The sequence below is a fragment of the Methylobacterium sp. AC433 genome (genome assembly GCF_979253015.1).
In genome coordinates this window covers 1-113,093 of sequence record NZ_CEEDBN010000006.1, presented here as the reverse complement: position 1 = coordinate 113,093, position 113,093 = coordinate 1, and the positions used below count along the sequence as shown (strand labels likewise).

Here is a 113,093-nt window from a genome sequence, read left to right as displayed (position 1 = left end):
TCACCGCGCCGTCGCGCCAGTAGACGAGGCCGTGCACGATCGATTGCGGATGGACGATGACGTCGAGCCGCTCCGGCTCCAGGGTGAACAGGTGGTGTGCCTCGATCAGCTCGAGCCCCTTGTTCATCAGGGAAGCCGAATCGATGTTGATCTTCATGCCCATCGACCAGGTCGGGTGGGCGGCGGCCTCCGTGGGCGAGGCGGCGGCGATGCGCTCGCGGGTCCAGGTCCGGAACGGGCCGCCCGAGGCCGTGATCGTCATCTTCGAAACGTCGTCGAGGCGGCCGTCTCCCAGCGCCTGGGCCAGGGCGTTGTGCTCGGAATCCACCGGCAGCAGGGTGGCGCCGTAGCGCTTGGCGTCGCGCATGAAGGCGTCGCCGGCGCAGACTAGGCTCTCCTTGTTGGCCAGCGCCACGGTGCGGCCGAGCTTCAGCGCCTCGTGCGTCGGGCGCAGGCCGGCGGCCCCGCTCACCGCCGCCACGACGATATCGGCGTCGCGGGCGACCGCTTCCAGGACGGCGCCCTCCCCGGCCCCGTTTCGGATCGTCGTATGGGCCAGCGCCTCGCGCAGGGCGGGGCCGGCGGCTTCGTCGGCCAGGGCGACGAAGTCGGGCTGGAGGTTGCCGGCGAGCCGGGCGATGGCCGCGACGTCCCGGCCCGCCACGAGGCCGCCGATGCGGAAGCGGTCGGGATGCTGCAGCAGCAGGTCGATGGTCGATTGGCCGATGGAGCCGGTGGCGCCGAGGATGGTGACGGTCAGCAACGGAAGGGTCCTTCAGGCCGCCACGAAGCGGCGGGCGATGAGATAGAAGCCGGCCAGGACGGCTACGGCGAAGAAGCCGTCGAGGCGATCCATGACGCCCCCGTGGCCGGGAATGGCACGGCCCGAATCCTTCACGCCGTAATGGCGCTTCAGGGCGGATTCCACGAGGTCCCCGCCCTGGCTCAGGATCGAGGCGACGGCGCTCACGAGGGCGACCGCGGCGAGCGAGGTGGTGGCGAGGTCGCTCCAGCCATGGTCGCGCGCGACCATCACCAGGGCGACACCGGCCAGCGTGCCGGCGGCGAGGCCACCGAGGGCGCCGGACCAGGTCTTCTTCGGGCTGACCCGCGGCATCAGCTTGGGGCCGCCGAAGGTCCGGCCGGTGAAGTAGGCGATGATGTCGGTGGACCAGACCACCGCGAACATCCAGGCCGGGCCGAGGATGCCGAGGGCCGGATCGTCGCGCAGGGCCGTCGGCACCAGGGCGATCACCGCCGAACTCGCGAGGCCCGCCAGGGCGCGAGCCCGGCCGGCGCCGCCGCGCACCGCGACCGCGACGAGGACGGTGCCGACCGCGCCGACCGCCAGGGTGGTTCCGGGCGCCGCGTCGCCGTGGAGGCACAGGACGAGGCCGAACAGGGTGGCGGCCGTGAGCGCCAGCACGAGGCGCCGGGGCGCCACCGCGCTCATACCGATCCACTCGGCCGCGAACACGATGCCGGCGGCGAGCCAGATCACCGCGAAGGGCCAGCCGCCGAGGACCAGGGCCGAGAGCACGATGGCCCCGAGCAGGATCGCCGACACCAGCCGGGCCTGGAACTCGCGGCCCGCGAAGAGGCCGCGTTGCGAGGCGGGGGCCGCCTCTCCGGGCGCCACGATCAGCCGGCCTTGCCGCTGAGGCCGCCGAAGCGACGGTCGCGGCGATGGTATTCGTCGATGGCGGCGCGGAAGGCGGCGTGGTCGAAGTCCGGCCAGAATTCCGGCACGATCACGTACTCGGCATAGGCCGTCTGCCAGGTGAGGAAGTTCGACAGGCGCTGCTCGCCCGAGGTGCGGATCACGAGGTCCGGGTCCGGGATGCCGGTGGTGTCGAGGGCGTCCGTGAGGACGTCGAGATCGATCGCGTCGGGCGCCAGCGTCCCGGCCGCCACGGCCCGGGCGAGCGTGCGGACGGCGCGGAGAATCTCCTGGCGGCCGCCGTAGTTGAAGGCCACGATCAGGGTCAGGCCGGTATTGGCCCGGGTGCGCTGCTCGGCCTCGTCGAGCAGGCCCGCGATGTCCGGCGGAAGGCCCTCGCGCGCACCGATGATGCGGATGCGGACGTTGTTGCCGTGCAGATCCGCCAGGTCGCGGCGGACGAAGAGCTTCATCAGGCCCATGAGGTCGGCGACCTCGGCGGGCGGGCGGCGCCAGTTCTCCGAGGAGAAGCTGTAGATCGTCAGGTAGCGCACGCCGAGTTCGATGGCGGAGCGCACCGCCCGCCGCACGGCCTCGACGCCGCGCCGGTGTCCCTCGACCCGGGGAAGGCCGCGGCCGGCGGCCCAGCGGCCGTTGCCGTCCATGATGATGGCGACATGGGCCGGCGCCGACGCGACGGCGGGCACGGCCGTGCCCGGATAGACCACCGCGGCGTCCGATACGCCCAGCGTGGTCTCCGTGCCGTGCACCCTCGCCGCCTCGATCTGACGCGCGCCTTCTGAGCGACCCAACGCGCTTCTCCCCCAACCGTCACTCGTGCCGATCACACGTGGTCCCGATCCCCGATGCGGGAACTCAGACCTGCATGATCTCCTTCTCCTTGGCGGCGAGCACACCGTCGATGTCGGCGATGAACTGGTCGGTGGCCTTCTGGACCTCGCCCGCCTGACGCTTCTCGTCGTCCTCGCTGATGGCGCCGTCCTTCTCGAGCTTCTTGAGATGGTCGAGCCCGTCGCGGCGCACGTGGCGCACGGCGACGCGCGCCTCCTCGGTGTACTTGTGCGCGACTTTGACCATCTCCTTGCGGCGCTGCTCGTTCATTTCCGGAACGCGCAGGCGGATCGTCTGGCCCTCGGTCTGCGGGTTCATGCCGAGGTCGGATTCGCGGATCGCCTTCTCGACGGCGCCGATCATGCCGCGGTCCCAGACCGAGATGCTGAGGAGACGCGGCTCGGGCACACTCACGGTCGCGACCTGGGCCATCGGCATCATCGCGCCGTAGGCATCGACCTGGATCGGATCGAGGATGCTGGGCGTCGCCCGGCCAGTGCGGAGCGATCCGAGATCCCCCTTCAGCGAAGCCACGGCGCCCTGCATGCGACGCTTGATGTCATTCAGGTCGAATTCTGGAATGGCTGCCATGCTGGACTATCCCGACGCGAACTTGAGGGAATGGGTCGGGCCGCCGGGGCCCGTTCGTGGGCCTCAATGAACCAAAATCCAGTAGGTCGCAAATGGCGTTCACGCCGTTTGGGCAGGAAAGGCTTTCACGCCCTCGGTCGCCCTGCCGGCTACGCCTTGGCCGCGGCGGGAGCCGCGGGGCCGGAGCGCTGCACGAAGTGGTTTCCCTCGACTTCGGTGAAGGCCCACAGGAGGCCGACGGCGCCGGCCAGCGACATCCGGGTCGGGTCGAGCTGCGGTTTGGGACCGTAGCGGAGGTAGAGGGTGTCGAGGGGTTCGGAATGTCCGGCATAGCCGACGGTCCAGCCCCGGAAGTCCCGCTGCTCGATCGTCCGCGCCGCGATCAGCACCATTCCGTTGTGGCGGCTATCGGCCGCAAGAGTCCAGAGCTGGTCCGACAGGGCGACCGCGTCTCCCTCCATGGCCTGAAGGAAGAACTTCTCGTTGAAGACCAGTGCGCCGGTGAAGCCGGAGGCGCGGTCGTAGCGGCTGCACGAGGCGAGGATGTCCCGCACCATGTCGCGCAGAGTGCCCCCGTGCAACGTCAGAAGGTTGTGACTGTAGAAGACAATCTGCGAGAGAGACATCGACCGTGCTCAGCGACCGTTCCACCTGATCGCAGGCGGCTCGATGTGGCAGCACATCCGAAAGATCTCAACAAATTCTGATCGGCCTCGGACGGAAGACCACGGCGACTTCCGGAGACTTCACCGGTCAGGAAGCGACACCTGCCGACCGGGCGCCGGCAAGGCCACTTACGGGACGACCTGGGTGGCCGGAGCGGCTCCGGTGAGGATCGCCAGGATCGAGCTCGGCGCATGGACCGAGCCGACGACGATCGACAGGCGGCTCTCGCGCGCGAGTGCGAAGGCGGCGGTGTCCATCACCTTGAGATCGCGGGCGATGGCCTCGTCATGGGTCAGGCGATCGTAACGGGTCGCCGTGGGGTCGCGGTTGGGATCGGCGGAGTAGACGCCGTCCACCTGCGTCGCCTTCAGGACGGCATCGCAGCGCAGCTCGGCCGCCCGCAGGACGGCGGCGGTGTCGGTCGTGAAGTACGGATTGCCGGTGCCTCCGGCGAGGACGACCACCTGTCCCTTGTCGAGGTGGTGCAGGGCGGGCTGGCGGGCATAGGTCTCGCAGATGGTCGGCATCGACACCGCCGACATCGTGCGGGCCGGAACACCCGCGGCATTCAGGGCCGTCTCCAGGGCCAGGGAGTTCATGACCGTCGCCATCATGCCGAGCGAATCACCGGTGGCGCGGTCGATCCAGCCGGCGGCCGAGATGCGCGCGCCGCGGATCATGTTGCCGCCGCCGACCACCAGGGCGATCTGCACGCCCGCCTCGCGGGTCCGGGCGATGTCGTCGGCGATGCCGGCCAGGGTCGGGGGGTGCAGCCAGTACCCGTCGGGAGCGGCCAGGGCCTCGCCGGAGAGTTTCACGAGGACGCGGCGAAACGGTGTGGTCTCCGGCATCGAGCCAGTCCCCTCTAACCCGGCCTGGATCAGGTCGGGGAGCCAATCGGAAGCGGAGGGGTGTCTAGCCCAAGGGAGGCCGGAACGTCGAGGGGCGGCGGCATCGCTGCCGCCGCCCCTCCTGACAATTCGATGGTTTCCTGCCGGCTCCGTCCCGGAGCGGCAGGAACCGGGCGGGATCGGCTCAGCCGCGGGCGGCGGCGGCCACCTCGGAGGCAAAATCGGGAGCCTCTTCCTTCTCGATGCCCTCGCCCAGGGCGTAGCGCACGAAGGCGGTGAGCTTGACCGGCGCGCCGGCCTTGCCCTCGGCCTCCTTCAGGACCTGGCTGATCGTCTTGGAGCCGTCATGCACGAAGGGCTGCTCCAGGAGGGTGACCTCCTTGTAGTAGCTCTTCAGGCCGCTCTCGACGATCTTGGTGAGCACGTTCTCGGGCTTGCCGACGTTCTTCTCGCGCAGGATGTTGATCTCGCGGTCGAGGGTCGCCTGGTCGACGCCGGCGGCGTCGAGCGCCACCGGGTTGGTGGCGGCGACGTGCATGGCGATCTGCCGGCCGAGGGTGGAGAGCACCTCGACGTCGCCCTCGGATTCCAGCGCGACGAGCACGCCGATCTTGCCGAGGCCCTCGACCACCTGGCCGTGGACGTAGGAGGCGATCACGCCCTTGGTCACGTCGAGCTTGGCGACGCGGCGCAGGGTCATGTTCTCGCCGATCGTGGCGATTAGGTTGGCGAGACTCTCCTTGACCGTGGTCGAGGCGCCGGGGAACGTGGTGGCCTCGAGGCCTTCCAGCGTGCCGTCGGTGTTGAGGGCGAGCTTGGCGGCCTCGCGGGCGAAGGCCTGGAAGCTGTCGTTGCGGGCGACGAAGTCGGTCTCGGAGTTCACCTCGACGATCGCGGCGTGGTGGCCGGCGGACTCGACGGCGACCAGGCCCTCGGCGGCCACCCGGCCGGCCTTCTTGGCGGCCTTGGCGAGGCCCTTCTTGCGCAGCCAATCGACCGCGGCTTCGATGTCGCCGTCGGTCTCGTTGAGCGCGCCCTTGCAGTCCATCATGCCCGCGCCGGTCTTCTCGCGGAGCTCTTTCACCAGTGCGGCGGTGATGTTGGCCATGGCGGGTCCTTTCCGTGTCCTGTCGGAGCCCGAGCCTTCCTACGGGGAAGCCTGCGGAGAGCCGACGTTTCTTGAGGGGTAAGTCTTTGAAGCGACTGAGCCCGGCGCTCAGGACAAGCGCCGGGCTTCAGGAAGCAATGTCCGATCTGGCGATGGCGGCCCGATGACGGGCCGCCGAAGCAGGATCAGGCCGCGGCGGCAGCCTCGACGAAGCCGCGGGCCTGGTCGACCCAGCCGTCGCGGACGATGCGGCCGTTCAGCTTGAGGTCGGCATCGACCTTGGCGACGTCGTCGGCGCTCATGGAGGCCAGCTGCCAGTAGTGGTAGATGCCCGCCTCGTTGAGCTTCTGCACGATCTGCGGGCCGGCGCCGTGGAGCTTCGACAGGTCGTCGGGCGCGCCGCGGGGAGCCGAGAGCAGCTCGAAGTGCTCGGTGGACTCGACGAGGGCGGCGACGTCGGCCTGGTTGACCGAGCCCGACTCGACGGAGGTCGCCGCATCGTCGTTGGCCGGCAGCTCCTCGGCGACCGGCTCCTCGGAGGCGCCGAGATCGACGCCCATCGAGCCCTGGCCGCGCGAGATGCCGTCGATGGCGGCGCGGGCGATCAGGTCGCAGTAGAGGGCGATGGCGCGGCCGGCGTCATCGTTGGCGGGGACGACGTAGGTGATGCCGTCCGGGTTGCAGTTGGTGTCGACGATGGCCGCGACCGGGATGCCGAGGCGCTGGGCCTCCTTGATCGCCAGCTGCTCCTTGTTGGTGTCGATCACGAACAGCAGGTCCGGCACGCCGCCCATGTCCTTGATGCCGCCCAGCGCCTTCTCGAGCTTGTCCTTCTCCCGGGCCAGCATCAGGCGCTCCTTCTTGGTGAGGCCCTGGGCCCCGCCGTCGAGGGTCTCGTCGACCTTGCGCAGGCGCGCGATCGAGCCCGAGATGGTCTTCCAGTTGGTCAGCATGCCGCCGAGCCAGCGGGAGTTGACGTAGTACTGGGCCGAGCGCTTGGCCGCCTCGGCGATGGTGTCGGCCGCCTGGCGCTTGGTGCCGACGAACAGGACACGACCGCCCTTGGCGACGGTGTCGCTCACCGCCTGCAGGGCCTGGTGGAGGGCCGGCACGGTCTGGGCGAGGTCGATGATGTGGATGTTGTTGCGCGTCCCGAAGATGTAGGACTGCATCTTCGGGTTCCAGCGGTGGGCCTGGTGTCCGAAGTGGGCGCCGGCCTCGAGAAGCTGACGCATGGTGAAATCAACGGCCATGTCTTTGTACTCTCCGGTTGATACCGCCGCGGAGGAAGCGATCGCGCCCGAGGGACGACGACCACCGGAAACGCCTCATTCAGGCATGAGGCCGGCTCCGCGTGTGGAATGGGCGGGGCCTTAACAGAGGCCGGCCGCCGAGGCAAGATTCATGGACCACGTTCCTGAAGCCGGCTGATCGGTTCCGGACCTGTCCGTCCCGGGCCCGACTCACATCAGCGAATCGACGCCGCGATCGCCTGCTGGATGCCCAGGATGTTGGCGCCCCGCTTCAGGGTCTTGCGAATCGGCTCGGCCCGGCCCGACACCCAGATCGCGAGTTCGGAATCGAGATCGAAGCTGCCCGCCGTCTCCACGGAGAACGCGGTGATCGCCCGGTAGGGCACGGTCAGGTACGAGACCTTGCGGCCGGTGATGCCCTGCTTGTCCACCAGGATCAGGCGGCGGTCCGTGAAGACGATGAGGTCGCGGATCAGCCGGAAGGCGACCTGGACCGGCTCGCCCTCGGTGAGGATGCCGGCCATCTGCTCGTTCACCTCCGCGGGCGTGAGGTCGCTGCCGTGGCCGAGCAGTCCATCGAGAAATCCCATCGCGCGCCGTATCCCCCTGAAGCCCCGCCTCGCCTATGTAGGGGCGCGTGCGCCGTTCCGTCAGGGCGCAGGTTCGTGTCCGGAGTCCGCCTCGATGTCCTCCCCCGCCTCCCGGCCGAGCCGCCTCCGGCTCGGCGTCAACATCGACCACGTCGCGACCGTCCGGAACGCCCGCGGCGGCAATGCGCCGGATCCGATCCGGGCCGCCCGCGAGGCGGTCGCGGCCGGGGCGGACGGCATCACGGCGCATCTGCGCGAGGACCGCCGGCACATCCGCGACGCCGACATGGAGACGCTGGCGCGCATCCTCACGGTGCCGCTCAATTTCGAGATGGCCGCCACCGACGAGATGATCGGGCTGGCGATTCGCCTGAAGCCGCACGCGGCCTGCCTGGTGCCGGAGAAGCGCGAGGAGCGCACCACCGAGGGCGGCCTCGACATCGTCGGGGGCCACGATGCGCTCCGGCCCCGCATCGCCCGCCTGTCCGAGGCCGGCATCCGGGTCTCGCTCTTCGTCGAGCCGGACGAGGCGGTGATGGACGCGGCGCGTCGCCTGGAGGCGCCGGTGGTCGAACTCCACACCGGCAGCTACTGCGAGGCGGCGGCCGAGGGCGACGCGGAGCGCACGGCGCACGAACTCGATCGGATCGCCCGTGCGGCCGCCTACGGTGCCGGGATCGGCCTCGAGATCCACGCCGGCCACGGCCTCGCCCTCGACAGCATCGGTGCGGTGGCGGCCCTGCCCGAGATCGCCGAGCTCAACATCGGCCACGCGCTGATCGGCGAGGCGATCTTCGTCGGCCTGCCCCAGGCGATCCGGGACATGCGTGCCGCGATGGCGGCGGCCCGGGCATGATTCTCGGCATCGGCTCCGACCTCTGCGACATCCGCCGGATCGAGAAGTCGCTGGAGCGCTACGGCGAGCGCTTCACCCACCGGGTCTTCACCGAGGGTGAGCGCGCCAAGTGCGAGGCCCGCGCGGCGCGGGCGCCGTCCTACGCCCGCCGCTTCGCCGCCAAGGAGGCCTGTGCCAAGGCCCTCGGCACCGGCATAGCCCGGGGCGTCTTCTGGCGCGACATGGAAGTGGTGAACCTGCCCGGCGGCCGCCCGACCCTCCGCCTCGCGGGGGCGGCGGCCGAACATCTCGCGGCGATGACGCCCGCCGGACACGTGCCGAAGCTGCACATCACCCTCACGGACGACCCGCCCATGGCTCAGGCGTTCGTGATCATCGAGGCGGTGCCGGACAGCACGGCGGAGTCTTAGCCGACGAGGCCCCGCGTTGCGGCGCCTTTCCGCATGGTCTATGCCGCCGGTCGACCGTCGACGACGGAAGCCGCCCGGAATCCGGGTGCCAGCGTCGATCCGGAGATGGCAGCCAGATGGAACGTGCCCGCGTGGACCAGCAGACCAAGCATGACCTGAAGGCTGCTGACACCGGCACCTGGGCGAGCATCAAGGAGACGCTGAAGGTCGGCGGACAGGCGCTGCTGATCGCCCTCGTGGTGCGTACGCTGCTCTTTCAGCCCTTCAACATTCCCTCGGGCTCCCTCGTCCCGACGCTTCTGATCGGCGATTACCTGTTCGTCTCGAAATATTCCTACGGCTACTCGAAGTACTCCCTGCCCCTGAGCGAGTACCTGCCCTTCACGGCCGATGGGCGGATCTGGGCGGCCGAGCCCAAGCGCGGCGACATCGCGGTGTTCAAGCTGCCGAAGGACAATTCCACCGACTACATCAAGCGGGTCATCGGCCTGCCGGGCGACAAGGTCCAGATGAAGGCCGGGCTGCTCTACATCAACGACGTGCCGGTGAAGCGTGAGAAGATCGCGCCCTTCGAGACCACCGGCCCCTACGGCGAGCAGGCCAAGGCCGAGCAGTATCTCGAGACCCTGCCCAACGGCGTCACCCACCGGGTGATCGAGCGCGACGGCGACAACGGCTACTGGGACAACACCGAGCCCTACACCGTGCCGCAGGGCCGCTTCTTCATGATGGGCGACAATCGCGACAACTCGACGGATTCGCGCGATCTGGCCAATGTCGGCTTCGTGCCGTTCGAGAACTTCGTCGGCCGCGCCGAGATGATCTTCTTCTCCATCGACGAAGGCACGCCGGCGTGGCAGATCTGGAACTGGCCGGCGAAGGTGCGCTGGAACCGGCTGTTCACGACCATCCACTAGGACGTTACGCATTGTGACCGAAGAGGCGCGTCCCTCCAGCCGGGCGCGGCGCGCGCCCCGTCCGAAGCCCGACCTCGCGGTGCTCGAGGCCCGGATCGGCCACGCCTTCGCCGACCCGAAGCTGCTCGCCCAGGCGCTCACCCACGTGAGCAAGGCCGGCGGCAACGGCCGCCTCGGCAGCTACCAGCGCCTGGAATTCCTCGGCGACCGCGTCCTCGGCCTCGCCATCGGCGACCTGCTCTACGCGGCCTTCCCGCAGGCCGACGAGGGCGAGCTCTCGCGGCGCCTGGCCGGCCTGGTCCGGCGCGAGACCTGCGCCGCCGTCGCCACCGCCTGGGACGTCGGCCCGCACCTCGCCCTCGGCCCCGGCGAGGTCCAGAGCGGCGGGCGGCGCAACCAGACCATCCTCGCCGACGTCTGCGAGTCGATCCTCGGCGCCGTGTTCCTCGATGCCGGCTACGAGGTCGCCAAGGGGATCGTCAACGCCGCCTTCACCCCCGACACCGACACGGCGGCCCCGCGCGGCCGCGACGCCAAGTCGGCCCTGCAGGAATGGGCGATGGCCCGTGCCCTGCCGATCCCGGCCTACGACGTTGTGGACCGCTCCGGGCCCGACCACGCGCCGGTGTTCCACATAGCCGTGCGCGTCGAGGGGTTGGAGGCCGGCATCGGCGTCGGCCCCTCGAAGCGTCTCGCCGAGCAGGAGGCCGCCCGCCTCGTGCTGGAGCGCGAGATCACCGGCCCCGATCCCTCACGAACCAAGGAGACGTCGGCGGACGTCGCCGAAGGACATGCCCCAGATGCCTGACGTCGATATGCCCGACGACGATTTCGACGGCGACGACGACTTCGCCCCGCCGCCGCTGCAGCCGCTGCCCGCGGTGACGATGCCGGAGAACACCACCGCGGGCTTCGTCGCGCTGATCGGAATTCCCAATGCCGGCAAGTCGACGCTGCTGAACAGCCTCGTCGGCACCAAGGTCTCGATCGTCTCGCGCAAGGTGCAGACCACCCGCGCCCTGGTGCGCGGCATCGTCATGCACGAGACCGCGCAGATCATCCTCGTCGACACGCCCGGGATCTTCGCGCCGAAACGGCGCCTCGACCGCGCGATGGTGCATTCGGCCTGGAGCGGCGCCTCGGATGCCGACGCCGTCTGCCTGCTCATCGACGCCCGCAAGGGCGTGACCGAGGAGGTCGAGGCGATCCTGGCCAAGCTGCCGGCCGTGAAGCGCCCGAAGGTGCTGATCCTCAACAAGATCGACCTGATCCCGCGCGACCGCCTGCTGGCCCTGGCCGCCTCCCTGAACGAGCGGATCCCGTTCCAGCACACCTTCATGGTCTCGGCGCTCAACGGCGACGGCATCGAGGCGCTGAAGACGACGCTGGCCGGCATGATGCCGAAGAGCCCCTGGCTCTACCCGGAGGACCAGGTCTCAGACGCGCCGATCCGGATGCTGGCCGCCGAGATCACCCGCGAGAAGCTCTACGACCGCCTGCACGAGGAGCTGCCCTACCGCTCCACCGTCGAGACCGACCAGTGGCAGGTGCGCCCCGACGGCTCCGTGCGGATCGAGCAGACGATCTTCGTGGAGCGCGAGAGCCAGCGCTCCATCGTGCTCGGCAAGGGCGGCCAGACCATCAAGGCCATCGGCCAGGCGGCCCGCCACGAGATCGCGGAAGCGGCCGAGCAGACGGTGCACCTCTTCCTGCACGTCAAGGTGCGCGAGAACTGGGCGGACGATCCGGCGCGCTACCGGGAGATGGGTCTGGAGTTCCCGCGCGGCTGAGCATGGGCTATGAGAAAGGGAGATCGACGCCGCGGCGATTCTTGTCGCGCGCTGGCCGAGCCTCCCGATTTCCTGTCACGCCCTGAGCCGTCGAGGCGCGCGCGCCGTCGCGCCGGATCCCGTTACGATGTCCACCATGCCTGTCTCGGAAGCCGTCTACGGCGCGCCGCCCCTGGAACTGGTGGAGGTGCCCCCGCACGCGGCGCAAGTCTCGCCCCTGAGCCCCGGGGCGGCCCGCCTCGAGGATCTGGCGCCCGCGAGCCTGGAGCGCCTCGACGTGCTGGCGCCGGCCGGGACGATCGAGCGGCGCTACGTGCTGGCGCTCGGGCTGAAGGCCCTGCGTCCGGGCGGGCGCCTGACGGCGCTCGCGCCGAAGGATCGCGGCGGCAGCCGCCTCGCCAAGGAGATCACCGGCTTCGGCTGCACGGTTCAGGAGGAGGCGCGGCGCCATCACCGGATCTGCGTCGCCATGCGTCCGGAGGCGGTCGCCGGTCTCGAGGACGCCCTCCACGAGGGCGGCCCGCGCCACATCGACAACCTCGCCCTCTGCACGCAGGCCGGGATCTTCTCCTACGACCGCCTCGACCCCGGCACCGCTCTCCTCCTCGCCAACCTGCCGCCGCTCGCCGGCAGCGGCGCCGATTTCGGCTGTGGCCTCGGCATCCTGGCCCGGGCCGTCCTGAACTCCCCGAAGGTCACGGCCCTGACGCTGATCGACCTCGACCGGCGCGCCATCGAGATGGCCAGGCGCAACGTCAGCGATCCGCGCACCACCCTGCGCTGGGCCGACATCCGCGCCGGCGGCCTCGGCCTCGCGCGCCTCGACTTCGTGGTGATGAACCCGCCCTTCCACGATGGCGGGGCCGAGGACCAGGCCCTCGGCCAGGCCTTCATCGGCCGGGCGGCGGAAGCCCTGCGGCCGGGGGGCAGCCTCTGGCTGACCGCCAACACCCACCTGCCCTACGAGGCGCCCCTCAAGGCGGCCTTCAAGAGCGTGGAGCTGCGGGCCTCGGCCGGCGGCTACAAGATCTACGAGGCGCGCCGGTGACGCGGCCGGTCAAGATCGCGCAGCTGCGCCTCGACCGGCTGCTCGCCAACATGGGCTACGGCTCGCGCCGGGAGATCGCGCTCCTCACCCGTGCCGGGCTCGTGATCCTTGACGGCGCAGCCCTGCGCGACGCCGACCAGCGCATCCCGGTCACGCCCGACCTCGCGCAGCGGATGACCGTCGACGGCGACCCCCTCGACCCGCCGCCCGGCCTGACCCTGATGCTGCACAAGCCGCTGGGCGTCACCTGCTCGCACAAGGAGGCGGGTCCCCTCGTCTACGGCCTGCTGCCCGAGCGCTGGCGCCGGCGCGACCCCGCCCTCTCGACGGTCGGCCGCCTCGACAAGGAGACCTCCGGGCTCCTGCTCCTCACCGACGACGGCGCTTTGCTGCACCGGATCATCGCCCCGAAGGCGAACGTGGCCAAGCGCTACCGCGTCACCCTGGACCGCCCGCTGACGGGCAGCGAGGGCGCGGCCCTCGCCTCCGGCACGCTGATGCTGGAGGGCGAGGAGAAGCCGCTCCTGCCGGTGGAGTTCGAAGCCGAGGGCGAGACCGGCGCGGTGGTGACCCTGCACGAGGGGCGCTACCATCAGGTCCGGCGGATGTTCGCGGCGCTGGGCAACCACGTCACAGCCCTGCACCGCGACCGCGTCGGCGGCCTCGGCCTGCCGGACGACCTGTCGCCCGGGGAGCACCGCGTCCTCGGCGAGGCCGAGATCGCCGCGATCTTCGCGGGCGACGCGGCCTGACCGGCCCGGAACCGGATTTTTCGCGACCCGTTGGATCGGCAAACGCCAACCCGACGGATGGACCGCATGAACCGATTCTCGACGCTCCTCCTCGCGCTCGCCCTCAGCACGGGCCAGGCCGGCCTCGCCCTGGCCGATACGCCGGGCGCCGACTGGATGCCGGCCGATCAGGTCAAGCAGAAGCTGATGGCCGCCGGGTACACCAGCATCACCGAGTTCGAGGCCGATGACGGCCATTGGGAGGGCGAGGGCGTGAAGAACGGCGTGAAGATGCAGTTCCATGCCGACCCGAAGACCGGCGCGATCCTCTCGGAGAAGCCCGACAAGTGAGCCGAATAATCGAACGCGCGGCGCGGGGCCTGGGCCTCGTCGCGCTGGGGCTGATCGGATGTTCCGCCCCGGCCGCCGCGGGCGAGCCCCATCCCTGCACGATGCGCCCGACGCAGGTCGATCGGACCCTGTGTATCGCGGATGCTCTGAAGGCCGCGGACGCCGACCTGAACCAAGTCTATCGGGCGCTGAACGACCGGCTCGACACCAACGGGAAGCGGAACCTGGTGGCGGCCGAGCGGGCCTGGATCGCCTTCCGCGACCGGGAATGCGATCTGCGCACCGGCTACGACACCGTCGATCTCGCCAACAACGGCACCCTCGCGCCCTACCTCGTCGGCGATTGCCGGCTCGACCTGACGCGGGCGCGGACCACGGAGCTGCGCCGTCAGCTGACATGCCCGGGCGGCGACCTGTCCTGCGCGCCATAGGCTCCGGAGGGCGGGTCGGGCCGTTCCCGAGGCCCGCGCCGCCTTGCCAATCCCGGCCGACTCGTTTATGCGCCACCCCTCGCGTTCGCTCCGGCTGGGGGCTGAACGGACGGTGCCGATTCCATCGGCACAGGGCCTGACCCTGAAGAGGGTTTTCCCGTCGTCCCGTGTCTCCGCCTTCGATCAACCGCTCGGGCCTTCAAACGGCTCGAAGGGCTTGGCGCCGGGCGATTGCGTATGAACCGGCCCGACGCTCCCTTTCCCGCACGTTCACCGTGCCGTCGGGTCCCTTTGGATATGAAGGGCCCGTTAATGCCTCTCTACGAACACGTCTTCCTGGCGCGCCAGGACGTGACGGCCCAGCAGGTCGAGACCATGGTCGAGACCTACAAGGGCGTCATCGAAGCCAATGGCGGCAAGGTCGAGAAGATCGAGATGTGGGGCGTGAAGTCCCTCGCCTACCGCATCAAGAAGAACCGCAAGGCGCATTTCACGCTCCTCAACGTCGACGCCCCCCCGGCGGCGCTCGCCGAGATGGAGCGCCAGATGCAGATCTCCGAGGACGTCCTCCGCTTCATGACCGTCCGCGTCGAAGAGCTCGAGTCCGAGCCGTCGGCGATGATGCAGAAGCGCGACCGCGACGACCGCAAGGATCGTGAGCGCGGCCGTCGTCGTGACGACGAGGGCTTCGGCGGTGGTGGTGGATTCGGCGGCGACCGCGATCGCGGCGACCGTGGTGACCGCGGCGACCGGGGTGACCGCCCCGAGCGCAGCTTCGGCGGGGAGGCTTAAGTCATGGCATTTGGTGCTGGACCCGGTGCGCCCGCCGCTGGCGGAGCTGGTGGTGGTGGTGGTGGTGGTGCGGGCGGCGGACGCCGCCCCTTCTTCCGTCGTCGGAAGACCTGCCCCTTCTCGGGCGCGAACGCGCCCAAGATCGACTACAAGGACGTCAAGCTCCTGTCGCGCTACGTCTCCGAGCGCGGTAAGATCGTGCCGTCGCGCATCACGGCGGTGTCGGCCAAGAAGCAGCGCGAGCTCGCCCAGGCGATCAAGCGCGCCCGCTTCCTCGGTTTCCTCCCCTACGTGATCAAGTAAGGACGATCGCCTCGGTCCGGGCCTTCCGGACCGAGGCATCGGCGCATGCCCGGCATGCGCATTCGTACCGGCCCTCCTGAACGGGTGCCGGGAGTCGTTGGGGCGACAAGGTTCGCCTCTAACCCTGCCCGGAACGGGACAGTGGGACAGCGGGATCGATGACACAGTTTCTCGGCATCGGTATCGGCGCGGGCCTCGTCTCCGCCCTCCTCTTCGGCGTCCTGCTGAAGGCGACGGCTCTCGCGATCCTGCTCTACCTGCTCGCCCCGCTCCCGATCCTGATCGTGGGGCTCGGCTGGAGCCACCGGGCCGCCCTGGTCGCCGCCGTCACCGGCGCGCTGGCCCTCGCCCTCGTGGTGCAGCCCTTCCTCGGCCTCGGCTTCTTCGCCTATCTCGCCCTGCCCGCCTGGTGGCTCGCCTATCTGGCCCTGCTCGGCCGGCCCGGCGCCGACGGGACGATGGAATGGTACCCGACCGGGCGCCTGCTCGCCTGGACCGCCGGGACGGCCGGCCTCGCCTTCGTCGCCATCGCGGTGATCGCCGCACCGAACTACGAGACCTTCCAGTCCCAGCTGCGGGGCATGACCCGGACGCTGATCCAGGTCCGGGTCGACCGCGCCGCCAATCCGGGCGCTCCGATTCCGAAGCCGGCCGCTCCCGAGTCCGGCGCCGAGGTTCCGGCCGAGCCGGGTCCGCAGGATCCCGCCGAGGCGACCCGGACCGAGGTCGCCAACGCGCTGGCCGCCATCGCACCGGGCCTGGCCACCCACGGCCTCACGGTCCTCCTGACCTTCTACCTCTGGGCGGCGGCCCGCATCGTGCGCATCTCCGGGCGCCTGCTCCGCCCCTGGCCGGACCTCGCCGCGACGATGATGCCGCGTCGCGTGATGGCCGTGCTGGCGGGCGCGATGCTGCTCGGGCTGGTGCCGGGCTATCCGGGCGTGCTCGGCATCGCCGTGGCGGGGGCGCTCAGCGCCGCCTTCGCGATCCAGGGCCTCGCCGCCTTCCACGACCGCAGCCGAGGCCGGCCCGGGCGCCTCGCCCTCCTGTTCGGCCTCTACCTGATCCTCTTCTTCACCCAGGGCGTCGCCCTCCTCGCCCTGACCCTGTTCGGCATCGCCGATACCGCCCTCGACCGCCGCCGTCCCCGCGACGCGGCCGGACGACCCTGACCCTCCCCGCAAACCAAAGGACCTAGACCATGGAAGTCATCCTCCTCGAGCGCGTCGCCAAGCTCGGCCAGATGGGCGAGACCGTGAACGTGAAGCCGGGCTACGCCCGCAACTTCCTCCTCGCCCGCGGCAAGGCCCTGCGCGCCACCGAAGGCAACAAGAAGCACTTCGAGACCCAGCGCGCCCAGCTCGAGGCCCGCAACCTCGAGCGGAAGTCCGAGGCGCAGTCCGTCGCCGAGACCCTCGAGGGCAAGAGCTTCGTGCTGATCCGCCAGTCGGGCGAGACCGGCGTGCTCTACGGCTCGGTCTCGACCCGCGACCTCGCCGAGGTCGTCACCGCCGACGGCTTCTCCGTGGGCCGCGACCAGTTCGCCCTCAACCAGCCGATCAAGACCCTGGGCCTGCACACCGTCCCGGTCGTGCTGCACCCCGAGGTCGAGGTCAGCATCACGGTGAACGTCGCCCGTTCGCCGGAAGAGGCCGAGCGTCAGGCCCGCGGCGAGTCGACCACCGAGCGTGAGGCGTTCAACCTCGACGACCTCGGCCTCGAGGTCGGCGCCGCCCTCGCCGAGGCCGGCGACGACCGCGAGTAATCGCGTCACAGGTCGGTGAACAATGGGGATGACCGCCCTTAGCGGTTGACTAGTTCCTCGTTTGTTCCAGCATGGACGCCCGTCATCCGCGAGGATGGCGGGCGTTTCCGCGACCGGTCCCCAGGCCGCCCTGCCCCGGCGGGCGGCCATGACGGGACGCGAGGCCGCAAAGCGCGAATCGGCTAAGGTTCGGCTAACCATGCCGGCGCCATGGTCGGGCGATAGCGACGCGCGGCGGCGGACCACCGCGCGGACGTTTGAATCGACGAGTCGGAGCCTCGAATCAGCCCATGGCCCTGCCCAACGCCCTGACGGCCAACCTTCAGCCCGTCGCGCAGGAATTCCGCGTCGCGCCCCACAACATCGATGCCGAGCAGGCCCTGCTCGGCGCGATCCTGGTGAACAACGACGCCTATTACCGGATCTCGGACTTCCTCCTGCCCGAGCACTTCATGGAGGACGTCCACCGCAAGATCTTCGAGGTCGCGGCGCAGCTCATCAAGGCCGGCAAGCTCGCCACGCCGATCACCCTGAAGACCTACCTGGGCGATGCCGATCTCGGCGGCCAGACGGTGATGCAGTACCTCGCCCGCCTCGCGGCCGAGGCCACCACCGTGATCAATGCCGGCGATTACGGCCGCACCATCTACGACCTCGCCATCCGCCGCCGGCTCATCACCATCGGCGAGGACCTCGTCAACGGCGCCTACGAGGCGCCCGTCGAATCCTCCCCCCGCGACCAGATCGAGGGGACGGAGCGGCGGCTCTACGAGCTCGCCGAATCGGGCAAGTACGACGGCGGCTTCCAGAAGTTCTCCGAGGCGCTCACCACCGCCGTCGACATGGCCGCCAAGGCCTACCAGCGCGAGGGCAAGCTCTCGGGCATCGCCACCGGCCTGTCCGACCTCGACGCCAAGATGGGCGGCCTGCAGCCGTCCGACCTCATCATCCTCGCCGGCCGCCCGGCCATGGGCAAGACTTCGCTCGTGACCAACATCGCGTTCAACATCGCCAAGGCCTACCAGGGCGAGAAGGGTCCGGACGGCGTCGTGAAAACCGTGAACGGCGGCATCGTCGGGTTCTTCTCCCTCGAAATGTCGGCCGAGCAGCTCGCCACCCGTATCATCGCCGAGCAATCGGGCGTGCCGTCCTACAAGATCCGCCGCGGCGACATCCAGCCGGCGGAGTTCTACAAGATCACCGATGCCGCCCGGGACATGCAGACCATCCCGTTCTACATCGACCAGACCGGCGGCATCTCGATCGCGCAGCTCGCCGCCCGTGCCCGCCGCCTGAAGCGGCAGAAGGGCCTCGATCTCCTCATCGTCGACTACCTGCAGCTGCTCTCGGGCTCGGGCAAGCGCAGCGACAACCGCGTGCAGGAGATGACCGAGATCACCACCGGCATGAAGGCGCTGGCCAAGGAGCTCGCCGTGCCGATCATCGGCCTGTCGCAGCTCTCCCGTCAGGTCGAGAACCGCGAGGACAAGCGCCCGCAGCTCTCGGACCTGCGTGAATCGGGCTCCATCGAGCAGGACGCCGACGTGGTGATGTTCGTGTTCCGCGAGGAATACTACGTCAACAACAAGAAGCCCCGCGAAGGCACCGAAGAGTTCTTCGCCTGGGAGGCCGAGATGAACCGCGTGCACGGCAAGGCGGAGGTCATCCTCGGCAAGCAGCGCCACGGCCCCACCGGCACGGTCGAGCTCCAGTTCGACGCCAACATCACGCGCTTCTCGAACCTCGCGCAATCCGATCGCCTGCCGGAGCAGATGTAGGCCGGCGGCTCCCGGATCGATGATCTTCCGTGCCTCGGACGAAGCTGGGAGCCACGCCGTCCCGGGGACGCGAAGCGGAGCCCGGGCTCCGGAAACGCAGGTGGTTCGACGCCTCACGCCGTCGGCGGCTCTGGCTTCCGGGCTCGCCGTCGGCACCCCGGAGTGCCGGTGTGCTATGGCTTTCCACGTGCGAGCGCGGTGCTGCCGTCGGATGGCCGCGCAGTGAATGAAATGGATCAGACGATCGAACAGCCAGCGACCCACGGCGCCCGCCTGACCATCGATCTCTCGGCCATCGCCGAGAATTGGCGACGACTCGGCGCCCAGGCGCCGGAGGCGGCCTGCGCCGCCGTGGTCAAGGCGGACGCCTATGGCTGCGGCCTCGCCCGGGTCGCGCCGGTGCTGTGGGCGGCCGGCTGCCGGACGTTCTTCGTGGCGCATCTCGGCGAGGGGATCGAGGCGCGGGCGGTCCTGCCGGGGGCCAACATCTACGTGCTGAACGGCCTGCTGCCCGGCCTCGGTCCCACGCTCGTCGCGCACGACCTGCGCCCCGTCCTCGGCAGCCGGGACGAACTCGCCGAATGGGCGGCCCTGGCGCGCTCCGTCGGACGGCCCCTCCCGGCGGCCCTTCACGTCGATACCGGGATGAACCGCCTCGGCCTCTCCCTGCCCGAGGCCCTGGCGCTCTCGGGTGATCCGCTGATCGAACAGGCCGGCATCGGCCTGCTGATGACCCACCTCGTCAGCGCGGAACTGACGAGCGATCCGGTCAATGCGCGCCAGATGGCCGATTTCGCGCGGGTTCGCGCCGCCTTTCCCGGTGTCCCGGGCTCCTTCGCCAATTCCTCCGGGATCTTCCTCGGCGAGGCGGCGCATCACGACCTCCTGCGGCCCGGTTACGCCCTGTTCGGCGGGAACCCGACCCCGTGGAAGCCCAACCCGATGCGTCCGGTGGTGCGCCTGGAGGCGCGGGTCGCGCAGATCCGCGACGTCGCTCCCGGCGAGACCTGCGGCTATAACGGCCGCTGGCGGGCACCCGAGCAGCGGCGGCTGGCGACCCTGTCGATGGGCTACGCCGACGGCTATCCGCGCGCGGCGAGCGGACGCGGGGTCGCCCTGGTCGACGGCGTGCGCTGTCCGATCCTCGGGCTGATCTCGATGGATCTCATCATCATCGACGTGACCGACGCGCCGGACGTGCGGCGCGGCGCGACCGCCACGCTGATCGGCGAGGCGCTCGACGTCGACGCGGTCGGGCGGGCCGCCGGCACCATCGGCTACGAGATCCTGACGGGACTGGGTTCTCGCTATGTTCGCCATTATGTGACAGGACACGACGCCTGAGACCTGCCTGACGGGGCGGCGTCGGATCGTCCCTTCCAGCGGAATCGCGATGGCCAAGATCCAACAGACCTTCGTCTGCCAGTCCTGCGGGGCGGTCTACAATCGCTGGCGCGGGCGCTGCGAGGCCTGCAACGGCTGGAACACCATCGTCGAGGAGACCGGCGCCACCGGCCCGCAATCCGGCCCGGTCAAGACGCGCCCGAACCGCGCCCGCGGCCGGGTCTTCGCCCTGGAGGGCCTGACCGGCGAGGTGAAGGAGGCCCCGCGCATCCCCTCGGGCATCAACGAACTCGACCGCGTCACCGGCGGCGGCTTCGTGCGCGGCTCGGTGATCCTCCTCGGCGGCGATCCCGGCATCGGCAAGTCGACCCTCCTGATGCAGGCCTCCGCCGCCATGGCCCGCACCGGCGAGCGCGTGGTCTACATCTCGGGCGAGGAGGCGGTGGCGCAGGTGCGCCTGCGCGCCGAGCGACTCGGCCTGTCCTCGGCGAACGTGGAACTCGCGGCCGAGACCAACGTCGAAGACATCGTCGAGACCCTGTCGCAGGGACGGCCCCCGGCCCTCGCGATCATCGACTCGATCCAGACGATGTGGACCGAGACGGTGGAATCCGCCCCCGGCACGGTCACGCAGGTGCGCGGCTCCGCCCAGACCCTGATCCGCTTCGCCAAGACCACCGGCACGGCGGTGATCCTCGTCGGCCACGTCACCAAGGACGGGCAGATCGCCGGCCCCCGCGTGGTCGAGCACATGGTCGACGCCGTCGCCTCCTTCGAGGGCGACCAGGGCCACCATTTCCGCATCCTGCGCGCGGTGAAGAACCGCTTCGGTCCCACCGACGAGATCGGCGTGTTCGAGATGACCGATGGCGGGCTCGCCGAGGTGCCCAATCCCTCCGCCCTGTTCCTGGCGGGGCGCGACCACGCCGCCCCCGGAACCGCGGTCTTCGCCGGCATGGAGGGCACGCGGCCCCTGCTCGTGGAGATCCAGGCCCTCGTCGCCCCCTCCTCCCTCGGCATGCCGCGTCGGGCCGTGGTCGGCTGGGACCCGAACCGCCTGTCGATGGTGCTGGCCGTGCTGGAGGCCCATGGCGGCATTCGCCTGGGCACCCACGACGTCTACCTCAACGTGGCGGGCGGCCTGCGCATCTCCGAGCCGGCGGCCGACCTCGCGGTCGCCGCGGCCCTGGTCTCGTCCCTGTCCGGGGCGACGCTGCCGCCCGAGACGGTCTATTTCGGCGAGATCGGCCTCTCCGGGGCGGTCCGTCCGGTGGCGCAGGCACCGGCCCGGCTCAAGGAGGCCCTGAAGCTCGGCTTCGCCAAGGCCGTGACGCCGCAGGGCCGTGGCGAGGGCGGCGACAATGCCCTGTCGACGGAGGCCCTGCGCCACATCGCCGACATGGTCGCGGGCATCGCCAGCAACGGTCCGCGCCGGGGCGCCCAGCGGCGCGGCCACAACCCGCCCGATTACGGCGACGACGATTAGGTCTTCAGGCGGAACGGGTTGAAGTCGGTGTCGCGGTCGTCCGCATCCTCGCCCTCCTGCCGCTTCAGCCAGCGGATCAGCGGCAGGCTCAGGGGCAGGGCGACGATTTCCCAGAGTACCTTGAGGACCCAGGCGCTGAGCCCGATGCGGATCAGGTCCGCCGCCGCGAAGGTGCCCGCGAAGGCGATCGTCACGAACAGCGCGGTATCGAGGGCCTGTCCGAACACCGTCGAGGCGACGAGCCGCGCCGCCAGGTGGGCGCCGGCGAAGCGCAGCTTCAGCTTGGCCAGCACGTAGGCATTGACGAATTCGCCGACGAGGTAGGCGGCCATGCCGGCGAGCGCCAGGCGCGGCGTCGCTCCGAGCACGGCCTCGAAGGCGGCCTGATGCGGCCAGAACGGTGCCGGCGGAAGCGCCGCCGCGATCGTGTAGCTCCCGATCCAGACGATCTGCGCCGCGAACCCCGCCCACACGACCCGTCGGGCGCTGGCATAGCCGTAGACCTCGGTGAGGATGTCGCCGAACAGGTAGGAGAGCGGGAAGACGATCACCGCCGCGCTGAAGGTGAGGCCGGCCAAGGAGACGATCTTGCCGGCCAGGATCAGCGAGACGATCAGCACACCACTGAACAACCCTGCGATGGGCACGAGGTATTGCCGTCCGGAGACGCGCGACGATGCGGTCATGTCACCCTCGCGCCGCCGAGAACAGGCGCCGAGCCCGGGCGGGATTGGGCCTTCACGCCAGGGTGACGGCCGAGTTTCCGCAGGATATACAGGGCCGCGGCCGGGGGAAGCCGCACGATCCGATCATCGTCGCCGCTCCGCCCCATGAAGTGACAATCGTCAGAGATGCCGTTCTCCGTTCTCGATCTCGTCGTGCTGGGTATCGTCGTGGTCTCGGCGCTGTTGGCTGCCGTGCGCGGTGCGACCCGCGAGGTGCTCGCCATCATCGCCTGGGTCGCGGCCGCCGCCATCGCCTGGAAATTCCATCCGCTGCTGCTGCCCACCGTCAGCCAGCATGTGACGAACGCCACCGTCGCCCTGGTGGCCTCGATCGCCGCGATCTTCCTCGTGACGCTGATCGTGGTGTCCATCATCACCGTGAAGGTGTCGGACATGATCCTCGATTCGCGCATCGGCGCGATCGACCGGTCGCTGGGCTTCCTGTTCGGGGCCGGCCGCGGCTTCCTGATCTGCGTGATCGGCTGGGTGTTCCTGGCCTGGCTGGTGCAGGGCAAGATGCCGCCCTGGGCCTCGGAGGCCCGCAGCCGGCCGATGCTGGAGAAGTCCGGCGACGCCCTGGTGGCGCAGCTGCCGGAGAATCCGGAAGGTCTGCTCAAGCAGTTCAAGAAGCCGAAGGGCGAGGCGCCGGCCGACCCCGTCGAGCCGCCGGAGGGCGAAATCCCGGCCCAGCGCCGCACCGAGGCGCCAGCCACGCCCGCCCCGCGACGCTGACCTGCGTCGCCGCGCGCTTGGTTGCGGCGCGAAGGCCGATTACATGACGGCTTCTTGACGGTGCCTGGGCGGGGATTCGTGCGGGGCCAAGCAGGGAACGACATCATCATGTCTGTAGCCAAGTCGAGCGCCCGCCCCCCCGTCGAGGTCGTGGACGGGCTCGACCGCGACGGCGATACGCTGCGCGAGGAATGCGGCGTCTTCGGCATCTTCGGCCATCCGGATGCCTCCGCCATCGTCGCCCTCGGCCTGCACGCCCTGCAGCATCGCGGCCAGGAGGCGGCCGGCATCGTCTCCTTCGACGGCGCCGTGTTCCATTCCGAGCGCAGGCCCGGCCTCGTCGGCGATTCGTTCTCGGACCGCTCGACCATCGAGCACCTCGAAGGCCCGGCCGCCATCGGCCACGTCCGCTACTCCACCACCGGCGGCACCATCCTGCGCAACGTGCAGCCGCTCTTCGCCGAGCTCGCCAGCGGCGGCCTCGCCGTCGCCCATAACGGCAACCTGACCAACGCCCTGTCGATCCGCCGCGATCTCGTGCGCGACGGCGCGATCACCCAGTCGACCTCCGACACCGAGGTGATCCTGCACCTCGCCGCGCGCTCCCGGGCGCCGCGCATCGTCGAGCGCTTCACCGAGGCCCTGCGCCAGATCGAGGGCGCCTACGCCATCGTGGCCCTGACCAACAAGAAGCTCATCGGCGCCCGCGATCCCCTGGGCATCCGCCCCCTGGTGCTCGGCGAGCTCGACGGCCGCTACATCCTCGCCTCCGAGACCTGCGCGCTCGACATCATCGGCGCCAAGTTCATCCGCGACGTCGAGAACGGCGAGATCGTGGTGATCTCGGAAGAGGGCATCGAGTCGATCCGCTTCGCCCCGGCGCAGCCGATGCGCCCGTGCATCTTCGAGTACATCTACTTCGCCCGGCCGGATTCGGTGGTGAACGGCAAGAGCGTCTACGCCGTGCGCAAGAACATCGGCCACGAGCTCGCCCGAGAATCGGCGACCGCCGCCGACGTGGTCATCCCGGTGCCGGATTCGGGCGTGCCGGCGGCGCTGGGCTTCGCGCAGGAGACCGGCCTGCCCTTCGAGATGGGCATCATCCGCAACCACTATGTCGGGCGCACCTTCATCCAGCCGACCCAGTCGGTGCGCGAGCTCGGCGTGCGCATGAAGCACTCGGCCAACCGGGCGGTGGTGGAGGGCAAGCGCATCGTGCTGGTCGACGACAGCCTCGTGCGCGGCACCACCTCGGTGAAGATCGTGCGCATGATGCGCGAGGCCGGCGCCCGCGAGGTGCATTTCCGGATCGCCTCGCCGCCGATCACCTACCCGGACTTCTACGGCATCGACACGCCGGAGCGGGAGAAGCTGCTCGCGGCCACCCACGACCTCGAGGGCATGCGCCGCTACATCGGCGCCGATTCGCTGGCCTTCCTGTCCATCGACGGGCTCTACAAGGCCATGGGCGAGGCGCGCCGCGACGAGGCCTGCCCGCAATACACCGACCATTGCTTCACCGGCGACTACCCGACCGGCCTGACCGACCTCGCCATCGCCGGTCCGCGCCGCCTCGCCATGCTCGCCGAAGCCGATTGAGCGCAGGATGACCAGCCCGACCCAGCCGCTCGCCGGCCGCCTCGCCGTCGTCACCGGCGCCTCGCGCGGCATCGGGCGCGCCGCCGCCCTCGCCCTGGCGGAGGCCGGCGCCCACATCGTCGCCGTCGCCCGGACGCAAGGGGGATTGGAGGAGCTCGACGACGCCATCCGGGGCGTCGGCGGGAGCGCCACCCTCGTGCCCCTCGACCTGACGGATTACGACGCCATCGACCGCCTGGGTGCGGGCATCCACGAGCGCTGGAAGCGGCTCGACATCCTGGTCGGCAATGCCGGCATCCTCGGCAACCTGACGCCAATCGGGCACGTGACGCCGAAGACCTGGGCGCAGGTGATGGAGATCAACGTGACGGCGAATTACCGCCTGATCCGCTCGTTCGATCCGCTGCTGCGGGCCTCCGATGCGGGCCGGGCCATCTTCGTCACCTCCGGCGCCGCGCAGAAGTGCCGGGCCTATTGGGGACCCTACTCGGTCTCCAAGGCAGCCCTCGACGCGCTGGTCCGCACCTATGCGGCGGAGACGGCCACGACGCCCGTGCGGGCCATGCTGCTCAACCCCGGCCCCCTGCGGACCGCGATGCGCAAGGCGGCGATGCCGGGCGAGGACGAGATGACCCTGAAGACCCCGGACGACCTCGCGCCGCACTTCGTGCGCCTCGCGAGCCCGGACTTCGCGGAATCCGGCAAGATCTACGACTTCCCGAGCGACCGCATCCTGACGCCGCAGATGGCGTGCTGACGCCGGACGCCGTCCCGCCTCCCCGCTCCCCGAGACGCCCATGATCGACGTTCGCTGCATCTGCGCCATCGGCCTTCGCGGACAGCTCGGCCTCAACGGGCACCTGCCCTGGGAGGGCAACACCGACCCGCTCTTCGTCGAGGACGTGACGCGGTTCTTCGCCGTCACCATGGGGCACGTCCTGATCGCCGGGCCGAAGACGATCGCGTCGGTGCCGGACTTCGCGTTCAAGGACCGCACCATCGACGTCATCCGCAGCCACGAGGACCCGGAGGCCGTGCTGGCGCGCTATCCCGGACGACGGATCTTCGTCGGCGGCGGCATCGCGGTCTGGGACGTCTACGCGAAGTACATCCAGCACTGGGACATCACCCGGCTGCCCTATGACGGCGAGGCCGACCGCTGGTTCGACCCGGCCTGGCTCGTCGGTGGCCCGGCGCGGGCACAAACGGGCGCCTGACGGGTTGAGGGGAGCGACCCATTCCACAAGGCTCCCGATGACCTCGACTCCCTATCGTTTCGGCATCGAGGAGGAATACTTCCTGGCGGATGCCGAGACGCGCGGCACGCCGCGCCGCTCGGTGAAGCCCTTCCACGTCCAGGCCGGCGAGGAACTCCCCGAGATCGGGCGCGAATTGCTGCAGTGCCAGGTCGAGGTCTGCACGCCGCCCTCCACCGACTTCGCGCAGGCGCGCGACGTCCTCGCCCGCCAGCGCTCGGCCCTGGCCAAGCTCGGGCGCGAGCACGGCCTCCTGGTCTTCGCGGCCGGCACCCATCCGGTGGCGGACTGGGCGCGCCAGCTGCCCACCAAGGGCGACCGCTACCGCGGCATCCTGCGCGATGTCGGCCTCGCCGGCCGCCGCAGCCTGATCTGCGGCATGCATGTCCACGTGGAGGTGCCCGACCCCGACGCCCGGGTCGACCTGATGAACCGGCTCCTGCCCTACCAGCCGCTGCTGCTCGCCCTCTCGGCCTCGTCGCCGTTCTGGCAGGGCAAGCCGACGGGGCTCAGCGCCTATCGCCTCAGCGCCTTCGGCGAACTGCCCCGCACCGGCCTGCCGGACCTCTTCGCCGATCAGGCCGCCTACGAGCGCTACGTCCGCATCATGACCCGGGCGGGCTCGATCCAGGACGCGAGCTTCCTGTGGTGGTCGCTCCGCCCCTCGATCAAGTTCCCGACCCTGGAGCTCCGCATCGCCGATTCCTGCACCCGGCTGGAGGACGCCCTCACCATCGCGGCCCTCTACCGCTGCCTCGTCCGCCTCGTGGTGCGCCGGCCGGACCTCGATGCCGGGCTCGACGGCGTCTCGCGGGCGCTCGCCCAGGAGAACCTGTGGCGCGCCCAGCGCAGCGGCACCGAGGCGGAGCTGATCGACGAGGCGAGCGAAGAGGCCCTGCCCTTCGCGCAGGCGCTCGAAAACCTGCTCGCGCTCATCGCGGAAGACGCCGCGGCCCTCGGCTGCGAACGGGAAGTCGCGCAGGCCCATCTCATCGTCGAGCGCGGCACCAGTGCCGGGCGCCAGATCGCGACCTTCGAGGCGACCCGCAACGGCGACACCTCGAACCGTCAGGCCCTCGACGCCGTCGTGGATTGGCTGGCGGAGACGACGGGCGGAGCGGCCTGACCCCAGGCCTCGGCGCTGAGGCCCGCCTCCGGCCTCAGCCCTTGTTCTCCCGGTCGAACGGGTTCTTCGAAGTTCGGAGCGAGAGCCGGATCGGCGTCCCCGGCAATTCGAACGATTCGCGCAGGCCGTTGACGAGGTAGCGGGTGTAGGATTTCGGCAGGCCATCGAGCTGGTTGCCGAACAGGGCGAAGTGCGGCGGACGGCTCTTCACCTGGGTGGCGTAGCGGATCTTGATGCGGCGGCCCGAGACTGCCGGGGGCGGATTGCGCTGCAGCGCCTCGCTCAGCCAGTCGTTGATCCGCGAGGTGGAGATGCGGGTGCTCCAGATCGACTCGGCGTTGGTCACCGCCTGCATCAGCTTGTCGATGCCCTCGCCGGCGAGGCCCGAGAGCGGCACCACGGCGACGCCGCGGACCTGGGGCAGCAGGCGCGTGCAATCCTCGCGCAGCTTCTTCAGGAGACCGTTCTGGTCGGCGACGAGATCCCACTTGTTGAGGCCGATCACGAGGGCGCGGCCCTCGCTCTCGATCAGGTCGACGATGGTCAGGTCCTGCTTCTCGAACGGGATCGTGGCGTCGAGGAGCACCACCACCACCTCGGCGAAGCGCACGGCGCGCAGACCGTCCGAGACGGCGAGCTTCTCGAGCTTGTCGTCGATGCGGGCTTTGCGGCGCATGCCCGCCGTATCGTGCAGCTTGATCCGGCGGCCGCGCCACTCCCAGTCGAGGGAGATCGAGTCGCGGGTGATGCCGGCCTCGGGACCGACGAGGAGGCGTTCCTCGCCGAGCATCCGGTTGATCAGGGTCGACTTGCCGGCATTGGGCCGTCCGACGATGGCGACCTTGAGGGAGCGGTTCGCGGGATCGTCGTCGTACTCCTCGTCCTCGTCGTCGGGCTTCGGCAGCGATTCGATCAGGGCGTCGTGCAACTCGCCGATGCCTTCGCCGTGCTCGGCCGAGAACGGGATCGGGTCGCCGAGGCCGAGGGAGAACGCCTCGTAGGCGCCCGACATGCCGGCGCCCCCTTCCGCCTTGTTGGCGATGAGGATCACCGGGCAGCCGGCGCGACGCACCATCTCGGCGAAGGGCTGGTCGGCCGGCAGCACGCCGGCGCGGGCGTCGATGACGAACAGCACCACGTCGGCCTCGAGGATCGCGGCCTCGGTCTGTGCCCGCATGCGGCCCAGCAGGGAGCCGGGATCGGCTTCCTCGAGGCCGGCGGTGTCGATGATGCGGAAGACGAGACCACCGAAATTGACGTCGCCCTCGCGCCGGTCGCGGGTCACGCCCGGACGGTCGTCCACCAGGGCGAGCTTCTTGCCCACGAGGCGGTTGAACAGGGTCGACTTGCCGACGTTCGGCCGTCCGACGATCGCGACGGTCGGCATATCCATGGTGTGCTCGTTTCAGTCAGGCGTCCGTGAGAAGCGGGTCGAGGGCTCAGCGCGTGACGGGGGGGGGAGCGGCCGGCGCGGCGGGCGCCGCGGCGGTCACGGCGACGGGTCCGCCGGCCACCAGGGCCGCGTAGACCTCGATGCGCTGGCGCAGGTTCTGCGGCGTCTGCAGGTCGGCGTTGATCTGGTCGAACCAGCGGCCGGCGCCGTCGTAGTCGCCCCGCTTCAGGGCGACGAGGCCGAGCATCTCGCGGGCCGTGTGGCGGAAGGGGCCGTTCGGGGCCGCGAGACCCTGCAGCGTCGCCAGGGCGGCGTCGGGCTCCGTGCCGTCGAGGCGCAGCAGGGCCGAGCGCAGGCGGGCGAGGTCGCGCAGGCCGGTGCTCACCTTGGTGTCGTTGGCCAGCGCGTCGTACTCGGCCGCACCCGCCTTCGGATCCCGCTTGGCGGTCTCGGTGGCGGAGCGGAAGCGCGCCAGGAGGGCGTAGCCCGACGGCGCATCGCTCTCGATCGCCTCGAAGGCCTTGTCGGCTTCCGCCGACTTGCCCTCGCGGGCGAGGCGGTTGGCGACCTCGAAGCGTTCGGAGGCGGCCTCGGCGCGCACGCGCTGGTCGTGCTGCCAGTAGCGCCAGCCGCCGACGGCGGCCACCACGAGGATCGCGAGGGCGATGATCACGCCGCTGTAGCGGCGCCAGATCTCGGCGACCTGATCGCGGCGATAGTCCTCGTTGACCTCGCGGATGAACTCGTTGTTTTCGGCCATGTCGTCTCACGCCGATCGGGAACCGAGCGGCCGCTGCATGAAGGTGAAGGCCTGCGCCTATCACAGGCGCGGGCCGTTGGCGACCGGCTTCGACGCGGCGCGTCGGTGCGGAGGTGCCTCAGGCCTGGCCCGGCCAGGCGGCGACGCCGATCAGCAGCGGATGCAGGTAGCGGGCGAACGCGAACCAGACCGCGAGGCCGATCACCACCGCCAGGGCATCGTTGCGCCAGCCGGCGGGTGCCGCCGCGGGCCCGGCATGCTGCGCGACCACGGCGCCGGGGGCGAGCGCCCGGCGCTTCGCGCTGATCCGCGCGATGACGGCCCAGGCGAGGAAGCTGCCGAACAGCAGGATCGAGCCGAGGTCACCATTGGCCAACAGGTGCGCCGTGGCCCAGATCTTGACCGCCAGCAGCATCGGGTGCTTGGCGCGCGCCCGGATGTGCCCCGGCAGATAGGCGGAGGCCAGGGCGACGAAGGCCAGGGCGGTCAGGAGCAGGGCCAGGTGGCGGGTCCAGACCGGCGGATCCCACACGGCGATGTAGCCGGACTCGCGATAGAGGTGGAATCCGTAGCCGATGAGCACGAGGCCGAGGAGCGAGGTCAGGGTGTAGGCGAGCTTGTAGCGGCCCTCGCCGACCTCACCGATCACCCGCGCCCGCCGCGCCCGCGCCATGGAGAAGGCGTGCGTGCCGAGGAAGAGCACGAGCCCGAGGATGAGGATCAGCATGGAAGGCCTTCGCGGGGAGGTCGACGGGGGTTCGGGCGGATGTGGATAAGGCCGGGAGCGGACGCGCGCGCACAATCCAACTGTAACGGTTCAAAACGCAATCTGCGGCCGATGTCCAGGCACCCCCGATGACGCGCCCCCTCCCCCTCGCGGCCCGGCTCCTGCTCGGCCTCGTCTGCCTCGCCGCCCCGGCGCGGGCCGCTCCGGAGCCGCCGCTCTCCGCCCTGACCCTGGTCGGCCCCCCGGTGGTGATGTTCAAGGCCGGGCGCGACGCCTGCGACGGCGTCGACGTGCCCGACGCCTCGGCCCGCGCCTTCCGCGAGGCCTCCGGCGCGGTCGCCCTCTTCGGCATGCATTACCGCAACCGTGCCTTTCGCGGCCCCCGCCTCGACGCCCTGAAGCTGGACTGTTCCGTGGTGCTCGAATCCGGCGGCAAGGCCGACCCGGGCGCCTACGACGACGCCTCCTGGATCACCGCCACCTGGACCGAGGACGGGCGTGCCGTCGTGGCCCTCGTCCATCACGAGTACCGCGCCAACGAGCATCCGGGCCGCTGCCGGGCGAAGGACTACATGGCGTGCTGGTACAACAGCGTGGTGGCGGCCGCTTCGACCGATGGCGGACGCAGCTTCACCCGCGCGGCGCCGCCGGTGGTCGTCGCGGGCGCGCCCTTCCGCCAGGAGGTCGGACAGGGCAGCCACCGCGGATTCTTCAACCCGTCGAACATCGTCTCGGACGGGACCTGGCGCTACTTCCTCGCCTCCACCACCGGCTGGACCCTGCCGGGGAGCGACCAATCCGCCGGCGTCTGCCTGTTCCGCACGCGCGACCCGGCCGATCCGGCGAGCTGGCGGGCCTGGACGGGCACCGGCTACACGGCGGCCTTCCCGGACCCCTACGCGAAGCCGGTGAAGGGGGCGGCGACCTGCGCGCCGGTGGCGCCGTTTCCGACCCCGGTGGGCGCCGTGGCGCGCCACCGGGGCAGCGGCGCCTGGATCGCGGTCTTCATGGCCAAGGCCGGGACCGGCTTCCCGCAATCCGGCTTCTACTGGACGACCTCCCGCGACCTCCTGGCCTGGGACACGCCGCGCCTGCTCCTGGCCGGCGCCACCCTGTACGACGATCCCTGCCGGGCGCCCGGCGGGCTCATCGCCTATCCGTCCCTGCTCGATCCCGAGGCCCGGGGCCGCAACTTCGACGATACCGGCGACGCGGCCTTCCTCACCTACGTGACGCTGCGCACCGAGGGCTGCACCATCACCTCCGACCGAGATCTTCTGCGGCGCGACCTGGCGATCAAGGTGTGGCCGTAGGCTCGGTCCGGGGCCGCCGCACGAGGTCGATGAAGGCCTGCAGCGGCGGCGGGATCTGGCGCCGGCCGGCATGGTACAGGAACAGGCCGGGGAAGGTCGGGCACCAATCCGGCATCAGCCGCAACAGGCGCCCGGATGCGAGGTGGTCGCCGACGCCGTCCTCGAACACCAGGCCGAGGCCGAGGCCCGCGAGGGCCGCTTGCACGATCATCTCCTGATCGTTGACGATGAGCGGACCGTCGACGGACACCGTCACGTCCCGCCCGTCCTTCCCGAGCTCCCAGCGATAGATCGCGCCGCCGGGAAAGCGTTGCCGGATGCAGCGGTGACCGGCGAGGTCGGCCGGATTCGTGGGCGACGCGCGGCCGGCCAGGTAGGCGGGGGCGCCCACCAGCGCGAAGCGCTGCGGCCCCCCGAGCGGCACCGCGATCATGTCGCCGGCCAGATGCTCCCCGAAGCGGATTCCGGCATCGAAGCCGCCGGCGACCATGTCGGTCAGCGCGTCGTCCGCCACGACCTCGACGCGGACCCCCGGATGCCGGGCGAGGTAGCGCGCCACCAGCGGCATCAGGACGAACCGGCAGGCCGAGCGCGGGGCGTTGATGCGCAGGGCGCCGCCCAGGGTCTCGCGGAACGCGCCCGCCGCGCCGACAGCCTCGGCGATCTCGTCCAGGGCCGGCCCGATTCGCGCGAGCAGGGCCGCCCCGGCCTCGGTCGGGGCGACGCTCCGGGTGGTGCGATGGAGCAGCCGCACGCCCATCCGGGTCTCCAGTCCCCGCAGGGCATGGCTCAGCGCGGAGGTGGAGACGCCGAGATCGAGGGCGGCCCGCCGGAAGCTGCCGTGCCGGGCGATGGCCGCGAACACGGAGAGGTCGGCCAGATCGGCCCGCTGCATTGATGAACCCCGCTCAACGGTTCGTCCAGGAGTGTTGATCTTATCGCCCTTCGTCCGGCGTGGCACATCATTGCGGCGAACCGCGGATCCAGGAGCCTCCATGCAACGACGTCCTCTCGGCCAGACCGGCCTCACCGTGTCCGTCCCCGGCCTCGGCTGCATGGGGATGTCGGAATTCTACGGCTCCTCCGACGAGACGGAATCCCTCGACGCCCTCGCCGCGGCCCTCGACCTCGGCTACGATTTCCTCGACACCGCCGATACCTACGGCCTCGGCCACAACGAGACCCTGCTCGGCCGCTTCCTGAAGGGCCGCCGCGACCGGGTCGTGCTCGCCACCAAATTCGGCATCGTCCGCCCATCCAACAGCCCGGACGACAGCGCAAAGCGGCGGATCGACAACACGCCGGCCTATCTGACCGCGGCCTGCGAGGCGTCGCTGACCCGGCTCGGCGTCGAGACCCTCGATCTCTACTACTGCCACCGCCGCAATCCGGAGACCCCGCTGGCCGAGACGATCGGCGCGATGGCGCGCCTGGTCGAGCAGGGCAAGGTGCGTGGACTCGGCCTGTCCGAGGTCTCTCCCGAAACCCTGCGGGCCGCCCACGCCATCCATCCGATCGCGGCGGTCCAGAGCGAATACTCCCTGTGGAGCCGGGCGTCCGAGGACGGAATGCTGCAGACCTGCCGCGACCTCGACGTCACCTTCGTGGCATACGCACCGCTCGGGCGCGGCTTCCTCACCGGGGGGTTGGATCCGGCGCAGCTCGCGGCGAACGATTTCCGCAGGGGCAATCCGCGCTTCCAGGCCGATGCCCTGGCCCGGAACCAGGCCCTCCTCGACGGTCTCGCTGCCATCGCGGCCCGCCGGGGCGCCAGTCCAGCCCAGATCGCTCTCGCCTGGCTGGTCGACAAGGCGCCGGGGGTGGTGCCGATCCCGGGCACGCGGCGGGTCGCCCGCCTCGCGGAGAACGCGGCGGCGATGGACCTCGCGCTGACGGCGGCCGAGATCGCCGCGCTCGACGACCTGTTCAGCCCCGGCGCGGTCGCCGGCGCGCGTTACGCCGACGCGGGAACGGCCGGCATCGAGGTGCTGTGACCATTCCGCTCAGAACTGGCGCAGATACGGCGCCGGTTTCTGGCCGAGGATGCGCCAGGTTCCGGCGAGACCGAGGACGATCGCGAAGGCGACCGCGAGGGTCGCCGCGAGAATGGCGCCCGACAGGTCTAGGGTGAATTCGAGCTTCATCACCCGGGTGACGATGACCCAGCCCGCCAGGGTGCCTGCGGCGAGGCCGAAGATCGCGGTGGCGAGGCCGAGGGCGCCGTATTCGAGGGTGTAGGCCGCGAGCAGCCGACCCCGCGTGGCCCCCAATGTCTTGAGCACCACCGCGTCGTAGAGCCTGGCTCGGTGGCCGGCGGCCAGGGCGCCGGCCAGCACGAACAGGCTCGCCACCACGGCGATGCCGCTGGCGCCCCGGATGGCCAGGACCAGCTTGGCCACGATGTCGCTCACCGCTTCCAGAGCCTCCTTCACCCGCACGCTGGTGACGGATGGGTAAGCCTTTGCCACATCACGAAGAATTGCTGCCTCGGCCTTCGCATCGGGGCCGTTCGGCAGGGTGAGGGTCGCCAGATCCGAATGGGGCGCCCCCCGGAAGGTCCCAGGCGAGAACACCATCACGAAGTTGATCCCAAGTGAGCGCCACTCGACCTTGCGCAGGTTGGCGATCTTGGCCGTCAGCGTCCGTCCCAGGACATTGACCGTGACCGTGCTGCCGACCGAGAGGTCGAGCTTGCCCGCGAGCTCCGCGTCGAAGGAGACGAGCGGCGTGCGCGCCTCTTCGGCGTTCCACCACGAGCCCGAGACCAATGACGAGCCCTCCGGCAGATCGTCGGCGTAGGTGATGCCCCGGTCGCCGTCGAGAACCCAGGCGGCATCCTCCGGCGCCCTGATCTCGCCGGCCGGAACGCCGTTCAGGGCGGTGATCCGCCCGCGCATCATCGGAACACGCTCGATCTTCGCCCCGGGCGACAGGCCGCCGAGGAAGGCGTGGAAGGCATCCGCGTCACTCGACGGGATGTCGAGGAAGAACAGGTTGGGCGCCTTGGCGGGCAGGGAGTTCGTCAGCGTTCGCCGGACATTGGCGTCGATGAGGCTCAGGGTCACCAGGAGGGTCACGCCGAGTCCGAGGGAGAGCACGATGGCGGGGGTGAGCGCCCCCGGGCGGTGCAGGTTCGCCAGGGCCATGCGGGGGGCCGCCAGGCGCGGTCGGGGCAGGCGCCGTGCCGCACCCATCACCCCGAGGGCGACAAGGCGCAGGAGCCCGAAGGCGAGACCGGCGGCGACGATGAAGATGAGCGCCAGACGTCGGTCGAAGGCGGTGATCAGCGCCAGTCCGACGAGCCCCGCGAGGGCGGCTGCCAGGATCAGGCGATAGCGCAGGCGGGTACGGGCAGAGCCGGGATCGACCACGTCCCGGAAGAGGCCCGAGACGGGAATGTCGTGGGCGCGACCCAGGGGCAGGATGGCGAAGGCGAGCGCCGTCAGGAAGCCGTAGGCCGCCGCGAGGCTGAGCTCGCCAGGTGCGATCGTTGGGTTGAGCGGCAGCGGCAGGGCGTCGTGGAACAGCGCGTCGAGGCCGAAGGGGAGCAGCGCCCCGACTATCAGGCCGATCGCGATGCCGAGGCCCGCGATCAGGAGGACCTGGGTCAGGTAGAGGACGACGACCTGTCCGCCCGGCGCACCGACGCTCTTCAAGGTGGCGATGGAGCCGCGCTTGCGCTCGACGAAGGCCGCGACGGCATTGGCGACCCCGACCCCGCCGACGATCAGCGCTGTCAGGCCGACCAGGGTGAGGAACTGCGTGAAGCGCTCGATGCTCTTGGCGAAGCGCGGATCGGCGTTGGTGCGGGCCCGCATCTCCCAGCCGGCGTCCGGCACTGCCTTGGCGATGGCGGCCGCGCGCGCCTCGAGGTCGGCATCGGCATTGCCTGGAGTTTGGAGCCGGTAGCTCCAGCGGTTCAGGCTGCCGGGACGGATCAGACCCGAGGCGGCCAGGGCGTCGTGCGTGATCAGCACCCGTGGGCCGAAGCCGATGCCGTTGGCGATGCGATCCGGCTCCGACACCAGGGTGGCGCGGATGACGAAGGGCCGTCCCGCGATCGTGATGCGGTCACCGACCTTCAGGTCGAGGCGGGTCAGCAGAGCCGAGTCGGCGACCGCACCCGCGGCACCATCGCGCTCGGCCAGGAGATCCGCGAGGGGCTGAGCGGGATCGGTGACGAGTTCGCCGGTGATGGGATAGTCGGCGCCCACCGCTTTCAGCTCGATGAGGGCCGCCCCGGTCTCGCCGGCTACGGCCATGGCCCGCAAGGTCGTCACCACGGAAACACGGCCCTGCGCGTCGAGGGCGGCGCGCTCTTCCGGCGTCGCTTCCCGGTTGATCAGGCTGTAGGTGAGGTCGCCGCCGAGGATGCGCGCGCCCTCCCGGCCGAGGCCTTCGGTGAGCGAGCGCGAGATCGAGGCGACGCCGGCGATCGCCGCGACGCCGAGGGCGATGCAGGCGAGGAATACGGTGAAGCCCGCCAGCCCGCCGCGCAACTCGCGGAGGGCGAGGCGCAGGGTCAGCGGGACGAGGCTGCGCGAAGAACGGGCGCTCGGCTTGGGCAGGGTCCCGTGCATCGGATCAGGCCTCGACTGGCACCGGCGCTTCGACCCGGCCGGAGCGGAGGCGAACGGTGCGATCGCAGAGGCGCGCGAGGCCGGGATCGTGAGTCACGAGGACGAGAGTCGCGCCGCGGTCTCGCTTCAACGCGAAGAGCAGGTCGACGATCTGCCGTCCGGTCACCTCGTCGAGGTTGCCGGTTGGCTCGTCGGCCACGAGAATCGCCGGGTCGGGCGCGATGGCGCGGGCAATGGCGACGCGCTGCTGCTCGCCTCCCGAGAGTTGCGCCGGATAGTGGTGCAGGCGGTGACCGAGGCCGACCGCCTCCAGCTCGGCCTGTGCCCGCCGATGGGCATCGGGCTGGTCCGCGAGTTCGAGGGGTAGCGCCACGTTCTCCAGGGCCGTCATCGTCGGCACGAGGTGGAAGGCCTGGAACACGATGCCGATGCGGCGCCCGCGAAAGCGCGCCAGGGCGTCCTCGTCGAGGCTTCCGAGGTCGGTGCCCTCCACGACGATGCGGCCCGCATCGGGCCGCTCCAGGCCGGCCATGACCATCAGCAGGGTCGACTTGCCGGAGCCGGAGGGACCTACGAGACCCACCGCCTCGCCCGCCGCGACGTCGAGGGAGATCCCCCGCAACACGTGGACGCGGGCCGCGCCGCGGCCCAGGCTCAGGTCGATGTCGGACAGGGCGATGGTCTGCGCCGTCGGCGCGGTGGGGTTGTCGGACTTCAACGGGCGACCGATCTGTGAGCAGCTGGCATCATGACGGATGCGGGCGACGTGAATGCAAGGGTCGGGGTCTTGATCGAATGGGTCTGTGTGGAGTCTCACGCCTCGCCGATATGGTCCGCCTGCGCGCGGCGCGCCATGCCGCTTTCGGCCTCGCCGTTCTGATGACGCTCTTTGCCGCACTCGGCCCTGGCATCCTGCCCTTGAACGCTTCGCCGGATGCACCGCCCGTGAAGCTGGTGGCATTCGGCGACAGCTTGACCGCCGGATATCGCCTGCCCGCGAACGCGGCCTTCCCGGTCGTGCTGGAGCGGGCCCTGAAGGCGCGCGGACGTGCCGTCTCGGTGGCGAATGCAGGCGTCTCGGGCGATACCAGCACGGGCGGACTCGACCGCCTCGACTGGTCGATCCCGGATAGTACCGACGGCGTCATCCTCGAGCTCGGCGCCAACGACATGCTGCGCGGCACCGATCCTGCCGTGACCCGCAAGGCCCTCGATGCGATGATTGCCCGGCTGAAGGCACGCGGCATCCCGGTCCTCCTCGCCGGGATGAAGGCCTCGCCCAACCTCGGGCCGGACTACGTGGCGCGCTTCGACGCGATCTATCCCGACCTCGCCAAGAGCTATGGTCTCGTCCTCTACCCGTTCTTCCTCGACGGCATCGTCGGCGACCGGCAGGCCCACCTGGACGACGGGCTCCATCCGAATGCGAAGGGCGTCGAGACGATCGTGGCCGCGATGCTGCCGACCGTCGAGACCTTTCTCGACCGCCTCAAGCCGCAGGCCCGCTGAATCCATGCCGCGCCTGTTCACCGGACTTGAGATCCCACCCGAAATCGGCCGGGCGCTGGCGCTGAAGCGTGGAGCCCTGCCCGGAAGCCGCTGGATCGAGCCCTCGGACTACCACATCACCCTGCGCTTCCTCGGAGACGTCGAGATCGAGGTCGCCGAGAGGCTGCACGAGCGGCTGATCGAGGCGCGGCCCCGGCCCCCATTCGCCGTGAGTCTCGACGGCCTGGCGAGCTTCGGCGGTGACAAGCCCCGCGCAATCCTCGCCACGGTGACGCCGACCCCGGAGCTTCTCGATCTCCAGTCCGAGCAGGAACGCTTGGCCCGCCAGGCAGGGGCGGAGCCGGAGCGGCGCAAGTTCACGCCCCACGTCACCCTCGCCCGCCTGCGCCGAGAGGCCGGTGCGGAGGATGTCGCCGCCTATCTGGGCGAGCGCGGCCTGTTCACGCCCCTCACCTTTACGGCCGAGCGGCTGGCGCTGTTCTCGGCGCGGGAATCGAAAGGGGGCGGCCCCTACGTGGTCGAGGCGGCCTATCCGCTGAACTAGTGCTCCGAAGCGTCGGCGCCGTCAGAGCCGGCGCAGCGCCACCGACTCGATGCGGTGACTGGCCCCCTTGGCGAGGATCAGGCTGGCCCGCTGCCGGGTCGGCAGGATGTTGTCCCGCAGGTTCGGCAGGTTGATCGTCGTCCACAGCGTGTCGGCGATCTCGATCGCCTCGGCCTCCGTCACCTCGGCATACTTGCGGAAGTAGGACAGCGGATCGCGGAAAGCGGTCTGCCGCAGGCGCAGGAAGCGGTTGACGTACCAGCGGTGCAGGTCGTCCTCGTGTCCGTCGAGGTAGATCGAGAAGTCGAAGAAGTCGGAGACGAACGGGATCGCGGTCCCGTCGCGCGGCAGGCGCGCCGGCTGCAGGACGTTCAGGCCCTCGACGATGAGAATGTCGGGCGACTCGATGATCCGTTCCTCGCCCTGCATCACGTCGTAGACGAGGTGGGAGTAGAGGGGAGCCGCGACCCGCTTCTTGCCCGCCTTGATGTCGGTGAGGAAGCGCAACAGCGCGGCGGTGTCGTAGCTCTCGGGAAAGCCCTTCCGCTCCATCGCGTCCATCCGCTTCAACTCGGCGTTGGGCAGGAGGAACCCATCGGTGGTGATCAGGTCGACCTTCGGGGTGTTCGGCCAGCGCGCTAGCAGGGCCGCGAGCACGCGGGCGGATGTCGATTTGCCCACGGCCACGGACCCGGCGAGGCCGATGATGTAGGGGACCTTGGTCTCGTGCTCGGCCAGCAGAAAGCGCTGTGTCGCCTTGAACAGCCCTTGTGTCGCCGCGACGTAGAGCGAGAGCAGGCGCGAGAGCGGCAAGTAGATCGCCTCCACCTCCTCGACCGAGATCGGATCGTTGAGGGATTGCAGGCGCGACACCTCCTCCGCCGCCAGGGTGAGGGGCGTATCGGCACGCAGCTGCGCCCATTCCTCGCGGGTGAAGAGACGGTAGGGCGACAGCCGCTCGGAACCCTGGCCGGTGACCGGATCCTGGCCCTGGGCTGGCAGCCGCTCGGCCCGGCCGACCGCCAAGGGGGGCACGACCAAGGGCGACACGGAGAAGGGTGGCTCGGCGTTCACGCGGGGCTCCGGGAAGCCTTCTCGGCGATCCCGCTCTGCGCCGTGCGCCGCTCGAGCTCGGCCATCACCTCCGCCAGAGGAATGCCGCCGCCCCGCAGCACGACCATGAGGTGGTACAGGACGTCCGCCGCTTCGGCGACGAGGCCCGCGCGGTCGCCCTGGACGGCCGCGATCGCCGCCTCGACCGCTTCCTCACCGAGCTTCTTTGCGGGCTTGGCCGGCCCGCCGGCCAGGAGCTTCGCGGTGTAGGAGGACTCGGGCGTGGCTGTCGCGCGATCCGCGACGAGGGCTTCGAGGTCGCTGAGAGTGAATTGGGTCATACAATCCTGGTCCCGGCGAACCGGGCCTATCGTGCCATGCAACCGAGCGTGCGGCACGATGGATCATGACGCAAGGGGTGCGGAAGTCGGCCTCAGAGATCGAGGCGCATGGAAAGGCCGGCCGCGGCCATGTGGGCCTTGGCTTCGAAGACGGTGTGCTGCCCGAAATGGAAGATGGACGCCGCCAGGACCGCGCTGGCGCCACCCTCGCGGACGCCTGCCACCAGGTCGTCGAGGCCGCCGACGCCGCCCGAGGCGATGACCGGCACGGAGACGGCATCGGAGATGGCCCGCGTCAGGCCGATATCGTAGCCGGATCGCATCCCGTCGCGATCCATTGAGGTCACCAGCAATTCGCCGGCGCCGCGGGCGGTGACGGTGCGGGCGAATTCGATGGCGTCGATCCCGGTGGGCTTGCGCCCGCCATGGGTGAAGATCTGCCATTCCGGCGGCTCGCCGGGCCCGGAGGTGCGCTTGGCGTCGATCGCCACGACGATGCACTGACTTCCGAACTTCTCAGCCCCACGAGCGACGAAGTCGGGATCGTTCACGGCCGCCGTGTTGATCGAGACCTTGTCGGCCCCGGCCAGAAGGAGGGTGCGGATGTCCGCCACGGTGCGGATGCCGCCGCCGACGGTGAGCGGCATGAAGCAGGCCTCGGCCGTGCGACTGACGACGTCGAGGAGCGTGCCGCGATCCTCATGGCTCGCCGTGATGTCGAGGAAGCAAAGCTCGTCGGCCCCGGCCGCGTCGTAGGCCTTGGCCGCCTCCACCGGATCTCCGGCATCGCGCAGTTCGAGGAACTGCACGCCCTTGACGACCCGGCCGTCCTTCACGTCGAGGCAGGGAATGATGCGGGTCTTGAGCACGATCGGCCTCGGACGCGTCAGGCCGCCGGCGCGGCGTCGGCCGCGCCGGTCGCGCGACGGATGGCGGCCAGGGCCTCGCGCGGGTCGATCCGGCCGTCATAGAGGGCACGACCCGTGATGGCACCGGCCAGGAGCGCGCAGTCTGGCTCCAGAATGCGGTGGACGTCCTCGATCGAGGCGAGCCCGCCGGAGGCGATCACCGGGATCGTCACGGCGCGGGCGAGTCCCAGGGTCATCTCGATGTTGAGGCCCTTCAGAATGCCGTCCCGCGCGATGTCGGTGTAGATGATCGCCGCGACGCCGGCATCCTCGAACCGACGGCCAAGCTCCTCGGCCGTCATGCTGGACGTGGTGGCCCAGCCCTCGACCGCGACGCGGCCGTCCTTGGCGTCGATGCCGACGGCGATCTTTCCGGGGAAGCGGCGGGCGGCCTCGCGCACGAAGGCCGGATCGCGCACGGCAGCGGTGCCGATGATGACGCGGCTGACGCCCTTGGCGAGCCAGCCTTCGAGGGTCCTCATCTCGCGGATGCCACCGCCGAGTTGTACTGGCAGCTTGGTCCGCGCCAGGATCGCGTCGACGGCCCCCGCGTTCATCGGCGCGCCCGCGAAGGCTCCGTCGAGGTCGACCACGTGCAGCCAGGAGAAGCCCTGCTCCTCGAAGACCGCGGCCTGGGCGGCCGGATCGTCGCTGAACACGATGGCCTGCGCCATGTCGCCCTGCACGAGGCGGACGCAGCGCCCTTCCTTGAGATCGATGGCCGGAAACAGGATCACGCGTCGGTTCGCTTTCGGGTGGGACGGTTCAAAGGTGGGGTCTGCGCCTCAGGGGCGCCAGCGCAGGAAGTTGGCGAGGAGCGCGAGGCCGAGGCGCTGGCTCTTCTCCGGATGGAATTGGGTGCCGGCGACGTTGTCGCGCGCCACCATCGCGGTGACCGGGCCGCCGTAATCACTGTGGGCGACGCGGTCCTCCACCCGCTCCGGCAACAGCGCGTAGCTGTGCACGAAATAGGCGTGCAGGCCGCTCCCGCCGGTCGGAATGTCGGACAGGAGCGCGTGCGGCCGGTCGACCTCCAGGGTGTTCCAGCCCATGTGGGGCACCTTGAGGCCCGGGTCCGCCGGCTGGATCGGGCCGACATCACCGGGGATCCAGCCGAGACCGGCGGTCACGTCGTGCTCCAGGCCGCGCGTCGCCAGGAGTTGCATGCCGACGCAGATTCCCAGGAAGGGGCGCCCACGCGCATGCGCGGCATGGGTCATTGCCTCGACCATTCCGGGCAGGGCATCCAGCCCGCGGCGGCAATCGGCGTAGGCACCGACTCCCGGCAGCACCACCCGGTCAGCCGTGGCGACCGTCTCGGCCTCGCTCGTCAGAACGATGCGGGTTTCGTCGAGGCCGGCCTCCCGTGCTGCCCGCTCGAACGCCTTGGCGGCGGAGTGAAGGTTGCCCGAGCCGTAATCGATGATCGCGACGGTCTCAGCGCTCACCGCCGCCCCTCGCTGAACGGGAACATGCCGATGGCGAGGTCGCTTGGCGGCACCGAGACCCCGACCTGAGACGCGGGCCCGGCCCGCCCCACCGACGCGCCGGCGAGCCAGCGGGCAGCGGCCTTCATCTCGGCCTCCTCGGCGTTCGCGGCGGTGATCGCGTCGCGCACGGGGCGTCCCGCCCGAGCATAGGTCCAGCGCCGCAAGGACGAGGCTTCGAGGCCGATCAGGATCGAGATCAGTAGCGTGATCACGGAGCCGGCGATGGGCGTGAGCCCGAGGAACCGTCCCCCGAAAGCCACAAGGACGAGGAGAGCCAGCACGCCGAGGCCGGCGAGCCAGAGACGGTGAAAGAAGAACCACAGCGGGCCGAAGGCGAAGGCCGGCCAGGAGAAGCCGTCCGGCACGAGGTGTGCCCGCTCGAGGCCGTGGGCCTCGCCGGCGAGAGCGCCCCGCGCGGGGTGCAACGTATAGGTGCGCATCACGTCTCGCATCCTCCCTGCCGACCCGCGCGGCGGATCAGAGCGATCCCTTCGTCGAGGGAACGCGGCCGCCCTCGCGCGGATCGATCGCCACAGCCTGCCGCAAGGCGCGGGCCAAGCCCTTGAAGCAGCTCTCGGCGATATGGTGGGCATTGTCGCCGTAGAGCGTCTCGACATGCAGCGTGATGCCGGCATTCATCGCGAAGGCCTGGAACCACTCGCGAACGAGCTCGGTGTCGAATTGCCCGATCTTCTCGACCCGGAACTGAGTCCGGAATACGAGGAATGGCCGGCCCGAGATGTCGATGGCGACCCGGGTCAGGGTCTCGTCCATCGGCAGGTGGATGTCGGCGTAGCGGCCGATGCCGCGCTTGTCGGACAGAGCCTGGGCGAAGGCCTGTCCGAGGGCAATGCCGGTATCCTCGACCGTATGGTGATGATCGACATGAAGATCGCCGGTCACGGCCACGTCGAGGTCGAACAGCGCGTGACGCGCGAACAGCTCGAGCATGTGGTCGAAGAAGCCGACGCCCGTCGATACCTGTGCACGCCCCGTCCCGTCGAGGTCGACGGCGACCTGCACGTCGGTCTCCGCCGTCTTGCGGTTGATGCGGGCGGCGCGCTTGGCCTCTTGTGTCACGGTTCGGATCCGGTTCGGGGACGAACCCGCCTTCTAGAGGGAAGTCCGGGTCGCGGAAAGGGCGGGCGGCGCCGAATTCACCGGCGCTCCGGCCGGCTCAGCGGTTCAGGACTCGGCCCGCCACCGCGTCGAGCTTAGCCAGCAGGGCCGGATCGCGCTGCGCCGGCGCGGTCATGATCGCGCCGTCGAGCGCGCGCTCGGTCCCGACGGGGCACGGCTCCCGCTCCGCCGGAAAATCGCGGGCCAAGCGGGCGACGAGACGTGCCGCCTTGTCGGCATTGGCCCGGGCCACCGCGACCACGGCGGCGACGTCGACGGCATCGTGGGTCGGGTGCCAGCAGTCGAAGTCGGTCACCATGGCGATCGTCGCATAGGTGATCTCGGCTTCCCGGGCGAGCTTGGCTTCCGGCATGTTGGTCATGCCGATCACGTCGTAGCCGAGCGCCTTGTAGGTGGTGGACTCGGCGTAGGTGGAGAATTGGGGCCCTTCCATGCAGACGTAGGTCCCGTCGCGATGAATCGCGATGTCCTCCACCTGCGCCGCCGCGGCGATGCGCGCCTGCAGCGACGGGCCGACCGGATGCGCCAGGGAGACGTGGGCGACGCAGCCGTCGCCGAAAAATGAGCTCGCGCGGCCGTGGGTCCGGTCGACGAACTGGTCGACGAGGACGAACAGGCCCGGATGCAGCTCGGCCTTGAACGAGCCGCAGGCCGAGAGCGAGACGAGGTCGGTAACGCCGGCCCGTTTCAGGACGTCGATGTTCGCCCGGTAATTGATGCCCGACGGCGAGTAGCGGTGACCGCGGCCGTGACGCGCCAGGAACACCACCTTGGTCTCGCCGATGCGGCCGATGCGCAGAGCGTCGGAGGGCTCGCCCCACGGGGAGGCGATCCGCTCCTCGCGGACATCCTCCAGGCCGGGAAGGTCGTAGACCCCGGACCCGCCCATCACGCCGAGCACCGCTGCCGTCATCCTGGTCTCCATAAGATTTGCGCCGGTCGCCCCTCCTTGGGGCGCCGGCGCGGATCGTGTCAACGAAGGGCGGGCAGCCCGGACGGACCGCCCGAACCGGATCAGTAGGTCTTGTGCAGCTCGGGCTGGAGGCCGTGGACCTCGCCGCCGACCTTCGCCCAGATCTTCTTCTTCACGTAGTAGAGCAGGCCCGACAGCACGAGCAGGAACAGGATCACCCGCAGGCCGAGCGCCTTGCGTGCCATCATGTGGGGCTCGGCGGCCCAGGCCATGAACGCCGCCACGTCGCGAGAATACTGCTCCGTGGTCTCCGGCACGACTGGCTCGCCCTTGTCGTTCTTGGCGTAGGTCACCTGACCGTCACTGATCGGCTTCGGCATCGCGATCAGGTGTCCGGCATAATACTTGTTGTAGTAGACGCCCGCCGGGATCTCCTTGCCCTCCGGCGGATCCTCGTAGCCGTTCAGGAGCGCGTGGATGTAGTCGACGCCCTGCTCGGAGAATCCGATGAACGGCATCGCGTCGAACACGAACCAGGGAAAGCCGCGCTCGTAGGTGCGGGCCTTGGCGAGCACCGAGAAGTCCGGCGGCGCCTTGCCGCCGTTTGCGGCCGCCGCCGCCTTCTCGTTCGGAAAGGGCGACGGAAAGGCGTCGGCGGCACGGGCGGGACGGTCGACGTCCTCGCCCGCATCGTTCTGCTCCTTCACCTTGTACTGGGCGGCGAGCTCCTTCACCTGCCCGGTGGTGAAGCCGGGCCCCCCCTCCTCCGAGAGGTTGCGGAAGCGCACCAAACTCATGCTGTGGCAGCTCGAGCAGACTTCCTTGTAGACTTGGAAGCCGCGCTGGAGCTGGGCTTGGTCGAAGCGGCCGAAGGTGCCGGCGAAGCTCCACTTCTCGCGCGGCGGATGAGGGGTTCCCTCATCCGCGGACGCGACGGTGACGCTCATGACGGCCGCGAGCAGGGACGCGGCGAGGACGCGGGTCGTTTTCATGGTTCTCAAAAGTCCCCTGCCCTCAACCCTTGGATGACGGTGCGGCCGCGGCACCCACCGGCATGCCGGACCCGCCCACCTGCTTGCCCGGGCCCGTCACGGTCTCGAGGATCGAGCCGGGAAGCGCCTTCGGCGTCTCGAACAGGCCGACGAGCGGCATGACGAGTAGGAAGTGCAGGAAGTAATAAGCCGTGCATATCCGGGCCGCGATGACGTAGCCACCTTCCGGCGGCTTGGCACCGAGCCAGCCGAGCACGACACAGACCACGACGAAGAGCCAGAAGAACTGACGATAGATCGGCCGGTAGTTGCACGAGCGGACCCGCGAGGTGTCGAGCCATGGCGCCAGCGCCAGGATCAGCACCGCGCTGAACATCAGGATGACGCCGCCGAGCTTGTCCGGCACCGCGCGTAGGATCGCGTAGAACGGCAGGAAGTACCATTCCGGAACGATATGGGCCGGTGTCACGGCCGGGTTGGCCGGCACGTAGTTGTCGGCGTGTCCGAGGTAGTTCGGCTGATAGAAGATCCAGTAGGCGAAGAAAGCGAAGAACACGACCGAGGCGAAGATGTCCTTGATCGTCGCGTAGGGCGTGAAGGCGACCGCGTCCTTGCCCGACTTGATCGGAATGCCGGCCGGATTGTTCTGCCCCGTCACGTGCAGCGCCCAGACGTGCAGGATCACCACACCGGTGATCATGAACGGGAGCAAGTAGTGCAGCGAGAAGAACCGGTTCAGAGTGGGGTTGCCGACCGAGTAGCCGCCCCAGAGCAGGCTCTGGATCGTGTCGCCCACGACGGGGATCGCGGCCAGGATGTTGGTGATGACGGTGGCACCCCAGAAGCTCATCTGGCCCCACGGCAGGGTGTACCCGAGGAAGGCGGTCGCCATCATAAGCAGGTAGATGATCACGCCGAGGATGTAGAGCACCTCGCGGGGCGCCTTGTACGAGCCGTAGTAGAGCGCCCGGAAGATGTGCACGTAGACGGCCACGAAGAACATCGAAGCGCCGTTGGCGTGCATGTAGCGCAGAAGCCAGCCGTAGTTCACGTCTCGCATGATGTGCTCGACGGAATTGAAGGCGTTGGCGGCGGACGGGTCGTAATGCATCGCCAGCCAGACGCCGGTGACGATCTGGGACACCAGCATGGCGATCAGGATCGCGCCGAAGGTCCAGAAGTAGTTGAGGTTCCGCGGCACCGGGAAGGAGACGAAGGAGGAATGTACCAGCCCGATCAGGGGCAGGCGCGATTCGAACCACTTTGCCAAGGCGCTCTTGGGAACGTAGGTATTGCCGTGTCCGCTCATGGGGCGACCCGCTCCAAATCCTGTTTCAGGGTGTCAGGCGACGGCCTTGCCGCCCTCTTCACCGATCCGGATCTTGGAATCCGACTCGAAGATATAGGGCGGGATAGGCAGGTTCGTCGGGGCGGGACCCCGGCGCACCCGGCCGGACGTGTCGTAGAGGGAGCCGTGACAGGGGCAGGACCAGCCCTCGTACTGTCCCTGGTGGCCGATCGGTACGCAGCCGAGATGGGTGCAGTTGCCGTAGACGACGAGCCACTTGGCGTGACCCTGCTTCACGCGGGCCGAGTCGGGCTGCGGATCGATGAGATCGGACAGCTTCACCTCGGAGGCTTCCTTGATCTCCTTCTCCGAGCGGCTGCGCACGAAGATGAGCTTGCCGCGCCAGAACACGTTGACGATCTGACCTTCCTGGATCGGCGTCAGGTCGACTTCCAGGGGAGCACCGGCCGCGATGGTCTCGGCATCGGGCGCCATCGAGGCGACGAAGGGCCACGCGAGGGCACCGGCTCCCACGGCCAGACCCGCGCCCGTTGCGAGGAACATGAAGTCGCGTCGCGTGCCGTCCGGCGCGCCGTGGGAGCTCTCGGGATCGGCTGCCGTGTTCGCCAAGTGTCAAACTCCAAGCATGATTGCGCCGGGCGACCCTGATCTCGACCGTGCGGCAAGGGCCAGCCGAGACCTTAGAGGCTTTCAAAGGAATGTCAGCCCGGCGGGACGGAAGCACCATCCTACATGATTGTGCAATGCGACCCCGCGTCACCCGAAGTCAAGGCGCGAAACAATTCAGAACGGGCGGTTTCCATCGATGGCACAACCCTGTCCAGGCGGTGGCGTACGAAGACCACAGGAGGCATGCACACGAGCCGCGAAACCCACGGATTCGGTGCGGTGCCATGCACGCATCGACAACACCGTGGCGCGGGCCGGCAGGTCCATAAGCCGATCCGCCTTCATCGGACTTTCGGTGCCGGGCATCCGAGTGGAGCGGGGACGAACGTCGCCGAACGCAGCCTTGGATCGAGCGAGCCATCCCTTGCTGCGTTTGCGCGCCGAGGTTGTATCGTGGCGCATTGACGTCCGCTCTTTGCCGCCTGTGCGGGGCCGCGCGGATGCGCTACCCGGAGCGGGGTCGCTGGGCGGTCCCGTCAGGCCGACAACGCCGAAAGATCCGATGGACATCAGTGATCCGCAGTTCCTCCTGGCCGTGCTGCAGATCGTGTGGATCGATCTGCTGCTCTCGGGCGACAATGCGGTGGTCATCGCGCTCGCATGCCGATCCCTGCCAGAACATCGCCGGCGCACCGGCATCCTCCTCGGCGCCGGTACGGCGGTGCTCCTGCGCATCGCCTTTGCATTGGTGGTGTCGTCCCTGCTCGCGATTCCCCTGTTGCGGATCGTCGGCGGCCTCCTCCTGATGGTCATCGCGGTGAAACTCCTGGTCGGCGAAGACGAGGCCGATCCGACGGTGGCGGAGAGCACGACGCTCTGGCGGGCGGTCCGGACCATCGCGATCGCCGACGCCGTGATGAGCCTCGACAACGTCGTCGCCGTTTCGGCCGCCGCGAAGGGGCATGCCGCTCTCTTCGTGTTCGGCCTCCTCCTCTCGATCCCCCTGATCATCATGGGCGCCTCACTGATTACGGCACTCCTCGTCCGGTTCCCGCTGATCCTCTGGGCCGGAGCGGCCCTGCTCGGCTGGATCGCCGGGGAAATGATCGCCACCGATCCGCTGGTCGCCGGTGCGACGGCGCCCGTGGGCCACGCGAGCGAGATCGCGGGCGCGGCCGCCGCGCTGCTCGTGGTCGGCGTCGCTCGCATTCTCTCGCAGCAGCGCACCGCGCGGGCAGGAGGCGCCGCGTGAGCGGACGCCTGCCGTGGCTCGGCTCGTTCGCACGGAGGGGCCGTGCGCTCCTGCGCGGCGAGCGAGCCTGGCCCGGAAAGCTGGATCGCTCCGGGGCCAGTGCCCTGCGCGCGGCGTTCGAGGCCTCGCCCGATCGACAGTTCCTCTTCGCTCGGCTGCCGGATGGCGGGTTTCGCCTCTCGGCCTGGAACGCGGCAGCGGCCCGCACCGTCGGCCGCGGCGACGAGGCGATCGGCTGCGAGCTCGCGGCGCTCCTGCCGACGGCGCAGTCCGCGCTGTTGCGCGCAGGCCTGGAGCGGGCGGTCGCCACGGGCGCGATCCTGCGGATGCAGGACCAGTCGACGCTTCCGGGTGCCGGCCTCGCCACGGAAGCCACCTACGTACCGCTGCACGAGCCGGATCTGCGGCCGATCCGGCACGTCCACGTGAGTCTCCGCGACATCCGCCCCCCGAACCTCGCCGATGCCGAGGCGCGGGAAGCCAACCGACTCCTCGTCATGGCCGAGCAGGTGGCCCATGTGGGCCATTGGCACCTGCACATTCCCTCCCGCGTCCTGCGGTGGTCCGAAGAGGTCTACCGGATCCATGGGCTCGACCCGCGGACCTTCGACCCGACGATCCAGGACAGCATCGCCGCCTGTCATCCGGACGATCGCCTCGCCGTGTCGCGGCAAATCGCAGGCGCGATCCGCCGCGGCGCGGATTTCGACATGTCCCTGCGCCTCGTTCAGCCCTCGGGCGAGGTCCGGGAGGTGCAGGTCCGCGGCGTCTACCAGGGCGAGCCCGGGCTTTCCGGGCGTGCTGCGCTCCGTGGGTCCATCTTCGGCGTCTTCGCCGACGTCACAGAGCTGAAATCCGCCGAGCGTGCCCTGGCCGAGAAATCCGCCCTCCTGGAGGCGACCCTCGAGAGCATGGACCAGGGCCTGCTGATGATCGACGGAAGGGGGCGCATCCCGGTCATCAACAGACGTGCCATCGAGATCCTGGCGGTCTCGCCCGAGCTGATCGCGCGCGCGCCGGACTACCGGGCCCTGCGCCGGCACCTGCGCGAGACCGGAACCTGGGGAACCGCGATCGAGGCGCCGAGCCTCTGGCGCCTGGACGAGGACCGGCGCACCACCGAGTTGCGGTCCGAGCGCAGCCGGGCCGATGGCCGGGTGATCGAGACGCGGTCTGTGCCGATGCTGATGGGCGACGGCCACGTCCAGACCCTGACGGACGTGACGGAGCGGCGGCGAGCCGACGAGCGTCTGCGCGAGAGCGAGGCGCGCTATCGCCTGCTGGCCGACCACACCTCCGACCTCATCGTCCTCGACGACGCCAGCGGACGCCATCTCTACATCTCGCCCGCGGTGACGACCATGCTCGGCTACGGCGTCGAGGAGGCCAACCGCATCGGCCTGCGCACCCTCGTGCATCGCGAGGACATCGCGAACCTCTCGGCCACCCTGCATGCCCTCGGCCCCGAGCGGCCGGCGGGATCGGTGATCTACCGGATGCGCCATCGCTCCGAGCGGGACATCTGGGTCGAGGCCGCCTTCCGGCGCATCGAGGACCAGGGGGAGGTCCAGATCATCCAGGCGATCCGCGACGTCTCGCAGCGCCAGAAGCAGGAGGCCGATCTCCAGAGCGCTCGCACCGCCGCCGAGGCCGCCGTGCTGGCGAAGGCCGAGTTCCTGGCCAATATGAGCCACGAACTGCGCACGCCGCTCGCAGGCATCCTGGGCGTCCACGATCTGTTGCGGAGCGACGCCAGCCTCGGCCGGGACCAGACGCGTCTCGTCGGCCTCGCCCAGGAAGCCGGCCGATCCCTGCTAACGATCGTCAACGACATCCTCGACTTTTCGAAGATCGAGGCGGGTCACCTCGTGATCGAATCGCTACCCTTCAGCCTCAACGACCTGATCGAGGGATGCCGCGAACTCAGCGTCGAGATCGCGCAGGGACGCGACGTCCACGTCGCCACCGATGTCGGTCCGGACGTCCCCGACTGGGTTCTGGGCGACCCCACCCGGCTTCGGCAGGTCATCCTCAACCTCGCCACCAACGCGATCAAGTTCACGCCCCGCGGCTCCGTCATCCTGCGGATACGCTGGACACCGGCAGCGGAGGCGCTGCCGCGACGGCCATCGTCCCTGCGGATCGAGCTCGTGGATACGGGGATCGGCATCGCACCCGAGGTGCTGCCGCAGCTGTTCGAACGCTTCGCGCAGGCCGACGGCTCGACCTCCCGACGCTATGGCGGGACCGGCCTCGGGCTGACGATCTGCAAGCGCCTGGTTCATCTGATGGGGGGCGAGATCGGCGCGGAAAGCCGGGTCGGCGAGGGCTCCGTGTTCTGGTTCGTGGTGCCGCTGCGTCTGGCGGCAGCGCAGAACGAGGCCGACCTCCCAAGGCCTGCGCTCCTCAACCGCCCCTCCCCCGTGCGTTGGCGCGTCCTCCTGGCAGAGGACAACCCCATCAATCAGGAGATCATCGGCACGGTGCTGCGCCAGAAGGGGCACGCGGTCACCGTGGTGGACGACGGCGAACGGGCCGTGACGGCGGCCTTCGCAAAGGAACGCCCGGAGTTGATCCTGATGGACGTGCAGATGCCGGGACAGGACGGGCTCGCGGCGACGCAGGCGATCCGCGCCCGGGAGCGGCAGGAGAATCGCTCGCCGACACCGGTCATCGCCCTGACCGCCAACGCGATGCCCGAGGAAATGGAACGATGCCGCGCCGCCGGCATGGACGCGCACGTTCCCAAACCGATCGAATGGCCGGTGCTGTTCGCCACCATGGAACGCCTCGCTGCGCGGGGCGGACCGGACCCGGGCGTTCCCCTCACAGCGGAACGCCCCGCTCCGTGAGGAGCGAGGCGTCCAGACGACGGGGCCGCTGCGGTCGGCTCTCAGTAGGCGGCGGGGTCCGCGCTGTCGCTCGGCGACGCGAAGGCCTTCACCATGGCCTCGCTCATCGGGAGGTTCAGGTTGATGCCCCGCGGCGGGATCGGCTTGGTGAACCACTTGTCGTAGAGCGCCTTGCCCTCGGCGCTCTTGTAGAGCTTGGCGGTGGCTTCGTCCGCGACGGCCTTGAACGGGGCATCGTCCTTGCGCAGCATGATGCCGTACGGCTCAGGCTTCGACAGCGCCTCGCTGGAGATCGCATACGCGCCGGGCTCCTTCGAGCTGGCGGCCAGCGAGGCCAGGAGCACGTCGTCCATGACGAAGGCCACGGCGCGGCCGGTCTCGACCATCAGGAAGGCCTCGGCATGGTCCTTGGCCGGAAGGATGGTCAGGCCGAGGTTGCGCGCAGTGTTGGCCTCGTTGATCTGGCGGATGTTGGTGGTGCCCGAGGTCGAGACCACGGTCTTGCCCTTCAGATCGTCGATCTTGTCGAGCTTGGCCGACTTCTTGGCGACGTAGCGCGTCGCGGTCAGGAAGTGGGTGTTGGTGAAGGTGGCCTGCTTCTGGCGATCGGCATTGTTCGTCGTCGAGCCGCACTCGAGATCGATGGTGCCATTGGCGATCAGCGGGATGCGGGTCGCCGAGGTGACCGGGTTCAGCTTCACCTCGAGGTTCGGGAGCTTGAGGTTGGTCTTCACGGCCTCGGCGATCTTCTGACAGATCTCCAGGGCGTAGCCGACGGGCTTTTGGTCACCGTCCAGGTAGGAGAACGGAACCGACGCATCCCGGTAGCCGATGGTGATCGTATTGGTTTCCTTGATCTTTTTCAGGGTTCCGGTGAGCTCTTGCGCCTGGGCGCTCCCTGCCGCGAGCACCGACAGCGCGACGCTGACAGCCACGGCGGACAGGGTGGATCTCTGGTGACACGAACGCATCTGCGGGCTGACTCCGGGAGGTCGATCACGGTACGGCGATCGACGGGACTGACCTGGGCAACGTAGCAGCGGTGCGGACCGCCGCAATCGTTGATTTCACGCTGTCCAAGCTGGCAACGCGCCTCCCCCTGGCAAACCCCGTGCCTCTCGCCCACGCTGCGTAGTTTCCGCCCCAACCCGGGACGTCGCGGCAGGGGTACCCACGCAAAAAGGCCCGACTTTTCAGCCGGGCCAGTTCGCATGTCTCGAAGTGTCGGATCTTTGAGGATCCGGGCTCGCAGGGAGCCCGGATCAGGCCGTTCCGTCGGCTTAGAAGTCGCGCTGGACGCGGCCGCGGATCTGGAAGGTGTCCGCCGAGGTGACGGTGCGCAGACCACTTGCCTGAGCAGCAGTCAGGCCATTGACCGCAGCAGCCGTGAGCACGCCATTGCTGTACTGGTCGATCACGCGGCCATTCTGCAGAGCGACACGGGTGTAGAAGCCCTCGACACCGATATCGAGATCCTTGACAGGCGACCAGATCAGGCTGCCACCGGCAACGAACTGGTTGTTGTCACGCAGCACCGGGCTGAGAGCGAACGAGCGGCTACCAGGCGCACCAAGGAAGGTGTTGAGGTTCACGCTACCGGAATTGCCGTAAGCGAGAGCGTTCGCTTCACGAGCACCACGAGCGAAGGCCATCTCGCCGTAGCTGCCGAACACGGCCGAGCGCCACTCAGGCGACCAGTAGTGCAGGTAGGCAGCCGTCACGGTCCAGCTGTTGGACAGCTCGATCTTGCCCGTCAGCGGGTTCAGAGTGGCATCGGCCATGTAGGGGTCGAAGGCCGCACCGTTGATGGTGCTCGCTGCGCGGGTGTAGCTGCCGTTGTACGAGGAGTAGCCGGTGTAGAGGGTAGCGCCCTCACCATAGGCGCCCTGCAGGTACAGGGTGTCGCCCGGGGCGATGAAGGGCATGTTGATCTTCACGCCGGCCTGCACGGCCCAGCCGTACTCGCTGGAGGCGGAGGGGCCGGGACCAATGAGGCCGGGGGCGAAGCCCGTTGCCGCACCAACGACGGTCGGATTACCGATGATGTGGCTGGTGTTCAGCTCCTTGACGGCAGCCGAGAGCTGGGCCGAGCCCCAGGCAGCGTCGTAGCGCAGAACGCCGACGAAGTCGGGCATGCGGTTACGCTGAGAGACGTCCACCGTCGAGAAGGTCGGGAGGCCGTTCGCATCCGTCGTGATCAGGACGCGCGAGGGTGCGCCGACCGTCGTCGATTCCTGCGAGTTGATCCAGTTCCGGCGGAAGGACGGGTCTTCCAGCGAGACCGTGGCCGAAAGGCCGCTGCTGCCGAGCTTGCTCGTGTAGGCGAGCAGGTTGGTGGACTGCACGTCGGAGTTGGCGGTGGCGCCGGCGAACTCGAAGTCGTGGGCGTAGAAGTCGAAGAACGAGGAGGCGCGACCGGCGGTGAGGCCGGCGAACTGGATGAACGCCTTGTCGGTGTTCACGAACTGCTGGACGCGACCGTTCTGGTCCTGGCCGGTGGCAGCGAAGGCGTTGCCGATACGCTCCTGGGTGCCGGAGCGGAGACCGCCGGTGGCACCGGTGCGGGAGGAGAACTGGAGACGCACGAAGGCGCGCAGGGTGCCATAGGCGGTCTGCGTGCGGGCATCGACGTTGATGCGGGCGAGGCCGATGTAGCCGGTGGTGTCACCCTGCGAACCCTGTGAGGACCGGGCGGAGGTCGGCTGGTAGCCGACGTCGAGGCGGGCGCGGCCCGAGAGACGGATGCAGGTATCGGTGCCCGGGATGTAGAAGAAGCCGGCGCCATAGGCAGAGCAGACGCGGACGTATTCGATCGGAACAGCCTTCTTGACCGGGAGGTCGGCTGCCTGTGCTCCGGCGACCGCGGCAAACCCTGCCGCGGAGGCGAGAAGCGAGCTCTTCAAGAGCTTCATTGATATCTCCAAAAGCTTCGAGACCCGAGGGAAGGCTTACTGCGCCCAGAATCTCTATGGATCCCGGTGTCGCGTGGCCCTTTGTTCTTGAATGACCGAGCGTTGACCGCTGGAAATTGTCTTGCTGCCCTGGCGTTGCCCCCAGTGCACGATCACTCTGTGCGAGAGGGTTCCTGGCGGCAACTCGGAATCGTGATCGGCGTGGCGGTTCCGGGGCGCTGTTGCGGCGTTGCAACGTTCGGCAGACGGCTAAGTGACTGTTCCGAGGGCAGGTTTTCCAGGCCGGCGTGGCGTCGGGCAACCGGGCCGAAGTGCCCCGATGTCGCGGCAAGTCTCAGGAAATACGGAATAATCTGTAATCTATGACACATCGCAGCCCCGTATGAGGCCGTTGATCTCGACCGGCGCTGGTCATGATTGCGGCAGGCCGAGGCGCATCGGTACCCAAAGGGCTGGGCAGGCGCGCAGGGGATCACCGAACCCGATCCGCGTTTCTCCACTGCCTGTCCGAGCCACCGAATCGACGAATCCATTCCACGGCGGATTTGGATCGACCCCGCGAGGCGGACCCGTTCATCGTCCGTCCGACGCCATCGTCAATCCTGGAGGCCGATCACCTGGAAGTTGGTGTGAAGCTCGTCCGACATCGGCACGTTGAGGCGAATACCGGTGGGCAGGCGCTTGAGGAACCAGCGCTCGTAGATCCAGCGCAGTTCACGGGATTCGGCGAGGCGCTGGAAGGTCGCGGTCACGAGGCCGGCGAGCTGCGGGTCGTCCTTGCGGAACATCAGCCCGTAGGGTTCGAACGACAGCTTGTCGGGGAGCACGGTGTAGGCCGAGCCATCCGGGCCGGCAGCGGCGATCAGGCCGTAGAGCAGGACATCGTCGAGGCCGAGGGCGTCGGCGCGCCCATCCCGGACCATGGCGAATGATTCGGCGTGGTCATGGCCGGTGACGATTGTAGCGGGAATGCTCAGACGAGCGAAGAGGGCGCGCAGGGCGCCCTCGTTGGTGGTCCCGGCGGTGACCGCCACCGTCCGCCCGGCCAGATCGCGGAACGAAGCGACCGGAGCGCCGCGCTTCACCAGCAGCTTGGTGGCGCTGAAATAGGTGACGGGCGAGAAGCCCACCAGCTTTCGCCGCTCGGCATTGGCCGTGGTCGATCCGCATTCCAGGTCGATCCGGCCGGACGTGACAGCCTCGATCCGCGTCTCCGAGGTGACGGGCTCGTACCGAACCTTCAGGTCGTTGCGCCCCAGCTCCTTGCCGATGTCGTCGACGACTTCCAGGCAGAGGTCGACGGCGTAGCCGACCGGCTGGCCGGCGGAGTCCTTGAACGAGAACGGCAGGGAGCTCTCGCGAAAGCCGAGGCGCACGGTGCCTGTCTCGCTGATGGTCTTCAGCGTACCGGCGAGCACGTCGATCGCCCGAGCCGAGCCCGCGCCGGCCATGAGGCCGATTCCCGCCAGTATCCCGATGATGACGCGACGTGCTGGCATGTGCGACCTCGACACGAACCTGAACCCCGGACTGCCGCCGCCGCGCGACGCGCGCGATCGCTACTCCGCCGGCTCCGGCAGGGGGCTGACGTCGCGGTCCAGGCGCTGGTCGGACAGCGTCAGCTGCCCCTCCCACTTGGCCACGGCCACGGTGGCCACGCTGTTGCCGAGCACGTTGGTGGCCGAGCGTCCCATGTCGAGGAACTGGTCGATGCCGATGATGAGGAGCAGGCCCGCTTCCGGGATATGGAAGGTGGTCAGCGTCGCCGAGATCACCACCAGGGAGGCGCGCGGCACGCCGGCCATGCCCTTCGAGGTCACCATCAGGAGCAGGAGCATCGTGAGCTGCTGGCCAAGGGTCAGGGGAATGTTGTAGGCCTGGGCGATGAACATCACCGCGAAGGTGCAGTACATCATCGACCCGTCGAGATTGAACGAATAGCCCATCGGCAGCACGAACGAGGTGATCTTGTTCGGGACTCCGAAGCGCTCGAGGTTGGTCAGGGTCTTCGGATAGGCCGCCTCGCTCGATGCGGTGGAGAAGGCCAGCAGGAACGGCTCCTTGATGAGGTCGAGGAGGCGCTTCATCGCCGATCCGACAAGCAGGAATCCGACGAAGGCGAGCAGGCACCAGAGCAGGGCCAGGCTGAAGTAGAATTCCAGCATGAACTTGCCGTAGGTGACGAGTACACCGATGCCCTGGGTGGTGATGGTGGCCGCGATGGCCGCGAACACGGCGATCGGCGCGAAGCCCATGACGTAGCCGGTGATCTTGAGCATCACGTCGGCGAGGCCCTCGATGCCCTGTGCGAGCAGCTTGCCCTTCTCGCCGAGCGCGGCCAGGGCCACGCCGAAGAAGATCGAGAACACCACGATCTGCAGGATCTCGTTGTTGGCCATCGCCTCGACCGGGCTCTTCGGCACGAGGTGGGTGACGAACTCCTTCAGGGACAGCGAAGCGGCCTTGAGGTTCGTGGTGGCGCCGGCATCGGGCAGCGGCAGGTTCAGGTTGTCGCCGGGCCGGAGGATGTTGACCATCACGAGGCCGAGCAGCAGCGAGCAGAGCGAGGCGCCGACGAACCACAGCATCGCCTTGCCGCCGACGCGGCCGACCGAGGCGGTGTCACCCATGTGGGCGATGCCGACGACGAGGGTTGAGAAGACAAGCGGGGCGATGATCATCTTGATCAGGCGCAGGAAGACGTCGCTGATCAGCGCGATGTATCCGGAGATCTCCTTCGAGGTCTGCGGATCCGGCCAGGTGATGTTGCAGAGATAGCCGACGGCGATCCCGAGCAGCATGCCGATGAAGATGTACGTGGTGAGCCTGGACTGCATCGCTTCCCCCACCGCCGCACTCGACGACGCCCCGCACCGGGAACCAGGAGCCTGGTTCCATCGCACGGGTACTGCACGAGGCATGCCAGCCTTGGGATCACGATGCCGGCCAGAGGATTAAGTCCCGGACCGGAACGTGCCCTTCCGGGCGCTCGTCAGGGGAGGCTAGCCTTTTTCCGGCCACAATCAAGCAGGGCCTTCGAGGGCGTCGATCCGCGTGAGGTTCCTCAGGCCGCTCGCAGGCGGGTGGCGGCCTCGGCCGAGCGCCGGATCAGATCGGTCTCGGGCGCCCCCGGCGGGACGACCCAGCTTCCGCCGACGCAGAGCACCGGCTTCAGGGCGAGCCAATCCGGCGCGGTCGCCTCCGAGATGCCGCCGGTCGGACAGAATCGAACCTGGCCGAAGGGACCGGCGAGCGCCTTCAGCGCCTTGATGCCGCCGGCGGCCTCGGCGGGAAAGAACTTGAATCGGTCGAGGCCATGGTCGAGGCCGCGCATGATGTCGGCCGCATTCGCGACGCCCGGCAGGTAGGGCACCCCGCGTGCGAGGACGGCGCGGGTCAGGGGATCGGTCAGGCCGGGGCTCACGATGAAGCGCGCGCCCGCCTCCAGGGCGGCATCGAGGTCGCGCGCGTTCAGCACCGTACCGGCGCCGACCACGGCCCCGTCGACCCGGGACATGGCGCGGATGACGTCCAGGGCCGCCGGCGTGCGCAGGGTGACCTCCAGGGCGGTCAGCCCGCCCGCCACCAGGGCGCGGGCGATCGGTTCGGCGTGAGCCACGTCCTCCACCACCAGCACCGGGATGACGGGAACGGAGCGCATCAGGGCGTCGATGGTGGTCATGGGCAGCGTCCTTGGCAGCGGAGGCGGTGGGATCAGAGTCCGGCGGCGGCGAGCATGGCGGAGGCACCCTGCTCCGCCCCGTCGGCGCCGTGGCGCATGAAGGCGAAGAGTTCGCGCCCGGTGCCGAGGGCCGGCGGCGGCGCGGTGGCCTCCGCCCTGGCTTCCCACTCGGCCGGATCGACGAGGGCCTCCAGGGAACCGTCCTCCGCGCTGAGGCGCACCACGTCGCCGTCGCGGATCCGGGCAAGGGGACCGCCGCCGAGGGCTTCGGGGCTGAGATGGATCGCCGCCGGCACCTTGCCGGAGGCGCCCGACATCCGCCCATCGGTGACCAGGGCGACGCGGAAGCCGCGGTCCTGCAGCACGCCGAGTTGCGGAGTGAGCTTGTGCAACTCGGGCATGCCGTTGGCCCGTGGCCCCTGGAAGCGCACCACCACCACGACGTCGCGTTCCAGCTCGCCCGCCTTGAAGGCCGCCATGACGTCGTCCTGGTCGTCGAAGACGCGCGCCGGCGCCTGGATCGTCCAGCGCGCGGGATCGACGGCGCTGGTCTTGAAGGTGGCCCGGCCGAGATTGCCCTTCACCAGCCGCATGCCGCCATCGGGCTGGAAGGCATTGGCGGGACTGCGCAGGATGGTCTCGTCGTGCGAGCGCTCGGGCGCATCCTCGAAGACGAGTTCGTCATCGATGAGCTTCGGGTCGCGGGCGTGGTCGCGCAGGCGCGTGCCGGCCACCGTGAGGATGTCGTCGTGCAGCAGCCCGGCATCGATCAGGCTGGCGATGACGTAGGACATCCCGCCGGCCGCATGGAAGTGGTTCACGTCACCCGAGCCGTTCGGATAGACCTTGGCGACCTGCGGCACCACCGCCGAGAGCCGGTCGAAATCCGCCCAATCCAGGACGATGCCGGCGGCCCGCGCGATGGCGGGCAGGTGGATCGCGTGGTTGGTCGAGCCACCCGTGGCCAGCAGGCCGACCACCGCGTTCACGATCGCCTTCTCGTCGATGCATCGGCCGAGGGGTCGGTAGTCGTTGCCGTTGGCGCTGATCTCGGAGAGGCGGTGGACTGCCGCGCGCGTGACGGCCTGGCGCAGCTTCGTGCCCGGGTTGATGAAGGAGGCGCCGGGCATGTGCACGCCCATCACATCCATCATCATCTGGTTCGAATTGGCGGTGCCGTAGAACGTGCAGGTGCCGGCACCGTGATAGGAGGCCGATTCGCTCTCGAGCAGCTCGTCGCGGCCGACCTTGCCCTCGGCATAGAGCTGGCGGATGCGCTGCTTCTCCTTGTTGGCCAGCCCCGAGGGCATCGGTCCGGCCGGGATCAGGATCATCGGCAGGTGGCCGAAGCGCAGCGCGCCGATGAGCAGGCCCGGAACGATCTTGTCGCAGATGCCGAGCAAAGCCGCGCCGTCGAACATGCCGTGACTGAGCGCCACAGCGGTCGAGAGCGCGATGGTGTCGCGCGAGAAGAGCGACAGTTCCATGCCGCGCTGACCCTGGGTGACGCCGTCGCACATGGCCGGCACGCCGCCGGCCACCTGCGCGGTGGCGCCGACCTCCCGCGCGAACAGCTTCATCTGCTCGGGGTAGCGGCCATAGGGCTGATGCGCCGAGAGCATGTCGTTGTAGGCGGTGACGATGGCCATGTTCATCGCCCGGCCGGACTTGATGACCGCCTTGTCCTCGCCCGAGGCCGCGAAGCCGTGGGCGAGGTTGCCGCAATTGAGCATCGGGCGGTGGACGCCCGAGTCCCGCTCCCGCGCGATCAGGTCGAGATAGGCCTTCCGGGTCGGTCCGGAGCGTTCGATCACGCGCGCCGTGACGGCGGCGATTTCCGGGTGAAGCGCGCTCATGGCCAATCTCTCCTCGCGTCCAGGCGAAGCCCGCTCCCGACTTGCGCCGGGTGCGGCGGGTCCCGCCAGCAACAACCTACCGCGCCAGCGCGACAGCGGCGCGATGGCGTGGGCCTGATCTCGATCCCGGCCACCCGCCGTCAATGGCGACTGGGCGCCGTCCTGGTCCGCCTCCGCTGCAGGTCGCGGGCCAGCCTACGCCTCAGTGACCGCCGGCCGCCAGGGCCGCACCGGGTTTGTGATGGGTGCCGAGGCGTTCCACCATCGTGGCCGTGGCATCGTTCATGCCGACGATCTCGACCCCGATGCCGTGGCGGCGAAATTTCAGAACCACCCGATCCAGGGCGTTGACGGCGGTGATGTCCCAGAAATGGGCGGCCGTCAGGTCGACGACGATCCCCGTCAGGCCGGCCTCCCGAAAGTCGAAGGCGCCGTGGAAGGCCTCAGCCGTGGCGAAGAAGATCTGGCCGGTGACGCGGTAGGTCCTCACCGTGCCGCTCCGCTCCGAGGCCACCGAAAAGTAGCGCGTGACCTTGTGGGCGAAGAACAGGCCGCTGAGCACCACGCCGAACAGGACGCCCTTGGCGAGATCGTGGGTCGCCACCACCACGGCGACGGTCCCGACCATGACGAGGCTTGAGCTCTTCGGATGCGTCACTAGGGTCTTGAGCGATCCCCATTGGAAGGTGTTGATCGAGACCATGATCATCACCGCCACCAGCGCCGCCATGGGGATCTGCGCCACGTACGGCCCGAGAACCACGATCAGGAAGAGCAGGAAGGCGCCGGCCCAGAGCGTCGAGAGCCGGCCGCGACCGCCGGAGGAGACGTTGATCACCGACTGGCCGATCATGGCGCAGCCTGCCATCCCGCCGAACAGGCCGGCGCCGATATTGGCGAGGCCCTGACCGGCACATTCCCGGTTCTTGTCCGAGCCGGTATCGGTCATCTCATCGAGGATCGCCGCGGTCATCAGGCTCTCCAGCAGGCCGACCATGGTCAGCGTCAGTGCGTAGGGCAGGATGATCCGCAGAGTCTCCCAGGTGAGCGGTACCTGCGGCAGGGCGAAGACCGGGAGTTCGGTGGGGAGAGCACCCATGTCGCCGACCTTGTGGATCGGCAGGCCCACGGCCATCGAGAAAGCGGTCAGGACCAGGATGGTGATGAGCGGCGATGGCACCGCCCTGGTGAGGTAGGGGAGTCCGTAGATCAGCCCGAGGCCGACGGCCGTCATGAGGTAGACGGTGGTCCCCTGACCGATCAGTTCGGGCATCTGTGCAAGGAAGATCAGGATCGCCAGGGCGTTGACGAAGCCAGTGACCACGGAGCGCGATACGAAACGCATCAGATTGCCGAGCCGGAGGGCGCCGGCCGCGATCTGCAGGAGCCCGGTCAGGATCGTCGCGGCGAAGAGATGGCCGAGGCCGTGTTCCTTGACGAGGCTCACCATCACCAGGGCCATCGCCCCGGTGGCGGCGGAGATCATCGCCGGTCGACCACCCGCGAAGGCGGTGATCACCGCGATACAGAACGAAGCGTAGAGGCCGACCTTCGGATCGACCCCTGCGATGAGCGAGAAGGCGATGGCCTCCGGAATCAGGGCCAGGGCGACCACGGTGCCGGCCAGGATCTCGCGCGTGATATCGGGAGCCCACTGGCTCCGCAGGTTCGTCGGGGACATGGGTGACAGACATCCAATCGTCCCCGCGCAGGTTGGGCGGCGGGGAATCGAGCGGGAATCCCGGCACCTGTGCGGACCGGGCATGACGGAGTCTCGAGGAACAGACGGGCGTCGGGGAGAGCGGCGTCTACGGCGGCGTGGGCCGGGCGTACAATCTGGCTCGATCCTTCAACATGGACCGGGTCTTAGCAGGATTGTGCGATGATGCAATGGAAGGCGCCGGCAAGACGGGACTGGCCGCCTCGTGGACGCTGCAACCGTTTACGCGCCTGCAAGCAGAGCTGGCATAAAGTCCCAGGGTCGTCGGTGAACCGAGCCTATGCCAGAATCCACTCCCAGCCTGATCGAGGCGGCCCGCCAGAGGCCGTGGTATCGCCTGCGCCTGCCGATGGACCTCGAATCGCAGTTTGCGGAGACGACCCGCTGGTCCCGGGCCACCTACATCCAGTCGTGGCTCATGGTCTTCATCGTCTTCAACGTGATCTCGTTGAAGATGGATTTCGATCAGTTTGGCCCCGATCGCTTCGCGGCTCCGGCCTTCCTCACCCTGGGTGTGTTCCTGCCGTCCGGTCTGCTGGCGATCCTGGCGCTGCACGGCCTCACCAGCGCCCGGCGGCAGGCCGGGATCGTGGCGGGCATTGCGCTGCTCGACATGGCCATCGTCCTGAACAGCGCCCGGATCGCACCCGCCGCTCACGCGGATACCTATCTCATCCTCGCGGTGATCGTACCGATGGCAGTGGGCATGATCGCGCCCCTGTCGTTCCGGCACAGCCTCGTCCTCTGCGGGAGCGCTTTCGGCCTCTATGCGACCTACGTCGTCGGCTTCGTTCTGCCGCGAAGCGAGGCGACGGGCCTGCCGCTGCTGATCGCCGGCCTCACCCTCGTGCCGATCAAGCTCGCCTATTCACGCGAATGGACCTGCAAGGAAGCCTTCCTGCTCACCCTGGAGAAGACGGCCCGCGACGTGGATCTCGCTGCCGCCAATGCGCGCCTGACGATCCTGTCCGAGACCGACAGTCTCACCGGATTGCGCAACAGGCGAAGTGCCACTGCGCGCCTGCAGACGGGCTGGGCCGAGGCCTCCCACGAGGGCGGCTGGGTGATGCTCGCCCTCATCGACATCGACGCCTTCAAGCGCCTGAACGATACGGCCGGTCATCCGGCGGGCGACCGCTGCCTGAGGCAAGTCGCGCAGGCCCTCGAGGCGGAAGCGGCCCTCCACGGCGCTCAGCTGGCACGTTACGGCGGAGAGGAGTTCATCCTCTTCCTGTCCGGCGTCGAGCCGGTGCGGGCGACCGCGATCTGTGAGAGCCTTCGGCGGGCAATCGAGCGCCTCGCGCATCCGCATCCGGGATTGGCGGACGGCGCCTGCATCACGGTGAGCATCGGCGTTGCGGCGGCGCATGGCAGCCTCGGCGCCCTCGGCATCGGCGCCGCCGATCTTTTGAAGGCGGCCGACGACGCCCTGTATTGCGCCAAGCGCGGCGGCCGAAATCGTGTCGAGTCCGCACGCCTCTCCCCGGCATCTGCCAACTCCGATCTGGGTCCGGCCAGCGCGCTCGGGTGACGATAGGGTCTCCGCGGCAGGTCCGCGGCGCGGCCCCGGATGGGGTCAGTCGAGACCGTCGCTGACGAAGTCGGCGTCGCCGTAGCCGGCCGGATCGCGCACATCATAGACGGGAGCCCGGCGCTGAACCGGCCGCGCGACGGCCACCGGCCGGTAGGCGCGCCCATAGGGCTCGCGCCCCATCTGCATCCCGGCCGACATCACGCCATCGTCCTCGCCACGGCGGCGTCGCGAAGCCATGACCGTGCTGCCGTCGATCACGACGCGCGTCCTGCCCATACCCTGCGCCTTGACGAGACTGAACAGGGTCGCGGCGTTCTTCGGTGCGAGCCGAACGCAGCCATGCGAGGCCGCGCTGCCGAGGCGCCGGGTGTGGTTCGTGCCGTGGATGGCGTGGCCCTGGCCGGTGAAGAAGATCGCGTTCGGCATCGGCGCATCGTCGAATTCACGCGAGAAATGCGTGCGCTCCATCCGGAACGGGCGATGGTTCCCGCTCGGCGTGTCATAGCCGTCGACGCCCGTCGAGACCGGCCAGTCGTAGCGCGTCTGCCCATCGATCGTGACGGTCATGCGCTGGGCGTCCTTGTCGACGGCGATCAGGATGTCCGCCCAGACGGGGCAGGCCAGAATCGTCGCCAGGGCAAGTCCGGAGAGGACGGACGTCAGACGGAAGCGCATCGTATCCCTTTGACGGAACGGACCAAATTCGAACGCCTACGCTTGTGACGCGCGTTGGTTCCACCCGAGCGGATGGCTGGACTGCGCAGACCCTGGATCAGGCACCCGGAGCGGCCTCAGGGCGCCGGACCTCCGCGGCGGCCGCCTTCATCACGCGCGCGACCAAGCCGTAGGTTTCCACCCAGGCTTCACGGACCTCGGGCGTGAAGTCCTGACCCAGCCCCTGCTCAAGGGTCCAGAGCAGGGCGGAGCCCACCGGCTCGTAATGGGCGGCCTGGGTGCCGAAGGAGACATGCTGGCGACCCAGGGTCTGCAGGGCCGGAACCACCATGTCGGGCTTGTGGAGATTGGTCACCGCGAGCCCGAGCATCGTCATCAGCTTCTTTTTCTGCTCGCGCATGTCTTCGGGAAACATCGACCGGACCTCGGGCGCGATCTCGAACAGGCGCCCGTAGAACAGGTCGGCCGCCGTATCGGCGATCGGCCGCACCTTGGCGAAACTGTCCTGGACGAGGGAGACTTGATCCGGGGTCATGCGGGACTCTGTATGGGAGGAACGGGCGCGCCGGGGCGCTCACACCCGTTGTTGCGCCGGCCGAAGCATCTCTCAAGGAAAAACGGCCGCGTCCAGCAGGAAGGCCGTCACCTCAGGTTCTTGCGTCCGAAGCCGTACCGACTTCGCGAAGCTGAACGGATCCTGCCAACAAGCTTCAGCATGGGTGCAGCGCCGCCCTGCCAATCTGTTCTTCGACAGCCGGAACATCACCGACTGGGCCACCGAGACCGGGCAGGATGCCGGCCTCCTCGACGAATCAGGGGATTGGCGATGACGAAATTGGCAGCACTGACAGCCGCTGCACTGGTGGCTCTGGGCACGTTCGGACCACCCGCGGCGCAGGCCCGCGGCAATGGCGGCGCGATCGCGGCCGGCGTCATCGGTGGCCTGGCGGCGGGAGCCCTCCTCGGCGCCGCGGTCTCCGAGGCGCACGCCGCCCCTGGATACGGATACGGCTACGGACGGCCCGCGCCGGCCTATGGATACGAGGAGGAAGCCCCGGCGGTGCGCTATCGGCCGGCGCCCGTCATGCACAGCTACGAATACGACGAGGCTCCGGGCTACCGCAGCCCGCGCATCGCCCGGGCCTACGACGACGACTTCGGCCATTACGGCTATCGTCGGGCCGGGTATGGCTACCGGAGGGATTGCGACCGGCCGCACTGGCGCGGCGGCTGGTAAGGGGATCGCTGCGCGAGGCCGCACGGGAAATCCGACGGCCTCGCCGCCCATCAATGGATCGGGCCGCCGCAACCGTCATCACCGGGCCGCGTTGCCTTGGTTCGCGGATAGATACGCTATCCGTCAGCGAACGGCGCCGTAGCCGACCGATGAGATGGACCTCGAATACCCTTCCTTGTGCTTTCCGCGTCCCGACACCTGTAATCGAAGTCCGTTTCGGATCGGAGTCGACCGCGCCCTGGCCCTCTCGTTCCCGCCTCCGGTCGGCGCCGATCTGCCGGACCGGATGGCCCTTGCCCTCGACGCCCTGATCTCGGCCCTGCCCTCCGACCGCGAGCCGGATGGCGGTTCAGGCCACCCTTGAGATCAGACGGCTCGGACATCCGGGGATCGACGCGGGGTGACTCTTCGCCGGCGTGATCGAGATCGAGCTTGGGACCCCTCGCTTTGGCGACGGCGTTCTCCGGTCAGATTTGGCAGATCCGGAGACCGGGACCTTGGCGCATGACCTCAGCTATCCGCCCCTGAATAACCCCAAGCCGGTTGCCGACGGTGTTTGGATCGTCGACGCGGCCCCCATCCACGCGGGCGGCATCCCGCTGCCCCTCCGGATGACGGTTCTCCGGCTCGCCGGCGGTGAGTTGCTGCTGCATTCGCCGGTGGCCCACCACCCCGAACTGCAGCGCGCCCTCGAAGGGCTGGGCCGCATCGGTCACCTCGTGGCACCGAGCATGGGCCACTGGATGTTCCTGAAGGATTGGCAGACGGCCTGCCCGAACGCGATCACCTGGGCGGTGCCGGGACTCGAGGACCGCGGACAGGTCCGGCGCTCGGGCGTGGAGATCGATGCCGAACTGACCGATACGCCACCCCGTGCCTGGGCGAACGAGATCGATCAGGTTCTGATCGCCGGTCCGGTGTTCAAGGAGGTCTGCCTCTATCACCGACCGAGCCGGACACTCCTGCTGACGGACCTCGTCATCAATCTGGAAGGGGATCTCCTGCCGGCCTTCGCGCGGCACCTCGCGCGCCTGCTCGGGATCGTCGCACCGGACGGCAAGGCGCCGCTCTACCTCCGGCTTCTCCTGCGCACGAACCATCGGGACACGCTCGAGGCGGCCCGGCGCCTCGTGGCCTTCGAGCCGGCCAGGGTCATCTTCGCCCATGGCCAATGGTTCGATCGCGACGCCGCGCGTGAGTTGCGACGCTCACTCGCCTGGATCCTCGGAGGACACTCCGCGGAGGGTCGGCGCGTTCGGTCGGGTGGAGCCGTCGGCCCGCAGGCCTCGAACGCGACGGCACTCGCCGGCTTGGCCGTCATCGGCGTAATCGGGCTGGTGGCCTATATTCGACGGGCACGGCGCTGAAGATCGATACCCGGACGCGACCGTCGCGGGAATGGTGCGGACGGCGGGACTCGAACCCGCACAGCCAAAGGCCGCAAGATTTTAAGTCTCGTGCGTCTACCGGTTTCGCCACGTCCGCATGCCGGGACCAGCGGTAGCGGGGCGGCCGTCGCAGATCAAGGCGTCCAGCCGTAGAGCCATGCGTAGCGCTGGTTCATGCCATCGGGACCGAGGCGGCGCATCATCACGTTGCGGATCACGCCGACGAACGGACCGGCGTGGTAGGTCCGGCCGTTGGCGCGAGCGGCCCGGCGGACCTGGCGGACCCGCTTCGCCCGAAGGGCGGCGTAGCGGGCCAGCGCCACGCCGGGTTCGGCGCCCTCGTCGGTCAGCACCTGGGCGAGGATCGCCGCGTCCTCGATCGCCAGGGCGGCGCCCTGGGCGAGGAACGGAAGGATGGGATGGGCGGCATCGCCGATCAGCGCGAGCCGGCCGCGCCCCATGGGACGGGCCGCACCGCGATCCTCCAGCGACCAGACCAGCCAGGAATCCGGCACGGCCAGGAGAGCGGCGAGGGGTGTGGCGGCATCGCGGAAGCGGGCGCGCAGCACGGCCGGCTCGCCGAGTTGTCCCCAGCCCTGGCTGCCCGTTCGCTCCGGGATCACCGCCACCACGTTGACGTGCTGACCGCCCCGGATCGGGTAATGCACCACGTGCCGTGCCGGCCCGAGCCAGAGGCCGGTGGCCTCCCCGTCGAGTTCCGGCGGCAGCGCCTCGCGCGGCACGATCGCCCGCCACGCCGCGGCGCGGCCGGAGCGCAGGTCCTGCCCGTCGAGGTGGCCCCGCAGGCGCGAGCGGACGCCGTCGGCCCCGACGACGAGATCGGCCGAGAAGAGCTCGGTCCGTGTCCCGGCGCCGCTCTCCAGGGTCAGGTCGATACCGTCCGGCCGCTCGGCCAGGGCGGTGACGTCGCGCCCGACGAGGAGCCTGATGCCGGGCCGGCCGCGCACCGCGTCGAGGAGCAGGGTCTGCAGGTCGGCCCGGTGGATGACGTAGTAGGGCGCACCGAAGCGCTCGCGGAGGCCGGCGCCGAGGGCGACGCCGCCGATGACCCCGCCGCTCCGCAGAGCGCGCACGACCACGGCCGGCGGCTCGCTGGCCGCGCGCCGCAGCGCCGCGCCGAGCCCGAGACCGATCAGCACCCGGCTCGCATTGGGCGAGAGCTGGATCCCGGCGCCGACCTCGCTGAATCCGGTGCGGCGCTCGATCAGGGTGACGGAATGGCCGGCGGCGTCGAGGGTGAGCGCGGCGGTTAGGCCGCCGATCCCCGCGCCGACGATGGCGATGTTCAGGGCCGGCACGGGGCCGCCGCGCCGACTCAGGCGGCGGCCGGGGTCCGGTCGTCCCAGACGCAGATCGCCGGGTCGGCGTTGCCGGCCGCTAGGGTCGGCCGGTAGCGGAACAGCGTCGAGCAGTACTGGCAGATGGTCTCGTCGTCCGTGCCCATGTCGAGGAAGATGTGCGGATGATCGAACGGGGGCTTGGCCCCGATACACATGAACTCCTTCGAACCGACGTGGATCACCGCCACGCCGGGCTCGTTGTGGAAATGCGGGACCGCTTTGTCAGCCATCGCCTCGTCCTGCCTGCCGGCCCGCCGAAGACGCGTCCTCGGGCGGGCATCCGTGTTGCCGGGGTCTGCCGGGAACCGTCTCTAGCCGCTCCCCCGGCTCAAGCCTAGTGCGGCGCGTGCCAAGGGTTGGCCTCACGCGCGCCTCACCGTACATAAGGTGCGACCCCGCCCCGGTGCCCTCCGCGAAACGCCCCCCATGACCCAGAACGAACAGGCCGTGTCCGAGAGCGGACGCCGCGCGCCCCAGCCGCCGATTCACGGACCGGATGCGTTCGAGGGCATGCGCAGGGCCGGCCGGCTGACGGCCGAGGCCCTCGACGTCCTGATGGAGGCGACCGCCCCGGGCGTCACCACCGAACATCTCGACAAGCTCGCCTACACCTTCGCGATGGATCACGGCGCCTATCCGGCCTCGCTGCTCTACCGCGGCTATCCGAAGTCGATCTGCACCTCGATCAACCACGTGGTCTGCCACGGCATCCCGAACGACAAGCCCCTGCGCGAGGGCGACATCGTCAACCTCGACATCTGCCTCATCGTGGATGGCTGGCACGGCGACTCGAGTCGGATGGCCTATGTCGGCGACGTTCCGCGCAAGGCGCAGCGCCTGTGCGAGATCACCCACGAGTGCCTGATGCGCGGCATCGCCGCGATCAGGCCGGGCGGCTCGACCACGGATATCGGGCGGGCGATCCAGACCTATGCAGAGGCGGAGCGCTGCTCCGTGGTGCGCGACTTCTGCGGGCACGGCCTCGGGCGCACCTATCACGATGCGCCCACCATCCTGCACTACGTCGAGCCGAGCTACGACGTGAAGTTCCAGCCCGGCCAGTTCTTCACCGTGGAGCCGATGATCAATCTCGGCCGTCCCGCCGTGAAGGTGCTGTCCGACGGCTGGACCGCGGTGACCCGGGACCGCTCGCTCTCGGCGCAGTTCGAGCACACCGTCGCGGTGACGGAGACGGGGGCGGAGATCTTCACCCTGTCGCCGAAGGGCCTGCACCAGCCTGCGCCCACCGCCGGCTGAACCGCCTCCCATGACCGCCCGGCCGCCGTCCGCTCCCGACCGTCCGGACGAGGCACCGAAGGAGGCGGAACCGCACTATCTCGGCCACCGCGACCGCCTGCGCGCCCGCTTCGCCCAGGGCGGAGCCGACGCCCTGCCGGACTATGAATTGCTCGAGCTCGCCCTGTTCCGGGCGATCCCGCGCCGCGACGTGAAGCCCCTCGCCAAGGCGCTGATCGGGCGCTTCGGCAGCTTTGCCGAGGTCCTGAGCGCCGAACCCGCGCGACTTGCTGAAATTGAAGGCATCGGTCCCGGGGTCATCGCCGACCTGAAGATCATCGAAGCGGCAGGGCACCGGCTGGCCCGCGGCGCCATAGCCGCACGCCCCCTGCTCTCCTCGTGGGGCGCCGTCCTCGAATATTGCCGCGCCACCATGGCCTTCGCCGCGCGCGAACAGTTCCGCGTGCTGTTCCTGGACCGTCGCAACCACCTCATCGCCGACGAGGTCCAGGGACGCGGCACCGTCGATCACACGCCGGTCTATCCCCGCGAGGTGGCGCGCCGGGCCCTCGAACTCTCGGCCACCGCGATCATCCTCGCCCACAACCATCCCTCCGGCGATCCGACGCCCTCGGCGGCCGACATCCGGATGACGCGCGAGATCGTGGGCGTGCTGGACCCCCTCGGCATCGTCATCCACGATCACATCATCCTGGGTCGCGAAGGACATGCGAGCTTCAAGGGCTTGAAGTTGATCTGAACGTGCTACCGTACACGCAAGGGCGGTGTGCGCAGGCGTCGATCTCCGGTCGCTGGCGCGCCTCTTGCCTAGACAAGAACGGTGTTCAAGGGGGAGACGCGAATGGCGCTCGCTGCATTCGACGAGATGACCGGGCTGCCCGACGGGGCGCTGAGCAACCCCGCCGTGCGCGAAGCCTACGACAGCCTCAAACACTGGCTCGACACCACGCCGCCCGAGCATTTCAACACCCGCCGCAGCCAGGCCGAGATGCTGTTCCGGCGCATCGGCATCACCTTCGCGGTGTACGGGGCGAACGAATCCACCGAGCGCCTGATCCCGTTCGACATCATTCCCCGCGTCATCACCAAGCCCGAATGGGGCTTCCTCGAACGGGGCCTGAAGCAGCGCGTTACCGCCATCAACGCGTTCCTGAAGGACATCTACGGGGCGCAGGAATGCATCAAGGCCGGCGTGATCCCGGCCGACCTCGTCTACCGCAACCCGCATTACCGCATGGAGATGCGCGCCTTCCGGGTGCCGCACGACCTCTACGTCCACATCGCCGGCATCGACATCGTGCGCACGGGCGAGAACGACTTCTTCGTGCTGGAGGACAACGCCCGGACACCATCCGGCGTCTCCTACATGCTGGAGAACCGCGAGGTGATGCTGCGACTCTTCCCCGAACTGTTCTCCCGCCACCGCGTGGCTCCGGTCGAGAACTATCCGGACGCCCTGCTGGCGACCCTGCGCAGCCTCGCGCCGTCGACCGCCACCCGCGACCCCACCGTCGCCCTGCTCACGCCCGGCCGCTACAACTCGGCCTTCTACGAGCACTCGTTCCTGGCCGACAAGCTCGGCGTCGACCTCGTCGAGGCTTCGGACCTCTTCACCAAGGACGACGTCGTCTACATGCGCACGACCGAGGGCCCGCGCCGGGTCGACGTGCTGTACCGCCGCCTCGACGACGACTTCCTAGATCCGCTGGTCTTCCGCCCGGATTCGGTGCTCGGGGTCCCCGGCATCATGAACGCCTACGAGCGCGGAACCGTGACCTTGGCCAACGCGGTCGGCACCGGCATCGCCGACGACAAGGCGGTCTACAGCTACATGCCGGAAATCGTGAAGTTCTTCACCGGCGAGGAGCCGATCCTGCACAACGTGCCGACCTATCGCTGCCGCGAGAAGGATGCCTTCGCCTACGTGATGGACAATCTCGGCGACCTCGTCGTGAAGGAGGTCAACGGTTCGGGCGGCTACGGCATGCTGGTGGGTCCGCACGCCACCAAGCGCGAGATCGAGGAGTTCGGGCGCAAGCTCAGGCACGCCCCGGACGGCTTCATCGCCCAGCCGACCCTGGCGCTCTCGACCTGCCCCACCTTCGTCGCCTCAGGCGTCGCGCCCCGGCACGTCGACCTGCGCCCCTTCGTCCTGTGCGGCTCCGACGAGATCCGGATCGTCCCCGGCGGCCTCACCCGGGTCGCCCTGAAGGAAGGGTCCCTGGTCGTCAATTCGAGCCAGGGCGGCGGGACCAAGGACACCTGGGTCCTCGACGCCTGAGATCGCGCAGGGCATCCGGCCCGGCCTTTCGCGCCGGATGCCTTTCCAAGCCCGTGCCGCCTCCGGCATAGTCCTTTCAGCCCTGCGGCCTGCGTTCCCGACGCTGGTCGACGTCCCGATGGAACCCCATGCTGTCCCGGACCGCCGACAACCTGTACTGGCTCTCGCGCTACGCCGAGCGGGCGGAGTTCGTCGCCCGCATCCTCGATGCCGCCCTGCGGCTGGCCGCCCTGCCGTCGAGCTACGGCGGTGGCGAGACCAACGAGTGGGCCTCCGCCCTGGCCTCGGCGGGTGATCCGGAGGTGTTCAAGCCCCTCTATGACAGCGTCACGGAAGCCACCGTCTGCGACTTCCTCGCCTTCAGCCCGCACAATCCGTCCTCGATCCGCTCCTGCATCGAGACCGCCCGCGAGAACGCCCGCAGCGTGCGCACGGCGCTCACCACCGAGATGTGGGACGCCATCAACGGCGCGTGGCTCGAGCTGCGCAACTACGAGGGGCGCGACCTCAACCGCGACGAGTTCACCCGCTTCCTCGATTGGGTGAAGGGAGTCTCCCTCGCCTTCGACGGCTCGGCCTACCGGACGATGCTGCGCAACGACGCCTACTGGTTCACCCGGCTGGGCACCGCCATCGAGCGGGCGGACAACACCGCGCGCATCCTCGACGTGAAGTACCGCATCCTGCTGCCGGCCTCGGAGAAGATCGGCGGCAGCCTCGACTACTTCCAGTGGACCACGATCCTGCGCGAGGTCTCGGCCTTCAACGCCTATCACTGGGTCTACCGCGAGAGCGTGAAGCCCCTCCTCGTGGCCGACCTGCTCATCCTGAACCGGCAGATGCCGCGTTCCTTCACCAATTGCTACGGCATGCTGGTGGAGCATCTCGACCTGATCGCCGACGCCTATGGGCGGCGCGGCGCGAGCCAGCGCCTGGCCAGCAACACCCTGGCCCGCCTGGAGGGCGAGAACATCAACCGCATCTTCTCCTCCGGCCTGCACGAGTTCGTGACGGAGTTCATCGTCGAGAACAATCGCCTCGGCGCAGCGGTCATCGAGCAATATCTGGTATAGGGCCGGCCCCGGCCCGACGCCGCGCAAAGGTCGCCGCATGCGAATCCGCGTCTTCCACGAGACCAACTACACCTACGAGCAGCCCGCCCGCGGGCTGATCCAGGTCCTGCGCCTGCGTCCGCGCGACCATGACGGGCAGTATGTCCGGCGCTGGCGCATCGAGCCCTCCGTCGACGGCCGCGTGAGCGAGCGCGAGGACGGCTTCGGCAACGTGGTGCACTGGTTCACGGCGGACGAGCCGGCCGAGGCGCTGTCGATCCGCGTCACCGGCGAGGTCGACACCCTGGAGATGCATGGCATCGTGCGCGGCACCATCGAGCGCCTGCCCGACGTGTTCTACCTGCGGGACTCGGACCTCGCCCTGGCCAACGACGCCATCCAGGCCTTCGCGCAGGAGGTCGCCGCCGCCGGCGATCCGGCCCCCCTGCCCTGCCTGCACCGGCTCCTGGCCGCCGTGCACGAGCGGGTCGCCTTCGTCCCAGGTCCAGCCAGCGCCAGCACCAACGCGGCCCAGGCCTTCGCTCAGGAGAAGGGCGTCTGCCAGGACGTCACCCACCTCTTCATCGCGGCAGCGCGCCACCTCGAGATTCCCACGCGCTACGTGTCCGGCTACTACCACCATACCGACCGGGACGCGGACCAGGGCTCGGGCCATGCCTGGGCGGAAGCCCTGGTGCCGGGCCTCGGCTGGATCGGCTTCGACGCAGCCCACGGCATCGCCACCACGGAGGCGCATATCCGCGTGGCCGTCGCCCTCGACTATCTCGGGGCGGCACCGATCCGTGGCAGCCGCATGGGCGGCGGGACAGAAACACTCGACGTGACGCTCCGCGTCGAGCAGGCACAGGCTTCCGTCCAGTCCTGATCGCGGACGGACGTGCGAGAAAGACCGCACCATGACCTACTGCGTCGGTGTCCTCGTCGAGGAGGGGCTGGTGATGATCGCCGACACCCGGACCAATGCCGGGCTCGACGACATCTCGACCTACCGCAAGCTGCACCACTTCAACGTCCCGGGCGAGCGCGTGATGATGCTGGCCTCCGCCGGCAACCTGTCGATCACCCAGTCGGTGCTCAGCCTGCTGGCCGAGGGGGTCGAGGGCGATGCCGGCGAGCCGAAGATGAAGCTCGTCGAGGCGCCGACGATGTTCCAGGCGGCGCAGCTCGTCGGCCGCGCGATCCGCCGCGTCCGTGAGATCGAGAAGGCCGGGTTCGAGGCGGCCAATCTCAGATTCTCGGTCTCGCTGCTGTTCGGCGGCCAGATCGGCACCGATCCGATGAAGCTCTACCTGATCTACTCGGCGGGCAACTTCATCGAGTGCAGCGGCGATGCGCCCTTCCTGCAGATCGGCGAGCACAAGTACGGCAAGCCGATCCTCGACCGGGCGGTGAAGTACGAGACCGACCTCTACGACGCCCTGAAGGTCGGCCTCGTCTCGATGGATTCGACGATGCGGTCGAACCTCGGCGTCGGCCTGCCCATCGACATCGCGGTCGCCCGCCGCAACGCCCTCGACCTCGAGGTGAACCACCGGATCGAAGCCGGCGAGAGCTACTTCCACGACCTGCGCGAGCGCTGGTCGGCGGCCCTGCGCGCGGCCCACCGGGCAATCCCCCGGCCGCCCTACGGCCCGGCGACCGCGAAGTGATCAGCGCCTCGGGCCGCCCAGGAGCCTGAGCGCACCCTCCGCGAGCGCGAGGGTCAGGCTATCCGCATCCGTCTCACGGGCGAGCGGCGCCCCCTGCCCGGCCCAGAGAGGCGAGAAGTCGCCCGAACCGCGCCGCTCGGCCTCGATCCGAAGGGGCTGGAGGCCGATGGCGGCGGTGGGGAAGACCGGCGCATCGGCCCGCAACGGGCCGAGTTCGCGGATGACGCGATTCACGAGGCCCCGGGCGGGCTTGCCCGTCAGCACGTTGGTAATGGTCGTGTCCTCGTCGCGCGCCCGGCGCAGGGCCTCGCGGTGCGGCAGCGAGAGGCCGGCCTCGGTGCAGCGGAGATAGGCTGTCCCCAGTTGGACGGCCGAGGCGCCGAGCATGAAGGCGGCGGCGATGCCGCGCGCATCGGCGATGCCCCCGGCCGCGATGACGGGCACGTCCACCGCGTCGACCACCTGGGGCACCAGCGCCATCGTGCCGACCTGCGTCGCGGGATCGCTGCCGAGGAACAGGCCGCGATGCCCGCCCGCCTCGGCTCCCTGCGCGATGATCGCGTCGACCCCGCGCTCGGCGAGCCAGCGCGCTTCCCGCACGGTGGTGGCGGAGGAGAGAACGAGGCAGCCGAGCGCCCGGACGCGGTCGAGGAGCGAAGCCTCCGGCAGGCCGAAATGGAAGCTCACCACCGCCGGCCGGACCTCGGCGACGACCGCGAGCATCGCCGAATCGAAGGGCGCCCGCTGCGCCATGGTGATCGGCGCCGCCGGATCCAGGCCGAACTCAGCGTAATAGGGCGCGAGGCGGCTGCGCCAGGCGGCGTCGCGCACCGCATCCGGCGTTTCCGGCACGTGGCAGAAGAAGTTGAGGTTGAACGGGGCATCCGTCCTGGCCCGGATCGCCGCGGCCTCGCTGCGCACGGCATCCGGATTCATCGCCGCGCAGGCCAGGGAGCCGAGGCCGCCCGCCGCGCTCACGCTGGCGGCGAGCGCCGGCTTGGGTCCGATCATCGGCGCCTGGATGATCGGGTGCCGCACCGGCACGCGTTCGAGGAAACGGTTCTGGCCCCACATGTGCCGGCTCCCTGTTCATCTCCGCTCGCCGGATCCCGCAGCGAGGCGGGCCAGATAGGCGCGCGCCGCGGCCGTCGGATCCGGGGGGCGCATCAGCGCGCCCATCACCGCGACGCCGGCGGCACCGGCGGAACGGCAGGCCTCCACGCGATCGACCGTGATGCCCCCGAGGGCGATCACCGGCATGCCGAATCCGGTCGCGATCCGGATCGCTTCCGGCCCGAGGGCCGGACCGTAGCCCGGCTTGCTCGGGGTGGGAAAGATGGGGCTGAGGGTGGCGTAGTCTGCACCGGCACGCGCCGCCATCGCGACCTCGTCCGGCGCATGCGCCGACACTCCGATCCAGCCGTCCGGCAGGCGCCGACGGGCCTCGGCGAGTTCAGCCGCATTCGTTCCGCCGGGCAGATGGACGCCGTCGGCGCCGAGCTCGGCGGCGAGCGCCACATCGGCGCCGATCGTCAGCGCGCCGCCTTCGGCCTTCACCAGGCGAACGACGTCACGGGCCAGCGCGCGCCGCGCCTCCGGCGCGAGGTCCCGCTCGCGAAACCAGATCCAGCGGGCGCCGGCCCGCAGGAGGCGCGCGAGGGTGTCGTGGAGGTGCCGGGCGGCGACGTCCGGCAAGTCGGTCGCGGACCTGTCGGTCACCACCAGTAGCCGCGACGGCAGCTCGCTCATCGCAGCGTGCCGGCGGGAGCGGGCGCGCCGGCCGCCGGCCGGTTCACGAGCCCACGAGCCCGAGCTGCGGGCTCGACGGCTCGGCCCGGCCCCGCTTCGGGATGCGGCCAGCCAGGTAGGCATCCCGGCCGGCCTGAACGGCGGCGCGCATGGCGCGGGCCATCCGCACGGGATCGTCGGCCTTGGCGACCGCCGTGTTGAGGAGGCAGCCGGCGGCGCCGAGCTCCATGGCGATCACCGCGTCGGAGGCGGTGCCGATGCCGGCATCGACGATCACCGGCACGGGCGAGCGCCGGCAGATCAGCTCGAGGTTGGCCGGGTTGGCCACGCCCATGCCGGAGCCGATCAGCGAGCCCATGGGCATCACGGCGGCGCAGCCGAGATCGGCGAGGCGCTGGCAGACCACCGGATCGTCGTTGCAATAGGGCAGCACGGTGAAGCCGTCGTCGACGAGGTGGCGGCAGGCCTCCAGCAGCTCGGCCACGTCGGGATAGAGCGTCTCACGGTCGCCGATGACCTCGACCTTGATCCAGTTCGTGTCGAGGGCCTCGCGGGCGAGTTCGGCGGTCATGATCGCGTCGCGGGCGGTCTCGCAGCCGGCGGTGTTGGGCAGGACGCGGTGCCCCTTCAGCCGGCGCAGGGTGTCCGAGCCGTGCCCCTGGAGCGAGACGCGGCGGATCGAGGCCGTGACCACCTCGGCCCCGGAGGCCGCCACCGCATCGAAGAGGATGCTCTGGGTCGGGTAGCCGGCGGTGCCGATGAACAGGCGCGAGCCCAGGCTCACGCCTCCGATCACCAGAGCATCGGTGTCGTTCGCGAACTCGGTCATTTCTGGCCTCCCAGCCATCCCATCCACCTGGCCAAATGTCTCATCCAATCACCTATCCGCCCTGCATGGCACGAACGATCTCGACCCGGTCGCCGTCGCTGAGGGCGGTGGCGGCCCAGTCGCGGCGGCGGACCACGGCGCCGTTGAGCGCGATGGCGATGCCCTGCGGGCTGTCGATGCCGGTCTCCTCGGCCTCCTCCCGGAACAGGGCATCGAGGTCGGCAGCGGCGCTCTCGCGGGCCTCTCCGTTGACGGTGAGCTTCATGCGAAGGCCCTTTGCGGTGCCGACGCGAAGCGGGCTCGGCCGAACTGGCGCGCGTAATCCGGCAGTGCCCCTTCGGCGATCAATGCGGCCACGGCGTCGGCGGTGGCAGGGGCCAGCAGGTAGCCGTTGCGGTGGTGCCCCGTGGCCACGACGAGGCCGGGCGCCAGGGCGTCGATGATTGGCGCATCGTCGTCCGAGGTCGGTCGGAAGCCACTCCAGACCGCCTCGACCGCCATCTCCTCGATGCCGGGCAGGACCCGGCGGGCGCCCTCCAGCAACGCGTAGAGTCCGCCGGCCGTGACACCGGGCAGGAATCCGCAATCCTCCACCGTCGCACCGACGATGAGATGCCCGTCGGACTTCGGCGCCATGTGGACCTGCTCGGTCCAGACCATATGGGCGAGGGTGCCGGTGCGGGCGGTGGTCCGCAGTGCGAGGGACTGTCCGCGCAAGGGGCGGACCGGCAGGGCGAGATGGTCGGGCAGGAGGCCCGCCTCCCCGCTCCAGGCGCCGGAGGCGAGCACGACGGTGTCGGCCCGGGTCAGCCCCTGGCCCGTGCGCACGCCGGTGACCCGGCCGGCGGTCCAGTCGAGGCCCTCCACCGCGCAGCCCTCGACGATGGCGACGCCGGCGGCGAGGCAGGCGCGCACGAGGGCGGCCATCACCCGGCTCGGATCGACCTGATGGTCGTGCGGGCAGAACAGGCCAGCGGTGACGGCCGGGCGCAGGCGCGGCTCGCGGGCCCGGACTTCGGGGCCGCTCAGCCAGCGCGCGTCGAGGCCGGAGCGCTTCTGGAGGTCGTGGCGGAAGCGCAGGCGCTCGACCTCGTCGCGGCCGATGGCGAGCACCAGGGTGCCCTCCTCCCGGTAGTCGATGTCGAGACCCGCCGCTTGCTCGAGCGCATCGCGAAAACCCGGCCAGCGCGACAGGCTCTCCAGCGCCAGGGGCAGCAACGGGTCCGAGCCGGGTTCGTGCTCGGCGGCGGGAGCCAGCATGCCGGTGGCGGCGAGGCTCGCCCCGGCGCCGACGGTGTCGCGCTCCAGGACGGTCACGGAGCGCCCGCCCTGCGCCAGGCGCCAGGCGGCGGACAGGCCGATCAGGCCGGCGCCGACCACGACCACGTCGCTGCGCGCCGGGACCGTGGCGGCCGGCGGCGCTGCACCGTGCGTCCGTCGCAGGTTGAGGAAGGAGTTCGGGGTCACGTCCAACGCAATCTCCGCTACAGCGTCGAGATTGGTGGGGCTGCAGCTTCGAACGGTGAAGCGTGCCGGGCTCGTGGAGAAACCCGCGGTCCAATCCCTACGCCGGTATGAACCGGGTCAGGTTCGAAGGATTTCCGCGCCGCCATCCGCGAACGGACGGCCATCGGTTTCTCAGCCCCTTGCCGGGGATCTCCCTGGAACGCCCTTGATGTGGGCCGTCCCTGCGCCCGGGTCAATCCCCAGGGGCGCTTCGGCCCGCCTGCGATTCACGAGGCCGGTGGACGCACGGGACGATAGACGCCCATCGGTTCGGCGAAGCCGTCGAGGGCGTGTTCGCCCAGGGGTTCCGGCATGTCCCAGAGGAAGTCGACGAAGGGCTTCGTCATCAGGATCGGCTCGCCCAGCGTCCGGTTCAGGCGGGCGACGCGGCTGGCGAGGTTCACGTCACGCCCGATCACGGTGAAGTCGAGGCGCGCGCCCGAACCCACATTGCCGTAGGCGGCCTCGCCGTGATGCAGGGCGATGCCGGCCGCGACCGGATTGGCGAACCGGCCGAGTGCGTTGGCCTCGGCCAGCGCCGCCATGGCACTCTGCGAGGCCGTGAGTGCCCCTTTCGCGGCGCCGCCGAGGTCGTCCCCAGGCTCGCGAAAGATCGCCAGCAGGCCATCGCCGAGATATTTCAGGACCTCGCCGCCCTCGCGCTCGATGGCCGGCACCAGGCAGTCGAAGAAGATGTTCAGGAGGTCGACCGCCTCCTCCGGTGTCATGTCGGCGGAGATGCGGGTGTAGTCGCGCATGTCCGCGAACAGGATCGCCGAGCGGATGCGCTGGACGTGCCCGCGCCGGATGGAGCCGCCGAGGATCGCCTTGTGCGGTTCGTCCCCGACATAGATCCGAAGGACGTGATCCAGCTGCTTGTTGACGCTGCGCATCTCCATGACGGCGGCCAGCGTCGGCATGATGAAACGCAGGATCGCCACGTCCTCATCGCGAAAACCGAGTTCGGACCGGGTGGCGAACGAGATCCCGTTGCGGGTCCCGTTGGTGAAGAACAGCGGCGCGACGATGTAGTACCGGTAGCCCTCCGCCTTCAGGTCGGGGATCACCGCGAAGGCATCGTCGGGCGTCTCGGCGAGGTCGAGGATCAGCCACTCGCCGGTCTCGTGGACGCGGAAGAACGGGCTTTCGCGGTAGGCCTTGTCGGAAGCTTCCCCGTGCGGGAACAGGCGGACGGAGGAGCCCGCCTCGCGGGTCCAGAACCGACCGACGCCGGAATACTCGGAATGCAGGGCATCGATGGCGGTGGTGGCCCGATCGACCGGCACATCGAGCCGGATCAGACGCTCGGCGAGGCCGGAGAGCAGCTCTTCGGCCTTCGGCATCCGGGCGCCCTCGCTCAGAAGCCAGTCGCGCAGGGCCACGCACTCCTGAAGCGCGCCGAACGGGACATCGGCCGCCTCCGAGCCATCGGCTTCGGCGGTGGGGGAAGGCTGGGGCGGGCCTCGATCGAGCATATGGCCAAGGTGGGTTGGGAAGCGGCGTCCGGCAACGGCGACCGTTCGGGTTTTGTGAGTATCGTGCGGGCGTGACCGCTTCAACCGCGCAGACCAGACGTCGAACATCGACGCCAAACTGGCGACACGGGTTTCGCCTGTCGCGTCGACGACTGGTCTCCGGTGACAGACCCGGCGCCCGCGCAGCGCCGGATGCTGTCTCGTTCCTGTGTCGGCAACGTGCACCATCATCGAAAGGAAAGAGCCGGCCCCAAGGGGAGCCGGCTCTTTCGAAAGATCGGGGCACCGGGCCGAGCCGGCGCGATCGAATACCTCAGTTGTCGAGGAAGCTCCGGAGCTTGCGCGACCGGCTCGGGTGCTTGAGCTTGCGCAAGGCCTTCGCCTCGATCTGACGGATACGCTCGCGGGTCACCGAGAATTGCTGGCCGACCTCCTCGAGGGTGTGGTCGGTGTTCATGCCGATGCCGAAGCGCATGCGCAGCACGCGCTCCTCGCGGGGCGTGAGCGAGGCGAGCACGCGCGTGGTCGTCTCGCGCAGGTTCGACTGGATCGCCGCGTCGATCGGCAGGACGACGTTCTTGTCCTCGATGAAGTCGCCGAGGTGGCTGTCCTCCTCGTCACCGATGGGCGTCTCCAGGGAGATCGGCTCCTTGGCGATCTTGAGGACCTTGCGCACCTTCTCCAGCGGCATCGCCAGCTTCTCGGCCAGTTCCTCCGGAGTCGGCTCGCGGCCGATCTCGTGCAGCATCTGGCGCGAGGTGCGGACGATCTTGTTGATCGTCTCGATCATGTGCACCGGAATGCGGATGGTGCGGGCCTGATCGGCGATCGAGCGGGTGATCGCCTGACGGATCCACCAGGTGGCGTAGGTCGAGAACTTGTAGCCGCGACGATATTCGAACTTATCGACGGCCTTCATCAGGCCTATATTGCCCTCCTGGATCAGGTCCAGGAACTGCAGGCCGCGGTTGGTGTACTTCTTGGCGATCGAGATCACGAGGCGGAGGTTGGCCTCGATCATCTCCTTCTTGGCCTGGCGGGCTTCGCGCTCGCCCTTCTGGACCATGTTGACGATCTTGCGGTACTCGCCGATCTCCAGGCCCGTCTCCGAGGCGAGGGTCAGGATCTGCTCGCGCAGGCGGGCGACCTCGTTCGAGCCCTTCTCGACGAGGTTCTTCCAGCCGCGGCCGCCGAGGCTGCCGACGCGCTCCATCCAGTTCGGATCGAGCTCCCAGCCCTGGTAGTGGCGCAGGAACTCGTCGCGGGCGACGCCGTGGCTCTCGGCGTAGCGCATCAGGCGGCCCTCGTGGGAGATGAGGCGCTTGTTGATGTCGTAGAGCTGCTCGACCAGGGCCTCGATGCGGTTGGCGTTGAGGGAGAGCGACTTCACGTCGGTGACGACGGCGTCCTTCAGCTCGTCCTGCTTGCGCTCCTGCGCATCGGTACGGCTGCCGCCCGCGGCCTTGAGCTCGGCATGCTCGATCTGCAGCTTGCGCAGCTTGCGGTAATTGTTGGCGATGTTGTCGAACGTCTCGAGGACGCGCGGCTTGATCTCCGTCTCCATGGCCGCCAGGGAGACGTTGTTCTCCATGTCGTCCTCGTCGTCGCCCTCGGGCGGCGCCGGCGTCTCTCCCTCGGATTCCTCGCTCTCCTCGGCGCCGTCGGCGATCTGCATCGCGTTCTTCGCGTCGGGGCCCGCATAGGTAGCTTCGAGGTCGATGATCTCGCGCAGGAGCACCCGGCCGTCGACGAGCTCGTCGCGCCAGATGATGATGGCCTGGAAGGTCAGCGGGCTCTCGCAAAGCCCGGCGATCATCGCTTCGCGCCCGGCCTCGATCCGCTTGGCGATGGCGATCTCGCCCTCGCGGGACAGGAGCTCCACCGAGCCCATCTCGCGCAGGTACATGCGCACGGGATCGTCCGTGCGGTCGGTCGGCTCCTTGGCGGTGGTCTCGCGCACGGCGAGGGGCTTGGCGGGCGCGATCTCGGCGACCTCCGTCCCCTCCGCGCCCTCCTCGTCCTCGTCGTCGCCCTTGGCCTTGGCCTCGGTCGTCTCCTCGGTCTCCTCGGCCTCGACGACGTTGATGCCCATCTCGGAGAGCTGCGACAGCACGTCCTCGATCTGGTCGGGGTCGGACTGGCCGTCGGGCAGAACCTCGTTGATCTCCTCGTAGGTGATGTAGCCGCGCTTCTTGGCGAGCTTCACCATCCGCTTGACGGAGGCATCCGTCAGATCGAGGAGCGGCCCGTCGGTCTGTTGCTCCGGCGCAGCATCCGTCTCGTCCCGTTCCGTTGCCTTCGTCGCCATGGTCCGCCTATGGTTGTCGTGTCAGCGCCGCGCGGGAGCGTGTCGCTCACTCCGCGTCGTCGACGCTGAAATGCATGTGATGTGCGGACCGCCGAAGCGACAGCCGCGTCGATGTCAGATCCCGGTATGCAAGCGAGACGCTTGACCGATTGTTAACCATGAGCCGCCAAAGGCGACCGAATTCGTTCGCGGCGCAGGTTTCAGGGTGCCGATGCCTCATCCGCATCCGGCACCACTTCGTCCGCCTCCGCACCAGCGATGACGGCCATACGGGCCTTCACGTCGCACAGCCAAGCGAAGTTCGCCTCCGTCTCGTCCTCGACCAGGGCCCGCTCAGCCAAGCGGAGTTCGCTATTTAGCGCTCCAGACTTGCGGTGCAAGATCACGGCCTGACGCAATGCGTCTTCGAGACGCACAGGATCGGCATGCACGTCAAGTGCTTTCGGATCTTTCCTTCGACCCAGCGCTCGAACGCGTTCAGCAGCGTGCTCCAGTTTCGCGCGCTGCAGACGGCTTTCCACAACTTCGGGATCTAAATGCGTGGCTTCAGACACAGCATCGAGCAGAAAAGTCTGGATTGAGCGAGCGTCTTCATTTTCAAAATCGAGTTCGGAAAACTGCTCAGCCCATTCGTCCAGTAGGGATGGATGTGTGAGGAGCGCTCCAACGATCATGCCTTCCCTAATCGATTGAGCCCCGTTGAAGCCGGCAGACTGCGCCAGATTATTGCTAGCCCGGCCGTGGAAAGTCGGCGAGGGCGGCGGATCACCGGGCCGGGGCGTGCGCGGGAAGGCAGGCCGCGCCGCGCCCGTCCGCGGTTCCCAGGGGCCGCGGCGTCCGGAGGCGGCCTGGGGCGACAGGGCGCGCAGGCGCCCCTCGATCTCGTCGCGGTAGAACCCCCGCACGGTCTCGTCGCGGATGGAGGCGACCATCTCGCGCAGCGACTTTGCGAGGCCGGCCCGCCGCTCGGGGGTATCGAGGGAAGCGCCGTCGGTGGCGCGCGACCACAGCACCTCGACCAGGGGGCGGGCCGCATCGAGCACTCGGTCGATGGCCGACTTGCCCTCGGCGCGCAGGAGATCGTCGGGATCCTGCCCCTCGGGCAGCATGGCGAAGCGCAGGGACTTGCCCGGCGTCAGGCCGGGCAGCGCGACGTCGAGGGCCTTGAAGGCAGCCCGCTGGCCGGCCCCGTCGCCGTCGAAGCAGAGGATCGGCTCGTCGGCATTGCGCCACAGCAGGCCGATCTGCTCCTCGGTGAGCGCCGTGCCGAGGCCGGCCACTGCGTTGGGATGGCCAGCCAGGGTCATGGCGATGACGTCGACGTAGCCCTCGACGGCGATGATCACGCCGCGGTCATGGGCGGGCTTGCGGGCCTGGTGCAGGTTGTAGAGCAGCTGGCCCTTGTGGAAGAGCGGCGTCTCCGGCGAGTTCATGTACTTCGCCTTGGCGTCCTTCTGCATCGCCCGGCCGCCGAAGGCGATGACGCGCCCGCGCGGATCGGCGATCGGAAACATCACCCGGTCACGGAACTTGTCGTAGGGCACACGGATGTCCTCGCCGGCCACGAGCAGGCCGAGCTCGATCATCAGGTCCCGGTCGACATCCTTGGCGGCGAGATGGTCGCGCAGGGCATAGCGGTCGCCCGGCGCGTAGCCGAGGCGAAAGCGGCTCCGGATCTCCGGGCCGAGCTGGCGCCGGTCGAGATAGGCACGCGCTTCGGTGCCGGCACGGCCGCGCAGCTGCTCCTCGAAGAAGGCCGCAGCCATCTCCATGACCTCGAAGGCGCCGGCACGCTTGGTCTCCTGCTCGCGGGCATCGGCGCTCGGCGCCGGCAGGGTCACGCCGGCTTCCGCCGCCAGGCGCTCCACCGCCTCGGGGAAGCTCAGGCCCTCGGTCTCCATCAGGAAGGTGAAGACGTCGCCGTGCTTGCCGGAGGAGAAGCAGTGATAGAACTGCTTCTGGTCGTTCACGTAGAACGACGGCGATTTCTCGGCATTGAACGGCGACAGGCCGCGCCACTCGCGGCCCGCTTTCTTCAGCCGGACGCGCCGCCCCACGATGTCGGATGCGGGCAGGCGCGCACGGATCTCTTCGAGGATGTGGGGCGGGTAACGCACGGCAAGAACCGGACCTCTGCGGCCGCCGATACTAGCGGACCAGGCTTAAAGAGTCCCCAACGCCGACGCGCGGCGCCGGGACGCCCTCACGCCTTGGCGTTCAGTGCCTCCTTCACGAGGCCGCTCGCCTTGGCGAAGTCCATGCGGCCGGCATAGGCGCCCTTCAGCGCGGCGATGACCTTGCCCATGTCCTTGGGACCGGCGGCGCCCACCTCGGCCACGGCCTTGTCGATCGCCGCCCGGGTCTCGGCCTCGTCCATCTGCTGGGGCAGGAAGCCCGCGATGATCGCGACCTCGTTGCGCTCGTTCTCGGCGAGCTCGGGCCGCCCGCCCTGGTCGTAGACCGCGGCCGATTCGTTGCGCTGCTTGATCATCTTCTGGAGGAGCGCGAGGATCTCTTCCTCGGAGGCCGGCTCCTTGCCGAGGCCGCGCGCCTCGATGTCCTTGTCCTTCAGGGCGGCCTGGATCATCCGGACGGTGGCGAGCTTCGCCTTGTCGCCGGCCTTCATGGCTTCCTTCATCTCGGTGGTGAGACGGGCGCGCAGCATCGTGTGACTCCTGAAAAAGCGGGACCCCGGACGGCGGATCGAGGGCGTGGTCTGCGAATTGCTGCGCGAACCGGGGTTCTTGAGACGCGCCGACGCCAGGGCCACATTGACCCTAACGCGGCACGCTCGCTATGAGCGCCGCACGACAAGCCGCCCGCACGCGCCGCTCACGGCGCCGGGATCGGCCGGACATAAGCGAGATCACGCCGATGCTGCAAGATGAAGGCGTCCACACGCCTGCCGTGCCCGCGCCCCCCGCTCCCTGGGCCGAGCCCCTGGCCACCGCCCTCCTGGTCCTGGCGGACGGGACCGTGCTGGAGGGATTCGGCATCGGCCAGACCGGAATCGCCGACGGCGAGGTCTGCTTCAACACCGCGATGACCGGCTACCAGGAGATCCTGACCGACCCGTCCTATGCCGGCCAGATCGTCACCTTCACCTTCCCGCATATCGGCAACACCGGCACCAACGACGAGGACCTCGAGAGCCTCGACGCGGCGCCGGCCTCCGGGGTGCGCGGCACCGTGATCGCGTCCGCCGTCACCAACCCGTCGAACTGGCGCTCGTCGAGCCACCTCGATTCCTGGCTCAAGGCCCGGGGTATCGTCGGAATCACCGGGGTCGACACCCGGGCGCTGACCGCGCTGATCCGTGACCACGGCATGCCGAACGCGGTCATCGCCAACGATCCGGAGGGGCGCTTCGACCGCGAGGCCCTGAAGGCCCGCGCCGCAGCGCTCGCGCCGATGGAGGGTCTCGACCTCGTGCCGCCGGTGACCAGCCGCGCGCGCTCGGAATGGTCGCAGACCACCTGGGGCGTGAAGACCGGGTACGGCGACCGCAAGCCCGGCACCGGCTTGAAGGTTGTGGCGATCGACTACGGCGTGAAACGCAACATCCTGCGCCTGCTGGCCGAGGCCGGCTGCGACGTCACGGTGGTGCCCGCCACGACGACGGCCGAAGAGATCATGGCGATGAAACCGGACGGCGTGTTCCTGTCGAACGGGCCCGGCGACCCAGCCGCCACCGGCGCGTACGCAGTCCCGGTGATCCGGGCGCTGCTGCAGGAAAAGGTGCCCACCTTCGGCATCTGCCTCGGGCACCAGCTGATGGGCCTCGCGCTGGGTGGCCGCACCGTGAAGATGGCGCAGGGCCACCACGGCGCGAACCATCCGGTGAAGGACAAGACCACCGGCAAGGTCGAGATCGTCTCGATGAACCATGGCTTCGCGGTGGACCCGGCGAGCCTGCCCGAGACCGCGCTCGAGACGCATGTCTCGCTGTTCGACGGCTCGAATTGCGGCCTCACCCTCACGGACCGCCCGGCATTCTCGGTGCAGCATCACCCGGAGGCGTCGCCCGGGCCGCGCGACAGCCACTACCTGTTCGAGCGCTTCGTCGCCCTGATGAAGGCCGGCAAGCCCGAGACCCTGGTCACCACGGCCGACTGATCCGTCGCGGCCGGACGGGGCGACACCCGCCCGGCGCGCCGCGGCACCTGCAGGGCTGCCCTGCACGTCTGCGATGCGAACCGCGAAAAGGTTCCCGCTCCGTCACAAAAAATCCGGCATTCCGGAGCATCCCGGCATCGTTAACGGCCCGCTAAGGACGGCGTTCGAAGATCGTCGCCGGGTCGATTCCGACGCTTGCCGGGGATTTTCCACATGACGTTCGACGACGCGCGCGACGACTTCTCGCGCCTGCATCGCCTCTTCACGTTCCATCTCGGCGTCGCCGTGAGCCTCGCGTGGATGACCGCGCTGACCTCGGCCTGCTACGCCCCGTGGGTCCGCAACATCCGGGCGCTGATCGACCCCACGACGGGCCTCGACCGGGTCGAGAGCACCTGGTCCTTCCTCTTCGCGATGCCGGTGGTGATGACTCTGGCCTGGATCGGCCTGTATTTCGGCCGCGAGATGCTGCGCCGCAGCCAGACTCTCTCCAATGCAGCCCTCGAATTCGCCGCGGCGGCCGTCGTCGCCTTCGGTGTGTTCTACCTGTCCATCGATCGCGCGGTCTCGGCCCTCTATCTCGGCTTCTGAGACCCGCCGGCGCTTCACCGGTAACCCGCGCCCTTCCAATGGAAGCGAGCTGCGTGTAAGTGCCAAGATCAACGATAATCCACGCCGCTAGCGCCCCCAGGCCCGTGCCGTTTCTCCGGCACCGCGCCTGGCCGGGCGCGCGTGCTTGCAGCCAAGGCGCCCGATGCCGAAACGCACCGACATATCCTCGATCCTGATCATCGGTGCGGGGCCGATCGTCATCGGTCAGGCCTGCGAGTTCGATTATTCCGGCACCCAGGCTTGCAAGGCTCTCCGCGAAGAGGGCTACCGGATCGTGCTGGTGAATTCGAACCCGGCCACGATCATGACCGACCCGGACATGGCGGACGCCACCTACGTCGAGCCGATCACGCCCGAGATCGTGGCCAAGATCATCGAGAAGGAGCGCCACGTCGTTCCGGGCGGCTTCGCCCTGCTCCCCACAATGGGCGGCCAGACGGCGCTGAACTGCGCCCTGTCCCTCAAGAAGATGGGCGTTCTGGAGAAGTTCGACGTCCAGATGATCGGCGCCACCACCGAGGCGATCGACAAGGCGGAGGACCGCCACCTCTTCCGCGACGCGATGACGAAGATCGGCCTGGAGACGCCGAAATCGGCGCTCGCCAACGCCTCGGCGGCCAAGAAGGCCGACCGCGCGAAGTACCTCGCCGAGATCGCCCGCATCGAGGCGGCGAACGAGGGCGAAGCCCGGGCCGCCGCGCTCGCGGCCTTCGAGAAGACCTGGCACCGGGGCGAGTCCGAGCGGCGCAAGCGCTACGGCGAACACGCCATCGGGCAGGCGCTGATCGCGCTCGCCGAGGTCGGCCTTCCGGCGATCATCCGCCCCTCCTTCACCATGGGCGGCACCGGCGGCGGCATCGCCTACAACCGGGAAGAGTTCCTCGACATCGTCGAGCGCGGCATCGACGCCTCGCCGACGAACGAGGTCCTGATCGAGGAGAGCGTCCTCGGCTGGAAGGAATACGAGATGGAGGTCGTTCGCGATAAGAACGACAACTGCATCATCGTCTGCTCCATCGAAAACATCGACCCGATGGGCGTCCACACCGGCGATTCCATCACTGTCGCGCCGGCCCTGACGCTGACGGACAAGGAATACCAGGTGATGCGCGACGCGTCCCTGGCGGTGCTGCGCGAGATCGGCGTCGAGACCGGCGGCTCGAACGTGCAGTTCGCCATCGACCCGGCCACGGGCCGGATGATCGTCATCGAGATGAACCCGCGCGTCTCGCGGTCGTCGGCCCTGGCGTCCAAGGCCACGGGCTTCCCCATCGCCAAGGTCGCGGCCAAGTTGGCCGTCGGCTACACCCTCGACGAGATCGCCAACGACATCACCGGCGGCGCCACCCCGGCCTCGTTCGAGCCCTCGATCGACTACGTCGTCACGAAGATCCCGCGCTTCGCCTTCGAGAAGTTTCCCGGTGCCGAGCCGACCCTGACCACCGCCATGAAGTCGGTGGGCGAGGCCATGGCGATCGGCCGCTGCTTCGCCGAATCGCTCCAGAAGGCCCTGCGTTCCCTGGAGACCGGCCTGACCGGCCTCGACGAGATCGAGATCGAGGGCCTGGGCAAGGGCGACGACCACAACGCGATCAAGGCGGCGCTCGGCACGCCGACGCCCGACCGGCTGCTGAAGGTCGGCCAGGCGCTGCGCCTCGGCGTCAGCCACGAGGAGGTCTACGCCTCCTGCAAGATCGACCCGTGGTTCCTGGAGCAGCTCCAGGCGATCATCGACCTGGAGAATCGCGTCAAGGCGCACGGCATCCCGAACACCCCCGGGGCGTTGCGCCAGCTCAAGGCCGCCGGCTTCTCGGATGCCCGTCTCGCCGTGCTCGCCAAGACCGACGAGGACAGCGTACGGGCGGCGCGCCGGGCCCTTAACGTGCGCCCGGTGTTCAAGCGCATCGACACCTGCGCGGCCGAGTTCCAGGCCCCGACCGCCTACATGTACTCGACCTACGTGGCGCCCTTCGCCGGCACGGTGGTGGACGAGGCCCGGCCGACCGACGCCAGGAAGGTGATCATCCTCGGCGGCGGCCCGAACCGGATCGGCCAGGGCATCGAGTTCGACTATTGCTGCTGCCACGCCTGCTTCGCGCTGTCCGAGGCCGGTTACGAGACCATCATGGTCAACTGCAACCCGGAGACGGTCTCGACCGACTACGATACCTCCGACCGGCTCTATTTCGAGCCGCTGACCCAGGAGGACGTCCTCGAGATCATCGAGACCGAGCGCCAGGCCGGGACGCTCCACGGCGTCATCGTGCAGTTCGGCGGACAGACCCCGCTGAAGCTGGCGCGCGCCCTGGAGGCTGCCGGCGTGCCGATCCTCGGCACCTCGCCGGATGCCATCGACCTCGCCGAGGACCGCGACCAGTTCAAGCGCCTCCTCGACAAGCTCGGCATGAAGCAGCCCAAGAACGGCATCGCCTACTCGGTGGAGCAGAGCCGACTCATCGCCTCCGATCTCGGCCTGCCCTTCGTGGTGCGCCCGAGCTACGTGCTGGGCGGCCGCGCCATGGCGATCATCCGCGACGAGGCGCAGTTCGCCGACTACCTGCTCGACACCCTGCCGAGCCTGATCCCCTCGGACGTCAAGGCGCGCTACCCCAACGACAAGACGGGGCAGATCAACACGGTGCTGGGCAAGAACCCGCTCCTGTTCGACCGCTACCTGTCGGACGCCACCGAGATCGACGTCGACGCCATCTGCGACGGCAAGGACGTCTTCATCGCCGGCATCATGGAGCACATCGAGGAGGCGGGCATCCACTCGGGCGATTCCGCCTGCTCGCTGCCCTCGCGCTCACTCTCGCCGGAGATCGTCGCCGAGCTGGAGCGGCAGACCCGGGCCATGGCCTTGGCCCTGAAGGTCGGCGGCCTGATGAACGTGCAGTACGCGATCAAGGACGGCACGATCTACGTGCTGGAGGTGAATCCGCGCGCCTCGCGCACGGTGCCCTTCGTCGCCAAGGTCATCGGGGATCCGATCGCGAAGATCGCCGCCCGCGTCATGGCCGGCGAGTCGCTGGCGAGCTTCGGCCTGAAGGCGAAGGTCCTGGATCACATCGCCGTCAAGGAGGCGGTGTTCCCCTTCGCCCGCTTCCCCGGCGTCGACGTGCTGCTCGGCCCCGAGATGCGGTCCACCGGCGAGGTCATCGGCCTCGATTCGAGCTTCGGCGTCGCCTTCGCCAAGAGCCAGCTCGGCTCGGGCACCCTGGTTCCGAAGGGCGGCGCGGTGTTCGTGTCGGTGCGCGACGCCGACAAGGAGCGCATCCTGCCGGCGATCCGCCTGCTCTCGGAACTGGGCTTCTCGATCGTCGCGACGGGGGGCACCCAGCGCTTCCTCGCCGACGAGGGCGTCCCGACGGAGCGGGTGAACAAGGTCCTGGAAGGCCGGCCGCACGTCGTCGACTCGATCAAGAACGGCGACATCCAGCTCGTCTTCAACACCACCGAGGGCGCCGGCGCACTGTCGGACTCGCGCTCGCTCCGGCGGGCCGCCCTCTTGCATAAAGTGCCGTACTACACCACTCTTGCAGGAGCGATGGCGGCGGCCGAAGGGATCAAGGCCTATCTTGGAGGCGATCTCAAGGTCCGCGCCTTGCAGGAATACTTCGCGGCCTGAATTCTCGCGCGGATTCCGTGTTGATCGGAAGCCGTGTTGTTGGCGGTTCGGGAGTAATTTACTCTGGCCCGGAAGGAGCGACATGCTCCGGCCGGGCTTATTCATTGTGGCGCGAGACGATGACGATAGACAAGGTTCCGATGACGGTGCGCGGTTACGCAGCGCTGGAGGAGGAGTTGAAGCACCGCCAGCAGGTGGAGCGCCAGCGGATCATCCAGGCCATCGCCGAGGCCCGCGCCCTCGGCGACCTGTCGGAGAACGCCGAGTACCATGCCGCCAAGGAGGCGCAGTCCCATAACGAGGGCCGCGTCCTGGAACTGGAGAGCATGATCTCGCGCGCGGAGGTGATCGACGTTTCCAAGCTCTCGGGCACGAAGATCAAGTTCGGCGCCACGGTGAAGCTCCTCGACGAGGACACCGAGGAGGAGAAGACCTATCAGCTCGTCGGCGAGCCGGAGGCGGACGTGCGGTCCGGCCTGGTCTCCATCACCTCCCCGATCGCCCGCGCGCTGATCGGCAAGGGCGTCGGCGATACCGTCGAGGTGACGACGCCGGGCGGCGGCAAGTCCTACGAGGTCGTCGCCGTCCAGTACGGCGGCTGAGTCGCCGATGCGGCCGGGATTCCTCCGGGCGGCGGGGCCGCTGCTCGGTCTCGTCGCGCTGCTCGGAGCGGCCCGGGCCGAAGGGCTGCCGAGCCTCGGGGGCGAGCGGCTCTCCGGCATCCAGGTCGATGTCCGGCCGCTGATCGCCCTCGGCGGCGGCACCCCCGCCCTCGATCTGCGTGAGGACCTGCTCGCCGCCCTACGGACGGAGTTCGCCGACCGGCTCGGCGGCCGCGGTCCCGTCCTGCTGGTTCGGATCAAGGGCCTGTCGATCAATCCCTATGCCGGGGGCGACGGCGGACGCGGGCGTCTCGGCGGCGGGACCCAGAGCGACTACCTCGACGGCGAGGCCCTTCTCGTCGGGCGCCGAGGCGAAATCCTCGCCCGCCACCCGCAGCTCTCCGCCGTCCCGGCGAGTTCGGGCGGCGCCTGGTACGACCCGGATTCCGAGCGCCGGCGGTTGACCGCCATCGCCCAGCACTATGCGGGGTGGCTGCGGCGCGCCCTGCCCGCGGATTAGGTGGACGGCGCCGCGGATGATTTCGCCCGAGGATTGACCTGGATCACCTGATGTCGGCAGCGTCCGCGATGCCCTCCCCCACCGGCACCTCCGCGCCGCTCCCCGAACTCGCCCAGGCCAGGACCTGGATCGTCACCGACGGCAAGGCGGGCGACGAGAACCAGTGCATTGGCCTCGCCGAAACCCTCGGCCTGCCGTTCGAGATCCGTCGGATCGCACCGCGTCCGCCCTTCGGCTGGATGGCGCCCTGGGGCCCGACCGATCCGCGGGACCGGGCGGGCGGCCCCCGCGGCGTCCTCGCCGGCCCCCTCCCCGACCTGCTGATCGCCTCGGGACGCCGGTCCGTGCCGTACCTGCGCGCGGTGCGGGCCGCCTCGCAGGGCCGGACCTTCACGGCGTTCCTGAAGGATCCGCGCATCGGGCACGATGCGGCGAACTTCATCTGGGTGCCCGATTACGACGACCTGCGCGGACCCAACGTCTTCACGACGCTGACGCCGCCGCACCAGGTCACGCCGGAGCGCCTGGCCGAGGCCCGCGCCAACGCCGACCCCCGCCTGTCCGCGCTGCCCTGGCCCCGGATCGCGGTGCTGGTCGGCGGCGACAGCCGGCATCTCAGCTATCGCCCGGCGGACATGCGCCGGCTCCTGCGCGACCTCGACAAGCTGACCGACGGCGGCTGCTCGCTGATGGTCACCGTGTCCCGGCGCACGCCGCAGAACCTGCGGGACGCCCTGCGGACCATGGTCGCGACCAAGGGCGGCTTCTTCTGGGACGGCGGCAGCCCGAACCCCTATGTTCCGATGCTGGCGATCGCCGATTCGATCGTCGTCACGTCGGATTCGTCGAACATGGTTGGCGAGGCCGTGAGCACCGGCACACCGGTTCTCCTGTTCGACCTGCCGAAGACCTATATCCGTCACAGGCGGCTCTTCGCCGGACTCGCGATGGCGGGGGCCCTGAAGCCCTTCGTCGGCCGCCTCGAGGAACTGCACTACCGGCCCCTGGATGCGACCCCCGTCATCGCAGGCGCGATGGCCAAGGCCTATGCCGATCACCGCGCGCGATGGGCCTGAAGGAGACGAGAGCGATGGCGCACACCCACTCCAAACTCATCATCATCGGCTCGGGTCCCGCCGGCTACACCGCCGCGATCTACGCCGCCCGCGCCATGGTCGAACCGCTCATGATCTCGGGCTTCCAGCCCGGCGGGCAGCTGATGATCACCACGGACGTCGAGAACTACCCGGGCTTCGCCGAGGCGATCCAGGGTCCCTGGCTGATGGAGCAGATGCGCCTTCAGGCCGAGCACGTCGGCACCAGGATCGTGTCCGAGTACATCACCAGGGTCGATCTGAACGTCCGGCCGTTCCGGCTCGAGGCCGATTCCGGCGAGACCTACTCGGCCGACGCCGTGATCATCGCCACCGGCGCCCAGGCGAAGTGGCTCGGCCTTCCCTCCGAGGCCAAGTTCCAAGGCTTCGGCGTCTCGGCCTGCGCCACCTGCGACGGCTTCTTCTTCCGGGGCAAGGAGGTCGTGGTGGTCGGCGGCGGCAACACCGCCGTGGAGGAGGCGCTCTACCTCGCCAATCTGGCCGCCAAGGTCATCGTCGTCCACCGCCGCGGCGAGTTCCGCGCCGAGCGCATCCTGCAGGAGCGGCTGTTCAAGCATCCGAATGTCGAGGTGGTGTGGCACCACGCGGTCGAGGAGATCTGCGGCAGCGAGAAGCCGCCGTCCGTGACCCATGTCCGCCTCAAGGACACCCGCACCGGCGAGATCACCGAGCGCAGGACCGACGGCGTGTTCATCGCCATCGGCCACCAGCCGGCCACCGGGATCTTCGAGGGTCAGCTCGCCATGCGCGATGGCGGCTACATCGACACCGCGCCGGGCACGACCCATACGGCGATCCCCGGCGTCTACGCGGCGGGCGACGTCACCGACGACGTCTACCGTCAGGCGATAACCGCCGCCGGCATGGGGTGCATGGCTGCTCTGGACGCCGAGAAGTACTTAGCCGCCCTCGAAGTCGGCGAAACACCCCAGCAAGCGGCCGCAGAATAGGAAAATTCCGGCGGACGACGGCGCCATGCGTCTTGCGCGCGGCGTCAAGACAATCGCAAGGTCGAATCACTAACCTAAGCGCTGACGGCATGCGCCGTCGGCGCCACCCGCATGACTCGAGGCCCACCCCTCCCGCGCTCCGCGCGTCCCGGGCGGGTCGAGTCGATCGGGCCTGGCATGGGTGTCCGGATCGCGGCTCGGCGGGACGGGAGGCATGATCAGCCGGCGTCGGGTTGCGTATGGGAGTGGACGCCTTGGACTGGGACAAGATCCGCATCTTCCTCAACGTCGCGGAAGCCGGCAGCTTCACGCGCGCGGGCGACGACATCGGCCTGAGCCAGTCGGCCGTGAGCCGACAGATCAGCGCCCTCGAGCGCGAGTTGAAGGCGCCGCTGTTCCACCGCCACGCCCGCGGCCTGATCCTGACCGAGCAGGGCGACCTGCTGTTCCGCGCGGCGCGCGACATGAAGCTGCGCCTCGAGAACACCAAGGCGCGCCTGGTCGAGACGAGCGAGCGGCCGACCGGCGACCTCAAGGTGACGACGACGGTCGGTCTCGGCACCGCCTGGCTTGCCCAGCGAATCGCCGAATTCCTCGATCTCTACCCGGACGTGCGCGTCGAGCTCATCCTCACCAACGAGGAGCTCGATCTGGCCATGCGCGAGGCGGACGTGGCCATCCGCATGCGGCGCCCGGCTCAGCCGGACCTGATCCAGCGGCGGCTGTTCACGGTGCACTACCACGCCTTCGCGTCTCAGGATTACGTCAAGCGCTTCGGCGAGCCGAAATCCATCGCCGACCTCGACAACCACCGCCTGGTCTCGTTCGGCGGCAACGAGCCGTCCTACCTGCTGGCGACGCACTGGCTCTCCACCGTCGGCCGCGAGGGCCAGGAGCGCCGGACGATCCACTTCACGGTGAACAACATCACCGCCCTGCAGCAGGCCATCGATACCGGCGCCGGCATCGGCATCCTGCCCGACTACGCGGCGGAGGGTCAGGCGGGGCTGGTGCAGGTCATGCGCGAGACCGAGATGCCGCACATGGAGAGCTACCTCGTCTATGCCGAGGAGATGCGCTCGGTGGCCCGCGTCCAGGCGTTCCGCGACTTCCTCGTCGCGAAGGCCCAGCGCTGGACCTATTAGGGCCGGCGCTGGACCTATTGAGCCGACGAGGCCGACCCCGGCCCCGTCGGCCGCCGGCTTCAGACGAACAGGCGCTCCTTCTCGAGCCCCTTGTAGAGGCCGGCGACCTGCTCGCCGTAGCCGTTGTAGATCAGGGTCGGGACGCGCTGGTCGGTGCCCAGCACCCGTTCCGTGGCCTGGCTCCAGCGCGGATGCGACACCGCCGGGTTGACGTTCGCCCAGAAGCCGTACTCGGCCGATTGCAGCCCTTCCCAGAAGGTCTTCGGACGCTCGGCCACGAACGAGATCTTGGTGATCGATTTCACCGACTTGAAGCCGTACTTCCACGGCACCACGAGGCGGATCGGCGCGCCGAACTGGTTGGCGAGCGGCTTGCCGTAGACGCCGGTGGCGATGAAGGCGAGGTCGTTGCCGGCCTCGTCGAGGGTCAGCCCCTCGGTGTAGGGCCAGGGATACAGGAACGACTTCTGGCCCGGTGCCATCGACCGGTCGAGGAAGGTCTGCATCTGGATGTACTTCGCGCCCGAGGTCGGCTTGGCCAGGGCCACGAGCTTCGAGAGCGGGAACCCGGTCCAGGGCACCGACATCGACCACGCCTCGACGCAGCGGTGCCGGTAGAGGCGCTCCTCCAGCGGCATCTTGCGGATCAGGTCGTCGATCCCGAGGGACATCGGCTTCTCGACGAGGCCGTCGATCGCCACCGTCCAGGGGCGGGTCTTCAGGGCGTTCGCGGCCGGGAGAACCGACTTCGAGGTGCCGTACTCATAGAAGTTGTTGTAGTCGGCGCTGTACTTCTCGGGCGTCAGCGGGCGGTCGAGGGTATAGGCCTCGTTCCGCTTGGCCGGGTAGAGGTCGGCGGTGGGATCGGACGCCGCCCGGGCGCCATCCGTCCCGATGAGCGAGGCGGCCGCCAGGCCCGCCGCACCGCCGAGGAGGCGCCGGCGGTCGAGGAAGACGCTCTCCGGCGTCGCGAGATGTTCGGGCATCTCCCATGCCCGGGTACGCCTGATGTGCATGTCGATCCCTCCGTGCGGCGCGAGTCGCTGCGCGCCGGCCTGTTGCGCTGACATTGGCCGGACGCGGCGAACGTGCAAGCCGTCTCGATGTCACCCTTCGCCGGCAGGGATGCGAAGGTTACGGGCGCGCGGGCGTCACGGCGGGGGCGGATCGTCGCGCAGGGCCCGGCGCAGCACCTTGCCCACATTGGTCTTGGGCAGGGCGTCGTGGAAGACGACCCGGCGGGGCACCTTGTAGCCGGTGAGCTGCGAGCGGGCGAAGGTCCGCAGCGCGTCGGTGGTCATCGCGTCGTCCTTGCGCACCACGTGGGCGACGACCATCTCGCCGGTCTCGTCGTTGACGGCGCCCACCACGGCGCATTCGAGCACGCCTGGATGGCTCGCGAGCACGTCCTCGATCTCGTTCGGGTAGACGTTGAAGCCCGAGACCAGGATCATGTCCTTCATCCGGTCGACGATGCGGACCTGCCCATCGGGGTTGAGCACCGCCACGTCGCCGGTGCGGAAATAGCCGTCCGCCGTGGTGGCCCGGGCGGTCTCGTCCGGGCGCTTCCAGTAGCCGCCCATGACCTGGGGGCCTTGCACGCAGAGCTCGCCCGGCTTGCCGATCTCGACCTCCCGACCGTCGAGCCCGCGGATCGAGACGTCGGTCGAGGGCACCGGATAGCCGATGGTGCCGCTCCACTCGGCGAGATCCGGCGGGTTGACGCAGACCACCGGCGAGGTCTCGGACAGGCCGTAGCCCTCGACGATGGCGTGGCCGGTGATCGCCTTCCACTTCTCGGCGACGGTGGCCTGCACCGCCATGCCGCCGGCGATGACGAAATCGAGCTTCGAGAAGTCGACCTCCCGGATCCTCGGATGGTTGATCAGCAGGTTGAACAGGGTGTTCACCCCGGAGAAGTGGGTGAAGCGCGTGCCCTTGAGAGTCTTGATGAAGCCGTCGGCATCGCGCGGATTGGCGATCAGCAGGCAGCAACCGCCGACCTTCATGAAGAAGAAGAAGCAGCAGGTCAGTGCGAAGATGTGGTAGAGCGGCAGCGCCGTGACCATGACGCGCGCCTGCCCGTCATCGGTGGAGACGCGGAACCAGATCCGGCTCTGCTCGACATTGGCCATGATGTTGCGGTGGGTGAGCATCGCCGCCTTGGCCACCCCCGTGGTCCCGCCGGTGTACTGCAGGAACGCCAGGTCGTCCGGCCCGACGCGGACCCGGACCTTGGGCTTGCCGGTCCCCGCGCGGATCACCACGTCGAAGCGGACCGCGAGCCCGTCGGGGAAGCGATAGGGCGGAACCGCCTTCTTCAGGTGGCGCGAGGCGAGGGTGATCAGCCGTCCCTTCAGGCCGAGGCCGTCGCCGGGGCCGGCCAGGACGATGCGGTCGAGGGCGAGGTCCGGCAGGGCCTGCATCACCGTGTGGGCGAAGTTCTCCAGGACGAACAGGATGCGCGCGCCCGAGTCGTTCAGTTGCGCCGTCAGTTCGCGCGGGGTGTAGAGGGGATTGACGTTGACGACGGTGCAGCCGGCGAGCAGCACGCCGAAGATCGTCGCCGGATAGGCGGCGACGTTCGGCATCATGATCGCGACGCGGTCGCCCTTGGCGAGGCCCTGCGCGGCGAGCCACGCCGCCACGGCCTCGGACGACGCGCCGAGGGCCGCGTAGGAGACCCGGGCGCCGAAACTCTCCAGGGCCGGACGCGCGGCCGAGCGCGCCATGCAATCCTCGAACAGATCGACCAGCGTCCCGAGGCGGTCGACGTCGAGCTCCGCGGGAATGCCCGGCGGATAAGCGGTCAGCCACGGGCGCGCGGCGCTCCGGGTTTCGGCCATGTGGATCCTCCCTGCGACGCGACCCGGCGGCTTCCTGCCCCCTTAGTTCACATCTAAACCATCCTCGGCCATCCCGGCGCCGGGATCAAGCGGCGGCATGGAGTCGGCGAGAACGATCCTGACGCATCGTCAGCCCATTGCAGCTGAGGTGCGGCAGAAAGGCGATGCTGGCCAGGGCCACCGCTAACACGGCATCGGTCATCGTCATCGAACGGTGCGGCCAGATGCCGAAGCCCGCCGCATGGGCGAGACCGAGCACCGCCAGGGCGAACCAGAGGGTGAGGTAGCGCAGCAGGATCCCGGCGATCGTCCGCAGCCAGCGCCGCGGGCGCTGCGGCGGCCGGTTGCCGATCAGCAGGGCGCCGATGCCCAGTGACGTCGCGAACAGGGTGGCGGCCAGCGCCGACCCGAGGGCGTAGGCGGCCGGCATCGCCTGCTGGGTCAGGAAGGCGGTGCCGCCGCTGGCGAAGGCGAGGCGCAGGGTCACGCCACCGAAGGTGGGATGCAGGCAGACCGCCAGGAACAGCGCCAGGGCGAGCGCTCCGCCGACGAGCCGGCGGGCCCAGCCGGCGGGACCCGGCCGGACGATCCGCAGGCCGAGGCAGGCGAGCCCGTAGACGATCGCCACCGCAAAGAGCGGGTAGCGATCGAGGAAGAAGCCGTAGAAGCGGGCTTCGAGCTCGGGCGGCAGGGCCGCCCGCTGGTCGAAGCCCGTGACGAAGGCGACGGCGACCGCCAGGATCGCGGCTGCCAGCGGAACCGCGCCCGGCAGCACGCGGCTCAGGCCTCGTAGTTGTCGCGCACCAGGCGGTCGAGCAGGCGCACGCCCCAGCCCGCCCCCCAGCTCCGGTTGATCTCGCTCGCCGACGAGGACATCGCGACGCCGGCGATATCGAGATGCGCCCACGGCACGTCGTTCACGTAGCGCTTCAGGAACGAGGCCGCCGTGGCGGCACCACCGTGGCGGCCGCCGGAGTTCTTCATGTCGGCGAACTTCGAATCGATGGCCTTGTCGTAGGCCGGGATCAGCGGCATCCGCCACACGGCTTCGCCCGTCGCCTCGCCGGCCGCCGCGATCTTGGCCGAGAGGGCGTCGTCGTTGGAGAACATCCCGGCGATGTCCTGGCCGAGCGCCACGATGATCGCGCCCGTCAGGGTGGCGAGGTCGATCATGAACTTCGGCTTATAGGAGCCCTGGATGTGCCAGAGCACGTCGGCGAGGACGAGGCGGCCCTCGGCGTCGGTGTTGATGACCTCGATGGTCTGGCCCGACATCGAGGTGATGATGTCGCTCGGGCGCATGGCGTTGCCGTCGGGCATGTTCTCGACGATGCCGATGGCGCCCACGACGTTGACCTTCGCCTTGCGGCTCGCGAGGGCGTGCATCGTGCCGACCACGCAGGCCGCCCCGCCCATGTCGCCCTTCATGTCCTCCATGCCGCCGGCGGACTTGATCGAGACGCCCCCGGAATCGAAGCACACGCCCTTGCCGATGAAGGCGATGGGTGCCTCCGACGGATCGGCGGCGCCGTTCCAGCGCATCACCACGACGCGGGCCTCCTTGGTGGAGCCCTGAGCCACGGCGAGGAGGGCGCGCATGCCGAGCGCCTCGAGCTTGCCGGGGCCGAGCACCTCGACCTCGACGCCGAGCTGCGTCAGCGCCTCGGCACGGCGGGCGAATTCCTCCGGGTAGAGGACGTTCGGCGGCTCGTTGACGAGTTCGCGGGCCAGGATGACGCCGTCGGCGACGGCCTCCGAGACCTTTGCGGCGGCCTCGGCGGCGGCGGCATCCGCCACCATCAGGGTCAGCGCGGTGCCCTTCGCATCCTCGCCCTCGGGCTTCTTCTTGGTCTTGTAGCGGTCGAAGCTGTAGTGGCGCAGGCGGGCACCGAGGGCGAAGTCGGCGGCATTCGCCGCGGTGACGTCGAGGCCGGCGAAGATCAGTGCGGCATGGGCGCTCCGGCCCGAGACCTTGCTGGCGGTGAAGCCGCCGAGCGCCGGCCAGTCGATCTTGGCGCGATCCTTCTCCGAGCCGAGGCCGATCACCAGGAGGCGGTCGGCGTCGAGGCCGGCCGGGGCGGGCAGCGCCAGGGCCGATAGGGACTTGCCCTTGAAGCGCTCGCCCGCGGCCGCGCGGGCGACGAGATCGGCCACGCCGCCACCGATCGCCTGGGCCACGGCCGGAGCCAGGGCGAGATCGTCGCCAACGAAGAGGACGACGTCGCCTCGGCCCACCGGACCCAGGGACCCGAACGCGATCGTAATTCCGTCCGCCATGACGCTAGCTTTCCGAGGATTGGGCTCGAACGAACGGTGCGTTCGAAGTCGTGCGTGCAAGATGTGCGGAGCGGCACGGCATCGGACGTGCCGCTCCAGGCGCTTCTGTGTACCTGTTGAGGCAGAGAACGCAACGCGACCGGACGGCCCTGAAAGTGCCCGAATCGGCGCGCCCGGATCGGAGTCGACGGCCGGGGGGCGGGACGGGTAGAAACGGGCGGGGCCGAGCCTCGCCAGGCGAGGCGGGAGGCGATCCGCGGGACGCCGATCCACGAGAACCCATGACGCAGATCGAGCGCTACATCTTCAGAATCGCGCTCGGGGCATTCTTCGCCTGCCTCGTCGGCCTCACCGGCACGATCTGGGTGACGCAGGCCCTGCGCGAGCTCGACCTCATCACCGCCAAGGGCCAGACCCTGGTGATCTTCTTCCTCATCACCGGCCTGTCGCTGCCGACGCTGATCACCGTGATCGCCCCGGTGGCGCTGTTCATCGCGGTCGTCTACGCGCTGAACAAGCTGAACGGCGATTCCGAGCTCATCGTGATGTCGGCCGCGGGCATGCGGCCCCGCCAGATCCTGCGGCCCTTCCTCAGCCTCGGCCTCGCCGTCAGCCTCGCGGTGGCCTTCCTGACGATCCAGGTGATGCCGTCGTCCTTCCAAGAATTGCGCGACGTGCTGACCCGGGTGCGGGGCGACTTCATCGCCAACGTGGTCAAGGAAGGGCAGTTCACCAGCCTCGACAGCGGCATCACCTTCCACTTCCGCGAGCGCGGCCCGGGCGGAGCCCTGCTCGGCCTGTTCATCCAGGACAAGCGCGAGGCCGGCAAGTCGGTGGTGTATCTCGCCGAGCGCGGCCAGGCGCAGGAATACGGCGGCCAGAGCTACCTCGCCCTCGAGAAGGGCAGCATCCACCGGCAGCAGAAGGATTCCCGCGATGCGTCGATCATCACCTTCGAGCGCTACACCGTCGATCTCGCGGCCTTCACGCCGCCCGATGCCGAGCTGGTCTACAAGCCGCGCGAGCGCGCCACGGCGCAGCTTCTGTTTCCCGACACCAGCGAGACCTATTACAAGCAGCAGAAGGGCCGCTTCCGGGCCGAGTTGCACGACCGGCTCTCGTCCTGGCTCTACCCGCTCGCCCTGACCTTCATCGCCTTCGCGGCGCTGGGCGACCCGCGCACCACGCGCCAGGGGCGCGGCCTCGCGGTCGCGGGGGCGGTCCTCGCCGTGGTGGTGGTGCGCATCGGCGGCTTCGCCGCCTCCAGCGCGGCCGCCCGCAGCCAGGGCGCGGTGATCGCGGTCTACGCCGTGCCCCTCCTCGCCATCCTGATCTCGGCGGTGATGATCTTCAACGGCGCGGCGGTGCGGGACTGGAACACCCGGGTGAGCCGGGCCGCGGCCGGGTTCTTCGGCCGCTTCGGCCGGCGCCCGCGCCTCGGCGTGCAGTGAGGCGGGGCTGACGCGATGCTGATCGGCGCCACCCTCGGCCGCTACTTCGCGATGCGCTTCGTGCGCACGATCCTGGGCGTGTTCCTCACGGTGTTCACGCTCGTCTACACCCTCGATTTCGTCGAGCTCCTGCGCCGCGCCGGCGACGCGGAGGGCGCGTCCACAGGTTTGATGGCGCAGCTCTCGCTCTATCGGACCCCGGCCGTGGCCGAGGGCGTGCTGCCCTTCGCGATCCTGTTCGGCTCGATGGCCGCCCTGCTCCAGCTCTCGCGCAAGCTCGAACTGGTGGTGGCCCGGGCGGCCGGCATCTCGGCCTGGCAGTTCCTGCAGCCCGGCGTGTTCGTGGCGCTGGCCATCGGGGCCTTCACGGTCGGCGTCTACAACCCCGTCTCGGCGCTGATGAAGCAGCGCTCCACCGAGATCGAGGCGAAGATCTTCGCCCGCTCGACCAAGGCCAATTCCGGCAAGGACCTGTGGATCCGCCAGCGCAGCCTCGACGGGCAGGCGATCATCCGGGCCGACACCGCGGTGGAGGGCACCACCACGCTCGCGGGCGTCTCGGTCTTCACCTTCGACGAGGCCGGCGTCTTCACCGCGCAGATCGAGGCCGCCAAGGCCAGCCTGCACGACGGCTACTGGGAGCTGAACCAGGCCCGGGTGATGGCCAAGGGTCAGCCGGCCGAGACCTTCGACACCTACCTGATCGCCTCGACCCTGGTGCCCTCGCAGGTGCGGCAGCGCTTCACGCCGCCGGAATCCGTGCCTTTCTGGCAACTCCCCGAGACCATTTCGCGCTCCGAGCGGGCGGGCCTCGACGCCACCCGCTACCGTCTCCAGTACGACGTGCTGCTGGCCAGGCCTGTCCTGTTCCTGGCCATGGTCTTGGTGGCGGCCAGCGTTTCCTTAAGGTTCTTCCGCTTTGGTGGGGTGGGCAAACTGGTGCTGGGCGGCGTGGCGGCGGGGTTCGTGCTGTACGTCGCGCGACAGGTGCTGGAAGGCCTCGGTGCCTCGGGAATCGTGACGCCGGCTGTGGCGGCCTGGTTCCCGGCCGTGGTAGGGAGTCTCCTTGGTACGCTCACGCTTCTCTATCAGGAGGACGGCTGATGTCGGACTCGGTGGTGGCGAAGGGTCGAAGGCCTTGGCAGGAGTTGGGACTGGCGTTGCGTAAGGTCGCCGACATCACGTTGGCCACGGGGTTCGTGGTGATGCTCACGGCCGTCGCCCCCGCGGCGCCCGGCGGGCAGGCGCTCGCCCAGGGGGCCTCGAGGGCCGGCGCCCCGAAGGCGACCGCCGGCAAACCGGATTCGGGCAAGCCCGCCGAGCGCCTCCTCGTGGAGGCCGCGGAGCTCGTCTACGACAACGACCGCAACACCGTGACGGCCCGCGGCAACGCCGAGCTGCATTACGGCCCGCGGACCCTGCAGGCCGACCGGGTGATCTACGACCGCCAGGCGAGCCGCGTCTTCGCCGAGGGCAACGTGCGCCTGACGGAGGCCTCGGGCGCCGTGGTCACCGGCTCCAGGATGGAGCTCACCGACGACTTCAAGAACGGCTTCATCGACGCGCTGCGCGTCCAGCAGAGCGTCCAGCTGAACGGACAGACCGTCCGCACCCGATTCTCCGCGCCCCGCGCCGAGCGGATCGAGGGCGACAGCACGAGCTTCGAGTACGGCACCTACACCGCCTGCGAGCCGTGCAAGAACAACCCGGAGACGCCGCCGCTCTGGCAGATCCGCGCCACCAAGATCGTCCACAACAACCAGACCCACACCGTCGCCTTCGAGGAATCGACCCTCGAGATCGGCGGCATCCCGGTCGCCTACCTGCCCTATTTCGAGACCGCCGACCCGACGGTGAAGCGCAAGACCGGCTTCCTGACGCCGCGCTTCCTCACCTCGACGGCGCTGGGCTCCGGCCTCGCGACCCCGTTCTTCGTCAACCTCGCGCCGAACTACGATCTCACCCTCTCGCCGGCCTTCCTGAGCAACCAGGGCGTCCTCGGCCAGGCCGAGTTCCGGCACCGGCTGGAGACCGGCTCGTACAATCTGCGCCTGTCCGGCATCTTCCAGACGACGCCGAGCGCCTTCCTGCCCGGTCCTCTGGGCGCGGGCGACCGCGACTTCCGCGGCTCGGTGGAGACCAAGGGCCAGTTCTACATCAACGACCGCTGGCGCACCGGCTGGGACATCGTCGGCGTCACCGACAAGTGGTTCCTGGATAACTACCGCATCCGCAACCAGAGCATCACGACCGATTACTTCCGCGAGGCGGTGTCGACCGGCTACCTGATCGGCCAGGGCGACCGCTCGTGGTTCGAGGCACGGGGCTACTACTTCAAGGGCCTGTCGAGCTTTGACTGGCAGAAGGAGCAGCCCTTCGTCGCGCCGGTGATCGACTACGACAAGCGCATCAACGGGCCGGGCTTCCTCGGCGGCGAGGTCCGCTTCGAGGCCAACATCACCAGCCTGACCCGTCAGGCCACCGACTTCCAGGCGGTCCAGAGCCCGACCGCCTACCTGCTGACCCCGACGATCAACGGCAAGACCTACTACCTCTACGAGACGTGCACATCGTTCTCGCGCGGGCAGTGCGTGATCCGGGGCCTGGCCGGCACGAACACCCGCGCGTCGGCCCAGCTCTCCTGGCGCCGCAGCTTCATCGACGATGTGGGCCAGGTCTTCACGCCGTTCGCCTACCTGCGCACGGACGCGTTCTTCGTCGACCCGCGCACCTCGGGCTACCAGAACGCCCTCTCGGCCAACATCGCGACGCAGGACGCGGATTTCTCGGGCCGGGTGCTGCCCGCCGTCGGCATCGACTACCGCTACCCGTTCGTCAGCAATTTCGGCCCCCTCGGCGTCCACACCCTCGAGCCGATCGCGCAGGTCATCGCGCGCCCGAGCGAGACCCATATCGGCCGGCTGCCGAACGAGGACGCGCAGAGCCTGATCTTCGACGACACCTCGCTGTTCGAGTGGGACAAGTTCTCGGGCTACGACCGGGTCGAGGGCGGCGTACGCACCAATATCGGCGCACAGTATTCCGTCGTGACCCCCGCGGGCTGGTACGCGAACGTCATGTTCGGCGAGTCGATCCAGATCGCCGGCGTCAACTCGTTCCGCCGCGGCGACATCGCCAATGTCGGCCTCGATTCCGGCCTCGACAGCCGGGCCTCGGACTTCGTCGGCCGGTTCCAGCTCTCGCCGAACCAGCACATCACCTTCATCACCCGCGGCCGCTTCGACCATGCGGATCTCGGGGTGAACCGGGTCGAGACCGGCGTGATCGCCCGCCTCGCGCCCTTCGCGCCGATCGATCTGTCGGCGTTCTATTCCTACTACAAGGCGCAGCCGGCCCTCGGCTTCGCCAACCGGCGCGAGGGCATCACCGCCTCGGCGACCTACCACGTGACGCCGAACTGGTTCGTGACCGGCTCCGCCCTGGTCGATCTGTCCCACTACCTCGACGTGCGCGACAACTTCCAGACGGCCTACGCCTCCTACCTCGCGAACCCCGTCGGCGCCGCGCCTGTCTACAGCAACCCGGGCCGGGCCTATCTCTCGGGCATGAGCATCGGCGGCGGTTACCAAGACGAGTGCACCACGGTTTCCGTCAACTACATCGTCTCGCCCGTGGCGGCCTCGCTCGGCACCAGCGAGCGCAACCGGACGGTGCTGCTGCGGCTCGAACTCAAGACCCTGGGCGAGGCGGATTTCCGCCAGAACCTGAACACGGCCATCACGGCCGACGGCATCTCGACGGTCCGCTGAGGCGGCCCGCCCCTGGAACGACACGGAGTGATGCGGTGAGCAGCCTGCACGGGCCGATCGCCCTCACGCTCGGAGACCCGGCCGGCATCGGCCCGGAACTCGCCCTGATGGCGTGGCGCCTGCGCGATGCGGGCCCCGGCCTGCCTCCCTTCTTCCTCGTCGCCGACCCCGACTTCGTCGAGCGGCGGGCGAGCGAGCTCAACCTGCAGGTGCCCATCGCCGATGTCGGCCCGGACCTCGCCACCGAGGTGTTCGGGCGCGCCCTCCCGGTGATGGCCCTGCCGAGCGGCGCGGCCGTTCACGCGGTGGCGGGGCGCCCCGATTCCGCCAATGCCGGCGCGATCCTGGAATCGATCACCACCGCGGTGGACCTCGTCCGTTCCGGGGCGGCCACCGCCCTGGTCACCAACCCGATCGCCAAGTACGTGCTCACGCAGGTCGGCTTCGCCCATCCGGGCCATACCGAGTTCCTGGCCGCCTGCTCCGTCGCACCCGGCGAGACCCCGCCGCTCCCCGTGATGATGCTCTGGAGCGAGACCCTCGCGGTGGTGCCCGTCACCATCCACGTCGCCCTGCGGCGGGTCCCCGAACTGCTGACGCAGGACCTCGTCATGCGCACCGCCCGCATCGTGGCGGAGGACCTGCGGCGGCGCTTCGGCCTCGCCCGGCCGCGCCTCGTCCTCTCCGGCCTCAACCCCCATGCGGGCGAGAACGCCACCATGGGCACGGAGGACCGCGACGTGCTGGAGCCGGCCGTGCTGCAGTTGCAGACCGAGGGCATCGACATCCGCGGGCCGCTGCCCGCCGACACCCTGTTCCACGAACGGGCGCGGGCGACCTACGACGTCGCGTTGACGCCGACCCACGACCAGGCCCTGATCCCGATCAAGACCCTGGCCTTCGACGAGGGCGTGAACGTCACCCTCGGACTCCCCTTCATCCGTACCTCGCCGGACCACGGCACGGCCTTCGACATCGCCGGCAAGGGCATCGCCCGGCCCGACAGCCTGATGGCGGCGCTCCGCCTTGCCGCCCGTCTCGTGAAGGCCGGCGCGTGAGCGAGGACGGGAGCGTCAGCATCGACGGCCTGCCGCCCCTTCGGGAGGTGGTGCGCCGGCACAGCCTGGAACCCAAGAAGGCGCTGGGCCAGAACTTCCTGTTCGATCTCAACCTCACCGGGCGGATCGCCCGGTCGGCCGGCCCGCTGGAGGGCGTCACCGTGGTCGAGATCGGGCCTGGCCCCGGTGGCCTCACTCGCGCGCTGCTGGCGGAGGGCGCCGCCCGGGTCATCGCGATCGAGCGCGATCCGCGCGCCCTGCCAGCCCTTGCGGAGATCGCGGCGCATTATCCCGGGCGCCTCGAGGTGGTCGATGCCGACGCCCTGAGCTTCGACCCCGTGCCCCTGATCGGCACGGATCCGGTACGGATCGTCGCGAACCTGCCCTACAACATCGGCACGCCGCTCCTCGTCGGCTGGCTCGCCGGGGGCGCCTGGCCGCCCTGGTGGGATTCCCTGACGCTGATGTTCCAGCGCGAGGTGGCCGAGCGCATCGTCGCGGACGAGCAGGATCGGGCGAATTACGGCCGCCTCGGCGTTCTCTGCGGCTGGCGCACCGAGGCCCATATCCTGTTCGACGTGGCGCCCTCGGCCTTCGTGCCGCCGCCGAAGGTGACCTCATCCATCGTCCGGCTGACGCCCCGGCGCGATCCCCTGCCCTGCTCGGTCCAGGCGCTCGAGGCGATCACCCGGGCGGCCTTCGGGCAGCGGCGCAAGATGCTGCGCCAAAGCCTCAAGGCGGCGGTTCCGGACCCGGCCCGGCTCCTGGCCGCCGCCGGCATTCCCGAGACCGCGCGGGCCGAGGAGGTTCCGGTCTCCGCCTTCGTGGCGATGGCCCAGGCCTACCGCCCCGTCTGATCCCTCGGCACAGCGAAAGAGCCGCGCGGATGTCTCCGCGCGGCTCTTTTGATTCATCGGTATCGGACGGGGCCGAGCGTCAGCGACCTTGCTGGATCGCCGAGAGGACCCAGCGGCCGCCGCGCTCGCGCACGAAGGTCCAGAGCTCCACCGCCTCCGGCTCGCCGGTCTCGACCACCCGGTCGGTCCGGCGGTCGAGCGTCACGTCCTTGATGGCGTAGCGCATCGCCACCGTGGCGTACTCGGCATTGCCCTCGCCCCAGGACTCGGAGAGGTCGCCCTGGAGGAGCTTCACGTCCGAGATCCGGTTGACGACGCCGCGCGCCTCGTTGGCCTGCAGTTCCTCGATGAAGTAGCCGGCCATCTCCGGAGTCGCGAGGTTGCGCAGGGCCGCGACGTCCCCACGGCCATAGGCCGCCTGCACGTCGTTGAGGGCGATCTCGAAGCTCTGGAAGTCGCCGGGGCTGATCTGGACGGGACGCGCCTGCACCGGCTGGACCGGAGCGGGACCGCGCTGGGCATCGCCCGGGTTGCCGCCCATCGGAGCGCCCCCGAGCGGAGAACCGCCCATCGGGCCCGGGTTCGCGCCGGCACCGTCGAGGTTCGAGCGGGACAGGCCTGCGGCGGCCGGCTGGCCCTGGCGCCGGCGGAACCAGCGCACGGCGAAGGAGACCAGCAGGACCACGAGACCGACCTGCAGGATCAGGCCGAGGAAGGAGGCGATGCCGCCGAGGCCGCCGAAGAAACCGCCGCCGAGGAGCGCGCCGAGCAGGCCCGCGCCGAGCAGGCCGGCCATGAAGCCGCCACCGAAGCGTCGGCCGGGCTGCGCGGCGGTGTTCATGCCGGGATTGCCCATGGCCGGGCCGGGCTGGGTCTGCGAGCGCTGGATCGGGGCCGGCGCGCCGGGGGCCGTCGTGGTGGCCGAGGGCGGCGCGTAGGTGCGCGAGCCGCGCGAACCCATGCCACCGCTGCTGCCGCTTCCGGGACGCGCCTCGACGACGGGCGCTGCGAGGACCAGCGTCGCGGCGAGCGCGAGGATGGACGCCGCGCGCTTCCGGCGAGTGGTGGAGGTGAGCATGAAAACGCCTCTGGTGAACAACAGGGAAGTCCGGCGAAGAATACGCCGCTCCTGATATGGTGACGTTCGCGCCGGAGTTTTAGTCCGGTGTTCTTCGCGAAATCCCCTCGATTTCCCTCAATGCGCGGCGGGAAACACCATCCGGACCGTAGCGCCCTCCCCAGGCTTCGAGTCGATCGACACCGTGCCATTCTGGCGCTTGACGAGGCCGTGCACGATGGCGAGCCCGGCGCCGCGGCCGGCCTCGCGACTGGTGACGAAGGGCGCCAGGGCGCGGGCCGCCATCTCGGGCGACATGCCCTGGCCCTCGTCGGTCACCGTGATGCCGACCGCGCCGTCGCCCGGCCGCTGCAGGGCGCGGTCGCCCGGGGGCACCGCGAAGGTGGCGATGACGATGCGTCCGGGCGCCGGCATCGCCTCGCAGGAATTGGCGACGATGTGGCTGAGGGCGAGCTCGATCTGCGTCGGGTTGCTGAGGCCGCAGGCGAGCCCCGGCGTGGTCCGGATCTCGAGGGCGACGCGGGCCGGAAGCGTCGGCCCGATGCGCGCCCCGAATGTTTCGATCAGCCGGTTCAGGTCGACCGGGCGGACGTCGGGGGCGATGCGCCGCGAGAAGGCGAGGAGCTGCCGGGTCAGGGTGGTGGCGCGCTCGGCCGCATCCGTGGAGCGCACGATGGCGCGCTGGATGAAGGGCTCGTCGCGGTCGCCCAGGCGCCGCTTCAGCCCGTCGATGTAGCCGATCAGGATCTGGAGGAAGTTGTTGAACTCGTGCGCCACGCTGTTGGTGAGGAGGCCCAAGGCCTCGCGCTGGCGCGAGAGCGCGAGGGCGCCCTCGGCGTCGCGCCGCCGGGTCACGTCGACGACCTGCGCGAGGCGGTAGGGCGTCCCCGTCACCGGGACGACGAAGACCTGCGCCCAGAACGCCGCGCCGCCGCCCGGCCGCGCGAGGACCTCGATGCCCTCCGGAGCCCCGGCGGCGAGGGCCGCAGCGAACGCGGCGCCGGATTCCCGGTCGCCGTCGAGCCCCAGCCAGGCGCGCAGGTCGCCGTCGAGGGAGGCGTCGGGGGATCGCCGGACAAGATCGAGGAGCGCGCGGTTGGCGCGGACGACGCGGCCGCCGGACGCCTCCGGCGCCAGGAGGGCCGCCGGCACCGCCGAGGCGGTCAGCAGTCGGACGAGCCCGGACTCCGGCTCGCCCTCAGCAGCGTGATCGTCCGTCCGGGGCAATGCCATGGCCTGTCCGCCGATCCGGGACGCGCGGCCCCTCCGGCCCCAAGGCATAGCGGCAACCGCGGCAACGGCAAAGCTGTGCCGGACAGGCTACTGGCGCACCCACATCACCCGGCCGATCCAGGCGATGTCGCTGACGTTGACGACCCGGTCCTCGTGATCGGGATTGAGCGAGGCCAGCTCGATGGTGCGGGCGGTCTTGCGCTTGAGTTCCTTGGCCAGGACCTCGCCGGCGGCCAGCCGGACCACGACCCGGTCGCCCTTGCGGACCCCGGCGGTCGGCGACACGATGAGCACGTCGCCGTCGCGGTAGAGCGGCATCATCGAATCGCCCTGCACTTCCAGGGCGAAGGCACGGTCGTCGGCGAGATCCGGAAACTCGATCTCCTCCCAACCGGGACCGCCCGTCGGCATGCCCTCGTCCGTGAACAGGCGCCCGGCGCCGGCCTGGGTCATGCCGATCAACGGGATCATCGTGCGCGCCGGTCCGTCGCGCGCCTCGATCAGCCTGAGAAACTCGTCGAGGCTCGCCCCGGTGGCGGCGAGCACCTTCGAGACCGATTCGGTGGAGGGCCAGCGCTTGCGGCCGTCGGGGCCGATGCGCTTCGACCGGTTGAAGCTGGTGGCATCCAGGCCGGCCCTGCGGGCGAGGCCGGACGCGGAGAATCCATGACGTTCCGCTAGGCGGTCGATGGCGGTCCAGATCTGTTCATGAGACAGCATCGAAAGCTCAGAGCGAGTTACGGCTAAGACGTCCAGCCTAGAGATAGGAAAGTAGAACTAAAAAACGCGAAAAGCAATGGTGCCGGGGCTGCAAATTCAGTTCGATCTGCAATCGCGACATCCTGGCAACTCATGACTTCAACTGTATCCGTGCGGTTGCGGTTTGGATCCGCGCCGCGGCGTTTGATCGACCCTGCGAAACCCGATAGGGAGCGGGCATGCCGCTCATCTACAAGATCTCCCCCCGAGCCCTCTGGCGTGAGGCCGAGGCCATCGGCCGCTTCGCGGGCGCTCCGATCGACCGCGCCGACGGCTATATCCACTTCTCCAGCGCGGACCAGGTGGCCGAGACCGCGGCACGCCACTTCGCCGGCGTCGGGGACCTCGTCCTCGTCGCCGTGGCGGCCGAGGCCCTGGGTCCGGCCCTGCGCTACGAACCGTCGCGGGGCGGCGCCCTGTTCCCGCATCTCTACGCCGACCTCGACCTGACGGCCGTCCGCTCCGTCACCGAACTGCCCCTGGGCACCGACGGACGCCACGTCCTCCCGACCGGTCTCGCCGCGGGACGTCCCGCATGATCGGCGCTCTCTTCCCCCTTGCCAAGCCCCTGCTGCACCGCCTCGACGCCGAGACGGCGCACAACCTGACCCTGCGCGGGCTCGCCGCCCTGCCACCCCTCCGGCCCCCTGCCGACGATGCCCGGCTGGCGGTCGAGGTGCTGGGGCGCCGGTTCCCGAACCCGGTCGGCCTGGCGGCGGGCTTCGACAAGGGTGCGGAGGTCCCCGATGCCCTGCTCGGACTCGGCTTCGGCTTCGTCGAGGTGGGCGGCGTCGTTCCGAAGGCGCAGCCGGGCAATCCCCGCCCGCGGGTCTTCCGGCTCACGCAGGATCGGGCGGTGATCAACCGCTTCGGCCTGAACAGCGAGGGCCTCGACGTGGTCCGGGGCCGCCTCGCCGCCCGAAAGGGCCGGCCGGGCCGGGTCGGCGTCAACATCGGCGCGAACAAGGACTCGACCGACCGCCTCGCCGATTACGTCGCCTGCACCCGCGCCCTGGCGCCGCTGGTGGATTTCGTCACCGTCAACGTGTCCTCGCCGAACACGCCCGGCTTGCGCGACCTCCAGGGCGAGGCCTTCCTCGACGAATTGCTCGCCCGCGTGGTCGAGGCCCGGGACGCGACCCATCCGGACACCGCCATCCTGCTGAAGATCGCCCCCGACATCACCCTCGAGGCCCTCGATGCGATGACGGCCACCGCCCTCCGGCGCGGCGTCCAGGGCCTGGTGGTGTCCAACACGACGATCGCCCGGCCCGGGACCCTGCGCGAATCGGGTCTCGCCCGCGAGACCGGCGGCCTCTCCGGCCGGCCGCTCTTCACGGCGGCGACCCGGCTCCTCGCCGAGGCTTACCTCCGGGTCGGCGGCAAGCTGCCCCTCGTCGGCGTCGGCGGGATCGACTCGGCCGAGACCGCGTGGACCAAGATCCGGGCCGGCGCCAGCCTGCTCCAGCTCTATTCGAGCCTGGTCTATGCCGGCCCCGGCTTGATTCCCGAGATCAAGGCCGGCATCCTCACCCGGATGAAGGCCGAGGGCGCCACGCGGCTCGCCCCCCAGGTCGGGCGCGACGCCGCCGCCCTGGCCAAGCTGCCGGGTTGAGGACCGCGCGCGGCTAGAACCGCCCGGCCAGGGTCAGGCGCAAAGCCGTCGGCTCGACGGGGTGGAAATGCCTGTCGGCGACGCCGTTCGCCGGGCAGGCGGGAGGTGTAGAAGTAGGTGGTCTGGTCGGCCTTGGCGTTGGTCAGGTTCAGCACGTCGAGGGACAGGCTGATCCCGTTGTCGAAGTTGTAGCCGACCCGGCCGTTCACGAGGGCGGTCGGGCGCGAGCGCACCGAATTGTCCTCGATCAGCGGCCGCGGCCCGAAGTAGCGGAAGCGCATCGACCCGAACCAACCCGGCCCCTCGCCGAAGGTGACGCCGGCCGAGGCGATCGTGGTGGGCGCCTCCGGCACCCGGTTGCCGATCGGGTCGCGATTCGCGAAGCGGGCGTTGGTCACCGTCAGGTCGCCCTCCAGGGAGAGCCAGGGCGTCACCGCGTAGCGATTGGTCCACTCGACGCCGAAGCGGCGGGTCGGGCGGCTCGGCTCGGTGGTGCCGCTGTCGCCCTGGAACAGGTTCTCGGAGGCGAAATCGAGCTGGAACAGCGTCACCGCCGTCTCCAGCCCGGCGATGCTCCGGTTGCGCAGGCCGATCTCGGAGCCCGTCGAGGGGACGAGGAAGGGCGAGCGGCTGATGTTGAACAGCGGGCTCGTCGGATCGACAGTGGCGGTGACGCCGCGGGCGTCGTTCGCGTGGAAGCCGCCGCCGTAGTTCACGAACAATTCGGTGTCGAACCAGGGGCCGAGCACGAGGCCGAGCTTCGGGTTGACGATCCCGTCCCGGGCCGTGCCGGAATTGGCCGGCGTGTCCGAGCGGACGTCGGCGGTGAACCCGTCGACGCGGAAGCCCAGGCTGGTGCGCAGCCAGTCGGTCCAGCGCACCCGGTTCTCGACGTAGAACGCCGCGCTCGCCTCCAGCACCCGGTCGTCCAGCACGGTGGAGCGGAACTGCCGCGCCGTGGTGTTGAACAGGCCGACCCGGATGGCGTCGGTGCGGGTCTGGACGCCGATCTCGTTCTCCATCGGCAGGCCGAACAGGCTGCCCTGGACGGTGTGGCTGACCTCGCCGCCGCCGAGCACCCGGCTGTCGCGCTGGCGGAACTGGTCGCCGGCGACCGGATCGTTCAGAAGGTAGGTGAAGTCGTTGAACAGGTTCATCCCGTAGCGGATGACGTAGGCGCTCGCCCGGGTGATCCCGGCCTCGCTCGTCCGACTCCAGCGGCCCGAGAGCGAGAAGCGGCCGGTATCGCCGCCATCCGTGGGGTTCAGGGTGCCGAAGCGGCCGATCAATCCCTCCCCCACCGCTCGCTCCGGGATCTGGTTGGTGGCGTTCCACTTCGCCCAGTAGGCCATGCCGGTCAGGGCGAAACCGTCGAGGGCCGTGCCCTGGCTGTAGCGGACCACGGCGTTGAGCTTGGCCAGCCGATCCGGCACGTCTCAGGGCCCGTCATAGGTCTGGGCCTCCCCGGCCACGAGCAGGTGGCCTTCGCCGAGGGGCGCGGAGGCGATGCTGAGCGCGCGCTTGTAGCCGAAGCTGCCGAGGGACGTCAGCGCGAGGTTGCGGTCGACCCTGTCGAGGTAGTCGATCCGCACCGAGCCGGCGGAGGCGAAGTCGCCGTCCCGGACGAAGTAGGGACCCTTGTGGAATTCCACCGCGCCGACGAGTTCGGGGATGAGGAAGTTGAGATCTGCATAGCCCTGGCCATGGGCATGGGTGCGCATGTTCACAGGCATGCCGTCCACGTGAAGCGCGATGTCGGTGCCGTGGTCGAGGTTGAAGCCGCGCAGGAAGAACTGGTTGGCCTTCCCCTCCCCGGAATGCTGGGTGACGATGAGGCCCGGGACGCTCTCCAGCGCCTCGCCGGGGCGGGTGATCGGCCGGCTGTTGAGCGCTGCGCCCGAGATGGTCCCGGCGCTCGCCGCGTCGACGGTCCGGAGGCCGCCGCCGATTCCGCTGACGCCGCCGACAGAGCCCGCATTGGCGGCCGGCCCGCTTCCAGCGGTCGGCCGCGCCTCGGCGGTCACGGAGAGCTCGGCGAGGTCCGCCTGGGCAGTCTGTGAGACGGCCTCGCGGATCTCGGCGCCGTAGGACGCGAAGCCGGCGCAAGTGGCCAGCAGCCAGGATCGGCCGATGGGTGGCCGTGACGGGCGGAGAGACGGGGGACGAGAGGACGACATGAGACCTCGGGCGACGTCTGTGGCACGTCACCGCGAACGAGGCCGGCCCGGATGCCGCACGGCATCCGCCCCGACACCCACCAGGACACCCCGCCC

At 69.4% G+C, this 113,093-nt stretch carries 106 protein-coding genes, 1 tRNA gene, 1 pseudogene and 1 riboswitch (1 of these 109 running past the window's edge); of the genes and pseudogenes, 52 read left to right on the top strand and 56 right to left on the bottom strand.

From position 1 onward, the window contains the following. The 9 genes from dxr to AC0IWM_RS11400 form a co-directional block, all read right to left on the bottom strand. Positions 1–763, bottom strand: the 5' portion of a protein-coding gene (gene dxr / locus AC0IWM_RS11440) for a 1-deoxy-D-xylulose-5-phosphate reductoisomerase (protein WP_471755025.1). Its footprint begins 401 nt before the window's first position; the window shows 763 of its 1,164 coding nt (coding positions 1–763); it begins with the start codon at positions 761–763; the stop codon falls past the left edge of the window. Between the two features lie 12 nt (positions 764–775). Next, the gene (locus tag AC0IWM_RS11435) at positions 776–1,639 is read right to left on the bottom strand and encodes a phosphatidate cytidylyltransferase (protein WP_471755023.1); all 864 of its coding nucleotides are present in this window, start codon (positions 1,637–1,639) and stop codon (positions 776–778) included. Positions 1,640–1,641: 2 nt separating this feature from the next. Continuing rightward, on the bottom strand, positions 1,642–2,472 hold the full coding sequence (locus tag AC0IWM_RS11430; protein ID WP_471755021.1) for an isoprenyl transferase: 831 nt from the start codon (positions 2,470–2,472) through the stop codon (positions 1,642–1,644). A gap of 64 nt (positions 2,473–2,536) precedes the next feature. Beyond that, positions 2,537–3,103 carry a ribosome recycling factor gene (gene frr / locus AC0IWM_RS11425; RefSeq protein WP_471755019.1) on the bottom strand — a complete coding sequence of 189 codons (567 nt, stop codon included), beginning with the start codon at positions 3,101–3,103 and terminating at the stop codon, positions 2,537–2,539. Between the two features lie 149 nt (positions 3,104–3,252). After that, on the bottom strand, positions 3,253–3,729 hold the full coding sequence (locus AC0IWM_RS11420) for a BLUF domain-containing protein (RefSeq protein ID WP_471755017.1): 477 nt from the start codon (positions 3,727–3,729) through the stop codon (positions 3,253–3,255). Positions 3,730–3,897: 168 nt separating this feature from the next. After that, on the bottom strand, positions 3,898–4,620 hold the full coding sequence (gene pyrH / locus AC0IWM_RS11415; RefSeq protein WP_056467544.1) for a UMP kinase: 723 nt from the start codon (positions 4,618–4,620) through the stop codon (positions 3,898–3,900). Positions 4,621–4,804: 184 nt separating this feature from the next. Continuing rightward, positions 4,805–5,728 carry a translation elongation factor Ts gene (gene tsf, locus AC0IWM_RS11410; RefSeq protein WP_471755015.1) on the bottom strand — a complete coding sequence of 308 codons (924 nt, stop codon included), beginning with the start codon at positions 5,726–5,728 and terminating at the stop codon, positions 4,805–4,807. 185 nt (positions 5,729–5,913) lie between these two features. After that, positions 5,914–6,981, bottom strand: a complete 1,068-nt coding sequence (locus tag AC0IWM_RS11405) for a 30S ribosomal protein S2 (RefSeq protein WP_056467538.1) — start codon at positions 6,979–6,981, stop codon at positions 5,914–5,916. A gap of 215 nt (positions 6,982–7,196) precedes the next feature. Next, entirely contained in the window at positions 7,197–7,571 is a 375-nt protein-coding gene (locus tag AC0IWM_RS11400) for a PH domain-containing protein (protein ID WP_056467535.1), read from the bottom strand. A 94-nt stretch (positions 7,572–7,665) separates the two neighbouring features. On the opposite strand from AC0IWM_RS11400, the gene AC0IWM_RS11395 reads away from it, so the two are divergent. From AC0IWM_RS11395 to radA, 16 genes are all read left to right on the top strand, one after another. Further along, positions 7,666–8,427, top strand: a complete 762-nt coding sequence (locus AC0IWM_RS11395) for a pyridoxine 5'-phosphate synthase (protein WP_471755013.1) — start codon at positions 7,666–7,668, stop codon at positions 8,425–8,427. Further along, entirely contained in the window at positions 8,424–8,837 is a 414-nt protein-coding gene (gene acpS / locus AC0IWM_RS11390) for a holo-ACP synthase (protein ID WP_471755011.1), read from the top strand. Before AC0IWM_RS11395 ends, acpS begins: the two co-directional genes overlap by 4 nt. Positions 8,838–8,953: 116 nt before the next feature. Beyond that, a complete protein-coding gene (gene lepB / locus AC0IWM_RS11385) occupies positions 8,954–9,754 on the top strand; it encodes a signal peptidase I (protein ID WP_056467527.1) in 801 nt (266 codons plus the stop codon). A 13-nt stretch (positions 9,755–9,767) separates the two neighbouring features. After that, positions 9,768–10,562: a ribonuclease III gene (gene rnc / locus AC0IWM_RS11380; protein WP_471755009.1), complete on the top strand. Its 795-nt coding sequence runs from the start codon at positions 9,768–9,770 to the stop codon at positions 10,560–10,562. Between the two features lie 7 nt (positions 10,563–10,569). Further along, the gene (gene era, locus AC0IWM_RS11375; protein ID WP_471755250.1) at positions 10,570–11,544 is read left to right on the top strand and encodes a GTPase Era; all 975 of its coding nucleotides are present in this window, start codon (positions 10,570–10,572) and stop codon (positions 11,542–11,544) included. 127 nt (positions 11,545–11,671) lie between these two features. Next, positions 11,672–12,592 (top strand): class I SAM-dependent methyltransferase, encoded by a 921-nt coding sequence (locus AC0IWM_RS11370; RefSeq protein ID WP_471755007.1) that lies wholly within the window; start codon positions 11,672–11,674, stop codon positions 12,590–12,592. 14 nt (positions 12,593–12,606) lie between these two features. Further along, positions 12,607–13,344, top strand: a complete 738-nt coding sequence (locus AC0IWM_RS11365) for a pseudouridine synthase (RefSeq protein ID WP_471755248.1) — start codon at positions 12,607–12,609, stop codon at positions 13,342–13,344. Between the two features lie 66 nt (positions 13,345–13,410). Further along, complete coding sequence (locus AC0IWM_RS11360; protein WP_471755005.1) at positions 13,411–13,674, top strand: PepSY domain-containing protein; 264 nt, start codon at positions 13,411–13,413, stop codon at positions 13,672–13,674. Continuing rightward, a complete protein-coding gene (locus AC0IWM_RS11355) occupies positions 13,671–14,105 on the top strand; it encodes a lysozyme inhibitor LprI family protein (protein ID WP_471755003.1) in 435 nt (144 codons plus the stop codon). Before AC0IWM_RS11360 ends, AC0IWM_RS11355 begins: the two co-directional genes overlap by 4 nt. Positions 14,106–14,417: 312 nt before the next feature. Next, positions 14,418–14,897 (top strand): 30S ribosomal protein S6, encoded by a 480-nt coding sequence (gene rpsF, locus AC0IWM_RS11350; protein ID WP_056190048.1) that lies wholly within the window; start codon positions 14,418–14,420, stop codon positions 14,895–14,897. Positions 14,898–14,900: 3 nt separating this feature from the next. Next, the gene (gene rpsR / locus AC0IWM_RS11345) at positions 14,901–15,200 is read left to right on the top strand and encodes a 30S ribosomal protein S18 (RefSeq protein WP_471755001.1); all 300 of its coding nucleotides are present in this window, start codon (positions 14,901–14,903) and stop codon (positions 15,198–15,200) included. A gap of 158 nt (positions 15,201–15,358) precedes the next feature. Continuing rightward, positions 15,359–16,372, top strand: a complete 1,014-nt coding sequence (locus AC0IWM_RS11340; protein ID WP_471754999.1) for a DUF2232 domain-containing protein — start codon at positions 15,359–15,361, stop codon at positions 16,370–16,372. Between the two features lie 29 nt (positions 16,373–16,401). Then, complete coding sequence (rplI, locus tag AC0IWM_RS11335; RefSeq protein ID WP_056467515.1) at positions 16,402–16,965, top strand: 50S ribosomal protein L9; 564 nt, start codon at positions 16,402–16,404, stop codon at positions 16,963–16,965. A gap of 290 nt (positions 16,966–17,255) precedes the next feature. Continuing rightward, entirely contained in the window at positions 17,256–18,743 is a 1,488-nt protein-coding gene (locus tag AC0IWM_RS11330) for a replicative DNA helicase (protein ID WP_056467512.1), read from the top strand. A 231-nt stretch (positions 18,744–18,974) separates the two neighbouring features. Then, complete coding sequence (gene alr / locus AC0IWM_RS11325) at positions 18,975–20,087, top strand: alanine racemase (protein ID WP_471754997.1); 1,113 nt, start codon at positions 18,975–18,977, stop codon at positions 20,085–20,087. A 49-nt stretch (positions 20,088–20,136) separates the two neighbouring features. Beyond that, positions 20,137–21,573 carry a DNA repair protein RadA gene (gene radA, locus AC0IWM_RS11320; RefSeq protein ID WP_471754995.1) on the top strand — a complete coding sequence of 479 codons (1,437 nt, stop codon included), beginning with the start codon at positions 20,137–20,139 and terminating at the stop codon, positions 21,571–21,573. Here the strand turns inward: radA and AC0IWM_RS11315 are convergent. Next, a complete protein-coding gene (locus AC0IWM_RS11315) occupies positions 21,570–22,259 on the bottom strand; it encodes a queuosine precursor transporter (RefSeq protein ID WP_471754993.1) in 690 nt (229 codons plus the stop codon). The two genes, radA and AC0IWM_RS11315, sit on opposite strands and share 4 nt — an antisense overlap. Before the next feature lie 165 nt (positions 22,260–22,424). Here AC0IWM_RS11315 and AC0IWM_RS11310 point away from each other — a divergent pair, with 165 nt between their 5' ends. From AC0IWM_RS11310 to AC0IWM_RS11290, 5 genes are all read left to right on the top strand, one after another. Beyond that, entirely contained in the window at positions 22,425–23,030 is a 606-nt protein-coding gene (locus AC0IWM_RS11310) for a CvpA family protein (RefSeq protein WP_056467503.1), read from the top strand. A 108-nt stretch (positions 23,031–23,138) separates the two neighbouring features. Further along, positions 23,139–24,629 (top strand): amidophosphoribosyltransferase, encoded by a 1,491-nt coding sequence (gene purF / locus AC0IWM_RS11305; protein ID WP_471754991.1) that lies wholly within the window; start codon positions 23,139–23,141, stop codon positions 24,627–24,629. A 7-nt stretch (positions 24,630–24,636) separates the two neighbouring features. Further along, positions 24,637–25,386 carry an SDR family NAD(P)-dependent oxidoreductase gene (locus AC0IWM_RS11300; protein ID WP_471754989.1) on the top strand — a complete coding sequence of 250 codons (750 nt, stop codon included), beginning with the start codon at positions 24,637–24,639 and terminating at the stop codon, positions 25,384–25,386. Positions 25,387–25,426: 40 nt separating this feature from the next. After that, positions 25,427–25,846 carry a dihydrofolate reductase gene (locus tag AC0IWM_RS11295; protein WP_056467493.1) on the top strand — a complete coding sequence of 140 codons (420 nt, stop codon included), beginning with the start codon at positions 25,427–25,429 and terminating at the stop codon, positions 25,844–25,846. Between the two features lie 37 nt (positions 25,847–25,883). Next, entirely contained in the window at positions 25,884–27,011 is a 1,128-nt protein-coding gene (locus AC0IWM_RS11290) for a carboxylate-amine ligase (RefSeq protein WP_471754987.1), read from the top strand. Positions 27,012–27,045: 34 nt separating this feature from the next. On the opposite strand, the gene der is transcribed toward AC0IWM_RS11290, so the two are convergent. From der to AC0IWM_RS11275, 3 genes are all read right to left on the bottom strand, one after another. Continuing rightward, positions 27,046–28,404 carry a ribosome biogenesis GTPase Der gene (gene der / locus AC0IWM_RS11285; protein ID WP_056467488.1) on the bottom strand — a complete coding sequence of 453 codons (1,359 nt, stop codon included), beginning with the start codon at positions 28,402–28,404 and terminating at the stop codon, positions 27,046–27,048. Positions 28,405–28,450: 46 nt separating this feature from the next. Continuing rightward, positions 28,451–29,164, bottom strand: a complete 714-nt coding sequence (locus AC0IWM_RS11280) for a tetratricopeptide repeat protein (protein ID WP_056467485.1) — start codon at positions 29,162–29,164, stop codon at positions 28,451–28,453. Positions 29,165–29,282: 118 nt separating this feature from the next. Then, the gene (locus AC0IWM_RS11275; RefSeq protein ID WP_056467482.1) at positions 29,283–29,891 is read right to left on the bottom strand and encodes an NnrU family protein; all 609 of its coding nucleotides are present in this window, start codon (positions 29,889–29,891) and stop codon (positions 29,283–29,285) included. Between the two features lie 128 nt (positions 29,892–30,019). Between AC0IWM_RS11275 and AC0IWM_RS11270 the strand changes: the two genes are divergently transcribed. Next, on the top strand, positions 30,020–31,204 hold the full coding sequence (locus AC0IWM_RS11270; protein WP_471754985.1) for a hypothetical protein: 1,185 nt from the start codon (positions 30,020–30,022) through the stop codon (positions 31,202–31,204). Here the strand turns inward: AC0IWM_RS11270 and AC0IWM_RS11265 are convergent. Next, entirely contained in the window at positions 31,188–32,099 is a 912-nt protein-coding gene (locus AC0IWM_RS11265; protein ID WP_471754983.1) for a LysR family transcriptional regulator, read from the bottom strand. The two genes, AC0IWM_RS11270 and AC0IWM_RS11265, sit on opposite strands and share 17 nt — an antisense overlap. Positions 32,100–32,199: 100 nt before the next feature. On the opposite strand from AC0IWM_RS11265, the gene AC0IWM_RS11260 reads away from it, so the two are divergent. Then, a complete protein-coding gene (locus tag AC0IWM_RS11260) occupies positions 32,200–33,198 on the top strand; it encodes an aldo/keto reductase (protein ID WP_471754981.1) in 999 nt (332 codons plus the stop codon). A 9-nt stretch (positions 33,199–33,207) separates the two neighbouring features. Here AC0IWM_RS11260 and AC0IWM_RS11255 read toward each other — a convergent pair whose 3' ends face one another. Next, the gene (locus tag AC0IWM_RS11255) at positions 33,208–35,784 is read right to left on the bottom strand and encodes an ABC transporter permease (protein ID WP_471754979.1); all 2,577 of its coding nucleotides are present in this window, start codon (positions 35,782–35,784) and stop codon (positions 33,208–33,210) included. A gap of 4 nt (positions 35,785–35,788) precedes the next feature. After that, complete coding sequence (locus AC0IWM_RS11250; RefSeq protein ID WP_471754977.1) at positions 35,789–36,502, bottom strand: ABC transporter ATP-binding protein; 714 nt, start codon at positions 36,500–36,502, stop codon at positions 35,789–35,791. Positions 36,503–36,663: 161 nt separating this feature from the next. Between AC0IWM_RS11250 and AC0IWM_RS11245 the strand changes: the two genes are divergently transcribed. Both AC0IWM_RS11245 and thpR read left to right on the top strand, forming a co-directional pair. Beyond that, positions 36,664–37,293, top strand: a complete 630-nt coding sequence (locus tag AC0IWM_RS11245) for an arylesterase (RefSeq protein WP_471755246.1) — start codon at positions 36,664–36,666, stop codon at positions 37,291–37,293. 4 nt (positions 37,294–37,297) lie between these two features. Further along, positions 37,298–37,837: an RNA 2',3'-cyclic phosphodiesterase gene (thpR, locus tag AC0IWM_RS11240; protein WP_471754975.1), complete on the top strand. Its 540-nt coding sequence runs from the start codon at positions 37,298–37,300 to the stop codon at positions 37,835–37,837. Positions 37,838–37,858: 21 nt separating this feature from the next. On the opposite strand, the gene coaA is transcribed toward thpR, so the two are convergent. The 11 genes from coaA to petA all read right to left on the bottom strand — a co-directional run bounded on the left by coaA (position 37,859) and on the right by petA (position 46,592). Further along, positions 37,859–38,839, bottom strand: coding sequence for a type I pantothenate kinase (gene coaA, locus AC0IWM_RS11235; RefSeq protein WP_471755244.1), 981 nt, complete (start codon positions 38,837–38,839; stop codon positions 37,859–37,861). Positions 38,840–38,907: 68 nt separating this feature from the next. Next, positions 38,908–39,231, bottom strand: coding sequence for a phosphoribosyl-ATP diphosphatase (locus tag AC0IWM_RS11230; protein WP_056467460.1), 324 nt, complete (start codon positions 39,229–39,231; stop codon positions 38,908–38,910). A gap of 92 nt (positions 39,232–39,323) precedes the next feature. Next, positions 39,324–40,100: an imidazole glycerol phosphate synthase subunit HisF gene (gene hisF, locus AC0IWM_RS11225; RefSeq protein WP_471754973.1), complete on the bottom strand. Its 777-nt coding sequence runs from the start codon at positions 40,098–40,100 to the stop codon at positions 39,324–39,326. A 17-nt stretch (positions 40,101–40,117) separates the two neighbouring features. Continuing rightward, a complete protein-coding gene (gene hisA, locus AC0IWM_RS11220) occupies positions 40,118–40,876 on the bottom strand; it encodes a 1-(5-phosphoribosyl)-5-[(5-phosphoribosylamino)methylideneamino]imidazole-4-carboxamide isomerase (RefSeq protein WP_471754971.1) in 759 nt (252 codons plus the stop codon). 48 nt (positions 40,877–40,924) lie between these two features. Further along, a complete protein-coding gene (hisH, locus tag AC0IWM_RS11215; RefSeq protein ID WP_471754969.1) occupies positions 40,925–41,587 on the bottom strand; it encodes an imidazole glycerol phosphate synthase subunit HisH in 663 nt (220 codons plus the stop codon). After that, the gene (locus tag AC0IWM_RS11210; protein ID WP_471755242.1) at positions 41,584–42,069 is read right to left on the bottom strand and encodes a DUF2628 domain-containing protein; all 486 of its coding nucleotides are present in this window, start codon (positions 42,067–42,069) and stop codon (positions 41,584–41,586) included. Before AC0IWM_RS11210 ends, hisH begins: the two co-directional genes overlap by 4 nt. A 37-nt stretch (positions 42,070–42,106) precedes the next feature. Then, positions 42,107–42,709 (bottom strand): imidazoleglycerol-phosphate dehydratase HisB, encoded by a 603-nt coding sequence (gene hisB / locus AC0IWM_RS11205; protein WP_056467445.1) that lies wholly within the window; start codon positions 42,707–42,709, stop codon positions 42,107–42,109. Positions 42,710–42,806: 97 nt separating this feature from the next. After that, positions 42,807–43,682, bottom strand: a complete 876-nt coding sequence (locus AC0IWM_RS11200; protein ID WP_471754967.1) for an S-methyl-5'-thioadenosine phosphorylase — start codon at positions 43,680–43,682, stop codon at positions 42,807–42,809. 101 nt (positions 43,683–43,783) lie between these two features. Further along, positions 43,784–44,674 carry a cytochrome c1 gene (locus AC0IWM_RS11195; RefSeq protein WP_471754965.1) on the bottom strand — a complete coding sequence of 297 codons (891 nt, stop codon included), beginning with the start codon at positions 44,672–44,674 and terminating at the stop codon, positions 43,784–43,786. Positions 44,675–44,696: 22 nt separating this feature from the next. Beyond that, a complete protein-coding gene (locus AC0IWM_RS11190; RefSeq protein ID WP_471754963.1) occupies positions 44,697–45,983 on the bottom strand; it encodes a cytochrome b in 1,287 nt (428 codons plus the stop codon). Between the two features lie 33 nt (positions 45,984–46,016). Then, positions 46,017–46,592, bottom strand: coding sequence for a ubiquinol-cytochrome c reductase iron-sulfur subunit (gene petA, locus AC0IWM_RS11185; RefSeq protein ID WP_471754961.1), 576 nt, complete (start codon positions 46,590–46,592; stop codon positions 46,017–46,019). Positions 46,593–47,154: 562 nt separating this feature from the next. On the opposite strand from petA, the gene AC0IWM_RS11180 reads away from it, so the two are divergent. After that, positions 47,155–47,844: a TerC family protein gene (locus tag AC0IWM_RS11180; RefSeq protein ID WP_471755240.1), complete on the top strand. Its 690-nt coding sequence runs from the start codon at positions 47,155–47,157 to the stop codon at positions 47,842–47,844. Further along, a complete protein-coding gene (locus AC0IWM_RS11175; protein WP_471754959.1) occupies positions 47,841–50,696 on the top strand; it encodes an ATP-binding protein in 2,856 nt (951 codons plus the stop codon). Before AC0IWM_RS11180 ends, AC0IWM_RS11175 begins: the two co-directional genes overlap by 4 nt. Positions 50,697–50,737: 41 nt before the next feature. On the opposite strand, the gene AC0IWM_RS11170 is transcribed toward AC0IWM_RS11175, so the two are convergent. The 7 genes from AC0IWM_RS11170 to AC0IWM_RS11140 all read right to left on the bottom strand — a co-directional run bounded on the left by AC0IWM_RS11170 (position 50,738) and on the right by AC0IWM_RS11140 (position 60,827). Further along, positions 50,738–51,667 (bottom strand): amino acid ABC transporter substrate-binding protein, encoded by a 930-nt coding sequence (locus AC0IWM_RS11170; RefSeq protein ID WP_471754957.1) that lies wholly within the window; start codon positions 51,665–51,667, stop codon positions 50,738–50,740. Positions 51,668–51,976: 309 nt separating this feature from the next. Beyond that, the gene (locus AC0IWM_RS11165) at positions 51,977–53,608 is read right to left on the bottom strand and encodes a porin (protein WP_471754955.1); all 1,632 of its coding nucleotides are present in this window, start codon (positions 53,606–53,608) and stop codon (positions 51,977–51,979) included. A gap of 596 nt (positions 53,609–54,204) precedes the next feature. Then, on the bottom strand, positions 54,205–55,107 hold the full coding sequence (locus AC0IWM_RS11160) for an amino acid ABC transporter substrate-binding protein (RefSeq protein WP_471754953.1): 903 nt from the start codon (positions 55,105–55,107) through the stop codon (positions 54,205–54,207). A 60-nt stretch (positions 55,108–55,167) separates the two neighbouring features. Next, complete coding sequence (locus tag AC0IWM_RS11155) at positions 55,168–56,445, bottom strand: dicarboxylate/amino acid:cation symporter (protein ID WP_471754951.1); 1,278 nt, start codon at positions 56,443–56,445, stop codon at positions 55,168–55,170. A gap of 227 nt (positions 56,446–56,672) precedes the next feature. After that, positions 56,673–57,290 (bottom strand): bifunctional 4-hydroxy-2-oxoglutarate aldolase/2-dehydro-3-deoxy-phosphogluconate aldolase, encoded by a 618-nt coding sequence (gene eda / locus AC0IWM_RS11150; RefSeq protein ID WP_471754949.1) that lies wholly within the window; start codon positions 57,288–57,290, stop codon positions 56,673–56,675. Between the two features lie 32 nt (positions 57,291–57,322). Further along, positions 57,323–59,146 (bottom strand): phosphogluconate dehydratase, encoded by a 1,824-nt coding sequence (gene edd, locus AC0IWM_RS11145; protein WP_471754947.1) that lies wholly within the window; start codon positions 59,144–59,146, stop codon positions 57,323–57,325. 202 nt (positions 59,147–59,348) lie between these two features. Next, positions 59,349–60,827 carry a SulP family inorganic anion transporter gene (locus tag AC0IWM_RS11140; RefSeq protein WP_471754945.1) on the bottom strand — a complete coding sequence of 493 codons (1,479 nt, stop codon included), beginning with the start codon at positions 60,825–60,827 and terminating at the stop codon, positions 59,349–59,351. Positions 60,828–61,146: 319 nt separating this feature from the next. Between AC0IWM_RS11140 and AC0IWM_RS11135 the strand changes: the two genes are divergently transcribed. After that, positions 61,147–62,397 carry a GGDEF domain-containing protein gene (locus AC0IWM_RS11135; RefSeq protein WP_471754943.1) on the top strand — a complete coding sequence of 417 codons (1,251 nt, stop codon included), beginning with the start codon at positions 61,147–61,149 and terminating at the stop codon, positions 62,395–62,397. A 45-nt stretch (positions 62,398–62,442) separates the two neighbouring features. On the opposite strand, the gene AC0IWM_RS11130 is transcribed toward AC0IWM_RS11135, so the two are convergent. Next, a complete protein-coding gene (locus AC0IWM_RS11130) occupies positions 62,443–63,075 on the bottom strand; it encodes a L,D-transpeptidase (protein WP_471754941.1) in 633 nt (210 codons plus the stop codon). Positions 63,076–63,172: 97 nt separating this feature from the next. After that, complete coding sequence (locus tag AC0IWM_RS11125) at positions 63,173–63,610, bottom strand: globin family protein (protein WP_471754939.1); 438 nt, start codon at positions 63,608–63,610, stop codon at positions 63,173–63,175. A 291-nt stretch (positions 63,611–63,901) separates the two neighbouring features. On the opposite strand from AC0IWM_RS11125, the gene AC0IWM_RS11120 reads away from it, so the two are divergent. From AC0IWM_RS11120 to AC0IWM_RS11110, 3 genes are all read left to right on the top strand, one after another. Beyond that, positions 63,902–64,312 carry a hypothetical protein gene (locus AC0IWM_RS11120; protein ID WP_471754937.1) on the top strand — a complete coding sequence of 137 codons (411 nt, stop codon included), beginning with the start codon at positions 63,902–63,904 and terminating at the stop codon, positions 64,310–64,312. Between the two features lie 154 nt (positions 64,313–64,466). Continuing rightward, complete coding sequence (locus tag AC0IWM_RS11115; RefSeq protein WP_471754935.1) at positions 64,467–64,676, top strand: hypothetical protein; 210 nt, start codon at positions 64,467–64,469, stop codon at positions 64,674–64,676. A gap of 133 nt (positions 64,677–64,809) precedes the next feature. Further along, positions 64,810–65,679 carry a DUF4336 domain-containing protein gene (locus tag AC0IWM_RS11110; RefSeq protein WP_471754933.1) on the top strand — a complete coding sequence of 290 codons (870 nt, stop codon included), beginning with the start codon at positions 64,810–64,812 and terminating at the stop codon, positions 65,677–65,679. Positions 65,680–65,711: 32 nt separating this feature from the next. On the opposite strand, the gene AC0IWM_RS11105 is transcribed toward AC0IWM_RS11110, so the two are convergent. The 3 genes from AC0IWM_RS11105 to AC0IWM_RS11095 all read right to left on the bottom strand — a co-directional run bounded on the left by AC0IWM_RS11105 (position 65,712) and on the right by AC0IWM_RS11095 (position 67,291). Further along, positions 65,712–65,797 (bottom strand) — tRNA-Leu (locus tag AC0IWM_RS11105). Between the two features lie 37 nt (positions 65,798–65,834). Further along, positions 65,835–67,019 (bottom strand): FAD-dependent monooxygenase, encoded by a 1,185-nt coding sequence (locus AC0IWM_RS11100; protein WP_471754931.1) that lies wholly within the window; start codon positions 67,017–67,019, stop codon positions 65,835–65,837. Between the two features lie 17 nt (positions 67,020–67,036). Continuing rightward, positions 67,037–67,291: a zinc-finger domain-containing protein gene (locus AC0IWM_RS11095; protein ID WP_056467385.1), complete on the bottom strand. Its 255-nt coding sequence runs from the start codon at positions 67,289–67,291 to the stop codon at positions 67,037–67,039. A 196-nt stretch (positions 67,292–67,487) separates the two neighbouring features. Here AC0IWM_RS11095 and map point away from each other — a divergent pair, with 196 nt between their 5' ends. The 6 genes from map (at position 67,488) to AC0IWM_RS11065 (ending at position 73,321) form a co-directional block, all read left to right on the top strand. Next, a complete protein-coding gene (map, locus tag AC0IWM_RS11090) occupies positions 67,488–68,318 on the top strand; it encodes a type I methionyl aminopeptidase (protein ID WP_471754929.1) in 831 nt (276 codons plus the stop codon). A gap of 10 nt (positions 68,319–68,328) precedes the next feature. Beyond that, a complete protein-coding gene (gene radC, locus AC0IWM_RS11085; protein ID WP_471754927.1) occupies positions 68,329–69,057 on the top strand; it encodes a RadC family protein in 729 nt (242 codons plus the stop codon). A 102-nt stretch (positions 69,058–69,159) separates the two neighbouring features. After that, on the top strand, positions 69,160–70,599 hold the full coding sequence (locus AC0IWM_RS11080) for a circularly permuted type 2 ATP-grasp protein (protein WP_471754925.1): 1,440 nt from the start codon (positions 69,160–69,162) through the stop codon (positions 70,597–70,599). 128 nt (positions 70,600–70,727) lie between these two features. Beyond that, positions 70,728–71,672 carry an alpha-E domain-containing protein gene (locus tag AC0IWM_RS11075; RefSeq protein ID WP_056467374.1) on the top strand — a complete coding sequence of 315 codons (945 nt, stop codon included), beginning with the start codon at positions 70,728–70,730 and terminating at the stop codon, positions 71,670–71,672. Between the two features lie 37 nt (positions 71,673–71,709). Continuing rightward, positions 71,710–72,537 (top strand): transglutaminase family protein, encoded by an 828-nt coding sequence (locus tag AC0IWM_RS11070; RefSeq protein WP_056467372.1) that lies wholly within the window; start codon positions 71,710–71,712, stop codon positions 72,535–72,537. Positions 72,538–72,568: 31 nt separating this feature from the next. Beyond that, on the top strand, positions 72,569–73,321 hold the full coding sequence (locus AC0IWM_RS11065; RefSeq protein WP_056467368.1) for a proteasome-type protease: 753 nt from the start codon (positions 72,569–72,571) through the stop codon (positions 73,319–73,321). On the opposite strand, the gene AC0IWM_RS11060 is transcribed toward AC0IWM_RS11065, so the two are convergent. From AC0IWM_RS11060 to AC0IWM_RS11020, 9 genes are all read right to left on the bottom strand, one after another. Continuing rightward, positions 73,322–74,395, bottom strand: a complete 1,074-nt coding sequence (locus tag AC0IWM_RS11060) for an NAD(P)H-dependent flavin oxidoreductase (RefSeq protein ID WP_471754923.1) — start codon at positions 74,393–74,395, stop codon at positions 73,322–73,324. Positions 74,396–74,410: 15 nt separating this feature from the next. After that, positions 74,411–75,070, bottom strand: coding sequence for a thiamine phosphate synthase (locus AC0IWM_RS11055; RefSeq protein ID WP_471754921.1), 660 nt, complete (start codon positions 75,068–75,070; stop codon positions 74,411–74,413). A 43-nt stretch (positions 75,071–75,113) separates the two neighbouring features. Beyond that, a complete protein-coding gene (gene thiG, locus AC0IWM_RS11050; RefSeq protein ID WP_471754919.1) occupies positions 75,114–75,899 on the bottom strand; it encodes a thiazole synthase in 786 nt (261 codons plus the stop codon). Between the two features lie 52 nt (positions 75,900–75,951). After that, positions 75,952–76,164 (bottom strand): sulfur carrier protein ThiS, encoded by a 213-nt coding sequence (gene thiS / locus AC0IWM_RS11045; RefSeq protein WP_471754917.1) that lies wholly within the window; start codon positions 76,162–76,164, stop codon positions 75,952–75,954. Then, on the bottom strand, positions 76,161–77,366 hold the full coding sequence (thiO, locus tag AC0IWM_RS11040) for a glycine oxidase ThiO (RefSeq protein ID WP_471754915.1): 1,206 nt from the start codon (positions 77,364–77,366) through the stop codon (positions 76,161–76,163). The genes thiS and thiO overlap by 4 nt, the downstream gene beginning before the upstream one ends. Before the next feature lie 76 nt (positions 77,367–77,442). After that, positions 77,443–77,571, bottom strand: a riboswitch (TPP riboswitch). A gap of 61 nt (positions 77,572–77,632) precedes the next feature. After that, a complete protein-coding gene (locus tag AC0IWM_RS11035) occupies positions 77,633–78,880 on the bottom strand; it encodes an adenylate/guanylate cyclase domain-containing protein (protein ID WP_471754913.1) in 1,248 nt (415 codons plus the stop codon). A gap of 313 nt (positions 78,881–79,193) precedes the next feature. Further along, entirely contained in the window at positions 79,194–81,188 is a 1,995-nt protein-coding gene (rpoD, locus tag AC0IWM_RS11030) for an RNA polymerase sigma factor RpoD (RefSeq protein ID WP_471754911.1), read from the bottom strand. Positions 81,189–81,388: 200 nt separating this feature from the next. Further along, entirely contained in the window at positions 81,389–83,305 is a 1,917-nt protein-coding gene (gene dnaG, locus AC0IWM_RS11025) for a DNA primase (protein WP_471754909.1), read from the bottom strand. Positions 83,306–83,391: 86 nt separating this feature from the next. Next, on the bottom strand, positions 83,392–83,853 hold the full coding sequence (locus tag AC0IWM_RS11020) for a GatB/YqeY domain-containing protein (protein ID WP_056218815.1): 462 nt from the start codon (positions 83,851–83,853) through the stop codon (positions 83,392–83,394). A gap of 209 nt (positions 83,854–84,062) precedes the next feature. Here AC0IWM_RS11020 and carA point away from each other — a divergent pair, with 209 nt between their 5' ends. The 8 genes from carA (at position 84,063) to AC0IWM_RS10980 (ending at position 93,876) form a co-directional block, all read left to right on the top strand. Continuing rightward, on the top strand, positions 84,063–85,304 hold the full coding sequence (gene carA, locus AC0IWM_RS11015) for a glutamine-hydrolyzing carbamoyl-phosphate synthase small subunit (RefSeq protein WP_471754907.1): 1,242 nt from the start codon (positions 84,063–84,065) through the stop codon (positions 85,302–85,304). 213 nt (positions 85,305–85,517) lie between these two features. Next, positions 85,518–85,895 (top strand): hypothetical protein, encoded by a 378-nt coding sequence (locus tag AC0IWM_RS11010; protein ID WP_471754905.1) that lies wholly within the window; start codon positions 85,518–85,520, stop codon positions 85,893–85,895. Positions 85,896–86,058: 163 nt separating this feature from the next. Further along, positions 86,059–89,544 (top strand): carbamoyl-phosphate synthase large subunit, encoded by a 3,486-nt coding sequence (gene carB / locus AC0IWM_RS11005; protein ID WP_471754903.1) that lies wholly within the window; start codon positions 86,059–86,061, stop codon positions 89,542–89,544. A 125-nt stretch (positions 89,545–89,669) separates the two neighbouring features. Further along, positions 89,670–90,146 (top strand): transcription elongation factor GreA, encoded by a 477-nt coding sequence (greA, locus tag AC0IWM_RS11000; RefSeq protein WP_181017364.1) that lies wholly within the window; start codon positions 89,670–89,672, stop codon positions 90,144–90,146. Positions 90,147–90,153: 7 nt separating this feature from the next. Beyond that, positions 90,154–90,666 (top strand): hypothetical protein, encoded by a 513-nt coding sequence (locus tag AC0IWM_RS10995; RefSeq protein WP_471754901.1) that lies wholly within the window; start codon positions 90,154–90,156, stop codon positions 90,664–90,666. 50 nt (positions 90,667–90,716) lie between these two features. Further along, complete coding sequence (locus tag AC0IWM_RS10990) at positions 90,717–91,742, top strand: mitochondrial fission ELM1 family protein (RefSeq protein WP_471754899.1); 1,026 nt, start codon at positions 90,717–90,719, stop codon at positions 91,740–91,742. Between the two features lie 14 nt (positions 91,743–91,756). Continuing rightward, entirely contained in the window at positions 91,757–92,731 is a 975-nt protein-coding gene (gene trxB, locus AC0IWM_RS10985; protein WP_471754897.1) for a thioredoxin-disulfide reductase, read from the top strand. 254 nt (positions 92,732–92,985) lie between these two features. Continuing rightward, positions 92,986–93,876 carry a LysR family transcriptional regulator gene (locus tag AC0IWM_RS10980; RefSeq protein WP_056467988.1) on the top strand — a complete coding sequence of 297 codons (891 nt, stop codon included), beginning with the start codon at positions 92,986–92,988 and terminating at the stop codon, positions 93,874–93,876. A gap of 59 nt (positions 93,877–93,935) precedes the next feature. On the opposite strand, the gene msrP is transcribed toward AC0IWM_RS10980, so the two are convergent. From msrP to AC0IWM_RS10960, 4 genes are all read right to left on the bottom strand, one after another. Further along, positions 93,936–94,892 (bottom strand): protein-methionine-sulfoxide reductase catalytic subunit MsrP, encoded by a 957-nt coding sequence (gene msrP, locus AC0IWM_RS10975; RefSeq protein ID WP_471754895.1) that lies wholly within the window; start codon positions 94,890–94,892, stop codon positions 93,936–93,938. A 135-nt stretch (positions 94,893–95,027) separates the two neighbouring features. Next, positions 95,028–96,722, bottom strand: a complete 1,695-nt coding sequence (locus tag AC0IWM_RS10970; RefSeq protein WP_471754894.1) for an AMP-binding protein — start codon at positions 96,720–96,722, stop codon at positions 95,028–95,030. Between the two features lie 85 nt (positions 96,723–96,807). Further along, complete coding sequence (locus AC0IWM_RS10965; protein WP_471754892.1) at positions 96,808–97,497, bottom strand: hypothetical protein; 690 nt, start codon at positions 97,495–97,497, stop codon at positions 96,808–96,810. Between the two features lie 5 nt (positions 97,498–97,502). Further along, positions 97,503–98,999 (bottom strand): leucyl aminopeptidase, encoded by a 1,497-nt coding sequence (locus tag AC0IWM_RS10960; protein ID WP_471754890.1) that lies wholly within the window; start codon positions 98,997–98,999, stop codon positions 97,503–97,505. 281 nt (positions 99,000–99,280) lie between these two features. Between AC0IWM_RS10960 and lptF the strand changes: the two genes are divergently transcribed. Genes lptF through rsmA form a run of 5 tightly spaced genes read left to right on the top strand, consistent with a single transcriptional unit; the run spans position 99,281 to position 106,135 of the window. After that, positions 99,281–100,450 carry an LPS export ABC transporter permease LptF gene (lptF, locus tag AC0IWM_RS10955; protein ID WP_471754888.1) on the top strand — a complete coding sequence of 390 codons (1,170 nt, stop codon included), beginning with the start codon at positions 99,281–99,283 and terminating at the stop codon, positions 100,448–100,450. Between the two features lie 15 nt (positions 100,451–100,465). Continuing rightward, positions 100,466–101,554, top strand: coding sequence for an LPS export ABC transporter permease LptG (lptG, locus tag AC0IWM_RS10950; protein WP_056467321.1), 1,089 nt, complete (start codon positions 100,466–100,468; stop codon positions 101,552–101,554). Positions 101,555–101,610: 56 nt separating this feature from the next. Beyond that, positions 101,611–104,220, top strand: coding sequence for an LPS-assembly protein LptD (locus AC0IWM_RS10945; protein ID WP_471755238.1), 2,610 nt, complete (start codon positions 101,611–101,613; stop codon positions 104,218–104,220). A 35-nt stretch (positions 104,221–104,255) separates the two neighbouring features. Next, positions 104,256–105,278 carry a 4-hydroxythreonine-4-phosphate dehydrogenase PdxA gene (gene pdxA / locus AC0IWM_RS10940; protein ID WP_471754886.1) on the top strand — a complete coding sequence of 341 codons (1,023 nt, stop codon included), beginning with the start codon at positions 104,256–104,258 and terminating at the stop codon, positions 105,276–105,278. Beyond that, a complete protein-coding gene (gene rsmA, locus AC0IWM_RS10935) occupies positions 105,275–106,135 on the top strand; it encodes a 16S rRNA (adenine(1518)-N(6)/adenine(1519)-N(6))-dimethyltransferase RsmA (protein ID WP_471754884.1) in 861 nt (286 codons plus the stop codon). Before pdxA ends, rsmA begins: the two co-directional genes overlap by 4 nt. Positions 106,136–106,214: 79 nt before the next feature. On the opposite strand, the gene AC0IWM_RS10930 is transcribed toward rsmA, so the two are convergent. The 3 genes from AC0IWM_RS10930 to AC0IWM_RS10920 all read right to left on the bottom strand — a co-directional run bounded on the left by AC0IWM_RS10930 (position 106,215) and on the right by AC0IWM_RS10920 (position 109,166). Beyond that, positions 106,215–107,213: a TIM44-like domain-containing protein gene (locus AC0IWM_RS10930; RefSeq protein ID WP_471754882.1), complete on the bottom strand. Its 999-nt coding sequence runs from the start codon at positions 107,211–107,213 to the stop codon at positions 106,215–106,217. Between the two features lie 117 nt (positions 107,214–107,330). After that, positions 107,331–108,446 (bottom strand): ATP-binding protein, encoded by a 1,116-nt coding sequence (locus AC0IWM_RS10925; protein WP_471754880.1) that lies wholly within the window; start codon positions 108,444–108,446, stop codon positions 107,331–107,333. Positions 108,447–108,533: 87 nt separating this feature from the next. Further along, positions 108,534–109,166: a S24 family peptidase gene (locus AC0IWM_RS10920; protein ID WP_471754878.1), complete on the bottom strand. Its 633-nt coding sequence runs from the start codon at positions 109,164–109,166 to the stop codon at positions 108,534–108,536. Between the two features lie 218 nt (positions 109,167–109,384). On the opposite strand from AC0IWM_RS10920, the gene AC0IWM_RS10915 reads away from it, so the two are divergent. Beyond that, a complete protein-coding gene (locus tag AC0IWM_RS10915; RefSeq protein ID WP_471754876.1) occupies positions 109,385–109,744 on the top strand; it encodes a DUF952 domain-containing protein in 360 nt (119 codons plus the stop codon). After that, the gene (locus AC0IWM_RS10910; protein ID WP_471754874.1) at positions 109,741–110,820 is read left to right on the top strand and encodes a quinone-dependent dihydroorotate dehydrogenase; all 1,080 of its coding nucleotides are present in this window, start codon (positions 109,741–109,743) and stop codon (positions 110,818–110,820) included. Before AC0IWM_RS10915 ends, AC0IWM_RS10910 begins: the two co-directional genes overlap by 4 nt. Positions 110,821–110,833: 13 nt before the next feature. Here AC0IWM_RS10910 and AC0IWM_RS10905 read toward each other — a convergent pair. Further along, positions 110,834–112,844, bottom strand: a pseudogene (locus AC0IWM_RS10905) (TonB-dependent receptor). Positions 112,845–113,093: the final 249 nt, after the last annotated feature.

Bases quoted from the DNA above. Each gene is read 5' to 3' on its own strand.
- frr (WP_471755019.1), bottom strand. From the start codon at position 3,103: ATGGCAGCCATTCCAGAATTCGACCTGAATGACATCAAGCGTCGCATG.
- AC0IWM_RS11420 (WP_471755017.1), bottom strand. From the start codon at position 3,729: ATGTCTCTCTCGCAGATTGTCTTCTACAGTCACAACCTTCTGACGTTG.
- pyrH (WP_056467544.1), bottom strand. From the start codon at position 4,620: ATGCCGGAGACCACACCGTTTCGCCGCGTCCTCGTGAAACTCTCCGGC.
- tsf (WP_471755015.1), bottom strand. From the start codon at position 5,728: ATGGCCAACATCACCGCCGCACTGGTGAAAGAGCTCCGCGAGAAGACC.
- AC0IWM_RS11405 (WP_056467538.1), bottom strand. From the start codon at position 6,981: ATGGCCGTTGATTTCACCATGCGTCAGCTTCTCGAGGCCGGCGCCCAC.
- AC0IWM_RS11400 (WP_056467535.1), bottom strand. From the start codon at position 7,571: ATGGGATTTCTCGATGGACTGCTCGGCCACGGCAGCGACCTCACGCCC.
- AC0IWM_RS11395 (WP_471755013.1), top strand. From the start codon at position 7,666: ATGTCCTCCCCCGCCTCCCGGCCGAGCCGCCTCCGGCTCGGCGTCAAC.
- acpS (WP_471755011.1), top strand. From the start codon at position 8,424: ATGATTCTCGGCATCGGCTCCGACCTCTGCGACATCCGCCGGATCGAG.
- lepB (WP_056467527.1), top strand. From the start codon at position 8,954: ATGGAACGTGCCCGCGTGGACCAGCAGACCAAGCATGACCTGAAGGCT.
- era (WP_471755250.1), top strand. From the start codon at position 10,570: ATGCCCGACGACGATTTCGACGGCGACGACGACTTCGCCCCGCCGCCG.
- AC0IWM_RS11370 (WP_471755007.1), top strand. From the start codon at position 11,672: ATGTCCACCATGCCTGTCTCGGAAGCCGTCTACGGCGCGCCGCCCCTG.
- AC0IWM_RS11360 (WP_471755005.1), top strand. From the start codon at position 13,411: ATGAACCGATTCTCGACGCTCCTCCTCGCGCTCGCCCTCAGCACGGGC.
- rpsF (WP_056190048.1), top strand. From the start codon at position 14,418: ATGCCTCTCTACGAACACGTCTTCCTGGCGCGCCAGGACGTGACGGCC.
- rpsR (WP_471755001.1), top strand. From the start codon at position 14,901: ATGGCATTTGGTGCTGGACCCGGTGCGCCCGCCGCTGGCGGAGCTGGT.
- AC0IWM_RS11340 (WP_471754999.1), top strand. From the start codon at position 15,359: ATGACACAGTTTCTCGGCATCGGTATCGGCGCGGGCCTCGTCTCCGCC.
- rplI (WP_056467515.1), top strand. From the start codon at position 16,402: ATGGAAGTCATCCTCCTCGAGCGCGTCGCCAAGCTCGGCCAGATGGGC.
- AC0IWM_RS11330 (WP_056467512.1), top strand. From the start codon at position 17,256: ATGGCCCTGCCCAACGCCCTGACGGCCAACCTTCAGCCCGTCGCGCAG.
- alr (WP_471754997.1), top strand. From the start codon at position 18,975: ATGGATCAGACGATCGAACAGCCAGCGACCCACGGCGCCCGCCTGACC.
- radA (WP_471754995.1), top strand. From the start codon at position 20,137: ATGGCCAAGATCCAACAGACCTTCGTCTGCCAGTCCTGCGGGGCGGTC.
- AC0IWM_RS11315 (WP_471754993.1), bottom strand. From the start codon at position 22,259: ATGACCGCATCGTCGCGCGTCTCCGGACGGCAATACCTCGTGCCCATC.
- AC0IWM_RS11310 (WP_056467503.1), top strand. From the start codon at position 22,425: ATGCCGTTCTCCGTTCTCGATCTCGTCGTGCTGGGTATCGTCGTGGTC.
- purF (WP_471754991.1), top strand. From the start codon at position 23,139: ATGTCTGTAGCCAAGTCGAGCGCCCGCCCCCCCGTCGAGGTCGTGGAC.
- AC0IWM_RS11300 (WP_471754989.1), top strand. From the start codon at position 24,637: ATGACCAGCCCGACCCAGCCGCTCGCCGGCCGCCTCGCCGTCGTCACC.
- AC0IWM_RS11295 (WP_056467493.1), top strand. From the start codon at position 25,427: ATGATCGACGTTCGCTGCATCTGCGCCATCGGCCTTCGCGGACAGCTC.
- AC0IWM_RS11290 (WP_471754987.1), top strand. From the start codon at position 25,884: ATGACCTCGACTCCCTATCGTTTCGGCATCGAGGAGGAATACTTCCTG.
- der (WP_056467488.1), bottom strand. From the start codon at position 28,404: ATGGATATGCCGACCGTCGCGATCGTCGGACGGCCGAACGTCGGCAAG.
- AC0IWM_RS11280 (WP_056467485.1), bottom strand. From the start codon at position 29,164: ATGGCCGAAAACAACGAGTTCATCCGCGAGGTCAACGAGGACTATCGC.
- AC0IWM_RS11275 (WP_056467482.1), bottom strand. From the start codon at position 29,891: ATGCTGATCCTCATCCTCGGGCTCGTGCTCTTCCTCGGCACGCACGCC.
- AC0IWM_RS11270 (WP_471754985.1), top strand. From the start codon at position 30,020: ATGACGCGCCCCCTCCCCCTCGCGGCCCGGCTCCTGCTCGGCCTCGTC.
- AC0IWM_RS11265 (WP_471754983.1), bottom strand. From the start codon at position 32,099: ATGCAGCGGGCCGATCTGGCCGACCTCTCCGTGTTCGCGGCCATCGCC.
- AC0IWM_RS11260 (WP_471754981.1), top strand. From the start codon at position 32,200: ATGCAACGACGTCCTCTCGGCCAGACCGGCCTCACCGTGTCCGTCCCC.
- AC0IWM_RS11255 (WP_471754979.1), bottom strand. From the start codon at position 35,784: ATGCACGGGACCCTGCCCAAGCCGAGCGCCCGTTCTTCGCGCAGCCTC.
- AC0IWM_RS11245 (WP_471755246.1), top strand. From the start codon at position 36,664: ATGACGCTCTTTGCCGCACTCGGCCCTGGCATCCTGCCCTTGAACGCT.
- thpR (WP_471754975.1), top strand. From the start codon at position 37,298: ATGCCGCGCCTGTTCACCGGACTTGAGATCCCACCCGAAATCGGCCGG.
- AC0IWM_RS11230 (WP_056467460.1), bottom strand. From the start codon at position 39,231: ATGACCCAATTCACTCTCAGCGACCTCGAAGCCCTCGTCGCGGATCGC.
- AC0IWM_RS11210 (WP_471755242.1), bottom strand. From the start codon at position 42,069: ATGCGCACCTATACGTTGCACCCCGCGCGGGGCGCTCTCGCCGGCGAG.
- AC0IWM_RS11200 (WP_471754967.1), bottom strand. From the start codon at position 43,682: ATGACGGCAGCGGTGCTCGGCGTGATGGGCGGGTCCGGGGTCTACGAC.
- AC0IWM_RS11195 (WP_471754965.1), bottom strand. From the start codon at position 44,674: ATGAAAACGACCCGCGTCCTCGCCGCGTCCCTGCTCGCGGCCGTCATG.
- AC0IWM_RS11190 (WP_471754963.1), bottom strand. From the start codon at position 45,983: ATGAGCGGACACGGCAATACCTACGTTCCCAAGAGCGCCTTGGCAAAG.
- AC0IWM_RS11180 (WP_471755240.1), top strand. From the start codon at position 47,155: ATGGACATCAGTGATCCGCAGTTCCTCCTGGCCGTGCTGCAGATCGTG.
- AC0IWM_RS11170 (WP_471754957.1), bottom strand. From the start codon at position 51,667: ATGCGTTCGTGTCACCAGAGATCCACCCTGTCCGCCGTGGCTGTCAGC.
- AC0IWM_RS11165 (WP_471754955.1), bottom strand. From the start codon at position 53,608: ATGAAGCTCTTGAAGAGCTCGCTTCTCGCCTCCGCGGCAGGGTTTGCC.
- AC0IWM_RS11160 (WP_471754953.1), bottom strand. From the start codon at position 55,107: ATGCCAGCACGTCGCGTCATCATCGGGATACTGGCGGGAATCGGCCTC.
- AC0IWM_RS11155 (WP_471754951.1), bottom strand. From the start codon at position 56,445: ATGCAGTCCAGGCTCACCACGTACATCTTCATCGGCATGCTGCTCGGG.
- eda (WP_471754949.1), bottom strand. From the start codon at position 57,290: ATGACCACCATCGACGCCCTGATGCGCTCCGTTCCCGTCATCCCGGTG.
- edd (WP_471754947.1), bottom strand. From the start codon at position 59,146: ATGAGCGCGCTTCACCCGGAAATCGCCGCCGTCACGGCGCGCGTGATC.
- AC0IWM_RS11140 (WP_471754945.1), bottom strand. From the start codon at position 60,827: ATGTCCCCGACGAACCTGCGGAGCCAGTGGGCTCCCGATATCACGCGC.
- AC0IWM_RS11135 (WP_471754943.1), top strand. From the start codon at position 61,147: ATGCCAGAATCCACTCCCAGCCTGATCGAGGCGGCCCGCCAGAGGCCG.
- AC0IWM_RS11130 (WP_471754941.1), bottom strand. From the start codon at position 63,075: ATGCGCTTCCGTCTGACGTCCGTCCTCTCCGGACTTGCCCTGGCGACG.
- AC0IWM_RS11125 (WP_471754939.1), bottom strand. From the start codon at position 63,610: ATGACCCCGGATCAAGTCTCCCTCGTCCAGGACAGTTTCGCCAAGGTG.
- AC0IWM_RS11120 (WP_471754937.1), top strand. From the start codon at position 63,902: ATGACGAAATTGGCAGCACTGACAGCCGCTGCACTGGTGGCTCTGGGC.
- AC0IWM_RS11115 (WP_471754935.1), top strand. From the start codon at position 64,467: ATGGACCTCGAATACCCTTCCTTGTGCTTTCCGCGTCCCGACACCTGT.
- AC0IWM_RS11095 (WP_056467385.1), bottom strand. From the start codon at position 67,291: ATGGCTGACAAAGCGGTCCCGCATTTCCACAACGAGCCCGGCGTGGCG.
- map (WP_471754929.1), top strand. From the start codon at position 67,488: ATGACCCAGAACGAACAGGCCGTGTCCGAGAGCGGACGCCGCGCGCCC.
- radC (WP_471754927.1), top strand. From the start codon at position 68,329: ATGACCGCCCGGCCGCCGTCCGCTCCCGACCGTCCGGACGAGGCACCG.
- AC0IWM_RS11080 (WP_471754925.1), top strand. From the start codon at position 69,160: ATGGCGCTCGCTGCATTCGACGAGATGACCGGGCTGCCCGACGGGGCG.
- AC0IWM_RS11075 (WP_056467374.1), top strand. From the start codon at position 70,728: ATGCTGTCCCGGACCGCCGACAACCTGTACTGGCTCTCGCGCTACGCC.
- AC0IWM_RS11070 (WP_056467372.1), top strand. From the start codon at position 71,710: ATGCGAATCCGCGTCTTCCACGAGACCAACTACACCTACGAGCAGCCC.
- AC0IWM_RS11065 (WP_056467368.1), top strand. From the start codon at position 72,569: ATGACCTACTGCGTCGGTGTCCTCGTCGAGGAGGGGCTGGTGATGATC.
- AC0IWM_RS11060 (WP_471754923.1), bottom strand. From the start codon at position 74,395: ATGTGGGGCCAGAACCGTTTCCTCGAACGCGTGCCGGTGCGGCACCCG.
- AC0IWM_RS11055 (WP_471754921.1), bottom strand. From the start codon at position 75,070: ATGAGCGAGCTGCCGTCGCGGCTACTGGTGGTGACCGACAGGTCCGCG.
- thiG (WP_471754919.1), bottom strand. From the start codon at position 75,899: ATGACCGAGTTCGCGAACGACACCGATGCTCTGGTGATCGGAGGCGTG.
- thiS (WP_471754917.1), bottom strand. From the start codon at position 76,164: ATGAAGCTCACCGTCAACGGAGAGGCCCGCGAGAGCGCCGCTGCCGAC.
- AC0IWM_RS11035 (WP_471754913.1), bottom strand. From the start codon at position 78,880: ATGCTCGATCGAGGCCCGCCCCAGCCTTCCCCCACCGCCGAAGCCGAT.
- rpoD (WP_471754911.1), bottom strand. From the start codon at position 81,188: ATGGCGACGAAGGCAACGGAACGGGACGAGACGGATGCTGCGCCGGAG.
- AC0IWM_RS11020 (WP_056218815.1), bottom strand. From the start codon at position 83,853: ATGCTGCGCGCCCGTCTCACCACCGAGATGAAGGAAGCCATGAAGGCC.
- carA (WP_471754907.1), top strand. From the start codon at position 84,063: ATGCTGCAAGATGAAGGCGTCCACACGCCTGCCGTGCCCGCGCCCCCC.
- AC0IWM_RS11010 (WP_471754905.1), top strand. From the start codon at position 85,518: ATGACGTTCGACGACGCGCGCGACGACTTCTCGCGCCTGCATCGCCTC.
- carB (WP_471754903.1), top strand. From the start codon at position 86,059: ATGCCGAAACGCACCGACATATCCTCGATCCTGATCATCGGTGCGGGG.
- AC0IWM_RS10995 (WP_471754901.1), top strand. From the start codon at position 90,154: ATGCGGCCGGGATTCCTCCGGGCGGCGGGGCCGCTGCTCGGTCTCGTC.
- AC0IWM_RS10990 (WP_471754899.1), top strand. From the start codon at position 90,717: ATGTCGGCAGCGTCCGCGATGCCCTCCCCCACCGGCACCTCCGCGCCG.
- trxB (WP_471754897.1), top strand. From the start codon at position 91,757: ATGGCGCACACCCACTCCAAACTCATCATCATCGGCTCGGGTCCCGCC.
- msrP (WP_471754895.1), bottom strand. From the start codon at position 94,892: ATGCACATCAGGCGTACCCGGGCATGGGAGATGCCCGAACATCTCGCG.
- AC0IWM_RS10970 (WP_471754894.1), bottom strand. From the start codon at position 96,722: ATGGCCGAAACCCGGAGCGCCGCGCGCCCGTGGCTGACCGCTTATCCG.
- AC0IWM_RS10960 (WP_471754890.1), bottom strand. From the start codon at position 98,999: ATGGCGGACGGAATTACGATCGCGTTCGGGTCCCTGGGTCCGGTGGGC.
- lptF (WP_471754888.1), top strand. From the start codon at position 99,281: ATGACGCAGATCGAGCGCTACATCTTCAGAATCGCGCTCGGGGCATTC.
- lptG (WP_056467321.1), top strand. From the start codon at position 100,466: ATGCTGATCGGCGCCACCCTCGGCCGCTACTTCGCGATGCGCTTCGTG.
- AC0IWM_RS10930 (WP_471754882.1), bottom strand. From the start codon at position 107,213: ATGCTCACCTCCACCACTCGCCGGAAGCGCGCGGCGTCCATCCTCGCG.
- AC0IWM_RS10925 (WP_471754880.1), bottom strand. From the start codon at position 108,446: ATGGCATTGCCCCGGACGGACGATCACGCTGCTGAGGGCGAGCCGGAG.
- AC0IWM_RS10920 (WP_471754878.1), bottom strand. From the start codon at position 109,166: ATGCTGTCTCATGAACAGATCTGGACCGCCATCGACCGCCTAGCGGAA.
- AC0IWM_RS10915 (WP_471754876.1), top strand. From the start codon at position 109,385: ATGCCGCTCATCTACAAGATCTCCCCCCGAGCCCTCTGGCGTGAGGCC.
- AC0IWM_RS10910 (WP_471754874.1), top strand. From the start codon at position 109,741: ATGATCGGCGCTCTCTTCCCCCTTGCCAAGCCCCTGCTGCACCGCCTC.